The organism is Stagnihabitans lacustris (genome assembly GCF_025950525.1).
GTDB lineage: Bacteria > Pseudomonadota > Alphaproteobacteria > Rhodobacterales > Rhodobacteraceae > Stagnihabitans.
Map to the genome: position 1 here is coordinate 165,662 of NZ_JAPDGS010000005.1, position 80,745 is coordinate 246,406.

Sequence of the window (80,745 nt, forward strand, 5' to 3'; positions counted from 1 at the left end):
CTTCACCGGCCTGCCCATGGCGGTGCAGGTCGGTCTTGCCGTGGGCCTCGTGGTGCTGGCGATGGCCCTTTCGGCTGTGGCGCGCAATCCGGGGACCTTGCCCGCCGAAGGCACCCCTGATCCCCAGTGGCCAACCCATCCGGCCCCGCAGGCCATCGCGGATGAGGTCCCGCACCCGGTTCACCACCCCGTCCACCATTCAGCCCCTTCGGACCAGGGCGGCGCGGCCGACAGCGGGCAGGCGGCCAACAGCGCCAGCGACGCAGGCGCCCCCTGACCCGACCCCCATCCCCCGCACGCAACGCCCCGTTGCCTTTCCCCGCGGCGCAAGGCACAAATCCCCATGCTCTTCGAAGACGACACCCCCGCGCCAAATCCCGCCAAACCGGGCCCCGGCAACCAGCCCGAATACACCGTCTCGGAGCTTTCCGGCGCGGTCAAACGCGTGATCGAGGGCGAATTCGGCCTGATCCGGGTGCGCGGAGAGATCGGTAGGGTCTCGCGTCCGGCCTCGGGGCACCTGTATTTCGACCTGAAGGATGACCGCAACGTCATCGCCGCGATCAGCTGGAAGGGCCAGGTCGCCCGCATGTCGATCCGCCCCACAGAGGGGATGGAGGTGGTGGCCACCGGCAAGATGACCACCTTTCCGGGCCAGTCGAAGTATCAGCTGATCGTCGATGACATGGCCCCGGCAGGCGCGGGCGCGCTGATGGCCATGCTGGAAAAACGCAAGGCCGCCTTGCAGGCCGAGGGGCTCTTTGACCCCGCCCGCAAAAAGCCCATCCCCTATCTGCCGCGCGTGATCGGCGTGGTCACTTCGCCGTCCGGCGCCGTGATCCGCGACATCCTGCACCGCCTGGCCGACCGCTTTCCGCGCCATGTCCTTGTCTGGCCCGTCGCCGTCCAAGGCGAAAAATGCCCCGCCGAGGTCGCAGCCGCCATCCGCGGCTTCAACGCCCTCCAGCCCGGGGGCCACATCCCGCGCCCCGACCTGATCATCGTGGCAAGGGGCGGCGGGTCGATGGAGGACCTGATGGGCTTCAACGACGAAGCCGTGGTCCGCGCCGCCGCCGCCAGCCTGATCCCGCTGATCTCGGCGGTGGGCCATGAAACCGATACGACGCTGATCGACTATGCCTCGGACCGCCGCGCACCGACCCCCACCGCCGCCGCCGAAATGGCCGTCCCGGTGCGCGCCGATCTGCTGGCCGCATTGGCTGATCTGAACGCCCGCCTGTCGCGCAGCCAACGCAGCCTGCTGGACCGCCGCGCACAGCGCCTGGCCGACCTGGGTCGCGCGCTGCCGCGGCTGGACGCGCTTCTGGCCTCGCCGCGGCAACGCCTGGACGCCGCGACCCAGCGCCTTGGCGCCGCCCTGTCACTCGCCGCCCAAAAGAAACGCAGCACCTTTGCGGCCTTGGCCACCCGCCACCGCCCGCTGGCTCTGCTCACCCTGACCGCGCGCAAGGCCGAGACGCTGAAGGCGCGCGCCGCCACCCTGGACGACCGCGCCACCCGCAGGCTGGAACGCGCGACGTCCCGGCTTGACCTCTTTGCCAGCCGCCTTGCGCCGTCGCTGGGCCGCCTGATCACCGGGGCCGCCCGCGATATCGCCCGTGACAGGGCCCGCCTGTCGCAAGCCGCCAAGCGCCTCGATGGCTTCCCCAAGACGCTGGCGACCCTCGCGCTGAAACTGGATGCCCTGAACCGCACGCGCCAGACCCTTGGCCATGCCGAGACCCTGGCCCGCGGCTTTGCCATCCTGCGCGTCGATGGCCATGTCGTGACCAGCGCCCAAACCGCCGCCCGCGCCCCGACCCTGGAGATCGAGCTTCACGACGGCCGCCTGACCGTCCATCCCCATGGCGATCCAGACTCCGCCCAACCCGGCGCCCCAAAACCTGGCGCGGCCCAACCGGGCGCAGCCCAACCCCCACAATCCCGGAAACCCAAATCCACCCCCCCCAAATCCACCGCCGCCAAGCCCGAAAAACCCGGCCAAGGCTCGCTCTTCTAACCCCTTTCACATTGACTCAAATACTCTCGGGGAGGTCTGGAGGGGCAGACAGCCCCTCCAGCGCGTGTCACCTGCGCAAACCTTGGGCCCCAAAGCCCAGCCCCCCCAAAAAACCCGCCCCCCAACCTCAGGCCCCAACCTCTGGCCCCGGGCATTGCATCGGCTGATCACTCTGGCCCAGTTCGGACAGCGCGGCGCCGCCCTCCATGAACTGCGCCACCAACCCCTGCGGCCCGCGGTAGAACTGCCAGCAATTCACATCCTCGGGCTTGTCGTCATAGGTAAAGCACAGCATCGGCCCGCCCGGACCCGAAGCCTCTGACCAAGAGCCAAATTGGCAAGGCGCATCGGCAAAGGCCCAGATCACCTGATGGCCGGGCAAATACTGCTCTTGCCCCCAGACCGCGCCGCCATCGGAATAGGTCAGGGTCTTGCCCGTGGCATAGGCCTCGAACTCTGCGCCCGTCAAAGGCGCGCCCAAGTCGGGCGCCGGCAGGGCGGGGGGCGGATCGGCCAATGCCAGGGCGGGCAGCACCACCAGCAGTGGGAAAAGGGTCAAGGCTTGGTTCAGGATGCGCATGGCCCCATCATGCCAAGCCCGCGCCCGCCTTTCCAGTCACAGCTTGGTCAACGCGGCCAACTCCCGCGCCATCCGCCTGCGCCACAGCGGCGGATAAAGCGCCACAAGGCAGGCCAGCGGCAAGGGCCAGGGCAAAAGCGGCGCCCCCTCCTCCAGCCGAAGCGCCGGATAGGGGCGCGCCGGATGGGCGTGATGGTCGGAATGGCGCGGCGCATTCAGCATCAGGGCCGAGGAAAACCACTGCGGCGCGTTCCAGCTGTGGGACAGGCCCACCCGCTCGGATGGGCCCCGGCGCAGGCCATAATGCTGCACATAATCGGACAACAGCACCTGCGCCCCGAAATGCAGCCCCAGCCCCGCCCAGACCAAAAGCCCCGCCATTCCGCCCAGGGCCCAGCCGCAGCCCAAACCCGCCAAAGCCCCCAGCGCATAAAGCCGATAGGCCCCGCCATGGCCGCGCAAAGCCCGCTCGGCCGCAAGCCCCGCCCGGATCGACCCCGGCCAGGCCCGCAGCGCAAAGCGGTAATAGCCCTCGCCCTGCCGCGCCGAATTCGGGTCCTGGTCGCTGGCCACATGGCGGTGATGCACCAGCCGATGCGCCGAGGCATGATGGCCAAAAAGCAGCACCGCATAGACCGCCCCGCCCAGGGCGCGCAGGCCGCGACCCGGCCGATGGATCAGCTCATGCGCCGCGGGATGGCCGACTTGCCCCAGCCAGAGCCCCCCCGCCAAGGCCAGCGCCAGCCCCTGCAACCCGCCCAACCGCAGCACCGCCCAGACCAGAAGCGGCATCATCGCCAGCGCCAGCGTCCCGATCACCGCCAGCAACAGATCCGAGCCGGGAAACTCGCTGTCTGCGTCCTGCGCAACCCAAGGCAAGCACAGGTCGATGGCCACCGCGGCCAGGCCCATCCAGGCCAGCGCGCCCCAGGCCCAGGCCCCGCCCCAAAGCCCGGCCAGCCCGATCCCCGCCAAAGGTGCCAGCGAGACCAGGGCAAAGACGGCAATCGGCAGGGGTTTGGCCAGGGCTTGGGACGGAGGATTGCTCATCGCCCTATCTTGGCGCAAATCGGCATGACGAAAAAGCCCCGCTGTGCCGCACAGGCGCATCGGACCGCGGCAGGCGATCCGCCTTGGGCGGGCGCGGTATCACGCGCAATCAGACCAGAGCCTGACGCGCGCGGCCTGCGGGGGGGCAGGTCACACAGAGGCCATGTGGCCGAAGTCCTGATCCATGGTCGACGGCCATGCCTTTGAAATCGACCATCGGAACTTGGCGTCACCATGTCCCGTCCAGCAAGCCCTTCACGGATCGGGCGATCTTGAACGGCACCTGCGCGGCGGCGGGCTGTCCGTGCGGCGCCCAAGCGCAGATGACGGCGCCAAGCCTGCCCGGCCTAGGGGGATGCCAGACCGATGACCAAGTCCGCCCCCGGCAGGTGATTGCAAATCCAGACGGGCGCGCCATCCCAAGGTCAGGTGCGCACCGGGCCTGCATCGCATCAAGGCTTCCCGAAATCGCAAAGGGACGCGCCAGGAACGATCACGACCAAGTGCCGGGGGCTGACAGAGACGCAACACGGAACACCGCGCCACAAGCCTGTCCGGGACGCGGACGCTTTTCCATCTCCCGGGTTCCATGCCAAAGCTGCAATCACCCCAAACGCGAAGATCCCCGCCCGCGGTCCGATCCAAACCGCACGGCCGCAAGCAGGTGAACGACAGATCGCGGGTGCTATGGCGGGCCAAGGCCACCAATCAGATTTTTCATGCGATTTCTGGGGGTAATGGCGGACAGAGAGGGATTCGAACCCTCGAGACGGTTCCCCGCCTACACACTTTCCAGGCGTGCGCCTTCGACCACTCGGCCACCTGTCCGTTGGCGGCGGTTTACACGCAGCTTGGGCGCAGATGCAAGGGGCAGGACGGGCTTGCCGTGAAAAAACCTTGGGCGCGCGCGGTTCGGTGCGGGCCCCCCAAGATCAAGGCGCCCCATAGTGCGGGCGCCTTTCGCATCCTGCCTTGGTCGCTTGGAGTGTCGCTTGCGGATGTCGGTTTGTCAGGCCTCCACCGGGTGCGGCCCTCGGATGCCTTGATCGGGCATGGCGCGGCATCGCGCACCCTGCGCAAACTGGCATTGGGCAAGACCTTGCCGGAGTGAGAGTCAGTCTGGTGCCGGGGCGCGTCAAGGGCCCTAACCCTTGCCGCGATGCCCGCGCGGCTTGGGGCGCGGAGCCAACAGGAGGGGCTGGACGGCGCGCGGCCCTGTCGCAGGGGCCGGGGCCCGCCAGAACGCATCCCGCCCATTGACCGCCGACCTTGCCAGGCAAGGCCCATCCCGTCCCGGGCATGGCAAACGCCCCCCGCCCTTGGCTGCACCAAGGTGGCAAGCCCCGGGCCCAGAGGCCGCCTCTGCAGGCGGGGCAGGTCCCTCGGGGCGCCGCCACAGGCGCTCTACTTCGTCAGGATCAGCTTGCCCGCCTTGGTGATCCGCAGCGTATAGATCTGGCCCTGCAGGTCGATCAGCGCGAGGCTACCGCCCGCCGTCAGCTCTGCCGCCCTATGAAGCGGAGGGGTTTTCGGTGTCGTCACATGGTCCATGGCATCATCCTGTTTGCGCCAAAATGATTTCCGACAAAAACGCTCAACTGTAAAGGCCCTTTCCGAGGCGACTTCCGCCGCTAGACTATCCGTTAACCAGGAGAGACCGATGCCCGCCCCCCTTCCCATGCCCAATCCCGAGACCTCGGGCGCCCACCGGCAGAATCTGGCGCTTTTGGTGCGGCTGCGCTGGGTGGCGATTCTGGGGCAGGCGGCGACCATCCTGTTCACCGAAACGGTGCTGGGCGTGCTGTTGCCGCTGGGGCCGATGCTGGGCGTCATTGCGGCGCTGATCCTGATCAACCTGGCCGCCGCCCGGCGCTGTCGCCTGCCCGCGGAAATCCCGGTCCACCGTCTGGTGGCCGAGGTCTGGGCCGATGTCCTGGCGCTGGCCTTGCTGTTGTTCCTGTCGGGCGGGGCGGCCAATCCCTTCATGGGGCTTTTCGTGCTGCAAGACATCGTGGCGCTGTTGATCCTGCCGCTGCGGCTGGCATCTGCGACCTTTGGCCTGACGCTGGCTTGCGGCTTTTTCCTTTTGGGCTTTGGCCATCCGCTTGTCTTGCCGGGTTGGTCTGCCACCGCCCTCGCCGAAGGCGTGCCGGGCTATGGCAATCCCTATCTTCTGGCCAGCTACCTGAGTTTTGCGCTCTCGGGGGGGCTGACCTTGTGGTTCATGCTGGGGGTGCGGCGCAACCTGGCGCGGCGCGATGCGCAATTGGCCGAGGCGCATCAGCAGATCGAAGAAGAGACGCTGTTGATCCGGATGGGGCTGATGGCCTCGACGGCGGCGCATGACCTGGGCACGCCCTTGACGAACCTGGCGGTGATCCTGGACGACTGGGAGGACCTGGGCCTGCCCGAGCCGGAGGAACTCTCGCGCCAGACGCGGCTGATGCAAGAGGCGGTGGCGACCTGCCGCGAGACGATTTCGGGGCTGTTGCGCCAGGCGGGGCAGGCGCGGCTGGAGGAGGGGCGGGGCGAGGATGCGCTGGCCTTTGTCACCGAGGTCGCCCGCGGCTGGGAGCGGCGCAACCGCGGTGTGGCCGTGACGCTGCAGGACCGCCGCCCGCGGGCCTCGCGGCTGTTGGCCGATGTGCTTTTGGCGCGCGCCTTGGGCAATCTGATGGACAATGCGCGCGAGGCGGGGGCGGGGGCGATCACGGTGACGGTGGCGGGCCATCCGGCGCGGGTCTCGTTGGTGATCCGCGACGACGGCCCGGGCTTTCCGCCCGCGCTGTTGGCTTTGGGGCCGGTGGCGGGGCAATCGGGCAATCCCGAACCCGGGCGGGGGCTGGGGCTGATCCTGGTGCAATCGGTGGTACGGCGGCTTGGGGGCACGGTCGAGTTCCTGCGCGCCGAGGGCGGCGGCGCGGAGGTGCGCATCGACCTGCCGGCGGCTTTGCGCGGCTAGGGGGCTGATCCCGCCCTACGCCATGGGGCGCCGGGCACCTGGGGCAGAACAGGGCAGGCTTCACCCGGTCGCGCCCGTCAAACCCGCCGCCTATTTCATCGGCTGTTTCACCAGCTTGCGGGCCAGGGTGCGGCGGTGCATCCCCAACCTCCGGGCTGTCTCGGAGATGTTGAAGTCGGTATCGGCCAGGGTGCGCTGGATCGTCTCCCACTCTTGGGTCCGCAGCGCGCTGACCCTTGGCGCCGCGATTTCGGGCAGGTCCTGGCCCGCCTGATGGTCAAAGGCTGCCTCGATGTCGCGGGCGCTGGCGGGTTTGGCCAGGTATTGCGTGGCCCCCAGTTTGATCGCCTCGACCGTGGTGGCGATAGAGGCAAAGCCGGTCAGCACCACGATGCGCGGCGGCGGGTCAAGGGCTGCCAGCAGGCCCACGACCTCCAGCCCCGACCCCTCGGCCAGTTTCAGATCGACGATGGCACGCGCGGGCACCCAGTCGCGCACCGCCTCGCGCGCGGCATCGACGCTGGCGGCGCGGGTGACGGCATAGCCGCGCGCGGTAAAGGACCGCGCCAGCGTCTCGGCCAGGCGGGGGTCGTCTTCGACGATCAGAAGCGTGTTGGCCATGGGGTTCTCCTGTCCCATACCTAGGGCGCCAGGGGCCGCCGTCCAAGGTTCCACCAGGCGGCCCCGGCCAAAAGAGCGGCGAGGGCGAACCAGGTCAGGGCATAGACCAGGTGGTGATTGCGGAAACTGACCACGGTCAGGCCGGGAACGGGAAGCGGGCCGCCGCTTTGGGCGTCCAGAAACCAGGGCACCGTGGGGATGTCCAGCGCGGCCCCAAGTGCGGCGGTGTCGCGCGAAAACCAGCGCCCCGCGGCGGGGTCATTGGCGCGCAGGAACCCGCCCCCCGGCTGCGACAGGCGCACAAGGCCCGTGACGCTGGCCCGTTCGGGCGGGGCGGGGGGCGTCACGCCTTCGGGGACAAAGCCGCGGTTGACCCAGACCGTCCAATCCCCCGCCACCAGGGGCGTCATGACCCAGGACCCGGCCCCCTGTTCGGTCACAGCCTTGACCAGGACCTGTCGCGGGTCATAGCGGCCCTCGACCGTGACCGGGGTATATTCCGCAGCCCCCGCCTGCGTGGCGGGCACAGGGTCCCGGGCCACAAGCGCCGTGACCTCGGCGATCAGCGCGGTCTTCCAGGCCAGTCTTTGCACCTGCCAGGCCCCCAGCGCCAGAAACAGCGTCACCCCAAGGGCCGCGGTCAGGATCAGGTAGACCCGCATCATTCCATCTGCATCTGCGGCATCATGTTGGCGTTCATGTGATACATGACCCAGATCGAGCCCGACAGCATGATGACCACGACGATGAGGGTGAACAGGGTGGACAACAGCGTCCAACCCGCCTCGGACCTTGCGGTCATATGCAGGAAATAGACCATGTGGACCAGGATTTGCACAATGGCAAAGCCCAGGACCACAAGCGCCGTGACGACGGGCGAGCCCAGGCCCCCGGTCATGACGATGCCAAAGGGGATCGCCGTCAGGATGACCGACAGGACAAAACCCGTGACATAGGACCGCACAGAGCCATGGTCTTGGTGATCGGCGGAGTGGTCGTGGTGGTGTTCCAGATGGGTGCTCATGGGTCCCTCAGATCATCTTGATGAGATAGACAAAGGTAAAGACGCCGATCCAGACCACGTCCAGAAAGTGCCAGAACATCGACAGGCAGGCCAGGCGCCGCAGATTGGCCGGCACAAGGCCGCGCGCCTTGATCTGCACCGCCAGCACCACCAGCCACAGGCAGCCAAAGGCCACATGCAGGCCATGGGTCCCCACCAGGGCAAAGAAGGACGACAGGAAGGCCGACCGCCAGGGGCCCGCGCCCTCATGGATCAGATGCGCGAACTCATAGATCTCGACCCCCAGGAAGCTCAGGCCGAAGACCAATGTCACGCCCAACCAACGCAGCGTGGCGCCCTGATCGCCGCGATAGGCGCCCAACATGCCAAAGCCAAAGGTGATCGAGGACACCAGCAAAAGCCCCGTGTTGATCGCCACCAGGTTCAGGTCGAACAGGTCCTTTGGCCCCGGCCCCGCGGCATAGGCATTGCCCAAGACCGCATAGGCCGCGAAAAGCACGGCGAACATCAGGCAATCGCTCATCAGGTAGACCCAGAAGCCCAGGCCGGTCGAGGCCCCCTCTGGGTGATGATGCGGTTCCAGCTCGTAGTAACGCGCGGTCAGGTCCTGTGAAGAAAGGTCGGCCATTTACGCCTCCAGCCTGCGGGTGCGGGCGTCTTCCACGGCGGCGACCTGATCGGCCGGGATGTGGTAGTCGCGGTTGTAGTTGAACGTATGGGCGATGGCCGCGCCGATCAGGGCGAGGAACGAGGCCGCGGCCAACCACCAGACATACCAGACCAGTGCCATGCCACAGATCGTGGCCAGCCCTGCGATGACGACCCCCGCGCCGGTGTTCCTGGGCATGTGGATCGGCAGGAAGCCCGAGGTGGGGCGGGGCACGCCGGCCTCTTTCATCTCGGCAAAGGCGTCGATGCCATGGACCACCGGGGTGAAGGCGAAGTTATAGGCGGGGGGCGGCGAAGAGGTCGCCCATTCCAGCGTCCGCCCGTCCCAGGGGTCGCCCGTGACATCCGCAAGCGCCTTGCGCCGCCAGATCGACACGCCGAACTGCACGAACATCGCCGCGATTCCGACCGCGATCATGACGGCCCCCAGCGCCGCGATGGCGAACCAGATTTGCAAGTCGGGATCGTCAAAGACCCGCACGCGCCGCGTCACGCCCATCAGCCCCAGAACATACAGCGGCATGAAGGCGAACCAGAAGCCCACAACCCAGAACCAGAACGACACCTTGCCCCAGAAGACATCCAGGCGATAGCCAAAGGCCTTGGGCCACCAGAAGTTGATGGCGGCAAAGGTGCCGAACACCACGCCTCCGATGATGACATTGTGGAAATGGGCGATCAGGAACAATGAGTTGTGCAGCACGAAATCCGCGGGCGGCACGGCCAGCAGGACCCCGGTCATGCCGCCCACGACGAAGGTCAGCATGAAGGCCATCAGCCACATCATCGGCAGGTCATAGCGCACGCGGCCCTGATAGATCGTGAAGATCCAGTTGAACAGCTTGGCCCCCGTCGGGATCGAGATCACCATCGTGGTAATCCCGAAGAACGAGTTCACGCTTGCCCCCGACCCCATGGTGAAGAAGTGGTGCAGCCAGACGACATAGGACAGGATCGTGATGCAGACGGTGGCATAGACCATCGACGTATAGCCGAAAAGCCGCTTGCCCGAGAAGGTCGCCGCGATCTCGGAAAAGACGCCAAAGATCGGCAGGATCAGGATATAGACCTCCGGGTGGCCCCAGATCCAGATCAGGTTCACATACATCATGGCATTGCCGCCAAGATCGGCCGTGAAAAAGTTGGTTCCGACATAGCGGTCCAGCGTCAGCAGGGCCAGCGTCACGGTCAGGACCGGGAAAGAGGCCACGATCAGCACGTTGGTGCAAAGCGCCGTCCAGGTGAAGACCGGCATCCGCATCATCGTCATGCCCGGTGCGCGCATCTTGATGATCGTCACCAGCAGGTTGATGCCCGACAGCGTCGTGCCCACCCCCGCGACCTGCAGGCCCCAGATGTAATAGTCGACGCCGACATAGGGGCTTTCACCGATGCCCGACAGCGGCGGAAAGGCCAGCCAGCCGGTCTGCGCGAACTCACCCAGGAACAGCGAGGCCATGATGATGACCGCGCCGCCCACCGTCATCCAGAAGGAGAAGTTGTTCAGGAAGGGAAAGGACACATCCCGCGCCCCGATCTGCAAGGGCACGATGTAGTTCATCAGACCCGTGACGAAGGGCATGGCCACGAAAAAGATCATGATCACGCCATGGGCGGTGAAGACCTGATCGTAGTGATGCGAGTTCAGATAGCCTTCGGACCCGCCAAAGGCCAGAACCTGTTGCAGGCGCATCATGATCGCATCGGCAAAGCCGCGCACGAACATCACAAGGCCCAGGATCATATACATGATCCCGATCTTCTTGTGGTCGACAGAGGTGAACCACTCGGTCCACAGATACCCCCAAAGCCGGTAATAGGTCAGCAAGGCGAACAGCGCGCCGCCGCCAAGCGCCACCACGGCAAAGGTCGCCAGGATGATCGGGTCGGTCGGGATCGCCGCCCAGGTCAGCCGTCCGAACAGAAGGCTGGTCTCGATTGGGCCAGTCACAGCCATGATTGCCTCACAAATCGGAAGGGGGAAGGGGAAGGCCTGCCACGTCGCGCGGCGTGCCGGGCGCCGTCAGGCCATGGCCGCGCAGGGGCGTCATGACGGGCAGGGCGGTCAGGCGGGGCAGGGTCGCGGCGGTCAGCTCGTCGATCGAACAGGCGCCGGTGACAAAGGGCCGGTCGTCCAGCAAGGCCAGGGGCGTCGCCACCCCGGTGCCGCCCTTCATGTCCAGGGCCATCATCTCGGCCTGGCACATCTTGCCCTCTTCGACGCACAGGTTCACGGCGCGGGCAAACAGCCCCTGTTCCACGGCGCCAAACTGGCGCGGCGCATCGCCTTCGGACTTTTGGGCCAGCTGCAGATAGGCGGCGCGGTCCAGGGTTTCATCGTCGCGCGCCGCATTGACCCAGGCGTCAAAGCCCGCATCATCCACCGCATGCACCTTGAAGCGCATCTTGGAAAACCCCGCGCCCGAGTAATGCGAGGCCAGGCCCTGGAAGGTGCCTTCGTGGTCGAAAAGCCCGTTCAACTCGGTTTGCATGCCGGGCATGGCATAGATCATCCCGGCCATGGCGGGGATGTAAAAGGCGTTCATCACGCTGTCCGAGGTCAGTTCGAACCGCACCGGACGCCCCACCGGCACCGACAGTTCGTTGACCGAGGCCACGCCCTCTTCGGGCAGGATGAACAGCCATTTCCAGTCCAGCGCCACGACCTGCACGGTCAGGGGCTCGACCCCCTCCAGGCTTTGGCCGCGGCCGTCTTGGGCCAGGGGGCGGTAAGGGTCGGTCAGATGGGTGCCGACCCAGGTCAGCGCCCCCAGCGAGATGATGATGAAAAGGGGGGCGGCCCAGATCACCAGTTCCAGCTTGGTGGAATGGTCCCAGTTCGGCCGATAGACGGCGCCCTTGTTGCCGGCGCGGAACTGCCAGCCGAACCAGCCGATCAGCACCATGACCGGCAAGATGATGACCAGCATCAACAGCGTCGACGAGATCAGGAGATCGCGTTGCTCGGTCGCGATGGGACCTGCGGGGTCCAGCACCTCGGATTTGCAGCCCATCAGCGCAAGGCTCAGGGCCAAAAGCCCGAACCACCTTAATTTGAATGGCATTTTCGGTTCCTGATCAGTCGGTTCGTTCGCGGAGTATGCTAGGACATAGAGGTGAATGCTTTCCTCAGGCATTGGACAATTTGACCAATGCCGCGCTGCGGCGCCGCGGGGCACAAGCAGAGTGCGAACGGATGAAGGAGCCAGCCTGCGATGACCGATCCCGCCATGACCCAAGCGGCGCCCCATGCGGCACATGACGTCCGCCCCTCGGATATCGCGGTGGGGGTGATCCTGGGCCGCAGTTCAGAGTTCTTTGACTTTTTCGTCTTTGCCATCGCCTCGGTCATCGTCTTTCCCGGGCTGCTCTTCCCGCATCTGCCCGCGCTGGAGGCGACGCTCTGGAGCTTTGCGATCTTTGCCTTGGCCTTTGTCGCGCGGCCCTTGGGAACGGTGATCTTCACCGAAATCGACCGCGCCTTCGGCAAGAACGTCAAGCTGATTGTGGCGCTGTTCCTCTTGGGGTCATCGACCGTCGCCATGGGCCTGATGCCGGGATACGAGGACATCGGGCTGTGGGCGGCTGCGGTGCTGGCGATCTTGCGCATCTTGCAGGGCGTCGCGCTGGGCGGGTCCTGGGACGGGTTGCCCTCTTTGCTGAACATCCATGCGCCCGAGGGTCGCAAGGGCTTTTACGCCATGGTCCCGCAGCTGGGTGCGCCGGTGGGGTTGGTCGTGGCCTCGCTGTTGTTCGCCTATCTGATCGCGGCCCTGCCTGCGGCGGATTTCCTTGACTGGGGCTGGCGTTACCCCTTCTTCGTGGCCTTTGCGATCAACGTCGTGGCGCTGTTTGCCCGGCTGCGCATCGTTGTGTCGCCGGAATATCAGGCCATGTATGAAAGCCGCGATCTGGAACCGACCCCGGTCCTGGCCACCCTGCGCTCCGAGGGGCGGGGCATCGTGCTGGGCGCCTTCGCCCCGCTGGCCTCTTTCGCGCTGTTCCACATGGTCACGGTCTTTCCGCTGTCCTGGGTGTTCCTTTACACCTCTGAAAGCCCGGTCCGCTTCCTGATGCTGGAGGCTGTGGCCGCCGTCGCAGGGCTTGGCGCCATCGTGGCCTCGGGCTGGGCTGCGGACAAGTTCGGGCGCCGGGCGCTGCTGTTCTGGGGCGGGGCGGGGATCGGGGTCTTTTCGCTGCTGGCGCCGGTTCTGTTGTCGGCCGGCGCCGTGGGCGAGGCGATCTTTTTGATCTATGGCTTTGTCCTTCTGGGCTTCAACTTCGGGCAAAGTTCTGGCGCCATCGCCTCGCTGTTTGCCCCCGGGCGGCGCTATACGGCCTCGGCCCTGGTGTCGGACCTGGCCTGGCTGTTCGGCGCGGGCTTTGCGCCCTTGGCGGCCCTGGCGCTGTCGGCCGAATTCGGGCTTTTCGCCTCGGGCCTTTATCTTTTGTCCGGCGCGGTCTGCACCATGCTGGCCCTGCATTTCGCCGGCCTCGCCCAGGCGCGACGCGATTGACACGGGCCGCGGCCACACTCGCCTTTAACGCGTAACAAACGACTCGATTCGCGCTGCGGCCTCGGCTAGAGTTTGCGACGACAAGTTGTAAAGTTTTACGCATGAACCGCGGTCGGCCCTTTCCCTTCAGCCGTCTTTCTGCCCCGGTCCCGCATACTGCGGCACCCGAGTGGCCATGGGCCGTGCGCCAGACCGCCGCGGGCCTCGTTGAACTTGTGCTGGATGCGCAGGGCGATTGCCTGCCGCTGGAGCTGGCGTCGCAGTGGTGGGCCGAGGCCGACCGCCCCCGCGCCGAGGCCTGGTTTCGCGATCTGCTGACCCGGACCGCGCCGCCCGCGCCCCAGTCGATGATGGTGCGGGCGGTGGCCGGTCCCTTGGCGGGCGGCTTCCTGCGCTTTGAGGCCGATCCGCCGGTGCAGGGCCGCGCCATCGCCACCGTGACCGGGCGGGTCAGCGACTTTGTCAGCCAGCTGTCCCCCCTGCGCCGGGCGCTGGATTTCATCGACTATTCCCATCTTGGCACCTGGATGCTGGATGTCCCCAGCGGCGCGCTGGACCTGGACGAGGCCTGGGCCGAGATCCTCGGTCACAAGCTGGAGGCGCTGCAGCCCTTTACCCATGCCGATTGGGTCGCCATGACCCATCCCGACGATGCCATGGGCTTTGACTCCCCCGAGATCGCCGCGCGTCTGGCGGCCGGAGAGGTCGTGCATTACGTCTCGCGCACGCGGCATGCGCAGGGCCATTGGGTCTGGTTCCTGACCTGCTGCCGTGCGGCGCTGTGGGACACCGATGGCACGCTGTTGCGCGTCATCGGCTATGACATCGACATCACCGAACACCGCGCGCTTTTGGCCCGGACCGAGGATCAGCGTGTCCTGATGGCGCGTATCCTGGATGTCATGCCCTCGGGTCAGCTGGTGGTCGATGAGGGCGGGCGCATCACCTTTTGCAACCCGGTCGCGGCAGAGCTGATCGGCATGGCGCCCGAACGCACCCTTGGCCTGGCGCTGCAATCCGTCCTGCCGCTGGAAGAGGGCCACGATACCTTGCGCGCGGCCCTGGCCTCTGCGGTGCCGGTGGCGAATGTGGCCCTGGTGCTGCGGCCTCATGCCCAGGCGGGCGTGGACGATGCGGTCCGCCACTTTCTGGCCGATCCGGCCGGCCCCCCGCCGCAAGACGCCGGGCGGCGCCACATTCTGGCGCATTTCACCCAAGTGCCGGGGATGGGCAAGACCTTTGTCACCCTGTCGGACATGACCGCCCATGAAACCGCCAAGCGCGGGCTGGAACATGCCGTGGCCCAAGCGCGGTTCATCGCCACCCATGACCTGATGACCGGCCTGCCTGACCGCTATGACTTCCTGCACCGCCTGTCGCAGACCGTCGCCGAGGCCGGGCCCCAGATGCGCCCGGTGGCGGTCATGATGATCGACCTGGACAATTTCAAGCTGGTCAATGACGGGATGGGCCATGACAAGGGCGACCAGTTGATCAAGGCCGCCGCCGCCCGGCTGGAGCGCGGCTTGCCCGACCGCGCCCGGCTGTCGCGCTTTGGCGGCGACGAATTCGTTCTGATGCTGCCCGACTGCACCCCCACCGAGGCCGCGCTTTGGGCCGAAGACCTGCGCGACCGCTTTGCCGATCCGATGACCTTTTCGCTGCGCCATTCGCTGATGTCCTGTTCCATCGGCCTGGCGCTTTTCCCGCAGGATGCGCAAAGGGCCGATGACCTGATGCGCTGCGCCGATCTTGCGATGTATGAGGCCAAGGCGCTGGGGCGCGGCCAGATCCGCCGCTTTTCGCCAGAGCTGCGCGAAAGGAAAGAGCGGCGCAACGCCGTGGCCATCGCCGTGCAGCGCGCGATCTCAGAGGGCGGCTTTCACATCGTCTTGCAACCCAAGTTCGACCTGCGCGACCTGGTGCGCCCCATCGGCGCCGAGGTTCTGATCCGGCTGAACGATCCCGACCTTGGCGCCGTCTCGCCGGCAGAGTTCATCCCCATCGCCGAGGGTCAGGGCCTGATCCCCGCCATCGACCGCGAGGTGGTGCGGCTGGTGGCCGAACTCCGGGCCGGGGCCATCGACCTGCCGCTGTCGATCAACCTGTCGGCCCTGACCCTGTCCGGCCCGGGCTTTGGCGATCTGCTGGACGCGCTGCCGCGCTTGGCGGGCAAGGGCGGGATCATGGTCGAGGTCACAGAGACCTCTTTCATGGGGCGTCTGGGCCCGGTGCGCGACACGTTGCACCTGTTGCGGCGGTCGGGCGTGGGGGTCGCGGTCGATGACTTTGGCATCGGCCATTCGTCGCTGGCCTATCTGCAGTCGCTGCCGATCCAGGAAATCAAGATCGACCGGTCCTTCATCGCGGGGCTGGGGCGTGACGAGGGCCCCTCGCAGGCCATCGTGCGCGCCATCCTGGCCATGGCCGAGGCCCTGGGCTTGGCCACCGTGGCCGAAGGCGTCGAGACGACGGACCAGGCCAACTGGCTTCTGGATCACGGCTGTTACCTGGCGCAGGGCTTTCTTCTGGGCCGTCCGGTCGATCCGCAGGAATTCCACCGCATCTATCTGCAGCCGCGCAAGGCGATCCCCTTGGCGCGCCAGTCCGCCGCGCCTCCGGTGCGGCCATGAACAGGGAGTGAGCCGATGAATCCCCCTACACCCACCCACCACCCCGAGTCGCTTGAGGCGCGCGTGATCTGGTTGCATGATGTGGGGGGGCTGGCGGCACGCGAAATCGCCTGGCGGCTGGGGGTTCCCGAGCAGCGCGTGGACAAGATCCTGACCGCGCCCCGCATGGGTCTTGCGGCCTCGATCGCGGCCGACAGCACCGATCTTGCGGTCCACGAGGTCGCACAGCGCCTGGCGGCGGTCTGGCGGCTGGACAAGGTCCATGTCACCGCGCCCTCCTCTCCGGCGGAATCGGCGATGGAGACGGTGTCGCGGGCGGGGGCGGCCTTTCTGGCCGACGAGCTGCGCGCCCAGGTCCCGGGCCGCCTGATCGGCCTGTCGCATGGCCGCACCATCGCGGGCGCCGCCGCAGCCATCCCGCGCATCCGGGCGGGGCATGTGCGCTTTGTCTCGCTGTTGGGCGACCTGACGGCGCGGCGGTCGGCCTATCCGCATGAGGTCATGTATACCCTGGCCCGCCGCCTTGGGTCCGAGGCCTTCATCATGCCCGCGCCTCTGTATATCCCGACCCTGGCCGAGAAAGAGGCGCTGGAGCAGATCTCCTTCATCCGCGACATCCAGCGCCTGCAGGCCGAGGCCGATACAGTGATCCTGGGCATCGGTCAGGCCGACACCGACAGCCAGCTGTTGTCGATGGGCATGGTCGAACGCGCGGCCCTGGATGCGCTGATGGCTGCGGGGGCGGCCTCCGAGATCATGGGGCGGTTCCTGGATGACCGCGGGGTGGAAATCCCCTCCGAGCTGGCCGGTCGCACGATTTCTCCGGAAGTCGAAAGCCTGCGGGGCCGGCGGGTCGTGGGGATGGCGGGAGGGCTGACCAAGGTGCGGGCGATCCGCGCGGCCCTGGCCTCGGGCGTGATGACAGAGCTTGTCACCGACCTGACAACCGCCCAGGCGCTGCTGTAGGCCAAGGTCGGACGGGGGCCTTTGGGGGCGCCCGTGAGGGCGGGGCTTTGTGAGGGCCTCACCGAAGTCATTGGCGCGTCTTCCCCCCGCGCCCGTTTTGCGTGCCCGTTTTGCGTGCCCGTTTTGCGTGTGGGGCTGCGTGAAAGCCGGGCTGCGTGAAAGCCGGGCGAGGCGCCCCGGGTCAAGCCCGGGGCAGCTTTACTTTCACCCATTTGGGGCACCCATTACCCTTTGTGGCGCGTGTCGATCTCGTTCATCGCCGCCACGTTGGCGGCCGATTTGCCCGCGGGGTCGAAGTTCAGCGTCTGCGCCAGCCAGGCATCGGCAATCGCCTTGGCCAGTTCCGGCCCGATCACCCGTGCGCCCATGGTGATGATCTGCGCATCATTGGACAGGGCGGCGCGTTCTGCCGAATAGGTGTCATGGGTCAGCGCGGCGCGGATGCCCGGCACTTTGTTCGCGCTGATGCAGACCCCGATCCCGGTGCCACAGACCAGGATGGCGCGGTCATACGCCCCCGCCAGCACGCCCAAGGCCACGCGCTCGGACAGGTTGGCGTAAAACGGGTCGGCCGCGCCCGCGATGCGCGAGACCTCGTGGACCTCATGCGCGGCTTTCAGGTGATCGGCGAGGATCTTGGCCAGGCCCTCTCCGGCGCTGTCGCCTGCGATGGCAAGTTTCATTTGGTGTCCTTTCCAAGTTGATCCGACACGCGGGCCAGGATGTCCAGGTATCCTGCGACCTCCCAGGCCGAGCGTCCGATGAAAAGCCCGTCGATATGCGGGCAGGCAATCAGTTCGGCGGCATTGCCCGGATTGACCGAGCCGCCGTAAAGACAGGGGATGCGGCGGCCCAGCACGTCTTGGGCCACGGCGATGATCTCGGCCTGGCGGGCATCGGCGTAATCCGATGTGGCGGGGATGCCGTTCACTCCGATGGCCCAGACCGGTTCATAGGCCAGCAGCACCGGCGCCGGGCTGCCCCGGACCGGGTCCAGCGCGGCCCGCACCTGGGCTTCCAGCACCTGACGGGCGCGGCCGGATTGGCGCTCCTCCAGCGTTTCGCCAATACAGATCAGCGGCGTCAGCCCATGGCGGACCGCCGCCGCGACCTTCAGGCCCACCGTCCGGTCGGTCTCGTTGAAATGTTCGCGGCGTTCGGAATGGCCGAGTTCCACCAGGTCCAGCCCGCAATCCGTCAGCATGGGAGCCGAGACCTCTCCGGTCCAGGCGCCCGCGTCCTCCCAATGCATGTTCTGCGCGCCGACCTTGACCGAGGTGGCGGCCAGCATCGCCTTGACCTCGCGGACCAGGGGGAAGGGCGGGATGACAAAGCGTTGCAACCGCGGGTCTTCGGTGGCTGTCAAAAGGCCCTGGGCAAAGGCGCGGGCCTCGGCCAGGGTCTTGTTCATCTTCCAGCTGGTGCCGATCCAGAACATCCGGTCTTCCTGTGTTGGTCGGCCATGCGGGCCGGGGTGGGGTGGGGCATCGCAGGCGATGCGTTCAAGCGTCAAGTTTCGGGCAAACGTCAGGTTTCGGGGATCGGGGCGCCGACAGCAGACGTCGCGCCGTGGCCTCGTCGGTCACAAGCCCCATGATCCGGCCGCTGGACAGGACCGCGCGCAGGGCCTCGGTCTTGCCCGGGCCGCCGGCGATGGCCACGACGCGGGCCTGGCGCGGGGCGTCAAGGTCGGTGGCCAAGGTGCGCCGCGTCAGCGCGGTGGTCAGGACATGGCCCTGTTCGTCAAAGAAATGGCCCAGCATCTCGGCCACACCGCCCTCGGCGCGGATCGCGTCCAGCTCTCGCGCCTCGATCATCCCCGATGTCACCAGCTGCGCATCCGCCGAAAGCGTCCCGATCCCCACCACCTTCAGCGTCGCGGCCCGCGTCATGGCGAACAGCTCGGCCACCCCGGGTTGCGCCATCAGGACCGCCCGATCCTCGACCGAATTGGCATAGAAGGGCACCGGCAGGACATGGGCCTGGGCGCTGCAGGTTTCGGCAATGCGATACATGACGTCATGCGGATTGGCGGCATAGGACCGGGTCAGCCCGCCCAGAAGCGAGACAAAGCGCAGGCCCGGCGCCTGGATGCGCGGCAATTGGCGCACGGCGGCCAAAAGCGTGCGGCCATGCGACAGGCCGATGATCTGATGCGCCCCCGAGGTGATCGCCCGGCGCAGGTAATCGGCCCCCGCCTGACCAAGCGCGCGCAGGGGCAGGCCCTCTTCGCCCAGATCGGGGGCGATTTCGCAGGTCGTCAGGCCAAAGCGGGCGCAGAGCGCGCTTTCCAACGCGGCGCAATCGGCCGCCTTGCCGTCGATGGTGACGCGAACCACACCTTCGGCCACGGCGCGGGCAATCAGGCGATGGGCCTTGACCGAGGGGATGTCCAGCCGCCGCGCCACCTCGGCCTGGGTCAGGCCTCCGACGTAATGCAACCAGGCCGCACGCAGGGCGAGCGAGAATTCGGCGTCCGGGTCCGTCACCTTGCGGCCTCCATCAGGTCTGTCAGGTCCTGCAGGGTCAGGGGCGCGGGATTGGCCTTCATCGAGGAGGAAGTTGCCGCCATCTGTGCCGCAAGGGCGCGCATTTCGGGCGTGACCCTCAGCGCGTCCAGACCCCGCAGGCCCTGCGCCCGCGCCCAAGGGCCCAGCCCGCCCGGGTGGACCTGGGCGATCATCGCCAGCACCTGATCCAGCCGGAACGGGTCCTGCGCCCGCGCCCGGTTCATCCCCAGCGCCGGTTCCAGCAATGCCCCGCACAGCGCGCCATGCGCCGCGCCCGACAGCCCGCCCAAAGGCCCCGCCAGCCCATGCACCACCCCAAGCCCGGCATTGGCCAAGGCAAGCCCCCCGCACAGCGAGACCCAGGCCATCTCGTCGCGGGCCTGCGGGTCTTCGGCCTGCATCAGCCGCATCAGGGCCACCAGCCCGCGCGGAATGGCGTCGCGGCACAGCGCATCGGTCAAGGGATTGGCGCGGGTGGAAACGAAGGGCTCGATGACCTGAGTGATCGCATCCAGCCCCGAGGCCAGCGTAATCCCGCGCGGGCAATCATCGGTCAGCCCCGGGTCGACCACGGCCAGAACCGGCAGCATCCGCGCATCGCGCAGGCTGACCTTGCGGCGGTGGGCGGCGACCTGAATGACCGCGTTGCGCGTCACCTCGGCCCCGGTGCCCGCCGTGGTCGGGATTGCCACAAAGGGCAGCGGCGGCACGTCCAGCGCCCGGCCCTGACCCACGACCTCCAGATAACGCAGCGCGTCATGGGGCGCGGGGATCAGCGCGGCCAGGGCCTTGCCGGCGTCGATTACCGCCCCGCCGCCGATGGCCACCACCGCCGTAATGTCCAAGGCCCGGGCGTCACGCACCAGCGCCTCGATCTCCGCCAACTCTGGCTCATGGCCCATGGTCGCCGGCAGCGCGGGGCGCAGGGCCTCGATGGCCCGAGCCACGCCCGCCCGGGAAAGCGCCCCCCGCCCATGGACGACCAAAAGCCGCCCCATCCCCGCGATCTGCGGCAGGGCGCGGGTCAGCTTGCCGCGGCCAAAGCGGATCTCGGTGGCGGTGGCAAAGGCGAATGGCGTCATGGCGTGAGACCTTCGGATGCGGGCGTTGGGATGCGGGCGTTGGGTTATGGCCTTTCCAATTGGGCCCCTCAGTTTCTGGCCCGGCAAGTCAGACCTTCAAATCCTGCGCCCCGGTGTTGATGAAGGGCGCCCAAAAGGCCACGGACTCGGCGATCTGGGGGATCACCTCGCGGTCATTGGGCTCGCGCTCTTTGAAGGACAGCTCCAGGCAAATTTCGTTGTCGACCGCGCCGCCCTCGGCCAGGGCCTGCAACAGGGCTGCGGGCTGGATGCGGCCCTTGGCGTTGAAGGCCGCGGTAAAGGGGCGATGCCCGCCCTTGTCCATCAGGCTTTGCTTGATATGGATGATCGGAGAGACAAGGGGCACCGCCCGCGCCCAGGCATAGGGGTCGAAGTCGTCCGGGTTGGCCGAAGTCACATCGCCGTGGTCGATATCGGCCATCATCCACATCGGCACCGCCATATTCGCCGCCGTCAGCCGGGATTGCAGCGCCATGGCAGCCTGGATCGTCTCACCGAACTCGCGGCCAATGCTCATCGGCTCCCAGAAGACCGAGGTCAGGCCCGCAGCCCTTGCATGGTCGGCCACCTCGGCCCAGGACTCGATCGCCACCTGGATCAGCGCTTCACGCCGGGCCGGATCGTCGTAATCGCGGTAGGTCAGGATCGCGAATTGCGTGCCGACCGAGGTCCCGCCCAAGTCCCCGATGATATCGGCGAAGGTCTTGAACCAGTCGATGTAATAGCGCCGGACCTCGGGGTCGGGATGGCCAAAGTGGTTCAGCCGCCCGTAAGGCCCGGTCATCCCGCTTGTCACCCTGACCCCGGTCCGCGCCAAAGCCGCCCCCATCTGCCGCGTCAGGCGGCGGATCACCGGGGCGGGCCAGCTTGGGTTGATGAACTCATGCGTCAACTGCAGGTCGCGCAGCCGCAGGTCGCGGGCGACCATGTCGATCAGGTCATCGGGATCGGCAAAGCGGTTCACCAGCGGGTTCGTGTTCAGCGAAAGCGTCAGGGCCATCAGGCGACCTCCCCGAAGGTGCCTGCGAACCAGTCGGCAAAGGCCGCCTGTTCGGCCTTGGTCAGGTGCAGGTAATGCTTGGTGCGCCGCGTCAGGATATCCGCAGCCGTCATCGCCCATTCGCGCGCCACCAGATAGCGCGCCTCGGCCTCGAATAGCTGACCGCCGAAGTGACGCCCCAGCGGCGCCCCCAGGATCTCCCGCGTGCGTGTTCCGTAACGCCGCGCCAGATGGACCAGAAGCGCGCGGTCCGTCGTGGGAAACTCTTCGCGCAAGGTGTTGATAAAGCTTTCGTAATCGGCGCCCGGCATCTCGCCCCCCGGCAGCGGAGCCCCCGCCGTCCAGTCCGGCCCCATCTGCGGGAAAACCCCCTTCAGCCGCGCCATCCCGCGCTCTGCCAGCTCCCGAAAGGTGGTGATCTTGCCGCCAAAGACATTCAGCATCGGCACGCCGCCGGTCTCGTCCAGGTCAAAGACATAGTCCCGCGTCACCGCCGAGGGGTTGCCCTTGCCGTCATCAAACAGCGGCCTGACGCCGGAAAAGCTGTGCAGCACATCCGAGGGCCGCAGCTTTTCCTTGAAATAGCGGTTCACCGCCGCCAGCAGGTAATCGACCTCGCTCTCCGCGATGGTCACGTCCTCGGCCCGACCCTCCCAGGGGATATCGGTCGTCCCGATCAAGGCCATGTCGCCCTCATAGGGGTTGATGAAGATCACGCGCTTGTCGTGGTTCTGCACCAGATAGGCGTTCTGCCCCTCCCACCATTTCTTGACGATGATATGGCTGCCCTTGACCAGCCGCACGCCCCGAGACGAGTTCGACCCCGCCACCCGCCCGATGATATCGCTGACCCAAGGTCCGGCCGCATTGACGATGCAGCGCGCGCGGTGGGTGCGTTCGCCCTGTGGACCCTTGGTGACAATCGTCCAGGCCCCATCCTCGCGCCGCGCCGAAACGACGGCCGACCGTGTCAGAACCTCGGCCCCCTTTTCGGCGGCGCCCAAGGCGTTCAGCACCACAAGGCGGGCATCATCGACCCAGCAATCGGAATATTCAAAGCCCCTGGTATAGGCGGGCAGGATCGCCGCGCCCTCGGGGTCACGCGCCAGGTTCAAGGTCCGCGTGCCGGGAAGCCGCTTGCGCCCGCCCAGGTGGTCATACAAAAACAGCCCCAACCGCACGAGCCAGGCGGGCCGATCCTGCGGCGAGTGCGGCAGGACGAAACGCATCGGCCAGATGATATGGGGGGCGGCGGCCAAAAGGATCTCGCGCTCGATCAGGGCCTCACGGACCAGGCGGAATTCGTAATATTCCAGATAGCGCAAGCCGCCATGCACCAGCTTGCCCGACCGCGAGGAGGTGCCCTGCGCCAGGTCATCCTTTTCGGCCAAGACGACCTTCAGGCCGCGCCCCGCCGCATCCCGGGCTATTCCCGCGCCATTGATCCCGCCACCGATCACGAAAAGGTCCAGCATGTGTTACTCCTTCGCGGCCAACGCGTCCCAGGCAGGCACAAGGCCCCGGCGCGCGGCACCATAGGCCGTGAACAGCCCGTCATAGGTTGAAATCAATGCCCCGTCCGGGGCCTCGGGCGCGCCCAGCAAAGGCGTCACCCATTCGGCAATACAGGTCTCCATCGTCGGATAGGCGCCGATGGCCACGGCGGCCATCATCGCGGCCCCGGCGGCGCCGGCCTCTTCACGGGCGCTGACGCGGACCGGCGCATGGGCGCAGGCCGCAAGCACCGCGCGCAGGCCTTTGGACCGCGCCGCCCCCCCCGTCAGCCGCAGCTCTGTTGGCAGAGGCCCCATCGCGGCGTAACAATCGCGCAAAGCCATGCCCAGCCCCTCGATCACCGCGCGCACCATAGCGGGATAGGTGTGGGTCTGGGTCAGGCCCACAAACCCCGCCCGGGCTTTGGCCGACACGAAAGGCCCGCGCTCACCCGCCTCGGAGATATAGGGCAGATAGACCATCTGGCCCGGCCCAGTCGCCGCCAGCCACCTCTCGATTTGGCCCACGAGATCGCGGTGGCTGGCGGGATGGCCCAGATCCGTCAGAAGTCCGGCCCCCACGTTCAAAATCCAATCCAGATTTAACGTGGCGGCCATATTCGTCTGGACCTGGGTGACGATGCCGGGGATGGGGAGGGCGATGACATAGCCCGTCCCCTCGGCGTTCAGATGGACATTTTCGGCCCGCACCGCCCGCATATGCACGCCGGTCGACCCCACGGTAGAGCAGGCGACGTTCTCGCCCCCGCCATAGACGCCAGCGCCAAGCGCGGTCATGGCCATGTCGACATAACCCAGGCTGACCGGCGTCCCCGCGTGCAAGCCGGTCAGCGCCGCCGCCTGATCGGTCAGCGGATGCGTCGTCTGCGTGCCATCGACAATCGGCGGCAGAAGGTTGCGGCGGTGGGTCAGCCCCAGGGCCGCGATCACGCCCTCATCATAGGCGCGGGTGCGGAAGTCGGCAAAGGTAAAGCCTGCCTCGGACGGATCGGTCGCCCGCACGCCGGTCAGGCACAGGTAAAGCCAGTCCTTGCAGTGCAAGGCCACCTCGGCCTGATCCAGAAGCGCGGGGTGAAAGCGGTCCATATGCGCCATCTGCGCGCCCATCTGGCAGGTGTTCAGCCCGGTGCCCGTCGTCTCGAACCGCTGGCGATTGCCGGCCAGACGGTCCACCGTCGGCGCCGCGCGGGCGTCCAGCCACAGCCAGGCGTCGGCCACCGGGCCGTCGCGCCCCACCAGCCAGGTCCCGTCGCCCTGCGCCGTCACGGCCAGGGCTGCGGTGCGCGCGGCCAGATCGGGCACCTTTTCGCCCAAGGCGCGCAGGGCCTGGGCGCAGTCCGCCCAAGTCCGCGCCATGGGTTGCGTCACCGCCCCCCCCGCGCCCACGTCATAGCGGTTGGCAATCGAGGCCACCGCAACTTGGTTGCCCTGCAGATCGAACGCCACGGCCTTCATCACCGAGGTCCCGGCGTCGATGCCGATCACCAGCTTTGTCTGTGCCATGGGATCTCCTTTTGTTGGGGGTCTTTTAACACCACAAAGATAACATGGAAATTGAAATATTTTACGGACAGAGCATATTCTTTCAGATAAACTGCACCAGAGGCGGCGTTTGTCCGGGCGATGGCCTGTGCGGCGCCCTGAGGGGCGATACGGGAATCAGTCAAAAAGGTGGAGGCGGCGGGCCAGGGGCTCTGCTGCCGCTTTTTGCCGGTATATTGCCGTTAAATGAAGGGCTTATCCTTCGAATCATGACGTTTTCGCACCTGCAGAAAGCCTTTTGCAGGCGCAGAAGTCATGGGCAAGGCCTGACGTGATGCGCCTTGTCGCAGGCCCCGCGCCCCAGAATGAGCGGCGCCTTGACCTTGGCCAGCCCGGTTTTTCCCGCAAAGCCCGGCGTCGATATATAACTCACTTGACTTTGTATATAACACGAAGATACCACATCACCTAGACCGGAGGAGGAGCCGGGCAGACAGGGGTCACGCGTCACAGCGCGGCTTTTGGATGCCGGTTCACAAGGAGGCGCGAGATGACATCACCGCAACCCAAGGCACGCCTGTCCAAGGCCGGGCGCCGCATGGTGCTGTCGGCCGTGGTTCTGGCCGTGCTGGGCGCCATCGCGCTGGACACGACCGTGGTGCAGACGGGCTCTGATCAGGACACCCGCGTTCAGGCCTTCAACCCCGATGCTTACGGCGATGGCGCCTTCCCCGATATCCGGACGGCGATCCTGGCCAAGGCGGTGGATATCACGGTTCTGGCGCCGGCGGTTCTGGCCGATCCCAAGGCTGCGGCGGCGCAATATGGCACGGCATCCACCACGGGGGCGATTTTCGCGGTCAAGTTCACCGCGACGGTCGGCGCTGGCAAATCCGGCATCTATGGGCTGAGGGTCGCGGGCCTGCCCGCCGACATCAAGCTGCGCATCCAGACCGGCCCCGCGATCAACGACACGGTGTTGCGCGATGCCCCCGGCACGATCGAATTCGGCGCCTTCAAGAACCAGATCGAGTATCAGGACGCGGGCGCGGCCATCAACCGGGCGATGAAGAAAGTCGTTCTGGACGGGATCGACACCGCCAATCTGACCGGCAAAACCATCGAGGTCATCGGCGCCTTTCGCATGGGCGGCAACCCGAAGAACTGGTTCGTGACCCCGGCCGATCTGGTGGTGAAATGAACGATATCCCCAAGCCCCGGCCCTCGGGCGAAGTTGTGCTGGCGGCGCGCAACGTGGCCAAGACCTATGGCGCGGTCAACGCGCTGAAGGGGGTGAATTTCGACATCCACCGCGGGCAGGTCACGACGCTTTTTGGCGAGAATGGAGCGGGGAAATCCACGCTGATGAAGATCCTGTCGGGCGTGATCCAGCCGACCTCGGGGGAAATCCTGCTGGATGGCGCGCCGATCATCTTTGACAACGCGACCCATGCGCGGGCGCGGGGCATCTCGATCATCCATCAGGAACTGAGCCTGGCGCCGAACCTGTCGGTGCGCGACAACATCTTCATGGGCCGCGAAATCCGCACGCCCCTTGGTGTCGATTTCGCCACCGAAACCGCCCAGGCCCGCGCGTTGATGCAGGAACTGGAGCAGGACATCGACCCCGCCACCCCGGTCGGCGCCCTGCGGCTGGGCCAACAGCAGATCGTTGAAATCGCACGGGCTTTGTCGGTCGACAGCCGCATCCTGATCATGGACGAGCCGACCTCGGCGCTGTCGGCCTCCGAGGTCGAGGTGCTGTTCAAGGTGATCCGCGACCTGACCGCCAAGGGGGTCAGCATTGTCTATATCTCGCATCACCTGGAAGAGGCGTTGCAGATCACGCATCACGCGGTCGTCCTGCGCGATGGCACGATGACGGCCTATGCGCCGCGCGCCGAAATCGACCTGAACTGGATCGTGCGCAACATGGTGGGCGAGAATTACGACCTGGGCGCGCCGCCGGTGGTAACGTTTGGCCCCACGGCGCTGACGGTTGAAAGCCTGACATTGCCCGGCGCGGGCTTCAACCTGGTGGACAACCTGTCGCTCACGGTCGCTCAGGGTGAAATCGTCTGCATTTACGGGCTGATGGGGGCAGGGCGGACCGAACTGCTGGAGACCATCGCAGGCCGCCTGACCCCGTCCAAGGGCCGCATCCTGCTGCAGGGCCGCGAGATGGGCGGCCTGTCCATCGCCGAACGCATCGCCGCGGGGCTGGCTTTGGTGCCCGAAGACCGCCAGCGCGATGGCCTGGTGCAGACGATGTCGGTGGGGCAGAACCTGTCGCTGGCCTCGATCCTGAACTTCACGCGCGGGCTGTTTACCTCGACCCGGGCCGAGGCTGCGATCATCGACAGCTCGATCCGTCAGGTGACGGTCAAGACCTCGGGTCCCGGGGCGCCCATCGGGTCGCTGTCGGGGGGCAATCAGCAAAAGGTGGTGATCGGCAAGATGCTGGCAACCGGGCCGCGGGTTCTGCTGCTGGACGAGCCCTCTCGCGGCATCGACATCGGCGCCAAGGCCGAGGTCTTCCGGCTTCTGGCCGAGGGCGCGCGTCAGGGGCTGGCGGTGGTCTATTCGACCTCCGAGGTCGGTGAGTGCCTGTCGATTGCCCATCGCATCATCGTCATGCGCAAGGGGCGCATCGTGGCCGAATTCGGACCCGAGACGACCAAGGAAGAGATCATGGCCGCATCTGGCGAAGCCAAGGCCGCGTGAGGAACACATGTCGCAAAAATCCCAAATCTCTCTCGGCCGGCTGCTCTTGGAGGCCCGCGCTTTCCTTGCGCTGATTGTCATCATCGCGGTGTTTTCCTGGCTGTCGCCGAACTACTTCACCGTCTCGAACTTTCTGGTGATGGCAAGCCATGTGGCGATCTATGGCATCCTGGCCGTGGGGATGCTTTTGGTGATCCTGACCGGGGGGATCGACCTGTCGGTGGGATCGGTCCTGGCGTTTTGCGGCGTCATGGCGGGCGCCATGATGCAGGGGATCGAACTGGGCGCGCAGGTCTTTTACCTGCCGGTCTGGGGCGTCGTGGTGCTGACTTTGGCCATCGGAGGCCTGATCGGCGCGGTCAATGGCATCCTTGTGGCGTTTTTCCGGGTCCCGGCCTTTGTCGCCACCCTGGGCGTCATGTATGTGGCCCGCGGCCTTGGCCTGTTGCAGACCAACGGCCTGACCTACAACAACCTGGCGGGCAAGGCAGAGCTTGGGAACACCGGTTTCGACTGGCTGGGGTTCAACCGGATCGAGGGCGTGCCGATCTCCGTCATCGTTCTGGTGATCCTGGCCGTGATCTTTGCCGTGACGCTGGCGCGGTCGGCCTTTGGCCGCTGGCTTTATGCGACAGGCGGCAATGCGCGGGCGGCGGACCTTTCGGGCGTGCCGGTGAATTTCGTGCTGCTGGCGGTCTATACGCTGTCGGGGGTTCTGGCGGCGGTGGCGGGGCTGGTCTTGTCGTCGCAGCTGACCTCGGCCGGACCCACGGCGGGCTCCACCTATGAGCTGACCGCGATTGCCGCCGTCGTCGTGGGGGGCGCGGCGCTCTCGGGCGGGCGTGGCACGGTGCAGGGCACGATGCTGGGCGCCTTTGTCATCGGCTTTTTGGCCGACGGCTTGGTCATCGTCGGCGTCTCGCCCTATTGGCAAACGGTTTTCACGGGGGCCGTCATTGTGCTTGCCGTGCTTTTGAATTCGCTGGGCAATGGCCCGGCGCGTGGGCGCTGACCCCGCCCGACTACCCAAAGGTTCAACATCCAACGGAGGAATACCATGTTGAAGACCACGAAACTCCTGCTGGCGGCAGCCGCCACTTCGGCGCTGATGGCGGGCTCTGCCTGGGCCGAGGGCCTGATTTCGATCATCATCACCGACCCGGCCAACCCCTATTGGCTGACCGAGGGCAATGTGGCCGAAGCGACCGCCAAGTCGCTGGGCTATGAGGCGAATGTGGCCGCCCACAAGGGGGACACCAACGTCGAATCCACCCTGATCGACACCGCCATCACCAACAAGTCGGTCGCCATCATCCTGGACCCGGCGAACGCTGACGGCTCCATCGGTGCGGTCAAAAAGGCTGTCGATGCGGGCATCCCGGTGTTTCTGGTGAACGCCGAAATCAACCAGGAGGGGCTGGCCAAGGCGCAGCTCGTGTCCAACAACGCCCAAGGTGCGGCTTTGGGCGCCGAGGCCTGGGTGGCCGCGATGGGCGAGAAGGGGTCCTATGTGGAACTCTTCGGCAACCCGGCTGACAACAACGCCGCGACGCGGTCGAACGGCTATACCACCGTCATCGGCCAATACCCCGACCTGGTGCAGGCCGGCAAGGAAGTCGGCAACTGGGACCGCACGCAGGGCTATCAGAAGATGCAATCCCTGCTGCAGGCCAACCCGGACGTGACCGGCGTGATCTCGGGCAATGACGAGATGGCTTTGGGCGCGATTGCCGCGCTGAAAGAGGCGGGCAAGCTGGCTGGCGTGAAGGTCGGCGGCTTTGACGGCTCGCCCGATGCGGTGGCCGCTGTGGCCGCTGGCGAGATGGAATACACCGTCCTGCAGCCCGTCGCGGTCTTTGCCGCCGAGGCCGTCAAGCAGGCCGACAATTTCATCAAGACCGGCGCCACCGGGGCCGCGACCGAAAAGCAGCTGTTCGATTGCGCGCTGATCACCAAGGACAATGTGGGCAAATACTCCGCCCCCTTCACCCTGTCCGAATAAGCGCCTCTGCTCCCGGGTTTCTCCTGCCCGGGGGCGGGTCTGCCAAGAGGGGGTGCCGCTCCCGCGCCCCCTCTTGTCATTTCTGCGCGCCCCAAGCCATGATCCCAGGGGCAAACCGGGGAAGAGAATGAACGATATCAGGGCCGATGACCTTTCCGCCGACAGCCGCTCGGCCCGCCAACAGGCGCGGCGGCAGCTGATGGCCGAAGCCGTGGTGGCCGAAGGCTCGATGCGGATCGAGGACCTGGTGGAGCGGTTCGGGATTTCCCTGATGACCGCGCATCGCGACCTGGACGAGCTGGTCTCACGGGGGGTTCTGCGCAAGTCGCGGGGGATTGTGTCGGCAGCACCCACCAGTCTGATCGAGGCCTCGGATGTCTACCGATCGACCCGACAGGCGGCTGAAAAGCGCATGATCGCCGCCCATGCCGCGCAATATGTGGAACCGGGGCAGGCGGTGTTTTTCGACGACAGCACGACAGTCCTGCAGATGGTGCCCTGGTTGCCCGCGCGGGTGCCCTTGACCGCGATCACCAACAGTTTGATCCTGATGGGAGAGCTGAAGGCCATCACCGATGTGACGATCCTGGGGCTGGGCGGTCAGTTCCACAATTGGTGCAACGCTTTCATGGGGCCGATGACCACCGCCGAAATCCGCCGCCTGCGCGCCGACCGGGTGTTTTTGTCGATGTCGGCGATTGCCGATGACATGGTGTTCCACCAAAGCCCGGAAATGGCCGAGACCAAGCGCGCGATGTTCGACAGCGCCGCGATGCGGATCTTGCTGGCGGATCATTCGAAATTCGACCGCCGGGCGCTTTATTCGATGGGGTCTTTGCGCGAATTCGACCTGGTCATCGTGGATGACGGCCTGCCCGCCGCCCGCGTCGAAGAGATGCGCGCCCGCGGCATCAAGGTCGAAGTCGCCCGCAGCCCGAAAGCCGCATCCTGAACCCGCACTCTGAACCCGGGGTGTACCCCGGGCTACGCAGACCCAAGAGAGCCCTGTAATCCCATGCCCCTTCTCATCGGCATCGACTGCGGATTGACCGTCACCAAGGCCGTGGTTTTCGATGACCGGGGCAGGGTGCTGGCCGTGGCGCGCAGGCCCTCGCAGCAGTTGAAACCGCAGGCCCGCCATGTGGAACGCGACATGGACCAGCTTTGGGTGGCCTGCGCGGGCGCGCTCTCCGAGGCCTTGGCGGCCTCTGGCCACCCGGCCTCGGAGGTGGCGGCTGTGGCCGCCACGGCCCATGGCGACGGGGTCTATCTTCTGGACAGCGCGGGGCGCCCCAATGGTCCGGGCATCCTGTCGCTGGACAGCCGCGCCGTAGAGGTGGTCGAGGCCTGGGAGGCCGACGGCACCGCGGACGCGGCTTTGCGCCTGACGGGGCAGACGCCGCATCCCTCGGCTCCTTCCGCGCTTTTGGCCTGGATCGCGCGACATCAGCCCGAGCGTCTGGCGCGCACCGCCCATGTCCTGGCCTGCAAGGACTGGCTGACCTTTTGCCTGACCGGCCATATCGGCACCGACCGGACCGAGGCTTCGACCTCTTTCACCGAGGTGAAGTCTGGCCGCTATCATCCTGATATCCTGCCGCTTTTCGGCCTGTCGCTGACCCTGCCGCAGGTTGCCCCGTGCCAGGCCGTCGTGGGCCATGTCACGCCCATGGCCGCCCGTCTGACCGGCCTTTTGCCCGGCACGCCGGTGGTGGCCGGGCTGCATGACGTCACGGCAAGCGCGCTTGGCATCGGCGGACACGCCCCGGGCGTGGTGGCCGTCGTCGCCGGCACCTATTCGATCAACGAGACCGTGACCGCGACCCCCGTCACCGACCGCCGCTGGTTCACCCGCAATGCGATCCGCGAGGGCGAGTGGCATCCGATGGCGATTTCCCCCGCCTCAGCCGCCAATTACGATTGGTTCCTGGATCATTTCACCACGCGCGGCCCGGATATCCATACCCAACTGGCGCCAGAGATTGCCGCCGCCATGGCCCGGCCCTCGGGCGCGTTCTTTCACCCCTATCTTTACGGCTCGCCGCACCGGGGGCGCGCCTCGGCCGGGTTCTTTGGCCTGCATGGCTGGCACGACCGCGGCGACCTCTTGCGTGCCGTGCTGGAGGGCATCGCCTTCAACCACCGCCTGCATGTCGATGCCCTGCGCGAGGCCTTTCCGGCGCGGGACATCCGCCTGACCGGGGGGATTTCGCGCAATCCGACCTTTGCGCAGCTGTTTGCCGATGCCCTGGGCCTGCCCGTCACCGTGACCGAAACCGAAGAGCCCGCCGCTTGGGGCGCGGCCCTGTGCGCGGGCGCAGGCGCTGGCCTTTGGCCCACGCCCTTTGACGACCCGCGCGACCTTCAGTCCCGCGTTTATGCCCCCGAGCAGGACCTGACGCGCCGCTATCACCTGCATTGCGACCTTGCCGCGGCCATGGCGCCGCTTTGGCCCCGGCTGGAGGCCGAAGATGTCTGAACCCTTTGACGTGGTGATCATCGGCGCGGGCGTGAACGGCGCCGGGCTCTTTCGGGACCTGTGCGAACAGGGGGTGAAATGCCTGATCCTGGACAAGGGGGACTGGGGCTCGGGGACCTCTGCGGCGCCGTCGCGCCTGATCCATGGCGGGATCAAATACCTGGAGACCGGCGAATTCCGTCTGGTCGCGCAATCGACGCTGGAACGCAACCTGCTGTTGAAGAACGCGCCCCATGCGGTGCTGCCGCTGCCGACCGTCATCCCGATCTTCAGTTGGTTCAAGGGGATAGGCGCCGCCTTGCGCACGCTGGCCGGGTCCACAACCGCCCCCCGCGAACGCGGCGCGGTGCTGATGAAGATCGGCCTGGCGCTTTACGACCTTTATGGGGCGCGCGAACGTGTCATGCCGCGCCATCAGATGTGGAGCCGGGCGCGCTCTTTGCGCGAACTGCCCCTGACGCCGCGCATCAAGGCCGCGGGGCTCTATTACGACGCCCGCATCGCCATGCCCGAACGCCTGGTCTGGGAGCTGATTTCGGACGGGTTGCGCGCCAATCCGACCTCACGCGCGGTCAGCCATGCGACATTCACCCATCAGGGCGCGACCCTGACCGTCACGAACGAGGACGCCACCCTGACCGCCGCGCCGCTCTTGGTGGTGAACGCCGCAGGCCCCTGGATCGACCGGGTCAATGCGTCCCTGGGGATCGAAGGCCGGCTGATCGGCGGCACCAAGGGCGCGCATATCCTGTTGGATGCGCCCGACCTTGTGGCGGCGCTGAAGGGTCGCATGGTCTATTTCGAGGCCGACGACGGGCGGATTTGTCTGGTTTATGAACACCTTGGCCGGGCGATGGTCGGATCGACCGATCTGCGCGCCGATGACCCCGATACCCTGGTCGTCAGCGACGAGGAACAGGCCTATCTGATCGGCGCGGTCCGGGCGCTTTTCCCGGGCGTGGCGCTTGGCCCCGTGGTCCATGCCTATTCCGGCCTGCGCCCCTTGCCCTATACGGCGGGTAAGGCGGCGGGGCTGATCTCCCGCGATCACTCGGCGCCCTGGACGGAACCGGCTCCGGGGCGGCCCTGGCCGGTGATCTCGCTGGTGGGGGGCAAATGGACGACCTTTCGCGGCTTTGCCGAAGAGGTGGCGGATGTTCTGCTGTCGCGTCTGGGCCTGACGCGCCTTGTGTCGACCCGGGGTCTTCCGATTGGCGGTGGTCGCGATTTCCCGCGTGATATCAGCGCTTTGCCGACCGAAGTTCAGGCATTGGTTCAACGCTATGGTTCGACCGGTTTGCAGGTCCCCACGGGCGGTATCCCCCTGACCGATGCGCCCGATTTCACCGAAAGCGAGCTGGCCTGGATCGTGCGGAACGAACGCGTCCTGCGGCTGGAGGACCTGGTGTTGCGCCGCACGCCCTTGGCCATCACCGGCCGGTTGACCCTGCCGATGCTGGACCATTTGGCGCAGATCGCGGGCGCGGTGCGGGGGTGGAGCCCCGAGCGTCAGGCCGCAGAGGTCGCGGCGGTGAAGGACACCCTCACCCGCCGCCACCGCTGGAGGTTCTAGGCCCGCGCCTTGCGCAGCGCCGAGGCCCAAAGGGCGCGGTCGCGGGTGGGATCGGCCTTGGGGGCAAAGGTCTGCGGCGCCGCACCCAAGTCCAGATCCACCCCGAAATGGGTAAAGGCCATAGCGGCGGCCCCCAGCGCGCCGACCTCTTCCAGCGGGCTTTGCAGCACGGGGCGGTTCAGGAAATCGGCCTGGCGCTGCATCAGGAACGCATTGCCCGAGGCGCCGCCATCGGCCCGCAGACCCGACAGCCTGCCGCCATCGGCCTCCATCGCGGTGAAGACATCTGCAATCTGATGCGCGATGGCCTCGATCGCGGCGCGGGCCAGGTGGGCGCGCGTCGTGCCATGGGTCATCCCCGTGACCGTGCCGCGCGCCGCGTCGTCCCAATGCGGCGCGCCAAGCCCGGCCAGCGCCGGCACAAAGGCCACGCCGCCACTGTCGGGCACGCTTTCGGCGAGGGCGGAAAGCTCGGACGCCGAGGTCAGCCCCAAAAGCCCCGCCATAAAGCCCGCCGCCTGGGCCGAGACGGTGATATTCCCCTCCAGCGCATGTGCGGTGCCGTGGCGGTTCGACCAGGCAATCGTCCCCGACAACCCATGCGACGAGGCCACGCGCCCCGGCGTCAGCGTCATCAGCGAAGACCCCGTGCCATAGGTCGCCTTGACCGTCCCCGGGCTGCGGACGCCGTGGCCATAAAGTGCGGCATGGCTGTCGCCCATCATGGCCAGCACGGGAACGCCCTCTGCCGTCTTGCCAAACAGGCTGTCCGAGGGCCGGGGCGCGGGCAGGCAGGCGGTCGCCGCACCAAAAAGCGCGGCAAGATCGGGGCTGAAGGTCAGGTTGCGGGTGTCGAAAAGCTGCGTCCGGCTGGCGTTGGAATGGTCGGTGGCAAATTCCCCCGTCAGGTTCCACAAAAGCCAGGCATCGACGGTTCCGGCACACAGACGGCCCTGGTCCAAAAGCGGCCTCGCCTCGGGGATATTCTTCAGCACCCAGCCAAGTTTTCCGGCCGGGAACAAGGGGTTGATCCCCAGGCCGGTGGCCGCGACCACCTGCGCGTCATGCCCCGCCGCGATCAGCCGGGCCGAGGCCTCGGCTGTGCGGCGGCATTGCCAGATCGGCGCGGGGCACAGCGCCTGGCCCGTGACGCGGTCCCAGATCACCAAGGTCTCACGCTGATTGGCGATGGCGATGCCGTCCGGCCGCCCATGGGGGGCCAGTTCGGCCATGACCTTTTGCACCGAGGCCCAGATGGCGCTGGCCGATTGCTCGGCCCAGCCGGGATGGGGATATTGCGTCGTCAAAGGGGCCGTGGCGCGGGCGAGGATGGCGCCGGTCTCGTCCACAAGGATCGCCTTGGTCGAGCTGGTGCCCTGGTCGATGGCAAGGATCCGGGTCATTTGCGGCCAAGAGCCCGATGCGCCGCAGCCTTGATCCCCGCGACCGTCAGGCCCGAGCGTTCAAAGAGATAGGCCATGTCGCCGGTGGGCTGAAAGCCGTCAAAACCCAGACGCTCGACAGGAACGGGGCGATGGCTGGCGGTGTATTCGGCCACCGCGCCGCCCAGACCGCCGCGCAAATGCGCCTCTTCGGCGGTGACGATGGCGCCGGTTTTCGCAGCCGCGTCGATGGCGTCTTCGTCCAGGGGGTTGATCGTGTGCATGTTCAACACCCGGGCCTGAATACCCTCGGCGGCCAGTTCGTCGGCCGCCGTCATGGCCAGATGGGTGATCGTGCCGCAAGCGATGATCGTCAGGTCCTGGCCCTGGCGCGCAAGGGTGGCGCGGCCCGGGGTAAAGACGCGGTCAGAGATATTCAGCGCCGGAACCGGCATCCGCGACAGGCGGATATAGACCGGACCTTCATGCGCGGCCGCCCAGCGGATCGCCTGTTCGACCTCCCAGGGGTCGGCGGGGACGATCACGGTGATGTTTTTCAAGGGCCGCAGCCAGGCGAAATCCTCGATCGAATGATGCGTCGGCCCCAGTTCGGCATAGGCCACGCCCGAGCTTTGCCCCACAAGTTTGACGTTGAACCCGGCATAGGCGACATCGGCCTTCACCTGCTCCAGCGCGCGGCCGGTCAGAAAGCACGAGGCCGCCGAGACAAAGGGCACCTGGCCGCCGTTCGCAAGCCCCGCACCCACGCCCACCATGACCTGTTCGGCGATGCCGACGTTGATCAGCCGGTCCGGATAGGCCTTTTGAAAGGCCCCCAGCTTGGACGAGCCGACCGAGTCGTTGACCACCGCCACGATGCGCGGGTCATGGGCCGCAAGGTCGACAAGGGTCTTTACCCAGGCATCGCGGCAGTCGTAGAGGCCTGCAGTTTCAACAGCATGAGACATCAGACCAACTCCGCCATGGCTTGCGCATATTCTGCGTCATTGGGCACCCCATGGTGCCATTTCGCGACATTCTCCATGAATGAGACGCCCTTCCCCTTCACCGTATTGGCGATGATGCAGCGCGGCTTGTCGCTGTGGGCCGTCAAAGCGGCCAAGAGCGCGCCGATGTCATGGCCATCGACTATCTGCACATCAAAGCCAAAGGCCGCGTATTTCTGATCCAGCGGGTCAAGGCTTGAGGTCTCTTCGGTGCTGGCGCCCTGCTGCAACCGGTTGCGGTCGATGATCAGGGTCAGGTTCTTCAGGCGCTTGTGGGCGGCGACCATCGCGGCCTCCCAATTGGAGCCCTCTTGTTGTTCGCCGTCGCCGGTCAGGACATAGGTCCGATAATCGCGGCCCTGAAGCGCACCGGCAATCGCGATGCCCACCGCGACGGGAAAGCCATGCCCCAAGGGGCCGGTGTTGGTCTCGACCCCGGGGACATAATTGCGGTTGGGGTGGCCGTTCAGCGGGCTGTCGTTCTGCATATAGGTCGGCAGCCAGTCTTCCGGAAAATAGCCTGCGGCACAAAGCGCGGTATAGATCGCGCCACTGGCATGGCCCTTGGACATGATGAAGCGGTCGCGATCCGCCCAGGTCGGCCGCGCCGGATCATGGCGCAGGACGCCGAAATACAGCGTCGCCAGGATATCGGTGGCCGAAAAGTCACCGCCCGGATGGCCCATCTTTGCCCGGTGAACCATGGTAAAGGCAGTGCGGCGCATCCACAGCGCCTTCTGGCGGATCAGGGGGCCCCGATCGTTCTTCAGGGTATCGTTTTGCATGTGACTTCCTTTGGCGTCGTTGCGCCGCAAGGGGGCCTTCGCGGCCCCCGGTTCGGGTCAAGGTCGCCCGTTACAGGCGGAAAAGCTGCGGCTCGGGCTCGGCATTGTGGTGATAGATCGGCCAGCCGAGATAGCGGATGACCGCCTCTTCGACGACCGCGGCATGGGACCCGCGCACCATCGAGACATGGTGTTCAAATCCGTTTTGCGTGATGAATTTCATCAGCTTGCGCAGGTTGGCCACCCGCGTCGTGGCAATGCCGCCATCCATCGGGAAGTGGTGATCGGTGAACTCTCCCTCGCCCAGATAGCATTTCAGCGTGCCGTTGCGATCATCCGAGGACAGGCGGAAATAGGTCATGTCCCCCGGCTTGACCTTGCCCTTGACCGCGCCGAAACATTTCGACCGGCCAATGGTTTCGCCAAGAACGTCCAGCTCGCCGATTTCGGGCGTGTCACCGATGAAGGACTTGGGGAAGTTGCCGCAATGGGTGGCAACGCAGAGGTCCTTTTCATAGGCGTAGTTGTTGTTCCAATCCAAAAGCGCGGGCGGCGCGCCCGAAGCCAGCGCCAGCGCAAACATCGACACCGCGCCCATGATGTCGACCTCGCAGGCGCTTGGCGAAAGCTCTTCGCCCAGCATCGACATCGTCACACAGGTGGCGCAGCCGAAATTGTCCTGCAAGGACCGCCAGCATTGGATGGCCGAGGCGTCGCAGCCGTTGTCCTCGATCCACCGGTTGACGGCCAGCGTCCACTTCGCCTGGGTCGCGATCTGGCCCATGGTGATATGGCCGGGGATCGTGCCATAGGTCCGGATCTTTTCCATCTTGGCCAAAAGCGCCGGGTCGTCGTCGCGGATCTTGCCGGCCGCGCCCATCATCTCGGACAGGTCGACCGTGACCACGGTGATGCCGGTGGCCTGCAACAGCTTTTCGCTGTAGCGCATGGTCTGGAAGGCGCCGGTGCGTGCCCCGATAGAGCCCAGCCGCGCGGTGCGCAACCCCTTGACCGTGCGGCAAATCTTGCCAAACCGCTCCAGGTCGGCGCGGAATTCGTCGCCCCAGACATCAGAGGTATGCGACGTCGTTTCGGTGAACTTCACGCCATATTGGTGGAAGTTGTTCGTGACCGAAATCTTGCCGCAAAACGCGTCGCGGCGGGATTTCACATCGACCCGAGTGACCGCATCATTGCTGGCCTGCAGCAGGATCGGCACATTCAGCCGGGCGCGATTGACCAGTTCGGCCACCGCGATCTCGTCGCCGAAATTGGGCAGGCAGATGACCAGACCGTCGATCTCCTCGGCATGTTTGCGGAAATGCGCGGCGTAAAGGTCGGCATCGGCAAGCGATTGCACGGCGCCATTCGCCGTCGCCTCATAGGGCAGGATCACGGTGTTGATCCCCAGCCCCTCCAGTTGCGCCAGGACCTGGATGCGGGCATCCTTGCAGGGCACCGGGCTGAAAAACGCGCGCGACCCTATCACGACGCCCAAAGTTGTCGGGCGGAACATCCGGCCTGTCATCGCAACCTCCCTCGATAGCTTTCGTATGGTTTCGAATGGCTGCGAATCTAGGCGAGTTTCCCGGCGCTGGCAAGCGAAACCCCGCGCCCAGTTGCGCCGTTTCGCGATATTCCCCGCAAGTTCTTAAGAAATGATGATTGGATTTCGCCGCAGCGACACCCTATCAATCGAAATCAATCGGATGTAATCGAAGGTGATCCACCTTGGAAACAAAGGAGCCCGGCATGACGGAACGCGGCGAGATGCCCATGGCGGGCCTGTTGTCCGAGCCCCGCAGGCGACGGATCCTGGAATGGATTCAAGAGGAAGGCGCGGCAAGGGTCCGCGACTTGGCTGGCGCCTTCCAGGTCTCCGAGGCGACGATTCGCCAGGACCTGGAGCGGCTGGAGGCCGAGGGCCAGATCACCCGCGAACACGGCGGGGCCTATCTGAACTCGGTCCCGGCGCAGGTTCACGCCATGGCGCTGCAACATCAGGACAACATGGACAAAAAGCGGCGCATCGCCACTTTGGCCGCCAGCCTGGTGCAAGACGGCGAGACGCTGATTCTGGACGCGGGCTCCACCACGACAGAGATTGCAACGCGGCTGACCGGCAAGCGTGATCTGACGGTGATCACCAATGCCTTGAACATCGCGCTGACCCTTGGCGCGGTGCCGGGCTTTGCGGTCCATATGCCGGGCGGCCAGTTCAAGGCGCCAACCCTCTCGCTGTCGGGCGACAAGGCGGTGGATTATTTCCGTAACATTTTCGCGGGAAAGCTGTTTCTGGCCACCGCGGGCGTCGCCTTGGATGCGGGCCTGACCTATCCCAGCTTTGCCGACCTGCAGCTGAAAGAGGCGATGATCAAGGCCGCCGCCCATGTGATCCTGGTGGCCGACAGCTCCAAGATCAACCGCTCCAGCTTTACCCGCCTGGGCGCTTTGGAGGTCATCCAGACCTTCATCACCGACGCGGGGATTTCCGACATGGACGCGGCCGCCTTTGAACGGCGCGGCGTCAAGGTGCTGGTGGCTCCCCTCTGACACCTCCTCTGACACCTCCTGTGTGAGTCTTGCCCGCCACAGTTGCGCCCCCATATTTGGTGGGGGCAGGCCTGGGTCTTCCCAATCCCCATCCCATTCCCCTATGGTTAGCGCCAACGACGGGGGCAAACCCCGCGACTTGAGGCAGGTCAAACGATAAGGGGAAGGCCATGCGCTGCCCATTCTGCGGCAATATCGACACGCAAGTGAAAGACTCCCGTCCGGCCGAGGATCACGTTTCGATCCGCAGGCGGCGGTTCTGCCAGGCCTGCGGAGGGCGGTTCACCACCTATGAACGCGTCCAGCTGCGCGATCTGGTGGTGATCAAATCCTCGGGCAAGCGCGAGGATTTCGACCGGACCAAGCTGGAGCGGTCCATCCGCATCGCCATGCAAAAACGCCCGATCGAGCCCGAGCGCATCGACCAGATGATCTCCGGCATCGTGCGGCGGCTGGAGAGCCTGGGCGATACCGACATCTCGTCCAAGCAAATTGGCGAGATCGTGATGGAGAGCCTGGCCCGGATCGACACGGTCGCCTATGTGCGTTTCGCTAGCGTTTACAAGAACTTCCAGGCGGCAGACGACTTCGACCGCTTTGTCAGCGAGCTGCGCCCGCCGCAAGCGGCCGAAGAGTAACGGGGGGCAAGCCCCACAACCCGATCCGGGGGGACCCAAGGGCCCCTCCGGACCATTCCCTTGTGCGCCCCGCCAACCTGCTTCGGCCCCCGCCCCCCTTACCGTCGCAATCAAGATTTCGTTTCGGGCGCTGCGCCCACCGTGCCATGGCATATGCGCCTTGCCCCATGGCCCCCTCTTCCTCATTCATCTTTTCACAAATATCCCACGGGTGGGGTCCGGGGAGGGTGTGAAACCCTCCCCGGGGCTTCCGCCTGTCCCGCCCTTGCATGCCAAGCGGCCGGCGCGCCCCTTTCCCCTTTGCGCCGGCTCTGCCATTCTCGCGCACCAAAGGGAGACCCATATGAAAATCCTCATCCTTGGCGCAGCCGGCATGATCGGGCGCAAGCTGGCGCAGGCCCTGACACGCCATGATCTGACGCTGGTGGATATCGCCCGCCCGGATCATCCCGGCGCTACCTGCCTGGCCCGCGACCTGACCGCCGATCCCGCGCCGCTTCTGGCGTCCCGGCCCGAAGTGATCATCCACCTGGCCGCCGTCGTTTCGGGCGAGGCAGAGGCGGATTTCGCCAAGGGCTATGCGATCAACCTGGACGCCACCCGTGCCCTGCTGGAGGCGATCCGGGCGATCCCGGGATACCGGCCAAGGCTGCTGTTTGCCTCATCCATCGCGGTCTTCGGCACGCCGTTCCCGGATCAGATCCCCGACGACTTCCACCTGACGCCGCGCACCTCTTATGGCACGCAAAAGGCCATGACCGAGCTGTTGATCAGCGACTACACACGGCGCGGCTTTGTCGACGGGCTGTCGCTGCGCCTGCCCACGATCTGCATCCGGCCGGGCCTGCCCAACAAGGCGGCCTCGGGGTTCTTTTCCAACATCCTGCGCGAGCCTTTGGTGGGCCAGCCGGCCGTTCTGCCGGTGCCCGACACCACACGGCACTGGTTCGCTTCGCCCGCTGCGGCGGTGGGGTTCTTTGCCCATGCGCTAGGCCTGGATCTGGCGCAGTTCGGGGCGGCGCGGGCGTTGAACATGCCGGGGCTTTCGGCCACCGTCGCCGAAGAAATCGAGGCCCTGCGGCGGGTTGCGGGGCAGGGCGCGGTGGATCTGATCCGGGTCGAGCGTGACGAGACCATTGCCGCCATCGTCGCGGGCTGGCCTTGCGATTTCACGGCGCAAAGGGCGCGGGCGGCGGGCTTTGTCGCCGAGACCTCCTTTGACCAGATCATCGCGGCGCATCTGGCATGACGTCCTTGCAAACAAGACCGCTTCACCCCACGGCCCTTGTCACCGGCGGCAATCGCGGCCTTGGCCTGGCCATCGCGCGGGGGTTGATGGCGCGGGGCGTGCGGGTGACGATCGGCGCGCGCGAACCCGCCCTTGGCGCCGAGGCCGCGCGGGCCTTGGGCTGCGATCATGTGCATCTGGACCTGACCGAGGCCGAGACCTGGTTTCAAGCCTTTCGCGCCAAGGGCGGCTGGGACATTCTGGTGAACAATGCGGGGCTTTACCGGCAGGGCTCGCTTTTGGAGCCGGGGTCGGATTTCACGGAAAGCATGGAGGTCATGGTGGCCGCCCCCCTGGACCTGATCCGGATGAACCTGGGCCATTGGCGCCGAACCGGCTGGGGGCGGATCGTCAATATCTCTTCGGGTTTGGGGAGTTTCGATCAGGGTCTGGGTGGGCCGGGTGCCTATTCCATCGCCAAAGCCAGCCTGAACGCGCTGACCAAGGTCTTGCCGCGCGATCTGCCCCCCGGGGTCAAGGTCAATGCCTGCGACCCGGGGTGGTTGCGCACGCGGATGGGCGGCGAGGGCGCGCCTTTGACGGCGGAGCAGGGGGCCGATACGCCGGTCTGGCTGGCGCTTTTGCCCGACGACGGCCCGACGGGCGGGTTCTTTCGCGGCCGGCAGGCGGCGGACTGGTAGGGGGCTGGGGCAACGGTGCCTTGCCAAGACAACCCCTCACAGGAAACCGGGGCCATCGCGACAAAGGCTTGGGGCTGCGCCACGGTCCGACGCGCCAACCTGTCGAAATCAGCGCTTTGGTGCCGCAGCCTGGCCCGGGGTATCCAACGGGGCCTAGCCGCCGAAATGCGCCAGCACCCGTGTCAGGAAAGCGGCGCGCAGGTCGGGGCGCTCCATCAACAGCTCATGCCTTCCGCCTTGGGCCAGATGCAGGTCTGACCCGCGCCACCGCGCCATGCGTTCCGGGATCGCGCCCGGATCAACCACGCGTTCATCGGTGCCCATCCCCGTCAGGCAGGGCACCTCGGGCGAGGGCAGGGCTGCCAGCGCCTCACATTCGGCCAAGACCGCCCCGGCAAAGGCAATCGACGGCCCCCCCAGCGCAAAGGCCGGGTTCGACCGGGCCTGATCCACCATCCGGTCCCACTGCGCCCGGTCCGAGGTCAACCGGTTCGCCTGAAACACCCCCTCGGCCACGATGTTGTGCCGCCCCGTGCCGGGCGCAAGCCAGCCCGATATCCCCAGCCGCCCCGCCACTTTCGGCAAGACCATGGCCAGCGGCCTTTGCCAGGCCGCCACCGGCACGCCCCACAGCGGCGCCGAGAACGCCACCCGCCGAAAGGCCAGCCCCCGCATCAGCGCGCGCAGGCCGATGCAGCCGCCCATGGAATGAGCCAGCAGATAGCGCGGCCCGGGGACCTTGGCCGCAAACGCCAGCACCGCATCCAGATCGACCTGATATTCCGCGAAATCCCCGACATGGGACCGCATCGGATCGGGCAAGGCGCGGTCCGACAGGCCCTGACCGCGCCAATCGACCGACACCACCGCATAGCCTGCCGCCACAAGATCCCCGGCAAGAACCCCGTATTTCTCAACATATTCGGTCCAGCCGGGCAAAGCCACGATCAGGCCCCGCGTGCCGCCCTGCCACAGGGCGACCCGGATGCGCACCCCATCTCGGGTGCGCAGCCAGTGGGCAGAGGCCGCAGGCCCTCCCGCCAAAGCCTGATCATAAGGCGCGCTCATGCCCGCCGCCTCATGCCAAGGCAGCGCCCAGCTTCATCGCCAGCCCCATCGACCCATCGACCTTCAGCTTGCCCGTCATGAAGGCCACCGTGGCCGAGGTATTGCCCGACAAAAGCCCCTCAAAGACCTCGGACGCGGCGGTCAGCGTTACATCCGCCGGCTCATCCCCGGCGCGCGGCCCGTTTTCGTCCAGCATCAGCGTCCCTTCGCCGATGAAAACGAACTTCGCCACCGCGTCAAAGCTCTTGCCCTGCAGCGCCGCCACGGCGGTCTCGATCACTTTGCTCATTCACGTCTCCATTGACAGCCAAAGCCCCACTGGCATTTCCGGCCCGATGCGTTACCTTGACCTTATGAAAGCCCGAGCCGCCCTTGCCAATGGTTTCGTTGCGTCGCTTTTCGTCCTTTGGGCGGCGGGCGCCCAAGCCGATTTAAAGAATCTGCCCGATTCGCAAAATCCGGCCGGTTCGGCCAAGCTGGATGAGCTGTTCCAGCAATTGCAAAGCTCTGACGATGCCGCGGCTGCAGCGATCACCGAAGATATCTGGCGCGAATGGTCGAAATCGGGCTCTGCCGCCATGGACCTTTTGTTGCAGCGCGGCGAGGCGGCCATGGCCATGGGCGATCCGATGACCGCCATAGACCATGCCAGCGCGCTGATCGACCACGCCCCCGATTTCGCCGAAGCCTATAACCTGCGCGCCACGGCCTATTTCCAGATGGGCGAACTGGGCCTGTCGCTTGGCGATATCTCGCGCACCTTGGCCCTGAACCCGCGGCATTTCGGGGCTCTGGCGGGGCTTGGTGCGATCTTTGAAGAGCTGAACGAGCCCGCCAAGGCGCTGGAGGTCTACCGCGAGGCGCTGAAGATCAACCCCCATATGCCCGATGTGGCAGAGGCCATCGCCCGGATCGACACCAAGATCGGCGGGCAGGAACTGTAATATGGCCGAAAGACCCGTGGTGACGGCGGTCCTTGGACCGACCAACACCGGCAAGACTCATTATGCCATCGAACGCATGCTGTCGCATCGCACGGGGGTCTTTGGCCTGCCGCTGCGTCTGCTTGCGCGTGAGGTCTATGACCGGATCGTCAAGTCCCGGGGGCCGTCCTGTGTGGCGCTGGTCACGGGCGAGGAACGCATCATCCCCGACCGCCCGCAATATTGGGTGGCGACGACCGAGGCCATGCCTTTGGAGATCGGCGCCGATTTCGTGGCCGTGGACGAGATCCAGCTGTGCGCCGACCCGGAACGCGGCCATGTCTTTACCGAACGCCTTTTGCACGCGCGCGGCCTGGTCGAGACGGTGTTCCTGGGCTCTGATACGATGCGCGGCGCGATTGCGGGGCTGATCCCCGGCGTGCAATTCGTGAAAAAGGACCGGATGTCGACCCTGACCTTTGCGGGCTCGAAAAAGATCGGGCGGATGCCGGAACGGTCGGCCATCGTGGGGTTTTCGGTCGAAAACGTCTATGCCATGGCGGAACTTCTGCGCCGCACCAAGGGAGGCGCGGCCGTGGTCATGGGCGCTTTGTCCCCCCGGACGCGCAACGCCCAGGTCGCCATGTATCAAAACGGCGATGTCGATTACCTGGTGGCCACGGATGCCATCGGCATGGGGCTGAACCTGGACATCCGCCATGTGGCCTTTTCCTCCACCGCCAAGTTCGACGGCCGAAGGATGCGCAGTCTGAACACGCAAGAGATCGGCCAGATCGCAGGCCGGGCAGGGCGGCATACCGAGAACGGCACCTTTGGCATCACCGGCGAGGCCCGCCCCTTCGACGAAGAGGAAATCGAGGCCATCGAGAACCACCGCTTTCAGCCGGTCAAAAAGCTGATGTGGCGCAATGCGGATCTCGATTTCGGCACGGCGGAGCGCCTGATCCGAAGCCTCGAGGCGCCGACCCATGACCCCTGGCTGTCGCGTGCGCGGGATGCCGATGACGTCCTGGCGCTGAAGGCACTGTCGAACGACCCCGACGTCAAGGAAAAACTGACCGGCGCGCCGCGGGTGAAACTGCTCTGGGATGTCTGCCGCGTGCCCGATTTCCGCAGCACCTCGGAAAGCGAACATTACGCCCTTCTGACCCGGCTTTTCGAATTCCTGACCGGCAAGGGCCTGGCCCAGACCCGAATCCCGCAAGATTGGCTCGCAAAAGCCGTCGAACGCATCGACAAACCGGGCGGTGACATTGACACGCTATCGAAAAGGCTGGCCTATATCCGCACCTGGACCTATGTGGCCCAGCGTCGCAACTGGGTCGAGGATGAAACCCATTGGCGGCAAGAGACACGTGCAGTAGAAGACCGCTTGTCGGATGCGTTGCATCTGGCTTTGACACAACGATTTGTCGACCGGCGCACCAGCGTTCTGCTGCGGCGGTTGAAGCAAAAGGAGACCCTCGTGGCCGAGGTGAATGACAAGGGTGAAGTGACGGTTGAGGGCGAGTTCGTCGGCCGTCTGGAAGGCTTCCGCTTCCAGCAGGATGCCAGCGCCTCGCCAGAGGCAGCGGCGACCTTGCGGACGGCAGCCCTTGCGGCGCTGCGTCCCGAGTTCCACCTGCGGGCGGACCGGTTCTACAACGCGCCGGACCCCGAGATGGATTACACGACGCAAGGCGGGCTCATGTGGGGCTCGACCGCGATCGGCAAGCTCGTCAAGGGTGCCGATCCGATGCGTCCCTCGGTCGAGGTCTTCGTCGACGAAGAGGCCGGTCCCGATGTGGCCGACAAGGTGCGCCGCAGGGCTCAGCACTTCATCGACCGCAAGGTTGCGGCCCTGTTCGAGCCGCTGTCGGTCCTGTCCAAGGACGAGACGCTGACCGGTCTGGCCAAGGGTCTGGCCTTCCGCCTGGTCGAACAGATGGGCGTCATCCAGCGCGAGGATATCGCGGCCGATGTCAAATCGCTGGACCAGGAACAGCGCGGCGTGTTGCGCAAGCATGGCGTGCGCTTTGGCCAGTTCACCGTGTTTTTGCCCGTGCTCTTGAAGCCCGCGCCGACCCGTCTGCGCTTGGTGCTTCATAGCCTCTGGGCCGGCCTGCAGGAATTCCCCGAGGCGCCGCCTCCGGGCCTGGTCACGATCCCCAATATCGCCGAACTGCCGCGCAGCCATTATACTTTGTCGGGCTATCACCCGGCAGGGGCGCGGGCGATCCGCATCGACATGCTGGAACGTCTGGCCGATATCCTGCGCACCAAGGATAGCCGCGTGGGGTTCGAGGCGACGCCGGATATGCTGTCCATCACCGGCATGACGCTGGAGCAATTCGCCGGCCTGATGGAGGGCCTGGGCTACAAGGGCGAGAAGGCCGAGCGTCCCAAGGTCAAGGCCGCCGTCGTGGCGCCCGAGCCCCTGGCCGAGGCGCCCGCCAATCCGATCCCGGAAGAAGTGTCCCTGCTGGCCCCCGCGCCTGTCGAGGAACCGGTGGCCGTCGAGGGCGCCGAAGAAGCTGCCGAAGAAGCCGCGCCTGCGGTCGAGATGGAGGCCTTCATCACCTTCACCTGGGCGCCGAAACCCCGGGCCCGTCCCGAACGCGCCCCCCGTCCTCAGGGAGATCGTCCGCAGGGGGATCGTCCGCAAGGGGATCGTCCTCAGGGCGACCGCCCCCGCCGCGAAGGCGACCGTCCGAAAGGCGACCGCCCGCAGGGGGGCCGTCCGCCCCGCGCTGACCAGACCCGTCCTGACCAGAACCGCGCGCCCAAGCCCGAGGGCGAGGCTGTCGTGGCGACTGAAGGCGCAGAGGCTCCGCGCCCGCCCCGTGCGGAGCGCGCAGACAAGCGTCCTGACCGCAAGGACTTCAAGGGCGGCGACCGCAAGGACTTCAAAGGGGATCGCAACAACGATCGCAACAAGGGTGGCGAAAAGCCCAAGTTCGAGGCCCGCCCCCCGCGTGCCGACAAGCCCGTGGACCCGGACAATCCCTTCTCTGTCCTCGCAAGCCTGAAACTGAAGTAAGTGGCGGGTCCGGGTGGAAAATCCGGACCCCTGCAAGCGCGCCTGCGGCTGGACAAATGGCTGTGGCAGGCGCGCTTCTTCAAGACGCGCGACCTTGCCTCAGAGGTGGTCACCGAAGGCCACCTGCGGCTCAACGGTCAGCATTGTCGGAAGCCCGGCCATGGCATAGGCCCCGGCGATGTCCTGACCTTTGCCCAAGGCGAAACCATCCGCGTGATCAAGGTCCTGGACCTTGGCCAGCGCCGAGGGCCCGCTTCCGAGGCAGAGACGCTTTATCTTGACCTTGATCCCCGTGACGATGGCGCTTCGCATCTTGAATGATCCGCCCGCATTGGGTAGCAAGACGCCGCGCAAGAAGGATGACCTGATATGACCTATGTCGTGACCGACAATTGCATCGCCTGCAAATACACCGATTGCGTCGAGGTTTGCCCCGTGGATTGCTTCTACGAGGGCGAAAACATGCTGGTCATCCATCCCGATGAATGTATCGACTGCGGCGTCTGTGAGCCCGAATGCCCCGCCGATGCAATCCGGCCCGATACAGAACCGGATCTGGACCATTGGGTGACGTTCAACCGCAAATATGCCGAGATGTGGCCGGTGATCATCACCAAGAAGGACGCGCTTCCCGAGGCCACCGAACGGGACGGCGAGACCGGGAAACTGGCGAAATACTTCTCCGAAGGCGCGGGCCCCGGCGGCTGAACCGGCTGGCTGATTCGCGATTGCGGCGCGCGCATGGCGGCTTTGCGAAGCCCGCGCGCCCTTTAGCCCTGATTCTTGGTTGATGCCCTTGCTTGTGCTGCATGGCATGCTTGGAAAATCGCAAATTTTGTGTTATACCGAAGTCACAATCCAATACGGATGCTTGTGACGACGGGCCATGCGCCCTTGCTGAACCAGCTGAAGACTTGGGACCTGTTGGCCGTGGCCTTGCTGCGGTCAATGCATTTTCGTCTGTGTATCAGGACGTCTGAAGGATAAGACCCTCAATGACCAAATCGAAGAAGCCCGACTTCCGCCCCGATGATTTCGTGGTCTATCCCGCGCATGGCGTGGGCAAGATCATCAACATCGAAGATCAGGAAATCGCGGGCATCCGCCTGGAACTGTTCGTGATCTCGTTCGAAAAAGACAAGATGACGCTGCGGGTTCCGACCCATAAGGCGACCGAAATCGGCATGCGTCCGCTGTCGGCGCCTGATGTCGTGACCAAGGCGCTGGACACGCTGAAGGGCAAGGCCAAGGTCAAGCGCGCCATGTGGTCGCGTCGGGCGCAGGAATATGAACAAAAGATCAACTCGGGCGACCTGATGGCGATTGCCGAAGTGGTCCGCGACCTGCACCGCAGCGATGACCAGCGCGAGCAGTCCTATTCCGAACGCCAGCTTTACGAGGCCGCCTTGGAGCGTCTGACCCGCGAAGTCGCCGCCGTCGCTGGCGTCGACGAGGCCGGCGCGCAAAAGAAGGTCGACGAGGTTCTGTTGGGCCGCGCGGCCTAAGACCCGTGCCACGGCATCAGGGCGGTCCTTCGGGGCCGCCTTTTGCTTATGCGGGGGGGCCCGCGGTGGCGGATGTCGCGAAAGCGCGGGCAAGCGTCCGCGACGCTCTGGCATAAGCCGCGCCGATTGGGTAGGGCAGGGCAAAGCCACAAGGATGCCGCCATGACGCTTGATGATTTCCGCGCCCTGATCGCCGATCTTCCCTCTGCCGATGGGGCCGCCATGGCCGGGGCCCTGATGCGCAACGGCCAGCTGACCAAGCCGCCGGGGGCGCTGGGGCGGCTGGAGGGCGTGGCCTTCTGGCTGGCCGGCTGGCAGGGCTCGGACAAGCCGCGCATCCTGTCGCCCCAGATCGCGATTTTTGCCGGCAATCATGGCGTGGTGGCCCAGGGCGTTTCGGCCTTCCCGCCCGAAGTCACCGTGCAGATGGTGGCCAACTTCCAGCATGGCGGGGCGGCGGTGAACCAGCTGGCCCGCGTGGCCGGGGCCGCGATGACCGTGACCGCGCTGGACCTTGACCGTCCGACGGCCGATTTCACCGCACAGGATGCGATGACGGCCGAAGAAACCGCCGCAGCCCTTCAGGCCGGCTGGGACGCTGTCGCCGAGACCTCTGACCTTCTGGTCCCCGGCGAGATGGGGATCGGCAACACGACCTCGGCTGCGGCCCTTGCGCTGGCGCTTTATGGCGGCGCGCCCGAGGATTGGGTGGGCCGTGGCACCGGCGTCGATGATGCGGGGCTGGCGCGCAAGGCCAGCGCCGTCGCCCGCGGCGTGGCCCGCCTGACCACGCGTGATCCCCTGGCCGTCCTGTCCGCCCTGGGCGGCCGCGAGATCGCCGCGATGGCCGGCGCCATCCTGCGCGCGCGCCACCTGCGCATCCCGGTCCTGCTGGATGGCTTCATCGCCTGTTCCGCCGCCGCCGTGCTGCAATCGGCCAATCCTGCCGCGCTGGATCATTGCTTGGCCGCCCATGTCAGCGCCGAAGCCGCCCATGGCCGCCTCCTGGCCGCGCTGAAGAAAGAGCCGCTTTTGAACCTGGGCCTGCGCCTTGGCGAGGGCTCGGGGGCCGCCCTCGCCATCAACATCGTGCGCGCAGCCGCCGAGTGCCATTCCTCGATGGCCACCTTTGCCGAAGCCGGGGTGGCCGGCGGCTAACCCCTCCTGCGCGGCGCTTTGGCCCTACCAGCGGGGCGCCCCGCTGCCCCCTCCTGCGGGGGCGCCCCCGCCCCTCCTGCGGGGCGCCCCCGCCCCTCCTGCGCGGCGCCCCGGGCCCTTCCAACGCGCCCCCTTCTTTCCTTTCATACTGGCTCAAATATTCCACGGGAGGGTCCGGGAGGGTGTGAAACCCTCCCGGGCGTTCCGCAAGTGACCGGCCAGGGCGTGAAACCTCCCGCCCACCCCCCTCAGTCCTTCTCCGGCTCCATCGGCCGCAGGTCATAGATCTCGTCGATCAGCGCGGTTTCCAGGTCGCGGTCCAACTGCTTGGCGCGTTCGACATAGGCCGGGTTCTGGTCCACCGGCTGACCCGGCACCCAAAGCTCGGCCAGATCGCGCATCGCAGACCGGTCCATCCGGAAATAGGCCTTGGACAGCGCCGAGGCCTCGTAATCCGAAAACCCCATATTCTCCAGCACATAGCGCCCGGCCCGCAGGGAGGAGTCAAAGGTCTCGCGCACGATGTCATTCGCGCCGGCCTGATACAGCTCATAGACATGGACCCGGTCGCGCGCGCGGGCCACGATATGCAGGTCATCGCGCCGCCCGCGGGCAAAGCGCACGATCTGCACCGCCTTGACCGGGTCATCCACCGTGACGACCAGAACCCGCGCCTCGGACAGGCCCGCCGCCTCCAGCAGTTCGGGCCGCGACGGATCGCCGTAATAGCCCTTCACGCCAAAGCGCCGCATCGTCTCGATCATCCCCGGATCGGCATCCAGCACCACCGTCGGCACCCCGGAATGTCGCACCAGCCGGTTGACCACCTGACCAAACCGCCCGATCCCCGCAATGATCACCGAGCCCTTCTCGTCGATCGCATCCGCAGGCTGCTCCAGCACCCGCCCCGCCAACCGCTTGGCGATGAAGTCGAAGGCCAAAAACAGCAAGGGCGTCAGCAGCATCGACAAAGAGATCACCAGCTGCGCCATCTGCCCCGCCACGATGGGCAAGGTCCCCTCGCTGCGCGCCACCGAAATCACCAGAAAGCCGAACTCGCCGCCCTGCGCCAGGCCCAGCGTGAACAGCACCCGCCCCCGCGGTTTCAGCCGGAACAGCCGCGCGATGACCTGCAAGATCACCGCCTTGATCGCGATCAGCCCAAAGGTCCAGGCCGCGATGGTCAGGGGCTCGCGCAGCATCAGGGCGAAGTTGACGCCGACGCCCACGGTCATGAAAAACAGCCCCATGAGCAAGCCCTTGAAGGGCTGCAAATCCGCCTCCAGCTGATGGCGGAACTCCGAGTTCGCCAGAACCACCCCGGCCACAAAGGTCCCCAGCGCGGGCGACAGGCCCACCAGCACCATCAAGAAGGCGATCCCCAGCACCAGAAGCAGCGACACGAAGGTCGACATCTCGGGCAGGCGTGCGGCATGGACAAAGCGAAAGATCGGCCGGCTGACATAATGGCCGACCAGCACGATGGCCACCACGACCGCCAGCGTCAGCGTCGTCATGGCCCAGGCCGGTAGCCCTTGGACGAAATGCACCAGGGGTTCGGCCAGGCCCGCATCATGGGGCGCGACCGTCGTCGGATTGGTCACGCCAAAGGTCTCGGCTGACAGGGTCGCGATTTCGGGCAGCACCAAAAGCGGCATGATCGACAGGATCGGCACCACCGCCAGATCCTGTGCCAGCAGAACCGAAAACACCGCCCTGCCGCCGCCCGTCCCCATCAGGTTCTTTTCGGCCAGGGTCTGCAGCACGATGGCGGTCGAGGACATGGCCCCGATCATCCCCAGCGCCAGGGCCACTTGCCATTGCTCTCCGGCCATGAACAGCGCCCCCGCCAGGGCCGCGATGGTCAAGCCGACCTGCAGCCCCCCCATGCCAAACAGCCGCTTGCGCATGTCCCACAGATGGGCGGGCTCCAGTTCCAGCCCGATCAGGAACAGCATCAGCACGACGCCGAATTCCGCGACATGCTGCAGGTCAGCGGTCTCGGCCCCCGCAAGCCCCATGACCGGCCCCATCAGGATGCCCGCCGTCAGATAACCCAGAACCGAGCCAAGCCCCAGCCGGATCGACAGCGGCACCACCAACACGGCCGCGCCCAGATAGATTGACGCTTGCAGCAGGAAACTTTCCATGCCGTCCTTTCGGGACAAAGGGGGGAGGCCCCGCGGTCAAGCCCCGGGATTGCGCAAACTATTCCACCCATGGTCGGACATGAAAAGGGGCAGGGGGCAAAAAACCTGCAAAGCCGACACGATTTGGCGCCGGGGCCGAAGGCGTGGGCGTGAAGGGAGGGAGCCAGCGGCGGATGGGCCGCAGCCGCATGGGCCGTCGTGCCGGGACCTAGCCGGTGGGCAGGGCCAGCGTCACCATACGGCCGCCCTTTTGGTATTCGATCGCATTGGCGGTGATCGCGTTGACCGTCCCGCCGTCGATCGCATCGCCGACACGCACCTTTTTGACCGCGCCATTGGGTTGGCGGACCATGGCAAAGCGGTTCGAGGCCGTGCCGTAAACCGCCAAAAGCGCCAGTTTGCGGGTGTTCAGCGCGTCTTTGGTCGTGGCTTGCTTGGCAACCGAGGCATTGGTGGGCAGGGTGGGCGCGCCATTGTCGGGCTCGGGCTCGTCCTGGATCGTGGCGTCTTGCGCGGCAGTGTCCTGGGCTGCGGGCTGGTCCAGCGCCGCGGTGATGGCATCGTCGACCGCGCGGTTCAGGTCGGTGGGCTTGATCGGCGGGCGTGGCGCGCGCGTGACCGGAGCGGTCAACAAGGGCGCTCCACTGGCCACCAGCGAGGCATTGTTCGGGGCGGCGGGCTCGGTCGGCGCGGCGGGCGGCGTCAGGCCCTCGGGCCGGGCCTGCGGGCGCAGGGCGGCCAGGGTCGGGTCCTGGGGCGCGGCCAGGGCGCCGTCCTGGATCGGCGCGGCGGTTGTGTCAGATGCGGGCGCCACAAGGCCCTCGGGACGCGATTGCGGGCGCTTGCCCTGCAAGGCGGGGTCCGCAACGGGGGCGGGGTCGGCAATGGGTTCGGAAGGGGAGGCGGGGGCGGGAAGAGCGGCAGGGTCCAGCGCGATGCCGCCGGGCGTCGCCGGGGCCGCAGCGGGCAAGCCGTCAGCCGTCACGCCCGCCGTCGGCGCGGCTGCTGCCGGAGCGCTGGCGACCGTCAGTTCAGCCGGACGCGAGGGCGGCACCAGCGCCGGTTTGCCCGCGACAAGAAGAACGCCCTCGGGCGTCATGATTCCCTCGGGCGTCGGTTCGATCAGGCCGTTTGCGTCGAATTTGTAGACCGTGCCAAAGGGCGGGGGCGCGGGCGGGGCGGCGGGCTCACTGTCCACCCCCGCGGCCAAAGGCGCAAGCTCTTGCGGCGGCGCCACGCCGGGCGGCGCATCGGCCGAAGCCAGCTTGATCCCCGCGGTTCCGCTGGCCGCCGCCTGTCCGGCCTCGGGTGCCGAAAGCGTCGCAAGCCCGGTATCCGGAGCGGCTTCGGGCGCCGCTGCTGCCAAGGTTTCGGCGGGACCTGCTTCGGGCGCAGGTTCGGTTACGGTTGCGGCCAGATCTGGTGTGGCCGGATCTGGTGTTGCGGCATCAGAGGCCGTGGCTTCGACCCCAGCGCCCTCTGAAACACCCCCCTCCACCACAGGCGCGGCCGTTGCCACCTCGTCCGCAGAGGTGCCCGCAGAAGTGCCGGCCGAATTGCCCGCCCCACCATCGGTCAGCGCCTCGGCCACCGGGTCGGCGGGTTGGCTGAGGCTGGCAGCATTGCCGTCAGTGGGCGTCCCCGAAGAGGTCGGGTCGACCGCTTCGGAAGTGCCCATGAAGAACGAGGACCAGACCGCCACCGCCGCCAAAAGCACCAAGAGCGCCACGGTCAGGATCAAGCCCAGATAGCGCGGTTTGCCGCCAATCGGGGTGCGGCCCTTGATGACCGGAGCGGGCCGGGCGGGCTTGTCGCCGGCCTCGGCCGCCGTCGCCGGACTGGCCGCCGCGGTCGGCAGGGTCACGACCTTGTCGCGCCTGGACATGCCGGCGATGGTCGTGGCCGTGACGCCGAGGGGCTTGCCCTTGGCCGCCTTGCCGCCCTTGGCGGGGAAGGCCAGGGTTTCGCCCTTGACCGGGGCCTTGACCGCCGGACGCGCCAAGTCGGGCCGCGGCACATCAGGACGGGCCGCATCAGGACGGGCCGCATCAGGACGGGACGCCTCAGAACGGGGCGCCTCGACGCGGGCGCCGGGCCGGCTGACCCCGCCGATGGACTTCGCCTCATCGGGCTTTTCGCCCGCCTTGCGGCTGGCAAAGGCCGCCGAGATCGCCGCCGCGGGGGCTGGGGGCAAGTCGTCCTCGACCGCCGGATCGGCCATCACATCCAGCGCCATCGGCGCCTCGTCGGCCAGGTGGTCCGGTGCCGGGCGCTGGTCGGCAGATTTGTCTTTGGCCGCGGGCCCAGCCTTTGGCGCAGGCTCGGCCACCTGTGACGCTTCGGCCTTGGGCGCTGCGTCCGGCAGAGCTTCGGTCTTGCCTTCGGGTTCGGTCCGGCCTGCGGGATCAGACGCCCGGACCGGTTCGGGCATGACCTCTGCGCCGGGGGCCGCCGCAACCTCGGCCACAGGCTCTGCCGCAACCTCTGCCGCAACCTCGGCCACAGGCTCCAGTTCCGACAGGTCAGGATCAGGCGCCGCGGCTTGTGCCGCAGCCAGCCGGTCGGCGGCCTCTGCTTCGGCCTCGATGTCGCGCGCGTCTTGGACCGGGGGCGCAAGGTCGGCTTCGGTCAGGAGGGGGCCTGGTTCGGGCTTGGGCGCCTCGCGCAGGATCACCACGGGTTCGGCGTCGCGTTCGACCTTGTCAGCCTCGCCCAGGACCTGCGGCGCCAGCGCCGTCGGCCCAAAGAAGGGCTCGCCGTCGAATTCCGCGCCCTCGGGCACGGCCACGAAGGACACCGGGTTGAACCGATGCGCGGCGGCAAAGCTTTCCGCCTCGGCCAGGGTTTCGCGGGCGATGACGGCGACCTTGACGGTCGACCCCTCGCCCGACCAATCCCAGACCAGGTCGTCCACCGGATAGGGCGTCCGCCCCTCCAGCGCCAGGCGGATCAGCCGGCGGCGGCGCGAGCCATCCGAGGCCCCCACCTCGACCTCGGTGTAAAGCACCTGGTCATTGGGCAGGATCAGCTTGGTCGTGATGCCCCGGGGCTGCAGCCCCAGCGCGGTCGAGCGCAGATAGGCCAGCGTCTCGTCGAATTCAGGGGCACCAAAGGCGGCGGAGCCCACAAGGCTCCACCCCCGCGAGGTTCGGTGCAACAGCGTGATCTGGCCGTCACGGAAATCAAGGGCGAAGGTGGGTTTCATGACACGCGTCTAGCACAGGGCATTGGTCCGGGAAACAAGGCCCGGGGGTGTGGGCCTCTTGGTATAGCAAGATTCTGCCGAAGAAAAGGAAATCGCCGGATTTGCCCCATGTCAAAGCCGTGATCCGCGCTTATCTGGGGGGGAGGGCGCAGGTTTGGCGCCGCAACTGGAGGCTTTCATGCGCTATCTTCTTTCCGCTGTCCTTGCGACCGCCCTTGTGGGGCCGGTTTGGGTCAGCCCGGTCCTGGCCGATGCCGGCACGATCAGCGTGACCGGCCATGGCACGGTGGCCGTGGTGCCCGACATGGCGACGCTGGACATTGGCGTGACGACGAATGGCGATACGGCGGCGGCGGCGCTTGCGGCCAACAACGAGGCCCTGACCCAGGTCATCGCGCGGCTGATCACGGCCAAGGTCTCGGACCGCGACTTGCAGACCTCGAACCTGTCGCTGAACCCGAATTGGGTGATGACGGCGGATGGATTGGGCCAAGAGGTCAAGGGCTATATCGCGTCAAACATCCTGACGGTGCGCATCCGCGATCTGGCCACGGTGGGCGCGGTGCTGGATGCGGCGGTGCAGGACGGGGCCAACACGCTGAACGGGCTCAGCTTTGGGCTGGCCGATGACAGCGAGGAACAGGACGCGGCGAAAAAGGCCGCGGTGGCCGATGCCATGGCGCGGGCCAAGCTTTTGGCCGAGGCGGCGGGGACCAAGCTGGGGGCCATCGTGTCGATCACCGAGGGGGCGGGCTATCAGCCGCCGATGCCCATGGCCAGCTTCAAGGCCGAGGGCAGCCCGGTTCCGGTTCTGGCCGGTGAAATCGGCGTCCAGTCCGATGTGACGATCATGTGGGAGCTGGCCGAGTAACGGTGCGACGAGGCGCACCCTGCGCCAGATGGTGCAGGGTGCGCTTCCACGCGGCTTATGCGGTGGCTTTGGTCAGCGCCTGATCCAAGTCGGCGATGATGTCGCGGGCATCCTCGATCCCGATGGACAGGCGCACCACATTCGACGGCGCGCCCGCCGCCTCCCGCTGTTCCTCTGACAGCTGGCGGTGGGTGGTCGAGGCCGAATGGATCACCAGGCTGCGCGTGTCGCCCAGGTTGGCCACATGGGAGAACAGCTTGAGGCTGTCCACCAGGCGCACGCAGGCCTCATACCCGCCCTTGACGGCAAAGGTGAAAAGCGCGCCCGGCCCCTTGGGCGTGATCTTTTGCCCCAGGTGGTAATAGGGCGAGGATTTCAGCCCCGGCCAGGTGACGTAATCGACCCGCGGGTCCTGCTCCAGCCATTCCGCAACGATCTGGGCGTTTTCCACATGGCGTTGCATCCGCAGGGCCAGGGTCTCTATCCCCATCAGCGTGTAATGCGCGCCTTGCGGGTTCATCGTCATGCCAAGGTCGCGCAGGCCCACGGCGATGGAGTGGAAGGTGAAGGCCATCCCCCCCAGCGCGGCATGGAAGTTCAGCCCGTGATAGGCGGGCTCGGGGGCGGCCAGCGAGGGGAACTTTCCCGAGGCTGACCAGTCGAACTTGCCAGAGTCCACCACGACGCCCCCCGTCACGGTGCCATTGCCGGTCAGGTATTTCGTGGCCGAATGAACAACCAGGGTCGCGCCGTGTTCGATCGGGCGGCACAGATAGGGCGAGGCGGTGGTGTTGTCGACGATCAGCGGCAGGCCGTGTTGATCGGCCACCCGCGCGATCATGTCCAGGTCGCTGATGGCGCCGCCCGGGTTGCAGATCGTCTCGCAGAACAAGGCCCGCGTGTTGTCGTCGATGGCGGCCGCAATCGCCTTGGGGTCGTCGAAATCGACCAGTTTGGCCGACCAGCCGAACTTGCGGATCGTGTTGTTGAACTGCTGGATCGTGCCGCCATAAAGCCGCGACGAGGCCACGACATTGCAACCGGGCTGCATCAGCGGGAACAGCGCCATGATCTGCGCCGCATGACCTGATGAGCAGCAGACCGCGCCCACCCCGCCCTCAAGCGCCGCGACCCGCGCGGCCAGCGCCGAAACGGTCGGGTTGGTCAGGCGGGAATAGATATAGCCCACCTCAGCCAGGTTAAAAAGCTTGGCCGCGTGTTCAGCGTCGCGAAAGACGTAAGCCGTGGTCTGATAGATCGGCACCTGGCGCGCGCCGGTGGCGGGATCGGGCTCGGCGCCTGCATGGATGGCAAGGGTGTTGAAATGGTAATCGGTCATCGGTTCCTCCCCTGGAATATGGTGGGCAGGTTAGGGCCGGGCTGCTGCGGGGGCAAATGAAATTCTGGGACGGGGCCGCGGGCCAAGCCCTTGTTTTCTTGAGGCAGAGAAGAAAACTCTTCCCTTCGGCCAAAGATTGGAAGTCTGGTCCCCGCAGACCTTTCGGCGCGCGCCCCTTAGCGCTGCGGCAACAGGTCCGAGCTGGCCAGATGGACGATCCGACCCGCGCGCAGGGTCATCACGGGGCGCGGGGTCTCGCCCTCGGGCCAATCCAGCAGCACCAGATCGGCCCGCGCGCCTTGGGTGATCGTGCCGCGGTCGGTCAATCCGCTGGCCCTTGCCGGGTTGGCGGCGATCAGCGGCCAAAGCGTCTCCAGCGCCAGCCCCTCGGCACGCAGGCGGGCCATGGCGGCCAGCATCGCCGGATAGACGTAATCCGAGGCCAATATGTCGCAAAGCCCGGCCCGGATCATCTCTCCCGCCCCGGGTGAGCCCAGATGAGAGGTCCCGCGCGCCGCATTGGGCGCGCCAAAGACGATCCAGTCGCCCGCGTCACGCGCGGCCAAAGCGGTGGCGCGGTTCATCGGGAATTCGCTGATCTTGGCCCCAAGGGCGCGGAAATGGGCGCGGGTCTGGGGCTGGCTGTCGTCATGGGACAGCATGGCAAGCCCGGCCTCTCGCCCCATCGCGGCCACCTGGGCGATGGTCGCAGGCACATCCGCGCGGCGGTCCCAGCGCGCTTGGAACAGCGCCACATAATCCGGGATCGACAGGCCCGCCCGCTTGGCGCGGTCCGCCATCTTGGCCGCAAAGCCGGGCGAGGTCAGATCGGCCACCGGAAAGGTCGGGTCCTGTTCAAAGGGCCGGACTTGCAGCGGCGTATCGGGGTGAAGCGCCGCCATCGACGTATGGTCGTTGAAGGCAATCGAGGGTGTCAGCGGGCCTGCGATGGCCTCGGCGATCAGGGGCAGGGCCTCGGGGCAAAAGGTCTCCCAGCGCAGTTGCACGCGGTTCTCGGCCGCCAGACGCGGGGCAAGGCGGGCCAGTCCGCGGATCACCGAAGCTGCCATATCCAGCGAGCGCAAGCCGGGCTCCCACGAGAGCGTCAGCGCGTGAAAGGCCGTGGCGATGCCATTGCCGGCCAGCTGGCGGTCGGTCTCGAACAGCGCCGCATCCAGCGGAAAGACCACGCCCGGACGCGGCATCAGCTGGCGTTCAAAGGCATCGCCATGGATATCGACCAGGGCGGGGGCCAGGATCAGCCCGCTGGCGTCGATGCTGGGCGCATCCGAGGCCGCGTCAAGCGCCGCAACGTGCCCCCCCTCGACCAGGACAGAGGTCCGGGCAAGGCGGTCGGGCAAAAGCGCCGTCGCGCCGATGATCTGGAGGTTTTGCATGGGCGCAACCTGCTGTGACACTGTCACAGGATCATGACAGGGGCGGCACGCCATTGCGATATCCTCCTTGCGGCGCGATGGGGGCAGGGCGGCGGGTCTCAGGCCCGGTCGTCCTTGGGCGAGCCCATCACCACAAAGGTCGTGATCGCCTGCACCTGAGGCAACACGCCCAGAACCTCGGTGTGCCAGTGTTTATAGGCGGAGAGGTCGGCAGTCTCGACCCGCAAAAGGTATTCCACCCCGCCCGTCACGTTGTGACATTCGCGCACCGCCTCGGCCCGGCCAATGGCGCGTTCAAAGGCCTCTTGCGCGGCTTTGGTATGGCTGTTCAGCCCCACCGTCACATAGGCCACAAAGCCGATCCCGGCGCGGGTGGGGTCGATCACGGCGCGGTAGCCCTTGATCAGGCCGGACCGCTCCATCTCTTGCACGCGGCGCAGGCAGGCCGAGGGCGACAGCCCCACCCGCGCGGCAAGGTCGAGGTTGGGGATGCGCCCCTCACGGGTGAGGATGCGCAAGATATGGCGGTTTATGTCGTCGATCCGGGTCATGGATTGCAAAGATAGCCCCCAAGCGCCGCAATTTGCAACCCGATGCGCCGGGATTTGCGCAAGGATTGCGTGACGGCGGGGCAGACCCCGCAAGGAGAGCCGATGACCCCCGATATCCTGCTGGCGCTGATCTCTTTCGCTTTTGTCACCTCGGTGACGCCGGGGCCGAACAACCTGATGCTGATGGCTTCGGGGATGAACTTCGGCTGGCGGGCCTCGGTGCCCCATGCGCTGGGGGTGTCCTGGGGCTTTGCGGTGATGGCGATTGTCACGGGGCTGGGGCTGGGGGCGGTGCTGATGGCGCTGCCCTGGCTGATGGGAGCGCTGAAACTTATGGCGGTGGCCTATATGCTGTGGCTGGCCTGGAAGATCGCCATGGCCGGTGCGCCGGGTGAGGCCAAGGCGGGGCGGCCCATGGGGTTTGTCGCGGCGGCGGCGTTTCAATGGGTGAACCCAAAGGCCTGGGCCATGGCTTTGGGTGCCAATGCCAGCTATGCGGCGGGCGGAGGTTGGGCGGTGGTCTGGGTCGGGCTGATCTTCGCCCTGGTCAACCTGCCCACGGTGTCCTTGTGGGTGCTGGCGGGTGAACGGCTGCGCGGCATCCTTTCGGGGCCCTGGGCGCGGGCGGTGAACATCGGGCTGGCCTTGGCTTTGGTGGCCTCGATGCTGCCCGTGTTGCGGTGAGTACGGTGCGTTCAAGCACGCAGCCTACGGCAGGCCTTTTGCCCGGGGTAGGGTGCGTGATTTCACGCACCGCCACCGTCACCGCAGCCAATAGCCTTCGCGTTTCAGCGTGTTGCGGATCACCTGTTCGCGGGCGGGAAGGTCGTTCTGGTCGAACAGCGCCCGCGCCTTGTGGCCCCAGCGTTGCAGCACCAGGCGGCGGTAGGGCTCGTGGTCCTTGGCGATCTGACGCAGGGCCTTGTCCTGAAACAGGCTCTCCAGCACTGCCACGGCGCGGTCGCTTTCCTTGGCATACAGCAGGGGGATGGCGCGGTAATGGCAGGTCGCGGTTGTGTCCAGGCCCGCAAGCTCTGGCCCCGGACGCCCCCCGCCAAAGGCATGAATGACCAGCGGCAACGTCACTTGATCCAGCCAGGGGTCAAGTTCCTGCAAGATCAGCGGCTCTGGTGGGTTGGTCTTGATGTCCAGCGCCCAGGCCAGAAAGCGTTCGCCAAAGGCGCGCGGGCTTTGGTGAAAGAACCAGCCGGCGTTGAAGTAAAGATGCCGCTGCCAGTAGTCCAGCGGCTGCGACAGATCCAGCGTCGGCCCCATGTCCAGCCCAAAGCGGTCATACAGCGAGCCCCAGATTTCGGCGTAACTTGGCCCGTAAAGCTCGATCTTCGGCCAGGTCCCCTCACGCCGCATCGAGGCCGAGGGGCGCGAGAAGTCAAAGGCGATGTCTGACAAGGGCGACAGGATCAGCGTGTCGGTGTCCAGAAACAGAAAGGGTTCATCGGGCAGGGCGGCCAGCGCCTCGATCTTGTTGCCATAGGGATAGCTTTGGCCGAAGACCTTGTTTTCAAAGGGCAAGATCGTGGCGCCCATCGACTCCAGCGCCTTGCGATGGGGGGCGGGAATATGGGTGTCGCCCTGCCAGCGCGCGCCCGAAGGCTCGGCGATAAAGACCTTGCCCGCGAAACCCGGGTCGTTCTGGCGCAGGCTGGCCACAAGAAGCAGCGCCTCATAGGACAGCCGCCCGTTCTGCCCGATGGCCAGGATGTTGAATGTCATGACGGCGAAAAGCGAAGCGACAGGCAGGACATGCCGCCATCCAGTTTCGCACATTCGGAATTGCCGATTTCCACGACCTTGTAGCCCGCCTGATCCAGCGTGTCGCGGGTGCGCGGAAAGCCTGCGGGCATCACCACCAGGTCGTTGAAGCGGATCGTGTTGGCGCAGGCCTCTTCGCCCTCGGCCACATGGATCACGCGGTAGCCGTCAAAGCAGCCTGAGGCCGCCAGACGCTCAGTCGACAGGATCGTCTCGCCATCCAGAAGCGAACAGTCGGTCTTGAAATGGAGGACGCCGGGCGGGGTAAAGACCTCGCGCACCTTGTGGTCCCACAGCGCGACCCGGGCCGCCAGTTCAGCGATCCCGCTGGCATTGGTGCGCGCCGACCGGCCCACCAGAATCTCGGTCTCGGTCGTCAGGATATCGCCGCCCTCGATGAAGCTGTCGGGGTTTTCGATGTGCAACACGGTCTTATACAGCGCCTGCAGATGGGGGGCCATCACCGCGGCCTCCCCCAGACGCGAGGGCGCGCCGGGGCGCATCACCACGGCGCCTTCGGGCAGGCACAGCGCGGTGTCCTCGACGAAAACGCTGTCCGGGAAGGCCTCCAGCGCCTCCAACTCCACCACCGTAGCCCCGGTGCTGCGCAGGGCTGCGATATAGTCGGCATGATGCTGGATCATCAGACCCAGCGAAGGAGCGCCGGTGTCGACAGCACGCAGCCCCGCCACGATCGAAGCCGAGGGTTTGCGGGTGATGGCATGGGTGAAGGTAAAAGAGCGCATTTGGGCCTCATGGGTTTCAAGGCCTTTTAGCAGAGGCGGGCGCCTTGGCAAAGGCCCGGGCCGCATATGACCACGGGCCCCCGAAGGGGCCCGAAAGGTCAATCTTTTCAGGAAGATGGTGGGCGACCCTGGAATCGAACCAGGCATGAGTCGCCTCGGGAGAGTTACAGTCTCCTGCCGCACCTTGCAGCTCGTCGCCCACTGAGCGGGGGGAATACTGGGGCCTGCGGGGGGCGTCAAGGGGGGGCGCGTGCAGTTTTTTCATCTTGCTTGGAGGGCCTAGGCGGTCCAGATGGGGGAAAACAGAGGATAAGCCATGAAAACCAAGCCGGATTGGGTGATCGACAAGGAAAAGGCGCGCAGGAACGAGGCGCGCGAGACGGTGTGGCTGTTCGGCATCCATGCGGTGCGCGATGCGCTGCTCAATCCCAACCGCGAGAGGCTGCGGCTGGTGCTGACCAAGAACGCCTTCGACCGGCTGGAGGACGCGGTGACGGCCTCGGGGATGGAGGCCGAAGTGGTCGAGCCGCGCAAGTTCGACGTGCCCCTGGCCGAGGATTCGGTCCACCAAGGCGCGGCCTTGGAGGTGAAACCGCTGAACTGGGGCAAGCTGGACGACCTGGCGATTTCCGGGGAAGGCGAGCCTTTGGTGGTCTGCCTGGACCGCGTGACCGATCCGCACAACGTCGGCGCGGTGCTGCGGTCGGCCGAAGTCTTTGGCGCCCGCGCCGTGATCGCGCCGCGCCACCATTCGGCGCCGGAAACCGGGGCGCTGGCCAAGACGGCCTCGGGCGCGCTGGAGCGGCAACCCTATCTGCGCGTGGCGAACCTGTCCGAGGCGATGGTTTCGCTGAAGGACATGGGCTATGTGATGATCGGTTTGGACGGTGACGGCACGGTGACGCTGGCCGAGGCGATGGCCGCGGCGGGCTCGCGGCCGGTGGCTTTGGTGCTGGGGGCCGAGGGTCCGGGCCTGCGCGACAAAACGCGCGAGACCTGTGACGTGATCGCGCGCATCCCCTTTGCGGGCGGGTTCGGGTCGCTGAACGTGTCCAATGCCGCGGCCGTCGGGCTTTATGCGGCCAGCCAGCGGAGCTAAGCGACCGCCCCCCGCCCGGGTGTGGGGGTGCTTTGCGGGCAGATGGGGGGGCACGCGACCACGAAGCTGTGAAGCGATGTGATGGGCTTTCGGCCTTAACCTCTCTTTAACGGCTGACAGTTGATCTTATCTCTCAGACGAAGGCAGGCCCGGAACGCCGCCTTTGGTTCACTGTCCCTCGTTCCGCACCTTGGCGCCCGGGGCCTCCCTTGGGCGCCTTTTCTTTGGAACCCGGTCCGCGGTCAAAGGGGCTTGCACCCCAGCCGCCCGCGCCTATCCTGTTCGCAAAAGGAGCCGCCCATGGACAGCCTGATCCGCCGGATTCTGACGACAGCCAAGGTGGTGGCCGTGGTGGGCTGGTCGCCCAAGCCCGACCGCCCCAGCCACCGCGTCGCGGCCTTCCTGGCCAGCCGCTACCGCGTCATCCCGGTCAATCCCGGCGCCGCGGGCCAAGTCACCGCCTGGGGTGAGACGGTGCGCGCCAGCCTTTCCGACATCACCGAGCCCGTCGATATCGTCGACATCTTCCGCAACGCGGAAGACGCGGGCGGCGTCGTCGATGAGGCCCTGGCCCATCTGCCGGGACGCCCCGCGATTTGGATGCAACTGGGTGTCATCAACGCGCCCGCCGCCGAAAGGGCCCGCGCCCGCGGCCTTGACGTCGTCATGGACCGCTGCCCGGCCATCGAAATCCCGCGCCTGGGGCTTTGACCTTCGGGGGGCTGCCCCCCCGCCCCCCGCTTGCGCCGCCTCTGGCCAAGGGCGTGCTTTTGCGCTACTCCCGCGCCATCCCATTTTACAGGAGCGCCCGATGAAAGCCGCTGTCGTCACCTTCCCCGGTTCCAACTGTGATCGCGACCTTGCGGCGGCCTTTGAAAAGATGGGCTTTCAGGTCACTCGGGTCTGGCACAAGGACAGCGCGCTGCCCCAGGGCACCGATGTGGTGGGCCTGCCGGGCGGCTTCTCTTTCGGCGACTACCTGCGCTGCGGCGCCATTGCCGCGCAGTCGCCGATTGCCGCGGCGGTCCAGGCCCATGCGGCCAAGGGCGGCTATGTCCTGGGCATCTGCAACGGCTTTCAGGTCCTGACCGAGATGCGGCTTCTGCCCGGCGCCCTGATGCGCAACGCGGGGCTGAAATTCCTGTGCAAGACCGTCACGCTGAACGTGGCGACCCAGGACAGCGCCTTTACCGCCGTTCTGCCCAAGGCGTCGCAGATCCAGGTGCCGATTGCCCATCACGACGGCAATTACACGATCGACGCCGAGGGGCTTCGGGCGCTGCAGGACCAGGACCGCGTGGCCTTTACCTATGCGGCCAATCCCAATGGTGCGACGGCGGATATCGCGGGCGTCCTGTCGGCCAACCGCCGCGTTCTGGGCATGATGCCCCACCCCGAGCGCGTGATCGAGCCCGAACAGGGCGGCACCGATGGCCGCGGGATTTTCGCCAGCCTGATCAGCGGCATGGCCCTGGCCTAAGCGCCGCGCCGGGCCGCATCGGCGGCAAGGCGCCCGCCCTGCCGCCCCCCGCTTGAGGCCCGGACCCCCGCGCATTAGGCTTGTCCCATGACCGCGCAAAAAGCCTCTCGCCCGAACCGCAACCAACCCCGCCCGGACGCAAGCCCGCTGCGGCGCACCTCGGTCAAGGCGGTTGTGGCGCTGCTGATCCTTCTTGCGGTGGGGGTGGTGTTTTACACCAACCGCTGGCTGACGGAACGTTTCACCGAAACCACCCGCAACCGGGCCGAACTGCGCCTGGCGCTGTATTCCGGCAATGTGGTCAGCGAATTGCAACGGACCTCGGTCGTGCCCCTGCTGCTGGCGCGCGACCCCGCGATCTCGGAGGCGCTGGCCAAGGGCGATTTCAGCCGGTCCAGCCAGCGCCTGGCCCAGGTGCAAAACGACATCGGCGTGGCCTCGATCCTGCTTTTGGACGATTCGGGCCGCGTGGTCGGCGCCACGAACCGCAACCTTCTGGGCTCGGTCTATCGCAATGCCGATTTCTATGTCGCCGCGATGCGGTCGGCCGATACGGTCTTTTCCGCCAGCCAGCGCGAGGGCGGCGGCTATGACTTTACCTATTCCCAGGTGATTCTGGGGGATGGCCAGCCTCAGGGCGTCATCGTGGTCGAAGTCGATCTGATGAAATTCGAACGCGCCTGGGCGGGGCTTCAGGACGTCGTGTTGATCAGCGATTCGGGCGGCACGGTGATCCTCTCGACCGAGCCGCGCTGGCGCGGTCTGCCGGTCGATCAGCTGACGGTGGAGGGCGAGGAGGACTCGGCGCTGAACCGCGCGCTGGACCGCGCCCTGACCATGACGCGCGACATCACGCAAAACCGCCCCGACACCTATTTGCGCGGCGTGGCGGTCTTGCAGACCGACAACCGCATGACCTTTCGCGGCTGGCACATGACCTCTTTCACCGCCTATGATCCGGTGCGCGAAAAGGTCAATGGCATCCTGGCTTTGGAGATCATGGGCTTTGCCATCCTGGCCGCGCTGACCTTTTACCTCGTGTCGCGCCGCGCCTATGCCGAAACCCTGACCTTCCGCCGCGAATCCATCGAGTTGCGCCAGCTGAACGCCCGGTTGCAACGCGAAATCGCGGAACGGGAAAAGGTGCAGAAAGAGCTTTCGGTGGCCGAACAGACGCTGGCGCAGTCGTCGAAACTGGCCGTTCTGGGCGAGATGTCGGCGGCCGTCTCTCACGAGCTGAACCAGCCGCTGGCCGCGATGAAGACCTATCTGGCCGGGGCGCGCCTGCTGTTGACCCGCAAGCGCACGGATGAGGCGCTGTCCTCGTTCCAGCGCATCGACGACCTGATCGACCGCATGGGCGCCATCACCCGCCAGCTGAAATCCTACGCCCGCAAAGGTGGCGAGGCCTTTGAACCGGTCGACATGCGCCTCTGCCTGTCCTCCGCGCTGGCGATGATGGAGCCGCAGTTGAAACAGCGCGTGGTGCGCATCACGCGCTCGCTCCCACGTCAGCCGGTGATGGTGAACGTGGATCGGCTGCGTCTTGAACAAGTGATCATCAACATCTTGCGCAATGCGCTGGATGCGACCAAGGACACCAGGGACCCTCAGATCGACCTGGTTCTGGCGGCGGGCGACACGGCCGTTCTGACCGTGCGCGACAATGGCCATGGGATCGCCGATCTGGATAACCTGTTCGAGCCCTTTTACACGACCAAGAAATCCGGCGAGGGCGTGGGCTTGGGCCTTGCGATTTCCTCGGGCATCGTGACGGACCTGGGCGGGCGGCTGACGGCACGCAATGCCGAAGGCACAGGCGCGGTATTTGAAATGCAACTTCCGGTGCTGGAACGCCCGGAGGATATGAAGGCAGCGGAGTAAGCTATGGCACGGGCTATGAAAGTCGCGATCGTCGATGACGAGGCCGATATGCGGCAGTCGATCAGTCAATGGCTGGCGCTCAGCGGGTTTGACACCGAAACCTTCCCCAGCGCGGAAGAGGCGCTGAAGTCAATCGGGCCGGAGTTTCCCGGGGTGGTCGTCAGCGACATCAAGATGCCGGGCATGGATGGCATGGCCTTCCTGAAAAAGCTGATGGGGATGGACAGCGGTTTGCCTGTGATCCTGATCACCGGCCACGGCGATGTGCCTATGGCAGTCGAGGCCATGCGCGTCGGCGCCTATGACTTCCTGGAAAAGCCCTTCAACCCCGACCGGATGACGGAATTGGCGAAAAAGGCCACCCAGGCCCGGCGCATGACCCTGGACAACCGGGCCTTGCGCAAGGAACTCTCGGACGGCGCCACGATCATCCAAAAGCTGATCGGCCATTCCCCCGCGATGGAGCGTCTGCGCGAAGATATCCTGGATATCGGCCAGGCCGACACGCATGTGCTGATTGACGGCGAGACGGGGACGGGCAAGACCCTGGTGGCCCATGCCCTGCACGCTGTCGGACCGCGCGCCGGCAAGAAGTTCGTGACGATCTCTTGCGCGGCTTATAGCGAGGATCAATTGGCGGCGCGGCTTTTTGGCCCGGCCGAGGATGGCACGATCCCCCTATCCGAAGAGGCCCGTGGCGGCACGATCTGTCTGGAGGATATCGAGGCGCTGTCCGGCGCCCTGCAAGCCCGTTTGCTGGCGCTTATCGCCGAACAGGGCTTGCCGCCCGAGACCCGGATCATCGCGATCTGCAACCGCCACGCGCCCGATACCACGCTGGAACAGGTGCTGCGGCCCGACCTTTATTACCGGCTTGGCGCCATGACCATCGTCCTGCCCCCCCTGCGGGCGCGGGGCGAAGACATCCTGACCCTGTTCAACCGCCTGACCGAGCAGTTTTCCGAGGAATACGGCTGCGATGCCCCGCAGGTGACGGCACAAGAGGCCGCGCAGCTGTTGCAGGCGCCCTGGCCCGGCAATGTGCGGCAACTGGTTAACGTTGCCGAACGCGCGGTCCTGCAGAACCGCCGCGGGTCGGGGTCCATCGCGTCCCTGCTGATGGCCGACAACGAGGCCACCGGCCCGCAGCTGACCACCGAAGGCAAGCCGCTGAAGGACTATGTCGAGGCCTTTGAACGGATGCTGATCGACAACACGATGCGCCGCCACAAGGGCTCCATCGTGGCGGTGATGGAGGAGCTTTGCCTTCCCCGCCGCACGCTGAACGAGAAGATGGCCAAGTATAACCTGCAGCGCCAAGATTACGTCTGAGGCTCTGCCGGAAGCCCCGGGGAGGGTTTCACACCCTCCCCGGACCCCACCCGTGGGATATTTGTGAAAAGATGAATGGAAAGGGGCGCGCGGGAGACCGGCGCGCCCTTTCGATTTGCGGGGCAAGGGCGATGGCGCGCGCCTTGCGCCTTAGAGGGGCGAGACCGCCCGCAGCCGGTCCATGGCTGCCTTGGCCGCGCCTTGGTCGAGCGACTGCGCCGCAAGCGCCGCGCCCTCCCGCAGATCGCCCGCGCGCCCCGCCACCAAAAGCGCCGCCGCCGAATTCAGAAGGACGGCATCGCGATAGGCGCCCTTTTCGCCGTCCAGCAGCGCCCGGAACGCCGCGGCATTTTCGGCAGGCGAGCCGCCGATGATCGCCTCGAAAGGATGGCGGGGCAGGCCTGCATCTTCGGGCGTCACGGTGAATTCGCTCACCCCCCCGTCCTTCAACGCGGCCACGGCGGTCGGGCCGGCGATGGAAATCTCATCCGTCCCGTCCGAACCATGCACCAGCCAGGCGGCCTCTGACCCCAGCGCCCGCAGCGTCTCGGCCATCGGGCGGATCAACCGCGCGGTAAAGGCCCCGGTCAGCTGGCGTTTCACCCCGGCCGGATTTGTCAACGGCCCCAAGATGTTGAAGATCGTCCGCGTCCCCAGTTCCGCCCGCACGGGGCCGACATGGCGCATCGCCGGATGGTGCATCGGCGCCATCATGAAGCCGATGCCCGCCTCGGCCAAACAGCGCTCCACGACCTCGGGGCCGACCATGACGTTCAACCCCATCTCGGTCAGCGCATCCGCCGCTCCCGATTTCGACGACAGGTTGCGGTTGCCATGTTTCGCCACCGGCACGCCCGCGCCTGCCACGACAAAGGCCGTCGCGGTCGAGATGTTCAGCGTCCCCTTGCCATCCCCCCCGGTGCCCACGATGTCCATGGCCCCGTCAGGCGCCCGCACGGCATTGCATTTCGACCGCATGACGGCGGCCGCGGCCGCGAATTCGTCCACTGTCTCGCCCCGCGTGCGCAGGGCCATCAGGAAGCCCCCCATTTGCGCCGGCGTCGCCAACCCCTCGAACAGCGCGGTAAAGGCCGCCTCGGCCTCTGCCCGGGTCAGAGCGCGTTCGGCGGCAAGGCCGATCAGCGGTTTCAGGATGTCGCTCATGCTGTGACCGCCGCCAGGTTCAGGAAGTTCTGAAGGATCTTGTGCCCATGTTCCGAGGCGATGGATTCGGGATGGAACTGCACGCCTTCGATGGGTTTGGTCTTGTGACGCAGGCCCATGATCGTGCCATCCTGAAGCCAGGCGGTGACTTCCAGGCAATCGGGCAGGGACTGGCGTTCGACCACCAGCGAATGATAGCGCGTCGCCTGAAAGGGCGAGGGCAGGCCCGCGAAGACGCCTTGGCCCGCGTGATGCATGGTCCCCATCTTGCCATGGACGATTTCGTGACAGCGCACGACCTTGCCGCCAAAGGCCTGGCCAATCGTCTGATGGCCAAGGCAGACGCCCAGCAGCGGCACGCCGGTTTCCGCCGCAGCCAGGGCCAGCGGCAGGCAGATCCCCGCCTGATCGGGGTCGCAAGGCCCAGGGCTCAGCACGATGGCCGAGGGATTCAGCCCTAGCGCCTCTTTCACATTCAGCGCGTCATTGCGCACCACCTTCACCTCGGCGCCCAGATCGCCCAGATAATGGACAAGGTTCCAGGTGAAACTGTCGTAATTGTCGATCAGAAGCAGCATCAGCCTGTCCTTTGTGTCGCGTGGCGTCATCTGGCCAGTTTACCGATCGGTTTACCAATCTGGGGATGAACCCGGGGCCAGAGCGGGCTATAGAGATACGGGAAGACCCGGGGGCGTCAAGGGCAGGACTGCATGGCAGGGCCTGTTGCGGCGCCAAACCGGGCCAAGGACAAGGAGTTGACCGGTGGCGCGGGGATTTGCAGGCGGGATCATCTGGGGCGCGGCTTTGGTGGGGACGGGGCTGGTCGCCCTGTCACAGCTGTCGCCCATGCCCCAAGAGGCGGGCGGGACCTCGACTCCGGCCGTCGCAGAGGGGCAAGGCGAGGCGCCGGCCCCCAACCCGGCAAGCGCCCCGGCTCTCGCTCCTGTCGAAGTCCCCGCTCCTGCTGAAGCCCCCGTGGCAGAGCCGGGCCCGGCGACCAAGGCTGACCCCCAGACCGCGGCGCCTGCGGCTTCGGTCCCGGCCGAGGACGCACCCCCCGTAGCGGCCGCATCTGAAGCGACGGCCCCCCAAGCGACGGCCCCTGAGGCCGCTGTTCAAGATGCGACCCAAGCCCCGGCGCCCGCGCCCGATGGGGCTCTGACAGCGCCTCGGACGGATGGTTCGGCCTCTGGCGTGGCGGGCGAGGGCCAGACCGCCTCCCCCCCTGCGGCTGATCCGGTCGCCGAAGGCTTGGGCTCGCCCGACACCGCGTCGCAAAGCCCGCCCGCAGCGCCGCAAGACCCGGCTGCCGTCGCACCAACCGCACCCGAGGGCCAGGGGACCGCCTCCACGCCCCCCCAGACTGTTACGCCCCCCCAGGCCGCTGCGCCCGAATCGCAGTCGGCAGAGTCCAAGGCTGGCGTCCTTGCGCCGCCCTTGCCTCTGGCCGAGGCGCCCACCAATGCGCCCACCGAGGCCCTGCCGCCCCTGCCCACGACCCCCTCGGCCGAAACTGCGCCCCCCTCGCTGGCCGCCCTGGACGAGGCCCTGACCGCGCCGCCGCCCGATGCCAGCCCCGGCAGCGCGGCTCTTGGTGTCACCGAGGCGCCACAAGACCCCGCGCAAGCGCCGCAAGGGACACCGCAGGACACCGGCCTGACAGAGCCCGCCCGCCTGCCGCAACTGAGCCAAGAGCCTGACCCGGGCCTTGATCCCCAGCCCCTGCCGCAGCTGGGCGCGCCTCAGGCCGAAGCCCCCCCGGAAGCCGCCCCCGCCCCCGAGGCTGCGCCGCAGCTTGTGCAGCCCGATGATGACGGGCTTCCCGGGCAAAGGGTCGCGGGCCTGCCCCAAGCCCCGGGGCTAAGTGCCAAGCCGGCCGGGACCAAGCCCGCCGGTGATCCTTCGATCATCGTTAACGACTTGCCGCAGATCGGCGCCGATGCCGCGATGGGCATGGACCCCGCCGACACCAGCCCATTGCGCGCCTTTGCCCGGCCATTTGACGGCGCCGAGGGCAAGCCGCTTTTCGTCATCTTGCTGCGCGATGTGGGCGATCAGGGCTTGCCGCGCGACCAACTGGCGCAGCTGCCGTTTCCGGTTTCGGTCGTGATCGACCCCCTGGCGCCGGGGGCCGCGGAGGCGGCGCGGGCCTGGCGGGCGGCGGGGCAAGAGGTGGTGATGCTGGCCAATGGGCTGCCGCAGGGGGCCACGGCCGCCGATGTGGCGCAAAGCTTTCAGGCCATGGGCGCGATCCTGCCCGAGGCCGTGGCGGTGCTGGACCCGCCCGAGGCGGGCTTTCAGTCGGACAGGGCGCTTGCCACCCTGGTCCTGTCGGAAATCGCTGCCGAGGGGCGCGGGCTGCTGACCTGGGACCGCGGCTTGAACGCCGCCGATCAGATCGCGCGGCGCGACGGCCTGCCCGCGGCGCTGATCTACCGGGAGCTGGATGGCGACAATGAGAGCCAGCCGGTGATGACCCGCTATCTGGACCGCGCGGCCTTCAAGGCGGGGCAGGAAGGCGCGGTCGTGGTGATCGGTGACACGCGGTCCGAGACGGTCGAGGCGATCCTCGGTTGGGCGCTGGAGGGCAAGGGGGCCAATGTCGCCCTCGCGCCGGTGTCGGCCCTGCTTTTGGCGGGGAAATAGGGCGCTGCCCGTAACGCAGGAGGTGGGGGCGCTGCCCCCGTCCGCAAATGCGGACTCCCCCGGGATATTTGTGAAAAGATGAAATCGAGCACCTGCGCGCGGGCTTGGCCTTTTGTGGGCCGTTTGCGTTTGGGGGTCGGGAGGGTTTCAAGCGGAAGGCGACGTGCCGCAGGGCTTTCGGAGGCTGATTGGCGTCTTGGAGGGGGCGGGTGCGCTGGTCTTGGTTGTGCGGGGGCGCCGGTCCCTTGTTGCGGGGGGCCGGTTGCACAGGACGCCGATTGCACAGGTCCCGGGTGCAGATGTCCCAACTGCGCAGGACACCTGTTGCACAGCAACCCGATTGCCCAGGGGCGACTTGGCCAGGTCAGCCGCGCGCGCGCGCCCCCCGGGGCCCCTGATCAGTTGCCGCGGCGGGCGAAGTGGCCGGCGTCTTCGGCGGCGCGGCGCAAAGCCTGGCCCTTGTTCACCGTCTCTTGGTATTCGCTTTCGGGATCGCTGTCATAGACGATGCCCGCCCCCGCCTGCGTGTAAAGCTGGCCGTCTTTCAACAGCGCCGTCCGCAGCGCGATGCAGAAGTCCATCTCGCCATTGGCCGCGAAATAGCCGATGCCACCGCCATAGACGCCACGCTTTTCGGGCTCCAGCTCGTCGATGATCTCCATCGCGCGGACCTTGGGCGCGCCGGACACGGTGCCCGCGGGCATCCCCGCCAACAGGGCCGACAAAGCGTCCTCGCCGTCGCGGATCTGGCCCACGACGTTGGACACGATATGCATCACGTGGGAGTAACGTTCGACGATGAACTGTTCGGTCGGGCGCACGGTGCCGATCTTGGCCACGCGGCCCACATCGTTGCGGCCAAGGTCCAACAGCATCAGATGTTCGGCGCGTTCCTTGGCATCGGCCAGAAGATCGGCCTCCAAAGCGCGGTCCTCTTCGGGGGTCGCCCCGCGTTTGCGGGTGCCTGCGATGGGGCGGATCGTGACTTCGCCATCCCTCAGACGGACCAAGATTTCCGGGCTGGCGCCCACGACTTGAAACCCGCCGAAGTTGAAAAAGAACATGAAGGGCGAGGGGTTGGTGCGTCGCAGGCTGCGGTAAAAGGCCATGGGGGGCAGGGTGAAGCTCTGCCTCCAGCGCTGCGAAGGGACGACCTGAAAGATATCGCCGGCGCGGATATAGGTTTTCGCCTTTTCCACCGCCGCCTGATAACCGCCGGGGGGGAAGTTCGACACGGCCTCGCCCACGGGTTCTGCCTGACCCAGGTCGCGTTGCGCGGGGGGCGCGCGGTCAAGGTCGCGCAGGGCATCCATCACACGCTCTGCCGCCTGGGCATAGGCCGCGCGCGCCGACAGACCCGAGGCCACCCAGGCCGGAGCCACCACCGTGACCTCGCCCTTGACGCCGTCCAGAACCGCCACGACCGAGGGCCGCAACAAGACGGCATCGGGCAGGCCAAGGGGGTCGGGATTGGGTTCGGGCAGGCGTTCGACCAGACGGATCATGTCATAGCCCAGATAGCCGAAGAGCCCCGCCGCGATGGGGGGCAGGGCCTCGGGCAACTCGATCCGGCTTTCTGCGATCAGGGCGCGCAGGCTTTCCAGGGGCGGCAGGGCCTCGGGCGTGAAGGAGGTCGCGTCAAACCGCGCCTGGCGGTTGATGCGGGCCTTGTCGCCGTGGCATTGCCAGATCAGGTCGGGCTTCATGCCGACGACGGAGTAGCGCCCCCGGACCTCGCCGCCGGTCACGGATTCCAGCATGAAACTGTCGGCCCGCGCTTCGGCGAGCTTCAGCATCAGGGAGACCGGCGTATCAAGATCGGCGGCCAGGCGGGCCGAGACGACCTGGTTCTGACCCCGGCCCCAAGCGGCCTCGAACGTGGCGAAATCGGGCTCCAGCTTCATCTTACATCCGGCTTTGGACGGCGTTGATCACCGCCTGGTCGATGGTCAGCCCGGCATCCTGCGCCAGGGTATCGGCCGTCAGACCATAGAGGTCATTGGCCAAACCGGCCTCCAGCTGACCGGCCAGCGCCGTCATCCCGGCCTTGGCGGCATCAGAGGTCAGATCGGCTTGCGTCACGCTGTCCAGCCGGATCAGCGCCACGACGCCGTTTTCGTCGATCTTGGCGGTCTCGCCTTCCTTCAGCGCAAAGGCCTTGGCCACGGCCTCAGAGGGCAGTTCGCCCGGCACGACCGACCGCAGGGTCGAGGTGACGCGGGTGGTGATCCCAAGCGTCTCGATCCGGGCGCCCGAGGCCAGCTGAGCATCGGCCAAGGTGGTCAGGGCCCGGGCCAAAGCGTCGGCCTTTTGCGCCTCGGTCACGGCGGCAAGGGCCTTGTCATAGGGGATGGGGGCCGCGGGCAGGGCCTCGGTCACTTGCACGACCATCAGGCTGCCGTCTTCCAGCGCAAGGGACTGGGCGAAGTCGCCCGGCTCCATTTCGGCCACGGCCTTGGCGAAGGCGGGGTCCTCGGTCACGGGGTCGTTGTCGGTGGCCTCGGGCGCGTAATCGGTGGTGCCAGCGGTCATGCCCTGGTCCTTGGCGACCTCTTCGACGCTGGAGCCGCCGGCCAGCAGGTCGTCCACCGCATCGTTGCGGGCGGCGATGGCGGTGGCTGCGGATTTCAGCGCAAGGTCTTCGCGGATCTTGGGACCGGCTTCGTCATAGGGGGTGATCTGGGCGGGCAGGATCGCGTTGACGCGGAAGAGGGCGGGGCCAAGATCGGTGGGCAGGGGGCCAAGGGTGCCGGGCTCGGTCAGGGCAAAGACTGCATCGGCCGAAGGGCCAAGGTCGGTGCGCGTCACATCGCCCATGTCCACGGTGTCAAGATCAAGGCCCCGTGCCTTGACCAGATCGTCAAAGCTTTTGCCAGCGTCCAGCTCTGCCTTGGCGGCCTGGGCCTCGGCGTCCGAGGGATAGACCAGCCGTTCCACCAGGCGCTTTTCGGGGATGTTATAGGTGTCGGCGGCGGCGTCATAGGCGGCCTTCACATCGGCTTCGGCCACGGTCTGATCCTTGACCAGATCGGCGGGGCGCAGCACGGCATAGGCCACACGCTTGGCCTCGGGCCGGGTGAAGGCGTCGATATGGGCGTCATACCAGGCCTGCAGCTCGTCGGGCGTGGCCTCGGGCAGGGGGGTGGGCAGGTTGGCTTCGGTCAGGATCAGGACGGTGAAGCCACGGGCCTCTTGCGCCCAGGCGTAAAGCGCGCGGGTCAGCGCCTCGGGGGCGGTCTGGCCAGAGGCCACGGCGGCCTGCAGCACCTGGCGGGCAAGGTCTTCGCGGATGTTCTGTTCGAATTCGGCCGGTTTGAAGCCGTTCTGGTCCAGGACGCGTTCATAGGTCGCGCGGTCGAACTTGCCGTCCACGCCCTTGAAGCTGTCATTGGCCGCCACGACCTTGGCCACGGCAAGGTCGGTGGCCGAGATGCCGATGCGGGCGGCCTCGTTGGTCAGGGCGGCGTTGGACACCAGGCTTTGCAGGACCTGTCCGTCGATGCCGAAAAGCTGCGCCTGCTGGAAGGTGAATTGCTGGCCGAACTGGCGCGAGAACTGGTTGATCTGGCCCTGCAGCGCGCGGCCGTAATCGGCGGCAGAGACCTGCGTGTCGCCGACCTTGATCGCGGTGTCGACCTGGGTGCCGAATTCGGTGATCCCATAGCCGCCGAGGCCGGTGACGACCATGCCAAGGACGATCAGGCCAAAGACCGAGGCTCCGGTGCGCGAGCCCTTGCGGCGGATTTCGTCGTCGTCGCGGGGGGCGGTGCTTTTGGGCATGGCTCAGGCTCCTTTGGGCGGCATGTCGCAGCAAGTCGCAGAGGTGTAAGCGGAAAGCGTTGGCGGGGCAAGGGTGGGGTGCCGGGGTATGGGGTCGGGGGGCGCCCTTGGGCTGGGGCGGGCCTGCGGCCCGCCCCAGCCCAAGGGCGCCCAAGCGCGCGGGGGGAGCGGGGGCAAAGCCCCCGCTCCCCCCGCGCGGGCCGGTTGTTTGCGGATTTTTCTTTGAAAAATCCACAAACAACGGGCAACGCCGGTGGACAGGGCTGCGTGCCGGCCTGTCAGGGGTGGAAGTTTGCCAGCCGGTCAAACAGCGTCGCGATGCCGTCGCGGTCCACATTGGCAAAGGCGATGCGGATTTGGCGCGCGCCCTCGGGGTGGCTTGCGGGCTGAAACATCGTGCCGGGCAGCATCAGGGTCGCGGCCTTTTGCACCGCCAGCTTGCACACCGCGTCCGAGGTGTAGACCGCGCCTGAGGCATGGGCAAAGGGATGCTCCACATAGGCGAAATAGGCGCCGCAGCCCAGAAGCCGCCAGCCCTCCAGCGCGTGAAAGCCCGCCACCATGGCCGCACGCCGCGCCAGGATCTCGTCCCGCTCGCCTGCGACCCATTGGGCAAGGTTCTGCATCCCCCACAGCGCCGCGATCTGGCCCAACTGGCTGGGGCAAATCGCCACGGTGTCCAGAAATTTCTCGACCTCGGCCAGGCGGGCGACACTGGCCACCACGGCGCCCACCCGGTGCCCGGTCAGGCGGTAGGCCTTGGAGAAGGAGTAAAGCTGGATGAAGCAATCCGCCCAATCGGGATCGGAAAAAAGATCATGCGGGCGGCCGGTCCGGCTGTCAAAATCGCGGTAGGTCTCGTCCAGGATCAGCGCGATCCCCTGCGCGCGGGCCAGATCACGGAAGGCGGCCACCAGATCTGCCGGATATTCCACCCCGCCCGGGTTGTTGGGCGACACCAAGACGATGGCCTTTGTCCGGTCCGTGATCAGCGCCGCCGCCCGGGCCGGGTCGGGCAGCAGGTCGGGCCCCGTGGCCAAAGGCACCGACCGCACGCCCTGCATGTCCAGCCACATCTTGTGATTGAAATACCACGGCGTCGGAAGGATGACCTCGTCCCCCGCCCCCGCCAGCGTCGACATCACCGCCGTGAAGGCCTGGTTGCAGCCTTGGGTGATCGCCACCTGCTCGGGCGCAATCACGCCGCCATACCCCAGACTCCAGCGCAAGGCGATCTCGGCGCGCAAGGTAGGCAGGCCCAGCACGGGCCCATAAAGATGCGCCGCAGGGTCGTTCAACGCGGCCTCGGCAATCGCCTGACGCAGCGCCAGCGGCGGCAGGTCGACGGGCGCCGCCTGCGACACGTTGATCAGCGGGCGATCCGCCGGAAAGGTCAGACCCGCAAGCCAGCGCCGCGCCTCCATCACCGGAGGAGGATCGGTGGCGGCCATCGCGGGGTTCAGGGGCAGAAGGGTCATGTCTCTCTCCGGTCTTTGGCCCACCTTAACCACGGGAAAAGCCCGGGGGAAGCCTGTGGATGCTTTGTGGACAAGCCGGGGGCCGAATCGTGCGACCCTGGCGCGCGTTGTGGTGGACGCGGCCCCCTGCCACAGGATATGGTGGTCTTGGCCCCAGGTCAGGCGGCACGCCGGGACTTCTCCACAGGCTTGTTCCCGCCTTGCCCGGGCCGTTCCGCTTCGCTATGCGAGGGGGCTTGACCATAGGAGCCAGGGGCAGACCATGAACGACATCGCGCCGATCAAAGCCAATCTCCCCGCCGCCCCCGAAGCCGAGGTTCTGCCCCATAACATCGAGGCCGAACAGCAGCTTCTGGGCGCGATCCTGACCAACAATGACGTTTACGACCGGATTTCCAGCCTGGTGAAAGCCGAGCATTTCTATGACCCGCTGCATGCCCGCATCTTTGAACGCATGGCCGCGCGGATTCAAAAGAACGCGCTGGCTTCTCCGGTGACGCTGAAACCCTTCTTCGAGGATGACCCGGGACTGAAAGAGCTTGGCGGGCCGTCCTATCTGGTGCGTCTGGCGGGGGCTGCGATCAGCGCCTATGCGGCGCGCGATTACGCGCAGATGATCTATGACCTGGCCGTCCGGCGTGAGCTGATTGGCCTCGGCCGCGATATCGTCGCCAAGGCCGCCAAGGTCGAGGTCGACAACGAGCCCAAGGACCAGATCATCGACGCCGAGCAAAAGCTTTACAAGCTGGGCGAACAAGGCGTGGCGGAACGCGGCTTCCAAAGCTTTCTGAAAGCCGTGACCGAGGCGGTGAACGTCGCCAATGCCGCCTATCAGCGCGACGGCGGCCTTGCGGGGATTTCGACTGGGCTGGTGGACCTTGATAAAAAGCTGGGCGGGCTGCACCCCTCTGACCTTTTGATCCTGGCCGGGCGTCCGTCGATGGGCAAGACCTCGCTTGCCACCAACATCGCCTTCAACATCGCCAAGGCGCACAAGCGTGGTCGCCTGCCCGATGGCGGCGAAGGCACGGTCGAGGGCGGCGCGGTGGGCTTCTTCAGTTTGGAAATGAGCGCGGAACAGCTGGCCGCGCGTATCCTGTCGGAAGCCTCCGAAGTGCCCTCGGAGCAGATCCGCCGCGGTGACATGACCGAAGGCGAGTTCCGCCGTTTCGTCGAGGCCGCCAAGAGCCTTGAAAGCTGCCCGATCTATATCGACGACACGCCTGCCTTGCCGATTTCTCAGGTCGCCGCCCGGGCCCGCCGGTTGAAGCGGACCCATGGGCTGGATGTGCTGGTGATCGACTATCTGCAGCTGCTGAAGGGCCATTCCAAGGACAACCGGGTGCAGGAAGTCAGCGAAATCACCCAAGGGCTGAAGGCGATTGCCAAAGAGCTGAACATCCCGGTGATCGCGCTGTCGCAACTGTCGCGTCAGGTGGAAAGCCGCGAGGACAAGCGGCCTCAACTGTCCGACCTGCGGGAATCGGGCTCGATCGAGCAGGACGCCGATGTGGTGATGTTCGTTTATCGGGACGAATACTACAAGGAACGCGAAAAGCCGGGCGATCATGAACTTGACAAGATGGCCGCCTGGCAGGTCATCATGGAGCAATGCCACGGCAAGGCCGAGGTTATCATCGGCAAGCAGCGCCATGGGCCGATCGGCTCGGTTGAGCTGTCGTTCGAGGGCCGCTTCACGCGGTTTGGCAACCTCGCCAAGGCCTGGCAAGGTGGCGGCGGCGGGAGCGACTACTGATGGACCTGTTGCTGCGGGGCAAACGTGTCGTGGTGACGGGCGGCGGGTCCGGCATCGGCGGGGCGATCAGCCGGTGCTTGGCCGAAGAGGGCGCGGTGCCGGTGATCCTGGCCCGCCGCGCGCCCGAGGCGGAGTTCCTGGCGGCCACGGGGGCCGAGTTCATTCAGGTGGACCTGTCCGATGAGGATCAGGTGGCGCGGGCCGCTTTGGCTGCACGCAAGGACGGCCCGATCTACGGCCTGGTGAACAACGCGGGCACCAATGACGGGGTGGGCATCGGGGCCGGGATGGCGGCGTTTCGGGCGTCTTTGGATCAGAACCTGATGCATTACTATGGGCTGGTCCATGCGCTGGAGGCCGATTTGCGCAGCCAACGCGGCGCCATCGTCAACATCAGCTCGAAGACGGCCGTGACGGGGCAGGGGACGACCTCGGCCTATGTGGCGGCCAAGGCCGCGCAACTGGGGCTGACGCGGGAATGGGCGGCGGCTTTTGCGGGCGACGGCGTGCGGGTCAATGCGGTGATCCCGGCCGAGGTCATGACGCCGATGTATGAAGCCTGGCTGAAGACCTTCGACGATCCGGCCGCGCAAGAGGCCAAGATCACCGCGCGTATTCCGCTGGGCCACCGCATGACCGAGGCCACCGAGATCGCGGCGGCGGTGGCCTTTGCCCTGTCGCCCCGGTCGGCCCATACCACGGGGCAATGGCTTTATGTCGATGGCGGCTATACCCATCTGGACCGCGCGCTGGACCGATAGCGCCCCAAGATGCAGAGCGCCGGGGGGCTCGCCCCCCGGACCCCCGAGAGATATTTGCGTCAGTATGAAAGGGGAGGGGCGTCTTTCACCCTGGCTTCGGCCTGCTGGGCTGGGGTCAGAGGGGGGCTGTCTGCCCTTCGCGGCTGACGCCGTCCCCCCGAGGAGCATTTGCGCAAGTCTGAAAGGGGAAGGGCGCGCGTTGCGTTGATGTCCTGGCGGGTCGGGAGCTCGGGTCGATCTGCAAATGGGGGCCTGCCCCTTTCGGACACAGCCGTTTTGGGGCCAAGCCTTCTTCGGGCACAGCCCCTTTCGGCCTCCTTGGTGCAAGGCCCCAGCGGCAAAGCCGCTCTTCCCCTTTCCCGAAATATCCCCGCCGGAGGCAGCGCCCGAGCCGGTTGGCCGCAGGCCAGAGGCGAGAGAAACGTCTTGCGCCGCAGGCGCTCCTTTTGGTTTTGGCCGCGTTGGTTTTGGCCGCGTTGATTTTCGCCGCTCGGGCCGGGCTGCCAGCCTCGAAAACCGCCCGACCAAATTGCGGGGCCGCAGAAATTAAAAAGCGAGGCCCGAGGGCCCCGCCATGGTCTTGGGCGACGGTCTGGCTTACTTCGGGCCGACCATCATCACCATCTGCTTGCCCTCAAGCTTGGGCATCGACTCGATCTTGCCGGCATCGCCCACATCGGCTGCGACACGCTTCAGCAGCTCCAGCCCCAGTTCCTGGTGCGCCATCTCGCGGCCCCGGAAGCGCAGGGTCACTTTGACCTTGTCGCCCTCTTCAAGGAACTTCAGCACCGAGCGCATCTTGACTTGGTAATCATGATCATCCGTGCCCGGACGGAACTTGATTTCCTTGATCTCGATGATGTGCTGCTTTTTGCGCGCTTCGGCCTCGCGCTTTTGCTGCTCATACTTGTATTTGCCGAAGTCCATGATCTTGCAGACCGGCGGTTCGGCATTGGGCACGATCTCGACCAGATCCAAGCCCGCCTCTTCTGCCATGGCCATCGCACGGGCGGGCGTCACGACGCCCACATTCTCGCCATCCGCGCCTATCAGGCGGATTTCCGGGGAGCGGATGCGGTCATTGATGCGCGGGCCGGTTTCGCGTTGCGGCGGAGCGTTATGAGGACGGCGTGCCAGAGTCGTGATCCTTTCAAGGTTTCAACGCGCGCAACATAGTCCTGTAATCGCCGGGCTTCAACCCGGCATCGCAAGGCCCCCTGCCGTCCCCGGAAGCGGGGGCGACAGATTGGTGGCCCCAGCCCCCGGCCCCCCGGATTCAGGGTCCCTGATCCCTGTCCGGATACTGGGCACTTGGCTGCAGCGATTGGCTCTCCGCTGCCGGCTTCGGAGGCGGCGGAGGGTTGGAAGCTGCGGGGGGGTGGAAAGGGCGGGGGTGGAGAAGAGTTCGGGGTGGCTGGTGGGTCCGGTTCGTGCATCGGCCATTTCCGCGCCCGGCTGTGCTGCAGGTGTCACCTGGCGTGCCCAAGCGTCATGACCCCGTCGCCAGCGCGGCCGCTGCGCAATGTCCGGCCCGAACTCATCTTGGGCCGTGGCGGGGGCACGCTCTTGGTTTCGGGGGCGGAGGGCAAGGAAAGCCGCCACGGATGGGCGATGAAGTGCCAAGTCCTTGCCGCGACGCAGCATTTGCCCTTTTCCTTTTCGATACAACCTGTCATAGCCGCCTCATCCTAAACTGTCGGTTAACGGAGACCAGACATGAACAAGAAACTCCTTCTCGCGATCATCGTGATCGCTGCTGCCGGCGGCATCTGGTGGAAGACCTCCAAGCCCGCCGCCGCCCCCGAAGCCGCCTCGACCGAAGCCGCCTCGACCGAAGCCGCTCCGGCTGCGACCACCGAAGCCGCTCCGGCTGCGACCACCGAGGCTGCTCCGGCTGCGACCACCGAGGCTGCTCC

69 protein-coding genes and 2 tRNA genes (1 of these 71 running past the window's edge) are annotated in these 80,745 nt (G+C 66.5%); 34 read left to right on the forward strand and 37 right to left on the reverse strand.

The annotated features are described in order from the left end of the window. Both NX862_RS13755 and xseA read left to right on the forward strand, forming a co-directional pair. Positions 1 to 277 carry the 3' portion of a hypothetical protein gene (locus NX862_RS13755; protein ID WP_264494494.1) on the forward strand. The gene continues 56 nt to the left of window position 1, outside the view, so the window shows 277 of its 333 coding nt (coding positions 57-333); its start codon lies off the left edge, out of view; the stop codon is at positions 275 to 277. A 60-nt stretch (positions 278 to 337) separates the two neighbouring features. Beyond that, positions 338 to 2,020, forward strand: a complete 1,683-nt coding sequence (xseA, locus tag NX862_RS13760) for an exodeoxyribonuclease VII large subunit (RefSeq protein WP_413694574.1) — start codon at positions 338 to 340, stop codon at positions 2,018 to 2,020. A 127-nt stretch (positions 2,021 to 2,147) separates the two neighbouring features. Here xseA and NX862_RS13765 read toward each other — a convergent pair whose 3' ends face one another. From NX862_RS13765 to hemP, 4 genes are all read right to left on the reverse strand, one after another. Beyond that, positions 2,148 to 2,600: a hypothetical protein gene (locus tag NX862_RS13765; protein ID WP_264494496.1), complete on the reverse strand. Its 453-nt coding sequence runs from the start codon at positions 2,598 to 2,600 to the stop codon at positions 2,148 to 2,150. 36 nt (positions 2,601 to 2,636) lie between these two features. Further along, on the reverse strand, positions 2,637 to 3,650 hold the full coding sequence (locus NX862_RS13770; RefSeq protein WP_264494497.1) for an alkane 1-monooxygenase: 1,014 nt from the start codon (positions 3,648 to 3,650) through the stop codon (positions 2,637 to 2,639). A gap of 738 nt (positions 3,651 to 4,388) precedes the next feature. Beyond that, positions 4,389 to 4,478, reverse strand: a tRNA-Ser gene (locus NX862_RS13775). Between the two features lie 576 nt (positions 4,479 to 5,054). Then, entirely contained in the window at positions 5,055 to 5,201 is a 147-nt protein-coding gene (gene hemP / locus NX862_RS13780; RefSeq protein WP_264494498.1) for a hemin uptake protein HemP, read from the reverse strand. A 109-nt stretch (positions 5,202 to 5,310) separates the two neighbouring features. Here hemP and NX862_RS13785 point away from each other — a divergent pair, with 109 nt between their 5' ends. Continuing rightward, positions 5,311 to 6,612: an ATP-binding protein gene (locus NX862_RS13785; protein WP_264494499.1), complete on the forward strand. Its 1,302-nt coding sequence runs from the start codon at positions 5,311 to 5,313 to the stop codon at positions 6,610 to 6,612. Positions 6,613 to 6,702: 90 nt separating this feature from the next. Here the strand turns inward: NX862_RS13785 and NX862_RS13790 are convergent, their stop codons facing one another. The 6 genes from NX862_RS13790 to cyoA are packed head-to-tail and all read right to left on the reverse strand — an operon-like array spanning position 6,703 to position 11,991. Further along, positions 6,703 to 7,233 (reverse strand): response regulator transcription factor, encoded by a 531-nt coding sequence (locus tag NX862_RS13790; protein WP_264494500.1) that lies wholly within the window; start codon positions 7,231 to 7,233, stop codon positions 6,703 to 6,705. A gap of 20 nt (positions 7,234 to 7,253) precedes the next feature. Next, positions 7,254 to 7,898 carry an SURF1 family protein gene (locus NX862_RS13795; RefSeq protein WP_264494501.1) on the reverse strand — a complete coding sequence of 215 codons (645 nt, stop codon included), beginning with the start codon at positions 7,896 to 7,898 and terminating at the stop codon, positions 7,254 to 7,256. Beyond that, positions 7,895 to 8,257, reverse strand: coding sequence for a cytochrome o ubiquinol oxidase subunit IV (cyoD, locus tag NX862_RS13800; RefSeq protein ID WP_264494502.1), 363 nt, complete (start codon positions 8,255 to 8,257; stop codon positions 7,895 to 7,897). Before cyoD ends, NX862_RS13795 begins: the two co-directional genes overlap by 4 nt. A gap of 7 nt (positions 8,258 to 8,264) precedes the next feature. Then, positions 8,265 to 8,885 (reverse strand): cytochrome o ubiquinol oxidase subunit III, encoded by a 621-nt coding sequence (cyoC, locus tag NX862_RS13805; RefSeq protein ID WP_264494503.1) that lies wholly within the window; start codon positions 8,883 to 8,885, stop codon positions 8,265 to 8,267. Next, positions 8,886 to 10,883, reverse strand: coding sequence for a cytochrome o ubiquinol oxidase subunit I (gene cyoB, locus NX862_RS13810; RefSeq protein WP_264494504.1), 1,998 nt, complete (start codon positions 10,881 to 10,883; stop codon positions 8,886 to 8,888). 7 nt (positions 10,884 to 10,890) lie between these two features. Continuing rightward, positions 10,891 to 11,991, reverse strand: coding sequence for a ubiquinol oxidase subunit II (cyoA, locus tag NX862_RS13815; RefSeq protein ID WP_264494505.1), 1,101 nt, complete (start codon positions 11,989 to 11,991; stop codon positions 10,891 to 10,893). Positions 11,992 to 12,141: 150 nt separating this feature from the next. Here cyoA and NX862_RS13820 point away from each other — a divergent pair, with 150 nt between their 5' ends. The 3 genes from NX862_RS13820 to NX862_RS13830 all read left to right on the forward strand — a co-directional run bounded on the left by NX862_RS13820 (position 12,142) and on the right by NX862_RS13830 (position 17,042). Beyond that, the gene (locus tag NX862_RS13820; protein WP_264494506.1) at positions 12,142 to 13,443 is read left to right on the forward strand and encodes an MFS transporter; all 1,302 of its coding nucleotides are present in this window, start codon (positions 12,142 to 12,144) and stop codon (positions 13,441 to 13,443) included. Positions 13,444 to 13,625: 182 nt separating this feature from the next. Beyond that, complete coding sequence (locus tag NX862_RS13825; protein WP_264494507.1) at positions 13,626 to 16,076, forward strand: putative bifunctional diguanylate cyclase/phosphodiesterase; 2,451 nt, start codon at positions 13,626 to 13,628, stop codon at positions 16,074 to 16,076. A gap of 15 nt (positions 16,077 to 16,091) precedes the next feature. Continuing rightward, positions 16,092 to 17,042 (forward strand): sugar-binding transcriptional regulator, encoded by a 951-nt coding sequence (locus NX862_RS13830; protein ID WP_264494508.1) that lies wholly within the window; start codon positions 16,092 to 16,094, stop codon positions 17,040 to 17,042. Positions 17,043 to 17,266: 224 nt separating this feature from the next. On the opposite strand, the gene NX862_RS13835 is transcribed toward NX862_RS13830, so the two are convergent. From NX862_RS13835 to NX862_RS13865, 7 genes are all read right to left on the reverse strand, one after another. Beyond that, a complete protein-coding gene (locus NX862_RS13835; protein ID WP_264494509.1) occupies positions 17,267 to 17,725 on the reverse strand; it encodes an RpiB/LacA/LacB family sugar-phosphate isomerase in 459 nt (152 codons plus the stop codon). Beyond that, positions 17,722 to 18,480, reverse strand: a complete 759-nt coding sequence (locus NX862_RS13840; protein ID WP_264494510.1) for a triose-phosphate isomerase — start codon at positions 18,478 to 18,480, stop codon at positions 17,722 to 17,724. Before NX862_RS13840 ends, NX862_RS13835 begins: the two co-directional genes overlap by 4 nt. Before the next feature lie 64 nt (positions 18,481 to 18,544). Next, complete coding sequence (locus NX862_RS13845) at positions 18,545 to 19,531, reverse strand: sugar-binding transcriptional regulator (protein WP_264494511.1); 987 nt, start codon at positions 19,529 to 19,531, stop codon at positions 18,545 to 18,547. Beyond that, entirely contained in the window at positions 19,528 to 20,634 is a 1,107-nt protein-coding gene (locus tag NX862_RS13850; protein ID WP_264494512.1) for an iron-containing alcohol dehydrogenase, read from the reverse strand. The genes NX862_RS13845 and NX862_RS13850 overlap by 4 nt, the downstream gene beginning before the upstream one ends. A gap of 88 nt (positions 20,635 to 20,722) precedes the next feature. Then, the gene (locus NX862_RS13855; protein ID WP_264494513.1) at positions 20,723 to 21,655 is read right to left on the reverse strand and encodes a sugar phosphate isomerase/epimerase family protein; all 933 of its coding nucleotides are present in this window, start codon (positions 21,653 to 21,655) and stop codon (positions 20,723 to 20,725) included. Next, on the reverse strand, positions 21,655 to 23,130 hold the full coding sequence (locus NX862_RS13860) for a glycerol-3-phosphate dehydrogenase (protein WP_264494514.1): 1,476 nt from the start codon (positions 23,128 to 23,130) through the stop codon (positions 21,655 to 21,657). The genes NX862_RS13855 and NX862_RS13860 overlap by 1 nt, the downstream gene beginning before the upstream one ends. Positions 23,131 to 23,133: 3 nt before the next feature. After that, a complete protein-coding gene (locus NX862_RS13865) occupies positions 23,134 to 24,672 on the reverse strand; it encodes an FGGY-family carbohydrate kinase (protein WP_264494515.1) in 1,539 nt (512 codons plus the stop codon). A 529-nt stretch (positions 24,673 to 25,201) separates the two neighbouring features. Here NX862_RS13865 and NX862_RS13870 point away from each other — a divergent pair. The 7 genes from NX862_RS13870 to NX862_RS13900 all read left to right on the forward strand — a co-directional run bounded on the left by NX862_RS13870 (position 25,202) and on the right by NX862_RS13900 (position 33,429). Continuing rightward, complete coding sequence (locus NX862_RS13870) at positions 25,202 to 25,852, forward strand: DUF2291 family protein (protein ID WP_264494516.1); 651 nt, start codon at positions 25,202 to 25,204, stop codon at positions 25,850 to 25,852. Further along, positions 25,849 to 27,375, forward strand: a complete 1,527-nt coding sequence (locus NX862_RS13875; RefSeq protein ID WP_264494517.1) for a sugar ABC transporter ATP-binding protein — start codon at positions 25,849 to 25,851, stop codon at positions 27,373 to 27,375. The genes NX862_RS13870 and NX862_RS13875 overlap by 4 nt, the downstream gene beginning before the upstream one ends. 7 nt (positions 27,376 to 27,382) lie before the next feature. Beyond that, complete coding sequence (locus tag NX862_RS13880; protein ID WP_264494518.1) at positions 27,383 to 28,387, forward strand: ABC transporter permease; 1,005 nt, start codon at positions 27,383 to 27,385, stop codon at positions 28,385 to 28,387. Between the two features lie 45 nt (positions 28,388 to 28,432). After that, a complete protein-coding gene (locus NX862_RS13885; RefSeq protein ID WP_264494519.1) occupies positions 28,433 to 29,377 on the forward strand; it encodes a D-ribose ABC transporter substrate-binding protein in 945 nt (314 codons plus the stop codon). A gap of 127 nt (positions 29,378 to 29,504) precedes the next feature. Continuing rightward, positions 29,505 to 30,329, forward strand: a complete 825-nt coding sequence (locus NX862_RS13890) for a DeoR/GlpR family DNA-binding transcription regulator (protein WP_264494520.1) — start codon at positions 29,505 to 29,507, stop codon at positions 30,327 to 30,329. Positions 30,330 to 30,392: 63 nt separating this feature from the next. Continuing rightward, on the forward strand, positions 30,393 to 31,856 hold the full coding sequence (locus tag NX862_RS13895; RefSeq protein ID WP_264494521.1) for an FGGY-family carbohydrate kinase: 1,464 nt from the start codon (positions 30,393 to 30,395) through the stop codon (positions 31,854 to 31,856). Continuing rightward, positions 31,849 to 33,429 carry a glycerol-3-phosphate dehydrogenase/oxidase gene (locus tag NX862_RS13900; protein WP_264494522.1) on the forward strand — a complete coding sequence of 527 codons (1,581 nt, stop codon included), beginning with the start codon at positions 31,849 to 31,851 and terminating at the stop codon, positions 33,427 to 33,429. The genes NX862_RS13895 and NX862_RS13900 overlap by 8 nt, the downstream gene beginning before the upstream one ends. Here NX862_RS13900 and NX862_RS13905 read toward each other — a convergent pair. The 4 genes from NX862_RS13905 to NX862_RS13920 all read right to left on the reverse strand — a co-directional run bounded on the left by NX862_RS13905 (position 33,426) and on the right by NX862_RS13920 (position 38,119). Then, positions 33,426 to 34,832, reverse strand: coding sequence for an FGGY-family carbohydrate kinase (locus tag NX862_RS13905; RefSeq protein WP_264494523.1), 1,407 nt, complete (start codon positions 34,830 to 34,832; stop codon positions 33,426 to 33,428). The genes NX862_RS13900 and NX862_RS13905 overlap by 4 nt on opposite strands. Then, on the reverse strand, positions 34,829 to 35,779 hold the full coding sequence (locus NX862_RS13910) for a transketolase family protein (protein ID WP_264494524.1): 951 nt from the start codon (positions 35,777 to 35,779) through the stop codon (positions 34,829 to 34,831). Before NX862_RS13910 ends, NX862_RS13905 begins: the two co-directional genes overlap by 4 nt. Then, positions 35,779 to 36,603, reverse strand: coding sequence for a transketolase (locus NX862_RS13915; protein WP_264494525.1), 825 nt, complete (start codon positions 36,601 to 36,603; stop codon positions 35,779 to 35,781). The genes NX862_RS13910 and NX862_RS13915 overlap by 1 nt, the downstream gene beginning before the upstream one ends. A 70-nt stretch (positions 36,604 to 36,673) precedes the next feature. Beyond that, a complete protein-coding gene (locus NX862_RS13920; protein WP_264494526.1) occupies positions 36,674 to 38,119 on the reverse strand; it encodes an L-fucose/L-arabinose isomerase family protein in 1,446 nt (481 codons plus the stop codon). A gap of 236 nt (positions 38,120 to 38,355) precedes the next feature. On the opposite strand from NX862_RS13920, the gene NX862_RS13925 reads away from it, so the two are divergent. The 4 genes from NX862_RS13925 (at position 38,356) to NX862_RS13940 (ending at position 41,723) form a co-directional block, all read left to right on the forward strand. Next, a complete protein-coding gene (locus NX862_RS13925) occupies positions 38,356 to 39,156 on the forward strand; it encodes a DeoR/GlpR family DNA-binding transcription regulator (protein WP_264494527.1) in 801 nt (266 codons plus the stop codon). Between the two features lie 170 nt (positions 39,157 to 39,326). Further along, a complete protein-coding gene (gene nrdR, locus NX862_RS13930; protein WP_264494528.1) occupies positions 39,327 to 39,794 on the forward strand; it encodes a transcriptional regulator NrdR in 468 nt (155 codons plus the stop codon). Positions 39,795 to 40,137: 343 nt separating this feature from the next. After that, positions 40,138 to 41,043, forward strand: a complete 906-nt coding sequence (gene denD / locus NX862_RS13935; RefSeq protein ID WP_264494529.1) for a D-erythronate dehydrogenase — start codon at positions 40,138 to 40,140, stop codon at positions 41,041 to 41,043. After that, on the forward strand, positions 41,040 to 41,723 hold the full coding sequence (locus tag NX862_RS13940) for an SDR family NAD(P)-dependent oxidoreductase (protein ID WP_264494530.1): 684 nt from the start codon (positions 41,040 to 41,042) through the stop codon (positions 41,721 to 41,723). The genes denD and NX862_RS13940 overlap by 4 nt, the downstream gene beginning before the upstream one ends. A 153-nt stretch (positions 41,724 to 41,876) precedes the next feature. On the opposite strand, the gene NX862_RS13945 is transcribed toward NX862_RS13940, so the two are convergent. Next, on the reverse strand, positions 41,877 to 42,791 hold the full coding sequence (locus tag NX862_RS13945; protein WP_264494531.1) for an alpha/beta fold hydrolase: 915 nt from the start codon (positions 42,789 to 42,791) through the stop codon (positions 41,877 to 41,879). A 10-nt stretch (positions 42,792 to 42,801) separates the two neighbouring features. After that, entirely contained in the window at positions 42,802 to 43,080 is a 279-nt protein-coding gene (locus tag NX862_RS13950) for an SCP2 sterol-binding domain-containing protein (protein WP_264494532.1), read from the reverse strand. A gap of 46 nt (positions 43,081 to 43,126) precedes the next feature. Between NX862_RS13950 and NX862_RS13955 the strand changes: the two genes are divergently transcribed. The 6 genes from NX862_RS13955 (at position 43,127) to cobT (ending at position 49,417) form a co-directional block, all read left to right on the forward strand. Continuing rightward, positions 43,127 to 43,735 (forward strand): tetratricopeptide repeat protein, encoded by a 609-nt coding sequence (locus tag NX862_RS13955; protein WP_264494533.1) that lies wholly within the window; start codon positions 43,127 to 43,129, stop codon positions 43,733 to 43,735. 1 nt (position 43,736) lies between these two features. Then, a complete protein-coding gene (locus tag NX862_RS13960) occupies positions 43,737 to 46,754 on the forward strand; it encodes a helicase-related protein (RefSeq protein WP_264494534.1) in 3,018 nt (1,005 codons plus the stop codon). Continuing rightward, entirely contained in the window at positions 46,755 to 47,075 is a 321-nt protein-coding gene (locus tag NX862_RS13965) for an RNA-binding S4 domain-containing protein (protein ID WP_413694573.1), read from the forward strand. It abuts the gene before it with no gap. 48 nt (positions 47,076 to 47,123) lie between these two features. Then, positions 47,124 to 47,462, forward strand: coding sequence for a ferredoxin FdxA (gene fdxA / locus NX862_RS13970; protein WP_264494535.1), 339 nt, complete (start codon positions 47,124 to 47,126; stop codon positions 47,460 to 47,462). Between the two features lie 287 nt (positions 47,463 to 47,749). After that, the gene (locus NX862_RS13975) at positions 47,750 to 48,259 is read left to right on the forward strand and encodes a CarD family transcriptional regulator (RefSeq protein ID WP_264494536.1); all 510 of its coding nucleotides are present in this window, start codon (positions 47,750 to 47,752) and stop codon (positions 48,257 to 48,259) included. A 162-nt stretch (positions 48,260 to 48,421) separates the two neighbouring features. Beyond that, positions 48,422 to 49,417 carry a nicotinate-nucleotide--dimethylbenzimidazole phosphoribosyltransferase gene (gene cobT, locus NX862_RS13980; RefSeq protein ID WP_264494537.1) on the forward strand — a complete coding sequence of 332 codons (996 nt, stop codon included), beginning with the start codon at positions 48,422 to 48,424 and terminating at the stop codon, positions 49,415 to 49,417. Between the two features lie 248 nt (positions 49,418 to 49,665). On the opposite strand, the gene NX862_RS13985 is transcribed toward cobT, so the two are convergent. Further along, the gene (locus NX862_RS13985) at positions 49,666 to 51,567 is read right to left on the reverse strand and encodes a cation:proton antiporter domain-containing protein (protein WP_264494538.1); all 1,902 of its coding nucleotides are present in this window, start codon (positions 51,565 to 51,567) and stop codon (positions 49,666 to 49,668) included. 208 nt (positions 51,568 to 51,775) lie between these two features. Next, on the reverse strand, positions 51,776 to 54,772 hold the full coding sequence (locus NX862_RS13990; protein WP_264494539.1) for a hypothetical protein: 2,997 nt from the start codon (positions 54,770 to 54,772) through the stop codon (positions 51,776 to 51,778). 178 nt (positions 54,773 to 54,950) lie between these two features. Between NX862_RS13990 and NX862_RS13995 the strand changes: the two genes are divergently transcribed. Next, positions 54,951 to 55,643 carry an SIMPL domain-containing protein gene (locus NX862_RS13995; protein WP_264494540.1) on the forward strand — a complete coding sequence of 231 codons (693 nt, stop codon included), beginning with the start codon at positions 54,951 to 54,953 and terminating at the stop codon, positions 55,641 to 55,643. Between the two features lie 55 nt (positions 55,644 to 55,698). Here NX862_RS13995 and NX862_RS14000 read toward each other — a convergent pair whose 3' ends face one another. The 3 genes from NX862_RS14000 to NX862_RS14010 all read right to left on the reverse strand — a co-directional run bounded on the left by NX862_RS14000 (position 55,699) and on the right by NX862_RS14010 (position 58,930). Next, the gene (locus NX862_RS14000) at positions 55,699 to 56,982 is read right to left on the reverse strand and encodes an O-acetylhomoserine aminocarboxypropyltransferase/cysteine synthase family protein (protein WP_264494541.1); all 1,284 of its coding nucleotides are present in this window, start codon (positions 56,980 to 56,982) and stop codon (positions 55,699 to 55,701) included. A 176-nt stretch (positions 56,983 to 57,158) separates the two neighbouring features. Next, positions 57,159 to 58,379 carry an alpha-D-ribose 1-methylphosphonate 5-triphosphate diphosphatase gene (locus NX862_RS14005; protein WP_264494542.1) on the reverse strand — a complete coding sequence of 407 codons (1,221 nt, stop codon included), beginning with the start codon at positions 58,377 to 58,379 and terminating at the stop codon, positions 57,159 to 57,161. A gap of 98 nt (positions 58,380 to 58,477) precedes the next feature. Beyond that, positions 58,478 to 58,930 carry an Lrp/AsnC family transcriptional regulator gene (locus NX862_RS14010; protein WP_264494543.1) on the reverse strand — a complete coding sequence of 151 codons (453 nt, stop codon included), beginning with the start codon at positions 58,928 to 58,930 and terminating at the stop codon, positions 58,478 to 58,480. A 42-nt stretch (positions 58,931 to 58,972) separates the two neighbouring features. On the opposite strand from NX862_RS14010, the gene NX862_RS14015 reads away from it, so the two are divergent. Then, positions 58,973 to 59,614: a LysE family translocator gene (locus tag NX862_RS14015; protein ID WP_319800884.1), complete on the forward strand. Its 642-nt coding sequence runs from the start codon at positions 58,973 to 58,975 to the stop codon at positions 59,612 to 59,614. 78 nt (positions 59,615 to 59,692) lie between these two features. On the opposite strand, the gene NX862_RS14020 is transcribed toward NX862_RS14015, so the two are convergent. From NX862_RS14020 to NX862_RS14030, 3 genes are all read right to left on the reverse strand, one after another. Then, positions 59,693 to 60,664 (reverse strand): GT-B fold glycosyltransferase domain-containing protein, encoded by a 972-nt coding sequence (locus NX862_RS14020; RefSeq protein WP_264494544.1) that lies wholly within the window; start codon positions 60,662 to 60,664, stop codon positions 59,693 to 59,695. Beyond that, entirely contained in the window at positions 60,661 to 61,449 is a 789-nt protein-coding gene (locus NX862_RS14025) for a dimethylarginine dimethylaminohydrolase family protein (protein ID WP_264494545.1), read from the reverse strand. The genes NX862_RS14020 and NX862_RS14025 overlap by 4 nt, the downstream gene beginning before the upstream one ends. Before the next feature lie 116 nt (positions 61,450 to 61,565). Continuing rightward, positions 61,566 to 61,649, reverse strand: a tRNA-Tyr gene (locus tag NX862_RS14030). A 116-nt stretch (positions 61,650 to 61,765) separates the two neighbouring features. Here NX862_RS14030 and rlmB point away from each other — a divergent pair. The 5 genes from rlmB (at position 61,766) to NX862_RS14055 (ending at position 67,244) form a co-directional block, all read left to right on the forward strand. After that, a complete protein-coding gene (gene rlmB, locus NX862_RS14035; RefSeq protein ID WP_264494546.1) occupies positions 61,766 to 62,548 on the forward strand; it encodes a 23S rRNA (guanosine(2251)-2'-O)-methyltransferase RlmB in 783 nt (260 codons plus the stop codon). A 300-nt stretch (positions 62,549 to 62,848) separates the two neighbouring features. Then, positions 62,849 to 63,259, forward strand: coding sequence for a CoA-binding protein (locus NX862_RS14040; RefSeq protein ID WP_264494547.1), 411 nt, complete (start codon positions 62,849 to 62,851; stop codon positions 63,257 to 63,259). A 100-nt stretch (positions 63,260 to 63,359) separates the two neighbouring features. Then, on the forward strand, positions 63,360 to 64,028 hold the full coding sequence (purQ, locus tag NX862_RS14045; RefSeq protein ID WP_264494548.1) for a phosphoribosylformylglycinamidine synthase subunit PurQ: 669 nt from the start codon (positions 63,360 to 63,362) through the stop codon (positions 64,026 to 64,028). 87 nt (positions 64,029 to 64,115) lie between these two features. Then, positions 64,116 to 65,912, forward strand: coding sequence for a sensor histidine kinase (locus tag NX862_RS14050; RefSeq protein WP_264494549.1), 1,797 nt, complete (start codon positions 64,116 to 64,118; stop codon positions 65,910 to 65,912). A gap of 3 nt (positions 65,913 to 65,915) precedes the next feature. Next, positions 65,916 to 67,244 carry a sigma-54-dependent transcriptional regulator gene (locus tag NX862_RS14055; protein ID WP_264494550.1) on the forward strand — a complete coding sequence of 443 codons (1,329 nt, stop codon included), beginning with the start codon at positions 65,916 to 65,918 and terminating at the stop codon, positions 67,242 to 67,244. 150 nt (positions 67,245 to 67,394) lie between these two features. Here the strand turns inward: NX862_RS14055 and trpD are convergent, their stop codons facing one another. After that, the gene (trpD, locus tag NX862_RS14060) at positions 67,395 to 68,408 is read right to left on the reverse strand and encodes an anthranilate phosphoribosyltransferase (RefSeq protein WP_264494551.1); all 1,014 of its coding nucleotides are present in this window, start codon (positions 68,406 to 68,408) and stop codon (positions 67,395 to 67,397) included. After that, positions 68,405 to 68,986, reverse strand: a complete 582-nt coding sequence (locus tag NX862_RS14065; protein WP_264494552.1) for an anthranilate synthase component II — start codon at positions 68,984 to 68,986, stop codon at positions 68,405 to 68,407. The genes trpD and NX862_RS14065 overlap by 4 nt, the downstream gene beginning before the upstream one ends. A 184-nt stretch (positions 68,987 to 69,170) precedes the next feature. Between NX862_RS14065 and NX862_RS14070 the strand changes: the two genes are divergently transcribed. Then, positions 69,171 to 71,054 (forward strand): divergent polysaccharide deacetylase family protein, encoded by a 1,884-nt coding sequence (locus NX862_RS14070; RefSeq protein WP_264494553.1) that lies wholly within the window; start codon positions 69,171 to 69,173, stop codon positions 71,052 to 71,054. Positions 71,055 to 71,452: 398 nt separating this feature from the next. Here the strand turns inward: NX862_RS14070 and trpE are convergent, their stop codons facing one another. The 3 genes from trpE to NX862_RS14085 form a co-directional block, all read right to left on the reverse strand. After that, positions 71,453 to 72,958: an anthranilate synthase component I gene (trpE, locus tag NX862_RS14075; protein ID WP_264494554.1), complete on the reverse strand. Its 1,506-nt coding sequence runs from the start codon at positions 72,956 to 72,958 to the stop codon at positions 71,453 to 71,455. 1 nt (position 72,959) lies between these two features. Then, positions 72,960 to 74,834: a peptidyl-prolyl cis-trans isomerase gene (locus NX862_RS14080; protein WP_264494555.1), complete on the reverse strand. Its 1,875-nt coding sequence runs from the start codon at positions 74,832 to 74,834 to the stop codon at positions 72,960 to 72,962. A 278-nt stretch (positions 74,835 to 75,112) separates the two neighbouring features. Then, on the reverse strand, positions 75,113 to 76,312 hold the full coding sequence (locus tag NX862_RS14085) for an aminotransferase (RefSeq protein ID WP_264494556.1): 1,200 nt from the start codon (positions 76,310 to 76,312) through the stop codon (positions 75,113 to 75,115). 262 nt (positions 76,313 to 76,574) lie between these two features. On the opposite strand from NX862_RS14085, the gene NX862_RS14090 reads away from it, so the two are divergent. Both NX862_RS14090 and NX862_RS14095 read left to right on the forward strand, forming a co-directional pair. After that, positions 76,575 to 78,068 carry a replicative DNA helicase gene (locus tag NX862_RS14090; protein ID WP_264494557.1) on the forward strand — a complete coding sequence of 498 codons (1,494 nt, stop codon included), beginning with the start codon at positions 76,575 to 76,577 and terminating at the stop codon, positions 78,066 to 78,068. Next, positions 78,068 to 78,829 carry an L-fucose dehydrogenase gene (locus NX862_RS14095; RefSeq protein ID WP_264494558.1) on the forward strand — a complete coding sequence of 254 codons (762 nt, stop codon included), beginning with the start codon at positions 78,068 to 78,070 and terminating at the stop codon, positions 78,827 to 78,829. The genes NX862_RS14090 and NX862_RS14095 overlap by 1 nt, the downstream gene beginning before the upstream one ends. 597 nt (positions 78,830 to 79,426) lie before the next feature. Here NX862_RS14095 and infC read toward each other — a convergent pair. Continuing rightward, the gene (infC, locus tag NX862_RS14100) at positions 79,427 to 79,975 is read right to left on the reverse strand and encodes a translation initiation factor IF-3 (RefSeq protein WP_489686364.1); all 549 of its coding nucleotides are present in this window, start codon (positions 79,973 to 79,975) and stop codon (positions 79,427 to 79,429) included. Positions 79,976 to 80,545: 570 nt separating this feature from the next. Between infC and NX862_RS14105 the strand changes: the two genes are divergently transcribed. Then, positions 80,546 to 80,745: hypothetical protein (locus NX862_RS14105; protein ID WP_264494559.1), on the forward strand; the 200-nt coding region annotated here is incomplete at its 3' end.

Bases quoted from the DNA above. Each gene is read 5' to 3' on its own strand.
- NX862_RS13765 (WP_264494496.1), bottom strand. From the start codon at position 2,600: ATGCGCATCCTGAACCAAGCCTTGACCCTTTTCCCACTGCTGGTGGTG.
- NX862_RS13770 (WP_264494497.1), bottom strand. From the start codon at position 3,650: ATGAGCAATCCTCCGTCCCAAGCCCTGGCCAAACCCCTGCCGATTGCC.
- hemP (WP_264494498.1), bottom strand. From the start codon at position 5,201: ATGGACCATGTGACGACACCGAAAACCCCTCCGCTTCATAGGGCGGCA.
- NX862_RS13785 (WP_264494499.1), top strand. From the start codon at position 5,311: ATGCCCGCCCCCCTTCCCATGCCCAATCCCGAGACCTCGGGCGCCCAC.
- NX862_RS13790 (WP_264494500.1), bottom strand. From the start codon at position 7,233: ATGGCCAACACGCTTCTGATCGTCGAAGACGACCCCCGCCTGGCCGAG.
- NX862_RS13795 (WP_264494501.1), bottom strand. From the start codon at position 7,898: ATGATGCGGGTCTACCTGATCCTGACCGCGGCCCTTGGGGTGACGCTG.
- cyoD (WP_264494502.1), bottom strand. From the start codon at position 8,257: ATGAGCACCCATCTGGAACACCACCACGACCACTCCGCCGATCACCAA.
- cyoC (WP_264494503.1), bottom strand. From the start codon at position 8,885: ATGGCCGACCTTTCTTCACAGGACCTGACCGCGCGTTACTACGAGCTG.
- cyoB (WP_264494504.1), bottom strand. From the start codon at position 10,883: ATGGCTGTGACTGGCCCAATCGAGACCAGCCTTCTGTTCGGACGGCTG.
- cyoA (WP_264494505.1), bottom strand. From the start codon at position 11,991: ATGCCATTCAAATTAAGGTGGTTCGGGCTTTTGGCCCTGAGCCTTGCG.
- NX862_RS13820 (WP_264494506.1), top strand. From the start codon at position 12,142: ATGACCGATCCCGCCATGACCCAAGCGGCGCCCCATGCGGCACATGAC.
- NX862_RS13830 (WP_264494508.1), top strand. From the start codon at position 16,092: ATGAATCCCCCTACACCCACCCACCACCCCGAGTCGCTTGAGGCGCGC.
- NX862_RS13835 (WP_264494509.1), bottom strand. From the start codon at position 17,725: ATGAAACTTGCCATCGCAGGCGACAGCGCCGGAGAGGGCCTGGCCAAG.
- NX862_RS13840 (WP_264494510.1), bottom strand. From the start codon at position 18,480: ATGTTCTGGATCGGCACCAGCTGGAAGATGAACAAGACCCTGGCCGAG.
- NX862_RS13850 (WP_264494512.1), bottom strand. From the start codon at position 20,634: ATGACGCCATTCGCCTTTGCCACCGCCACCGAGATCCGCTTTGGCCGC.
- NX862_RS13855 (WP_264494513.1), bottom strand. From the start codon at position 21,655: ATGGCCCTGACGCTTTCGCTGAACACGAACCCGCTGGTGAACCGCTTT.
- NX862_RS13860 (WP_264494514.1), bottom strand. From the start codon at position 23,130: ATGCTGGACCTTTTCGTGATCGGTGGCGGGATCAATGGCGCGGGAATA.
- NX862_RS13865 (WP_264494515.1), bottom strand. From the start codon at position 24,672: ATGGCACAGACAAAGCTGGTGATCGGCATCGACGCCGGGACCTCGGTG.
- NX862_RS13870 (WP_264494516.1), top strand. From the start codon at position 25,202: ATGACATCACCGCAACCCAAGGCACGCCTGTCCAAGGCCGGGCGCCGC.
- NX862_RS13875 (WP_264494517.1), top strand. From the start codon at position 25,849: ATGAACGATATCCCCAAGCCCCGGCCCTCGGGCGAAGTTGTGCTGGCG.
- NX862_RS13880 (WP_264494518.1), top strand. From the start codon at position 27,383: ATGTCGCAAAAATCCCAAATCTCTCTCGGCCGGCTGCTCTTGGAGGCC.
- NX862_RS13885 (WP_264494519.1), top strand. From the start codon at position 28,433: ATGTTGAAGACCACGAAACTCCTGCTGGCGGCAGCCGCCACTTCGGCG.
- NX862_RS13890 (WP_264494520.1), top strand. From the start codon at position 29,505: ATGAACGATATCAGGGCCGATGACCTTTCCGCCGACAGCCGCTCGGCC.
- NX862_RS13895 (WP_264494521.1), top strand. From the start codon at position 30,393: ATGCCCCTTCTCATCGGCATCGACTGCGGATTGACCGTCACCAAGGCC.
- NX862_RS13900 (WP_264494522.1), top strand. From the start codon at position 31,849: ATGTCTGAACCCTTTGACGTGGTGATCATCGGCGCGGGCGTGAACGGC.
- NX862_RS13905 (WP_264494523.1), bottom strand. From the start codon at position 34,832: ATGACCCGGATCCTTGCCATCGACCAGGGCACCAGCTCGACCAAGGCG.
- NX862_RS13910 (WP_264494524.1), bottom strand. From the start codon at position 35,779: ATGTCTCATGCTGTTGAAACTGCAGGCCTCTACGACTGCCGCGATGCC.
- NX862_RS13915 (WP_264494525.1), bottom strand. From the start codon at position 36,603: ATGCAAAACGATACCCTGAAGAACGATCGGGGCCCCCTGATCCGCCAG.
- NX862_RS13920 (WP_264494526.1), bottom strand. From the start codon at position 38,119: ATGTTCCGCCCGACAACTTTGGGCGTCGTGATAGGGTCGCGCGCGTTT.
- NX862_RS13925 (WP_264494527.1), top strand. From the start codon at position 38,356: ATGACGGAACGCGGCGAGATGCCCATGGCGGGCCTGTTGTCCGAGCCC.
- nrdR (WP_264494528.1), top strand. From the start codon at position 39,327: ATGCGCTGCCCATTCTGCGGCAATATCGACACGCAAGTGAAAGACTCC.
- denD (WP_264494529.1), top strand. From the start codon at position 40,138: ATGAAAATCCTCATCCTTGGCGCAGCCGGCATGATCGGGCGCAAGCTG.
- NX862_RS13940 (WP_264494530.1), top strand. From the start codon at position 41,040: ATGACGTCCTTGCAAACAAGACCGCTTCACCCCACGGCCCTTGTCACC.
- NX862_RS13945 (WP_264494531.1), bottom strand. From the start codon at position 42,791: ATGAGCGCGCCTTATGATCAGGCTTTGGCGGGAGGGCCTGCGGCCTCT.
- NX862_RS13950 (WP_264494532.1), bottom strand. From the start codon at position 43,080: ATGAGCAAAGTGATCGAGACCGCCGTGGCGGCGCTGCAGGGCAAGAGC.
- NX862_RS13955 (WP_264494533.1), top strand. From the start codon at position 43,127: ATGCGTTACCTTGACCTTATGAAAGCCCGAGCCGCCCTTGCCAATGGT.
- NX862_RS13960 (WP_264494534.1), top strand. From the start codon at position 43,737: ATGGCCGAAAGACCCGTGGTGACGGCGGTCCTTGGACCGACCAACACC.
- fdxA (WP_264494535.1), top strand. From the start codon at position 47,124: ATGACCTATGTCGTGACCGACAATTGCATCGCCTGCAAATACACCGAT.
- NX862_RS13975 (WP_264494536.1), top strand. From the start codon at position 47,750: ATGACCAAATCGAAGAAGCCCGACTTCCGCCCCGATGATTTCGTGGTC.
- cobT (WP_264494537.1), top strand. From the start codon at position 48,422: ATGACGCTTGATGATTTCCGCGCCCTGATCGCCGATCTTCCCTCTGCC.
- NX862_RS13985 (WP_264494538.1), bottom strand. From the start codon at position 51,567: ATGGAAAGTTTCCTGCTGCAAGCGTCAATCTATCTGGGCGCGGCCGTG.
- NX862_RS13990 (WP_264494539.1), bottom strand. From the start codon at position 54,772: ATGAAACCCACCTTCGCCCTTGATTTCCGTGACGGCCAGATCACGCTG.
- NX862_RS13995 (WP_264494540.1), top strand. From the start codon at position 54,951: ATGCGCTATCTTCTTTCCGCTGTCCTTGCGACCGCCCTTGTGGGGCCG.
- NX862_RS14000 (WP_264494541.1), bottom strand. From the start codon at position 56,982: ATGACCGATTACCATTTCAACACCCTTGCCATCCATGCAGGCGCCGAG.
- NX862_RS14005 (WP_264494542.1), bottom strand. From the start codon at position 58,379: ATGCAAAACCTCCAGATCATCGGCGCGACGGCGCTTTTGCCCGACCGC.
- NX862_RS14010 (WP_264494543.1), bottom strand. From the start codon at position 58,930: ATGACCCGGATCGACGACATAAACCGCCATATCTTGCGCATCCTCACC.
- NX862_RS14015 (WP_319800884.1), top strand. From the start codon at position 58,973: ATGCGCCGGGATTTGCGCAAGGATTGCGTGACGGCGGGGCAGACCCCG.
- NX862_RS14020 (WP_264494544.1), bottom strand. From the start codon at position 60,664: ATGACATTCAACATCCTGGCCATCGGGCAGAACGGGCGGCTGTCCTAT.
- NX862_RS14025 (WP_264494545.1), bottom strand. From the start codon at position 61,449: ATGCGCTCTTTTACCTTCACCCATGCCATCACCCGCAAACCCTCGGCT.
- rlmB (WP_264494546.1), top strand. From the start codon at position 61,766: ATGAAAACCAAGCCGGATTGGGTGATCGACAAGGAAAAGGCGCGCAGG.
- NX862_RS14040 (WP_264494547.1), top strand. From the start codon at position 62,849: ATGGACAGCCTGATCCGCCGGATTCTGACGACAGCCAAGGTGGTGGCC.
- purQ (WP_264494548.1), top strand. From the start codon at position 63,360: ATGAAAGCCGCTGTCGTCACCTTCCCCGGTTCCAACTGTGATCGCGAC.
- NX862_RS14050 (WP_264494549.1), top strand. From the start codon at position 64,116: ATGACCGCGCAAAAAGCCTCTCGCCCGAACCGCAACCAACCCCGCCCG.
- NX862_RS14055 (WP_264494550.1), top strand. From the start codon at position 65,916: ATGGCACGGGCTATGAAAGTCGCGATCGTCGATGACGAGGCCGATATG.
- trpD (WP_264494551.1), bottom strand. From the start codon at position 68,408: ATGAGCGACATCCTGAAACCGCTGATCGGCCTTGCCGCCGAACGCGCT.
- NX862_RS14065 (WP_264494552.1), bottom strand. From the start codon at position 68,986: ATGCTGCTTCTGATCGACAATTACGACAGTTTCACCTGGAACCTTGTC.
- trpE (WP_264494554.1), bottom strand. From the start codon at position 72,958: ATGAAGCTGGAGCCCGATTTCGCCACGTTCGAGGCCGCTTGGGGCCGG.
- NX862_RS14080 (WP_264494555.1), bottom strand. From the start codon at position 74,834: ATGCCCAAAAGCACCGCCCCCCGCGACGACGACGAAATCCGCCGCAAG.
- NX862_RS14085 (WP_264494556.1), bottom strand. From the start codon at position 76,312: ATGACCCTTCTGCCCCTGAACCCCGCGATGGCCGCCACCGATCCTCCT.
- NX862_RS14090 (WP_264494557.1), top strand. From the start codon at position 76,575: ATGAACGACATCGCGCCGATCAAAGCCAATCTCCCCGCCGCCCCCGAA.
- NX862_RS14095 (WP_264494558.1), top strand. From the start codon at position 78,068: ATGGACCTGTTGCTGCGGGGCAAACGTGTCGTGGTGACGGGCGGCGGG.